At 45.9% G+C, this 114304-nt stretch carries 129 protein-coding genes, 2 pseudogenes and 1 riboswitch (2 of these 132 running past the window's edge); of the genes and pseudogenes, 26 read left to right on the forward strand and 105 right to left on the reverse strand.

Features of this window, described 5'->3' with window-relative positions; all coding sequences use genetic code 11:
- Both besA and MKY10_RS16995 read right to left on the reverse strand, forming a co-directional pair.
- A protein-coding gene (gene besA, locus MKY10_RS16990) for a ferri-bacillibactin esterase BesA (protein WP_032722448.1) crosses the window boundary here: on the reverse strand, window positions 1-5 show its 5' end (the start). The gene continues 865 nt to the left of window position 1, outside the view; the window shows 5 of its 870 coding nt (coding positions 1-5); it begins with the start codon at window positions 3-5; its stop codon lies beyond the left edge, outside the window.
- A gap of 213 nt (window positions 6-218) precedes the next feature.
- A complete protein-coding gene (locus MKY10_RS16995) occupies window positions 219-815 on the reverse strand; it encodes a sulfite oxidase-like oxidoreductase (protein WP_003228739.1) in 597 nt (198 codons plus the stop codon).
- Window positions 816-915: 100 nt separating this feature from the next.
- Between MKY10_RS16995 and MKY10_RS17000 the strand changes: the two genes are divergently transcribed.
- Window positions 916-1518, forward strand: a complete 603-nt coding sequence (locus tag MKY10_RS17000) for a biotin transporter BioY (protein WP_048654917.1) — start codon at window positions 916-918, stop codon at window positions 1516-1518.
- Between the two features lie 69 nt (window positions 1519-1587).
- On the opposite strand, the gene MKY10_RS17005 is transcribed toward MKY10_RS17000, so the two are convergent.
- Window positions 1588-2916 (reverse strand): Na+/H+ antiporter family protein, encoded by a 1329-nt coding sequence (locus MKY10_RS17005; protein WP_003228736.1) that lies wholly within the window; start codon window positions 2914-2916, stop codon window positions 1588-1590.
- A 146-nt stretch (window positions 2917-3062) separates the two neighbouring features.
- Window positions 3063-4565 (reverse strand): leucyl aminopeptidase, encoded by a 1503-nt coding sequence (locus MKY10_RS17010; RefSeq protein ID WP_015251314.1) that lies wholly within the window; start codon window positions 4563-4565, stop codon window positions 3063-3065.
- Between the two features lie 157 nt (window positions 4566-4722).
- Here MKY10_RS17010 and MKY10_RS17015 point away from each other — a divergent pair, with 157 nt between their 5' ends.
- Window positions 4723-5199, forward strand: coding sequence for a divergent PAP2 family protein (locus MKY10_RS17015; protein ID WP_003244337.1), 477 nt, complete (start codon window positions 4723-4725; stop codon window positions 5197-5199).
- A gap of 29 nt (window positions 5200-5228) precedes the next feature.
- Here the strand turns inward: MKY10_RS17015 and spsC are convergent, their stop codons facing one another.
- The 4 genes from spsC to MKY10_RS17035 all read right to left on the reverse strand — a co-directional run bounded on the left by spsC (window position 5229) and on the right by MKY10_RS17035 (window position 7899).
- On the reverse strand, window positions 5229-5885 hold the full coding sequence (gene spsC, locus MKY10_RS17020; protein ID WP_015251313.1) for a stationary phase survival protein SpsC: 657 nt from the start codon (window positions 5883-5885) through the stop codon (window positions 5229-5231).
- A 103-nt stretch (window positions 5886-5988) separates the two neighbouring features.
- Window positions 5989-6309: a YuiB family protein gene (locus MKY10_RS17025; RefSeq protein ID WP_003243877.1), complete on the reverse strand. Its 321-nt coding sequence runs from the start codon at window positions 6307-6309 to the stop codon at window positions 5989-5991.
- 53 nt (window positions 6310-6362) lie between these two features.
- On the reverse strand, window positions 6363-6506 hold the full coding sequence (locus tag MKY10_RS17030) for a YuiA family protein (protein ID WP_003243733.1): 144 nt from the start codon (window positions 6504-6506) through the stop codon (window positions 6363-6365).
- Between the two features lie 172 nt (window positions 6507-6678).
- Window positions 6679-7899, reverse strand: a complete 1221-nt coding sequence (locus MKY10_RS17035; protein ID WP_010886605.1) for an NAD(P)/FAD-dependent oxidoreductase — start codon at window positions 7897-7899, stop codon at window positions 6679-6681.
- Between the two features lie 331 nt (window positions 7900-8230).
- Here MKY10_RS17035 and yumC point away from each other — a divergent pair, with 331 nt between their 5' ends.
- Window positions 8231-9229 (forward strand): ferredoxin--NADP reductase 2, encoded by a 999-nt coding sequence (gene yumC, locus MKY10_RS17040; protein ID WP_015251312.1) that lies wholly within the window; start codon window positions 8231-8233, stop codon window positions 9227-9229.
- 38 nt (window positions 9230-9267) lie between these two features.
- Here the strand turns inward: yumC and MKY10_RS17045 are convergent, their stop codons facing one another.
- Window positions 9268-9408, reverse strand: a complete 141-nt coding sequence (locus MKY10_RS17045; protein ID WP_003228723.1) for a hypothetical protein — start codon at window positions 9406-9408, stop codon at window positions 9268-9270.
- Window positions 9409-9685: 277 nt separating this feature from the next.
- Between MKY10_RS17045 and guaC the strand changes: the two genes are divergently transcribed.
- Window positions 9686-10666: a GMP reductase gene (gene guaC / locus MKY10_RS17050; protein WP_029725886.1), complete on the forward strand. Its 981-nt coding sequence runs from the start codon at window positions 9686-9688 to the stop codon at window positions 10664-10666.
- Window positions 10667-10737: 71 nt separating this feature from the next.
- On the opposite strand, the gene paiB is transcribed toward guaC, so the two are convergent.
- The 4 genes and pseudogenes from paiB to MKY10_RS17070 form a co-directional block, all read right to left on the reverse strand.
- A complete protein-coding gene (gene paiB / locus MKY10_RS17055) occupies window positions 10738-11361 on the reverse strand; it encodes a protease synthase/sporulation negative transcriptional regulator PaiB (RefSeq protein ID WP_044052465.1) in 624 nt (207 codons plus the stop codon).
- A gap of 23 nt (window positions 11362-11384) precedes the next feature.
- The gene (gene paiA, locus MKY10_RS17060; protein WP_014477872.1) at window positions 11385-11903 is read right to left on the reverse strand and encodes a spermidine/spermine N(1)-acetyltransferase; all 519 of its coding nucleotides are present in this window, start codon (window positions 11901-11903) and stop codon (window positions 11385-11387) included.
- A gap of 340 nt (window positions 11904-12243) precedes the next feature.
- Window positions 12244-12339: pseudogene (locus MKY10_RS17065) on the reverse strand (iron-sulfur cluster assembly accessory protein); the annotation flags it as partial.
- A 175-nt stretch (window positions 12340-12514) separates the two neighbouring features.
- Window positions 12515-12748 (reverse strand): helix-turn-helix transcriptional regulator, encoded by a 234-nt coding sequence (locus tag MKY10_RS17070; RefSeq protein ID WP_259606945.1) that lies wholly within the window; start codon window positions 12746-12748, stop codon window positions 12515-12517.
- Between the two features lie 269 nt (window positions 12749-13017).
- Here MKY10_RS17070 and MKY10_RS17075 point away from each other — a divergent pair, with 269 nt between their 5' ends.
- The 3 genes from MKY10_RS17075 to MKY10_RS17085 are packed head-to-tail and all read left to right on the forward strand — an operon-like array spanning window position 13018 to window position 15121.
- Window positions 13018-13305: a hypothetical protein gene (locus tag MKY10_RS17075; RefSeq protein ID WP_339225957.1), complete on the forward strand. Its 288-nt coding sequence runs from the start codon at window positions 13018-13020 to the stop codon at window positions 13303-13305.
- A 12-nt stretch (window positions 13306-13317) separates the two neighbouring features.
- Window positions 13318-14502 (forward strand): FtsK/SpoIIIE domain-containing protein, encoded by a 1185-nt coding sequence (locus MKY10_RS17080; RefSeq protein ID WP_339225958.1) that lies wholly within the window; start codon window positions 13318-13320, stop codon window positions 14500-14502.
- Window positions 14489-15121 (forward strand): hypothetical protein, encoded by a 633-nt coding sequence (locus tag MKY10_RS17085; RefSeq protein WP_339225959.1) that lies wholly within the window; start codon window positions 14489-14491, stop codon window positions 15119-15121. Before MKY10_RS17080 ends, MKY10_RS17085 begins: the two co-directional genes overlap by 14 nt.
- Window positions 15122-15160: 39 nt before the next feature.
- Here the strand turns inward: MKY10_RS17085 and MKY10_RS17090 are convergent, their stop codons facing one another.
- The 31 genes from MKY10_RS17090 to MKY10_RS17240 all read right to left on the reverse strand — a co-directional run bounded on the left by MKY10_RS17090 (window position 15161) and on the right by MKY10_RS17240 (window position 42695).
- A complete protein-coding gene (locus MKY10_RS17090; protein WP_326070219.1) occupies window positions 15161-15718 on the reverse strand; it encodes a hypothetical protein in 558 nt (185 codons plus the stop codon).
- Window positions 15719-15839: 121 nt separating this feature from the next.
- Complete coding sequence (locus MKY10_RS17095) at window positions 15840-16097, reverse strand: holin (RefSeq protein ID WP_339225960.1); 258 nt, start codon at window positions 16095-16097, stop codon at window positions 15840-15842.
- An 18-nt stretch (window positions 16098-16115) separates the two neighbouring features.
- Window positions 16116-17060, reverse strand: coding sequence for an N-acetylmuramoyl-L-alanine amidase (locus tag MKY10_RS17100; protein ID WP_339225961.1), 945 nt, complete (start codon window positions 17058-17060; stop codon window positions 16116-16118).
- A 67-nt stretch (window positions 17061-17127) separates the two neighbouring features.
- The gene (locus tag MKY10_RS17105) at window positions 17128-17394 is read right to left on the reverse strand and encodes a hemolysin XhlA family protein (RefSeq protein WP_088110622.1); all 267 of its coding nucleotides are present in this window, start codon (window positions 17392-17394) and stop codon (window positions 17128-17130) included.
- Between the two features lie 22 nt (window positions 17395-17416).
- Entirely contained in the window at window positions 17417-17716 is a 300-nt protein-coding gene (locus MKY10_RS17110) for an XkdX family protein (RefSeq protein ID WP_250623237.1), read from the reverse strand.
- A gap of 1 nt (window position 17717) precedes the next feature.
- Complete coding sequence (locus tag MKY10_RS17115; RefSeq protein ID WP_339225962.1) at window positions 17718-18086, reverse strand: XkdW family protein; 369 nt, start codon at window positions 18084-18086, stop codon at window positions 17718-17720.
- 12 nt (window positions 18087-18098) lie between these two features.
- Complete coding sequence (locus tag MKY10_RS17120) at window positions 18099-19529, reverse strand: hypothetical protein (RefSeq protein ID WP_339225963.1); 1431 nt, start codon at window positions 19527-19529, stop codon at window positions 18099-18101.
- 17 nt (window positions 19530-19546) lie between these two features.
- Complete coding sequence (locus tag MKY10_RS17125) at window positions 19547-22012, reverse strand: phage tail protein (RefSeq protein WP_339226501.1); 2466 nt, start codon at window positions 22010-22012, stop codon at window positions 19547-19549.
- A complete protein-coding gene (locus MKY10_RS17130; protein WP_088110617.1) occupies window positions 22009-22839 on the reverse strand; it encodes a phage tail domain-containing protein in 831 nt (276 codons plus the stop codon). Before MKY10_RS17130 ends, MKY10_RS17125 begins: the two co-directional genes overlap by 4 nt.
- Window positions 22839-27497: a phage tail tape measure protein gene (locus tag MKY10_RS17135; RefSeq protein WP_339225964.1), complete on the reverse strand. Its 4659-nt coding sequence runs from the start codon at window positions 27495-27497 to the stop codon at window positions 22839-22841. The genes MKY10_RS17130 and MKY10_RS17135 overlap by 1 nt, the downstream gene beginning before the upstream one ends.
- Window positions 27498-27738: 241 nt before the next feature.
- Window positions 27739-28077, reverse strand: a complete 339-nt coding sequence (locus tag MKY10_RS17140; protein WP_250629402.1) for a hypothetical protein — start codon at window positions 28075-28077, stop codon at window positions 27739-27741.
- 81 nt (window positions 28078-28158) lie between these two features.
- Complete coding sequence (locus tag MKY10_RS17145; protein ID WP_339225887.1) at window positions 28159-28761, reverse strand: major tail protein; 603 nt, start codon at window positions 28759-28761, stop codon at window positions 28159-28161.
- 2 nt (window positions 28762-28763) lie between these two features.
- Entirely contained in the window at window positions 28764-29108 is a 345-nt protein-coding gene (locus tag MKY10_RS17150; RefSeq protein ID WP_339225888.1) for a hypothetical protein, read from the reverse strand.
- A complete protein-coding gene (locus MKY10_RS17155; RefSeq protein WP_326121070.1) occupies window positions 29105-29533 on the reverse strand; it encodes an HK97-gp10 family putative phage morphogenesis protein in 429 nt (142 codons plus the stop codon). The genes MKY10_RS17150 and MKY10_RS17155 overlap by 4 nt, the downstream gene beginning before the upstream one ends.
- Window positions 29530-29871, reverse strand: coding sequence for a phage head closure protein (locus tag MKY10_RS17160; RefSeq protein ID WP_339225889.1), 342 nt, complete (start codon window positions 29869-29871; stop codon window positions 29530-29532). Before MKY10_RS17160 ends, MKY10_RS17155 begins: the two co-directional genes overlap by 4 nt.
- 4 nt (window positions 29872-29875) lie before the next feature.
- The gene (locus MKY10_RS17165) at window positions 29876-30115 is read right to left on the reverse strand and encodes a head-tail connector protein (RefSeq protein WP_148981638.1); all 240 of its coding nucleotides are present in this window, start codon (window positions 30113-30115) and stop codon (window positions 29876-29878) included.
- 2 nt (window positions 30116-30117) lie between these two features.
- Entirely contained in the window at window positions 30118-30606 is a 489-nt protein-coding gene (locus MKY10_RS17170) for an Ig-like domain-containing protein (protein WP_339225890.1), read from the reverse strand.
- Window positions 30607-30646: 40 nt separating this feature from the next.
- Window positions 30647-31801 (reverse strand): phage major capsid protein, encoded by a 1155-nt coding sequence (locus MKY10_RS17175; protein WP_339225891.1) that lies wholly within the window; start codon window positions 31799-31801, stop codon window positions 30647-30649.
- Window positions 31801-32547, reverse strand: a complete 747-nt coding sequence (locus MKY10_RS17180; protein ID WP_088110608.1) for a head maturation protease, ClpP-related — start codon at window positions 32545-32547, stop codon at window positions 31801-31803. The genes MKY10_RS17175 and MKY10_RS17180 overlap by 1 nt, the downstream gene beginning before the upstream one ends.
- A complete protein-coding gene (locus MKY10_RS17185) occupies window positions 32501-33799 on the reverse strand; it encodes a phage portal protein (RefSeq protein ID WP_339225892.1) in 1299 nt (432 codons plus the stop codon). The genes MKY10_RS17180 and MKY10_RS17185 overlap by 47 nt, the downstream gene beginning before the upstream one ends.
- 11 nt (window positions 33800-33810) lie before the next feature.
- Window positions 33811-35592 (reverse strand): terminase large subunit, encoded by a 1782-nt coding sequence (locus MKY10_RS17190; RefSeq protein ID WP_339225893.1) that lies wholly within the window; start codon window positions 35590-35592, stop codon window positions 33811-33813.
- Window positions 35567-35890, reverse strand: coding sequence for a P27 family phage terminase small subunit (locus tag MKY10_RS17195; protein ID WP_065180427.1), 324 nt, complete (start codon window positions 35888-35890; stop codon window positions 35567-35569). Before MKY10_RS17195 ends, MKY10_RS17190 begins: the two co-directional genes overlap by 26 nt.
- Before the next feature lie 121 nt (window positions 35891-36011).
- Window positions 36012-36350, reverse strand: a complete 339-nt coding sequence (locus MKY10_RS17200; protein ID WP_339225894.1) for an HNH endonuclease signature motif containing protein — start codon at window positions 36348-36350, stop codon at window positions 36012-36014.
- 371 nt (window positions 36351-36721) lie between these two features.
- A complete protein-coding gene (locus MKY10_RS17205) occupies window positions 36722-37345 on the reverse strand; it encodes a hypothetical protein (protein ID WP_161512409.1) in 624 nt (207 codons plus the stop codon).
- 704 nt (window positions 37346-38049) lie between these two features.
- Window positions 38050-38841 (reverse strand): hypothetical protein, encoded by a 792-nt coding sequence (locus tag MKY10_RS17210; RefSeq protein ID WP_339225965.1) that lies wholly within the window; start codon window positions 38839-38841, stop codon window positions 38050-38052.
- A gap of 91 nt (window positions 38842-38932) precedes the next feature.
- Window positions 38933-39430 (reverse strand): hypothetical protein, encoded by a 498-nt coding sequence (locus MKY10_RS17215; RefSeq protein ID WP_339225966.1) that lies wholly within the window; start codon window positions 39428-39430, stop codon window positions 38933-38935.
- A gap of 13 nt (window positions 39431-39443) precedes the next feature.
- Window positions 39444-40220 (reverse strand): hypothetical protein, encoded by a 777-nt coding sequence (locus tag MKY10_RS17220; protein ID WP_339225967.1) that lies wholly within the window; start codon window positions 40218-40220, stop codon window positions 39444-39446.
- Between the two features lie 824 nt (window positions 40221-41044).
- A complete protein-coding gene (locus tag MKY10_RS17225) occupies window positions 41045-41257 on the reverse strand; it encodes a hypothetical protein (protein WP_326070148.1) in 213 nt (70 codons plus the stop codon).
- Complete coding sequence (locus MKY10_RS17230) at window positions 41250-41576, reverse strand: hypothetical protein (RefSeq protein WP_326070149.1); 327 nt, start codon at window positions 41574-41576, stop codon at window positions 41250-41252. Before MKY10_RS17230 ends, MKY10_RS17225 begins: the two co-directional genes overlap by 8 nt.
- Window positions 41577-41613: 37 nt before the next feature.
- Complete coding sequence (locus MKY10_RS17235) at window positions 41614-42498, reverse strand: hypothetical protein (RefSeq protein WP_339225968.1); 885 nt, start codon at window positions 42496-42498, stop codon at window positions 41614-41616.
- On the reverse strand, window positions 42495-42695 hold the full coding sequence (locus MKY10_RS17240; protein WP_257434586.1) for a hypothetical protein: 201 nt from the start codon (window positions 42693-42695) through the stop codon (window positions 42495-42497). Before MKY10_RS17240 ends, MKY10_RS17235 begins: the two co-directional genes overlap by 4 nt.
- Window positions 42696-42979: 284 nt before the next feature.
- On the opposite strand from MKY10_RS17240, the gene MKY10_RS17245 reads away from it, so the two are divergent.
- Both MKY10_RS17245 and MKY10_RS17250 read left to right on the forward strand, forming a co-directional pair.
- Complete coding sequence (locus MKY10_RS17245) at window positions 42980-43216, forward strand: helix-turn-helix transcriptional regulator (RefSeq protein ID WP_339225969.1); 237 nt, start codon at window positions 42980-42982, stop codon at window positions 43214-43216.
- 7 nt (window positions 43217-43223) lie between these two features.
- On the forward strand, window positions 43224-43412 hold the full coding sequence (locus MKY10_RS17250) for a hypothetical protein (protein WP_339225970.1): 189 nt from the start codon (window positions 43224-43226) through the stop codon (window positions 43410-43412).
- A gap of 61 nt (window positions 43413-43473) precedes the next feature.
- Here MKY10_RS17250 and MKY10_RS17255 read toward each other — a convergent pair whose 3' ends face one another.
- Complete coding sequence (locus MKY10_RS17255; protein ID WP_339225971.1) at window positions 43474-44343, reverse strand: hypothetical protein; 870 nt, start codon at window positions 44341-44343, stop codon at window positions 43474-43476.
- Between the two features lie 172 nt (window positions 44344-44515).
- Here MKY10_RS17255 and MKY10_RS17260 point away from each other — a divergent pair, with 172 nt between their 5' ends.
- Complete coding sequence (locus tag MKY10_RS17260) at window positions 44516-44761, forward strand: helix-turn-helix transcriptional regulator (protein ID WP_339225972.1); 246 nt, start codon at window positions 44516-44518, stop codon at window positions 44759-44761.
- A gap of 11 nt (window positions 44762-44772) precedes the next feature.
- Here MKY10_RS17260 and MKY10_RS17265 read toward each other — a convergent pair whose 3' ends face one another.
- The 7 genes from MKY10_RS17265 to MKY10_RS17295 form a co-directional block, all read right to left on the reverse strand.
- The gene (locus tag MKY10_RS17265; RefSeq protein WP_339225973.1) at window positions 44773-45753 is read right to left on the reverse strand and encodes a tyrosine-type recombinase/integrase; all 981 of its coding nucleotides are present in this window, start codon (window positions 45751-45753) and stop codon (window positions 44773-44775) included.
- Between the two features lie 202 nt (window positions 45754-45955).
- The gene (locus MKY10_RS17270; RefSeq protein WP_339225974.1) at window positions 45956-46690 is read right to left on the reverse strand and encodes a helix-turn-helix domain-containing protein; all 735 of its coding nucleotides are present in this window, start codon (window positions 46688-46690) and stop codon (window positions 45956-45958) included.
- A 158-nt stretch (window positions 46691-46848) separates the two neighbouring features.
- Window positions 46849-47895: a tyrosine-type recombinase/integrase gene (locus tag MKY10_RS17275; RefSeq protein WP_259606974.1), complete on the reverse strand. Its 1047-nt coding sequence runs from the start codon at window positions 47893-47895 to the stop codon at window positions 46849-46851.
- 171 nt (window positions 47896-48066) lie between these two features.
- Entirely contained in the window at window positions 48067-48429 is a 363-nt protein-coding gene (locus tag MKY10_RS17280) for an iron-sulfur cluster assembly accessory protein (RefSeq protein WP_003244166.1), read from the reverse strand.
- Window positions 48430-48507: 78 nt separating this feature from the next.
- Entirely contained in the window at window positions 48508-49362 is an 855-nt protein-coding gene (dapF, locus tag MKY10_RS17285) for a diaminopimelate epimerase (protein WP_003243745.1), read from the reverse strand.
- Window positions 49363-49484: 122 nt separating this feature from the next.
- The gene (locus MKY10_RS17290; RefSeq protein WP_003228710.1) at window positions 49485-50699 is read right to left on the reverse strand and encodes a NupC/NupG family nucleoside CNT transporter; all 1215 of its coding nucleotides are present in this window, start codon (window positions 50697-50699) and stop codon (window positions 49485-49487) included.
- A gap of 136 nt (window positions 50700-50835) precedes the next feature.
- Window positions 50836-51072, reverse strand: a complete 237-nt coding sequence (locus MKY10_RS17295; RefSeq protein ID WP_003222913.1) for a YuzB family protein — start codon at window positions 51070-51072, stop codon at window positions 50836-50838.
- Between the two features lie 262 nt (window positions 51073-51334).
- Between MKY10_RS17295 and MKY10_RS17300 the strand changes: the two genes are divergently transcribed.
- Complete coding sequence (locus MKY10_RS17300) at window positions 51335-52402, forward strand: NAD(P)/FAD-dependent oxidoreductase (RefSeq protein ID WP_048654918.1); 1068 nt, start codon at window positions 51335-51337, stop codon at window positions 52400-52402.
- A 25-nt stretch (window positions 52403-52427) separates the two neighbouring features.
- On the opposite strand, the gene MKY10_RS17305 is transcribed toward MKY10_RS17300, so the two are convergent.
- A complete protein-coding gene (locus tag MKY10_RS17305) occupies window positions 52428-52754 on the reverse strand; it encodes a YuzD family protein (protein WP_003242597.1) in 327 nt (108 codons plus the stop codon).
- A gap of 99 nt (window positions 52755-52853) precedes the next feature.
- Between MKY10_RS17305 and MKY10_RS17310 the strand changes: the two genes are divergently transcribed.
- Complete coding sequence (locus tag MKY10_RS17310) at window positions 52854-53189, forward strand: NifU family protein (protein WP_010886606.1); 336 nt, start codon at window positions 52854-52856, stop codon at window positions 53187-53189.
- A gap of 41 nt (window positions 53190-53230) precedes the next feature.
- Here the strand turns inward: MKY10_RS17310 and MKY10_RS17315 are convergent, their stop codons facing one another.
- From MKY10_RS17315 to cotNH, 5 genes are all read right to left on the reverse strand, one after another.
- Window positions 53231-55204, reverse strand: a complete 1974-nt coding sequence (locus MKY10_RS17315; RefSeq protein WP_015251308.1) for a S9 family peptidase — start codon at window positions 55202-55204, stop codon at window positions 53231-53233.
- A gap of 107 nt (window positions 55205-55311) precedes the next feature.
- On the reverse strand, window positions 55312-56241 hold the full coding sequence (gene thrB / locus MKY10_RS17320; RefSeq protein ID WP_015251307.1) for a homoserine kinase: 930 nt from the start codon (window positions 56239-56241) through the stop codon (window positions 55312-55314).
- Window positions 56238-57296 carry a threonine synthase gene (gene thrC / locus MKY10_RS17325; protein WP_044052669.1) on the reverse strand — a complete coding sequence of 353 codons (1059 nt, stop codon included), beginning with the start codon at window positions 57294-57296 and terminating at the stop codon, window positions 56238-56240. The genes thrB and thrC overlap by 4 nt, the downstream gene beginning before the upstream one ends.
- The gene (locus MKY10_RS17330; RefSeq protein WP_003228694.1) at window positions 57296-58597 is read right to left on the reverse strand and encodes a homoserine dehydrogenase; all 1302 of its coding nucleotides are present in this window, start codon (window positions 58595-58597) and stop codon (window positions 57296-57298) included. Before MKY10_RS17330 ends, thrC begins: the two co-directional genes overlap by 1 nt.
- Window positions 58598-58797: 200 nt before the next feature.
- Window positions 58798-59817 carry a spore coat-associated protein CotNH gene (gene cotNH / locus MKY10_RS17335; protein ID WP_014480751.1) on the reverse strand — a complete coding sequence of 340 codons (1020 nt, stop codon included), beginning with the start codon at window positions 59815-59817 and terminating at the stop codon, window positions 58798-58800.
- Between the two features lie 152 nt (window positions 59818-59969).
- Here cotNH and MKY10_RS17340 point away from each other — a divergent pair, with 152 nt between their 5' ends.
- Complete coding sequence (locus tag MKY10_RS17340; RefSeq protein ID WP_003243814.1) at window positions 59970-60470, forward strand: phosphatidylglycerophosphatase A; 501 nt, start codon at window positions 59970-59972, stop codon at window positions 60468-60470.
- Window positions 60471-60496: 26 nt separating this feature from the next.
- Here the strand turns inward: MKY10_RS17340 and nucF are convergent, their stop codons facing one another.
- From nucF to MKY10_RS17355, 3 genes are read right to left on the reverse strand one after another with little or no spacing between them, the layout of a single operon-like run.
- Window positions 60497-61267, reverse strand: coding sequence for a 5' nucleotidase NucF (gene nucF / locus MKY10_RS17345; protein WP_003243196.1), 771 nt, complete (start codon window positions 61265-61267; stop codon window positions 60497-60499).
- A gap of 28 nt (window positions 61268-61295) precedes the next feature.
- Window positions 61296-61730 (reverse strand): DUF86 domain-containing protein, encoded by a 435-nt coding sequence (locus MKY10_RS17350; protein ID WP_015251303.1) that lies wholly within the window; start codon window positions 61728-61730, stop codon window positions 61296-61298.
- A 23-nt stretch (window positions 61731-61753) separates the two neighbouring features.
- Window positions 61754-62029, reverse strand: a complete 276-nt coding sequence (locus MKY10_RS17355; protein ID WP_003228682.1) for a YutD family protein — start codon at window positions 62027-62029, stop codon at window positions 61754-61756.
- A gap of 113 nt (window positions 62030-62142) precedes the next feature.
- On the opposite strand from MKY10_RS17355, the gene MKY10_RS17360 reads away from it, so the two are divergent.
- Window positions 62143-62775 (forward strand): YhcN/YlaJ family sporulation lipoprotein, encoded by a 633-nt coding sequence (locus MKY10_RS17360; protein ID WP_339225975.1) that lies wholly within the window; start codon window positions 62143-62145, stop codon window positions 62773-62775.
- Between the two features lie 15 nt (window positions 62776-62790).
- Here MKY10_RS17360 and lipA read toward each other — a convergent pair whose 3' ends face one another.
- A complete protein-coding gene (gene lipA, locus MKY10_RS17365; RefSeq protein ID WP_003222888.1) occupies window positions 62791-63687 on the reverse strand; it encodes a lipoyl synthase in 897 nt (298 codons plus the stop codon).
- A 234-nt stretch (window positions 63688-63921) separates the two neighbouring features.
- On the opposite strand from lipA, the gene lytH reads away from it, so the two are divergent.
- Window positions 63922-64902, forward strand: a complete 981-nt coding sequence (lytH, locus tag MKY10_RS17370) for an L-Ala--D-Glu endopeptidase (RefSeq protein WP_015714649.1) — start codon at window positions 63922-63924, stop codon at window positions 64900-64902.
- Between the two features lie 27 nt (window positions 64903-64929).
- Here the strand turns inward: lytH and yunB are convergent, their stop codons facing one another.
- The 7 genes from yunB to MKY10_RS17405 all read right to left on the reverse strand — a co-directional run bounded on the left by yunB (window position 64930) and on the right by MKY10_RS17405 (window position 71054).
- Window positions 64930-65694 carry a sporulation protein YunB gene (yunB, locus tag MKY10_RS17375; RefSeq protein WP_009968113.1) on the reverse strand — a complete coding sequence of 255 codons (765 nt, stop codon included), beginning with the start codon at window positions 65692-65694 and terminating at the stop codon, window positions 64930-64932.
- A gap of 72 nt (window positions 65695-65766) precedes the next feature.
- Window positions 65767-66072, reverse strand: coding sequence for a YunC family protein (locus tag MKY10_RS17380; protein WP_003242587.1), 306 nt, complete (start codon window positions 66070-66072; stop codon window positions 65767-65769).
- 64 nt (window positions 66073-66136) lie between these two features.
- Window positions 66137-67525 (reverse strand): bifunctional UDP-sugar hydrolase/5'-nucleotidase, encoded by a 1389-nt coding sequence (locus tag MKY10_RS17385; RefSeq protein WP_003242525.1) that lies wholly within the window; start codon window positions 67523-67525, stop codon window positions 66137-66139.
- Between the two features lie 19 nt (window positions 67526-67544).
- A complete protein-coding gene (locus MKY10_RS17390; protein ID WP_003228670.1) occupies window positions 67545-68366 on the reverse strand; it encodes a sulfite exporter TauE/SafE family protein in 822 nt (273 codons plus the stop codon).
- Between the two features lie 17 nt (window positions 68367-68383).
- A complete protein-coding gene (locus MKY10_RS17395; RefSeq protein WP_003243895.1) occupies window positions 68384-69232 on the reverse strand; it encodes a DUF72 domain-containing protein in 849 nt (282 codons plus the stop codon).
- Window positions 69233-69269: 37 nt separating this feature from the next.
- Window positions 69270-69617, reverse strand: coding sequence for a hypothetical protein (locus MKY10_RS17400; RefSeq protein WP_003242865.1), 348 nt, complete (start codon window positions 69615-69617; stop codon window positions 69270-69272).
- A gap of 96 nt (window positions 69618-69713) precedes the next feature.
- Window positions 69714-71054, reverse strand: a complete 1341-nt coding sequence (locus tag MKY10_RS17405; RefSeq protein ID WP_003243112.1) for an allantoinase — start codon at window positions 71052-71054, stop codon at window positions 69714-69716.
- A 174-nt stretch (window positions 71055-71228) separates the two neighbouring features.
- On the opposite strand from MKY10_RS17405, the gene pucR reads away from it, so the two are divergent.
- The 6 genes and pseudogenes from pucR (at window position 71229) to yuzJ (ending at window position 78012) form a co-directional block, all read left to right on the forward strand.
- Entirely contained in the window at window positions 71229-72824 is a 1596-nt protein-coding gene (gene pucR, locus MKY10_RS17410) for a purine catabolism transcriptional regulator PucR (RefSeq protein WP_003244351.1), read from the forward strand.
- Between the two features lie 144 nt (window positions 72825-72968).
- A complete protein-coding gene (gene pucJ / locus MKY10_RS17415) occupies window positions 72969-74318 on the forward strand; it encodes a uric acid permease PucJ (RefSeq protein ID WP_048654920.1) in 1350 nt (449 codons plus the stop codon).
- 5 nt (window positions 74319-74323) lie between these two features.
- On the forward strand, window positions 74324-75616 hold the full coding sequence (pucK, locus tag MKY10_RS17420; protein ID WP_015251293.1) for a uric acid permease PucK: 1293 nt from the start codon (window positions 74324-74326) through the stop codon (window positions 75614-75616).
- 12 nt (window positions 75617-75628) lie between these two features.
- Window positions 75629-77114, forward strand: a pseudogene (pucL, locus tag MKY10_RS17425) (factor-independent urate hydroxylase).
- Window positions 77114-77458, forward strand: coding sequence for a hydroxyisourate hydrolase (gene uraH / locus MKY10_RS17430; RefSeq protein WP_048654921.1), 345 nt, complete (start codon window positions 77114-77116; stop codon window positions 77456-77458). The pseudogene pucL and the gene uraH overlap by 1 nt, the downstream one beginning before the upstream one ends.
- Window positions 77459-77880: 422 nt before the next feature.
- On the forward strand, window positions 77881-78012 hold the full coding sequence (gene yuzJ, locus MKY10_RS17435; RefSeq protein ID WP_009968115.1) for a YhzE/YjcZ family sporulation protein YuzJ: 132 nt from the start codon (window positions 77881-77883) through the stop codon (window positions 78010-78012).
- 205 nt (window positions 78013-78217) lie between these two features.
- Here the strand turns inward: yuzJ and pucE are convergent, their stop codons facing one another.
- From pucE to allC, 7 genes are all read right to left on the reverse strand, one after another.
- Window positions 78218-78739: a xanthine dehydrogenase subunit E gene (pucE, locus tag MKY10_RS17440; RefSeq protein ID WP_015251289.1), complete on the reverse strand. Its 522-nt coding sequence runs from the start codon at window positions 78737-78739 to the stop codon at window positions 78218-78220.
- Window positions 78730-80967 (reverse strand): xanthine dehydrogenase subunit D, encoded by a 2238-nt coding sequence (gene pucD, locus MKY10_RS17445; RefSeq protein WP_048654922.1) that lies wholly within the window; start codon window positions 80965-80967, stop codon window positions 78730-78732. The genes pucE and pucD overlap by 10 nt, the downstream gene beginning before the upstream one ends.
- Window positions 80968-81801: a xanthine dehydrogenase subunit C gene (gene pucC / locus MKY10_RS17450; protein ID WP_048654923.1), complete on the reverse strand. Its 834-nt coding sequence runs from the start codon at window positions 81799-81801 to the stop codon at window positions 80968-80970.
- Window positions 81798-82415, reverse strand: coding sequence for a xanthine dehydrogenase accessory protein PucB (gene pucB / locus MKY10_RS17455; RefSeq protein WP_048654924.1), 618 nt, complete (start codon window positions 82413-82415; stop codon window positions 81798-81800). The genes pucC and pucB overlap by 4 nt, the downstream gene beginning before the upstream one ends.
- Window positions 82412-83404 carry an XdhC family protein gene (locus tag MKY10_RS17460; protein ID WP_048654925.1) on the reverse strand — a complete coding sequence of 331 codons (993 nt, stop codon included), beginning with the start codon at window positions 83402-83404 and terminating at the stop codon, window positions 82412-82414. Before MKY10_RS17460 ends, pucB begins: the two co-directional genes overlap by 4 nt.
- A gap of 228 nt (window positions 83405-83632) precedes the next feature.
- Window positions 83633-84883, reverse strand: a complete 1251-nt coding sequence (gene pucG / locus MKY10_RS17465) for a (S)-ureidoglycine--glyoxylate transaminase (RefSeq protein ID WP_003244520.1) — start codon at window positions 84881-84883, stop codon at window positions 83633-83635.
- 16 nt (window positions 84884-84899) lie between these two features.
- Window positions 84900-86138 carry an allantoate deiminase gene (gene allC, locus MKY10_RS17470; protein WP_048654926.1) on the reverse strand — a complete coding sequence of 413 codons (1239 nt, stop codon included), beginning with the start codon at window positions 86136-86138 and terminating at the stop codon, window positions 84900-84902.
- A gap of 222 nt (window positions 86139-86360) precedes the next feature.
- Here allC and MKY10_RS17475 point away from each other — a divergent pair, with 222 nt between their 5' ends.
- Window positions 86361-86498 carry a hypothetical protein gene (locus MKY10_RS17475; RefSeq protein WP_003228634.1) on the forward strand — a complete coding sequence of 46 codons (138 nt, stop codon included), beginning with the start codon at window positions 86361-86363 and terminating at the stop codon, window positions 86496-86498.
- 81 nt (window positions 86499-86579) lie between these two features.
- Window positions 86580-87446 carry an endonuclease I family protein gene (locus tag MKY10_RS17480; protein ID WP_009968119.1) on the forward strand — a complete coding sequence of 289 codons (867 nt, stop codon included), beginning with the start codon at window positions 86580-86582 and terminating at the stop codon, window positions 87444-87446.
- A 33-nt stretch (window positions 87447-87479) separates the two neighbouring features.
- On the opposite strand, the gene ugpC is transcribed toward MKY10_RS17480, so the two are convergent.
- The gene (gene ugpC / locus MKY10_RS17485) at window positions 87480-88583 is read right to left on the reverse strand and encodes a sn-glycerol-3-phosphate ABC transporter ATP-binding protein UgpC (protein WP_003228630.1); all 1104 of its coding nucleotides are present in this window, start codon (window positions 88581-88583) and stop codon (window positions 87480-87482) included.
- A 181-nt stretch (window positions 88584-88764) separates the two neighbouring features.
- Here ugpC and frlR point away from each other — a divergent pair, with 181 nt between their 5' ends.
- A complete protein-coding gene (frlR, locus tag MKY10_RS17490; RefSeq protein WP_014480777.1) occupies window positions 88765-89493 on the forward strand; it encodes a transcriptional regulator FrlR in 729 nt (242 codons plus the stop codon).
- 24 nt (window positions 89494-89517) lie between these two features.
- On the opposite strand, the gene frlD is transcribed toward frlR, so the two are convergent.
- The 7 genes from frlD to MKY10_RS17525 form a co-directional block, all read right to left on the reverse strand.
- Window positions 89518-90372 (reverse strand): fructosamine kinase FrlD, encoded by an 855-nt coding sequence (frlD, locus tag MKY10_RS17495; protein ID WP_003228626.1) that lies wholly within the window; start codon window positions 90370-90372, stop codon window positions 89518-89520.
- Between the two features lie 13 nt (window positions 90373-90385).
- Window positions 90386-91288, reverse strand: coding sequence for a carbohydrate ABC transporter permease (locus tag MKY10_RS17500; RefSeq protein WP_003228625.1), 903 nt, complete (start codon window positions 91286-91288; stop codon window positions 90386-90388).
- Between the two features lie 3 nt (window positions 91289-91291).
- Entirely contained in the window at window positions 91292-92170 is an 879-nt protein-coding gene (locus MKY10_RS17505; protein WP_014477910.1) for a sugar ABC transporter permease, read from the reverse strand.
- Between the two features lie 57 nt (window positions 92171-92227).
- Window positions 92228-93496: an ABC transporter substrate-binding protein gene (locus tag MKY10_RS17510; RefSeq protein WP_015251279.1), complete on the reverse strand. Its 1269-nt coding sequence runs from the start codon at window positions 93494-93496 to the stop codon at window positions 92228-92230.
- An 80-nt stretch (window positions 93497-93576) separates the two neighbouring features.
- Window positions 93577-94563 carry a fructosamine deglycase FrlB gene (gene frlB, locus MKY10_RS17515; RefSeq protein WP_015251278.1) on the reverse strand — a complete coding sequence of 329 codons (987 nt, stop codon included), beginning with the start codon at window positions 94561-94563 and terminating at the stop codon, window positions 93577-93579.
- Between the two features lie 215 nt (window positions 94564-94778).
- Window positions 94779-95153, reverse strand: a complete 375-nt coding sequence (locus MKY10_RS17520) for a nucleotide excision repair endonuclease (protein ID WP_003228617.1) — start codon at window positions 95151-95153, stop codon at window positions 94779-94781.
- A 102-nt stretch (window positions 95154-95255) separates the two neighbouring features.
- Window positions 95256-96374, reverse strand: coding sequence for an FAD-binding oxidoreductase (locus tag MKY10_RS17525; RefSeq protein ID WP_339225976.1), 1119 nt, complete (start codon window positions 96372-96374; stop codon window positions 95256-95258).
- 158 nt (window positions 96375-96532) lie between these two features.
- Here MKY10_RS17525 and sspG point away from each other — a divergent pair, with 158 nt between their 5' ends.
- Together sspG and MKY10_RS17535 are read left to right on the forward strand one after the other, a co-directional pair.
- Window positions 96533-96679 (forward strand): acid-soluble spore protein SspG, encoded by a 147-nt coding sequence (sspG, locus tag MKY10_RS17530; protein WP_003228613.1) that lies wholly within the window; start codon window positions 96533-96535, stop codon window positions 96677-96679.
- A complete protein-coding gene (locus MKY10_RS17535) occupies window positions 96679-96954 on the forward strand; it encodes a hypothetical protein (RefSeq protein ID WP_015251276.1) in 276 nt (91 codons plus the stop codon). Before sspG ends, MKY10_RS17535 begins: the two co-directional genes overlap by 1 nt.
- Window positions 96955-97017: 63 nt before the next feature.
- Here the strand turns inward: MKY10_RS17535 and glxB are convergent, their stop codons facing one another.
- The 21 genes from glxB to MKY10_RS17640 all read right to left on the reverse strand — a co-directional run.
- Window positions 97018-97401: a methylglyoxalase gene (glxB, locus tag MKY10_RS17540; protein ID WP_015251275.1), complete on the reverse strand. Its 384-nt coding sequence runs from the start codon at window positions 97399-97401 to the stop codon at window positions 97018-97020.
- Between the two features lie 110 nt (window positions 97402-97511).
- Window positions 97512-97790 (reverse strand): metalloregulator ArsR/SmtB family transcription factor, encoded by a 279-nt coding sequence (locus MKY10_RS17545; protein ID WP_015251274.1) that lies wholly within the window; start codon window positions 97788-97790, stop codon window positions 97512-97514.
- A 269-nt stretch (window positions 97791-98059) separates the two neighbouring features.
- Entirely contained in the window at window positions 98060-99457 is a 1398-nt protein-coding gene (gene sufB, locus MKY10_RS17550; protein WP_003228608.1) for a Fe-S cluster assembly protein SufB, read from the reverse strand.
- 20 nt (window positions 99458-99477) lie between these two features.
- Window positions 99478-99921: a Fe-S cluster assembly sulfur transfer protein SufU gene (gene sufU, locus MKY10_RS17555; protein WP_048655214.1), complete on the reverse strand. Its 444-nt coding sequence runs from the start codon at window positions 99919-99921 to the stop codon at window positions 99478-99480.
- The gene (sufS, locus tag MKY10_RS17560) at window positions 99911-101131 is read right to left on the reverse strand and encodes a cysteine desulfurase SufS (RefSeq protein WP_015714668.1); all 1221 of its coding nucleotides are present in this window, start codon (window positions 101129-101131) and stop codon (window positions 99911-99913) included. The genes sufU and sufS overlap by 11 nt, the downstream gene beginning before the upstream one ends.
- Window positions 101131-102444, reverse strand: a complete 1314-nt coding sequence (sufD, locus tag MKY10_RS17565; protein WP_048655213.1) for a Fe-S cluster assembly protein SufD — start codon at window positions 102442-102444, stop codon at window positions 101131-101133. The genes sufS and sufD overlap by 1 nt, the downstream gene beginning before the upstream one ends.
- 17 nt (window positions 102445-102461) lie before the next feature.
- On the reverse strand, window positions 102462-103247 hold the full coding sequence (gene sufC, locus MKY10_RS17570) for a Fe-S cluster assembly ATPase SufC (protein ID WP_014477918.1): 786 nt from the start codon (window positions 103245-103247) through the stop codon (window positions 102462-102464).
- A 193-nt stretch (window positions 103248-103440) separates the two neighbouring features.
- Window positions 103441-103578, reverse strand: a complete 138-nt coding sequence (locus MKY10_RS17575) for a hypothetical protein (RefSeq protein WP_003228600.1) — start codon at window positions 103576-103578, stop codon at window positions 103441-103443.
- Window positions 103579-103771: 193 nt separating this feature from the next.
- Window positions 103772-104149, reverse strand: a complete 378-nt coding sequence (locus MKY10_RS17580; RefSeq protein WP_014477920.1) for a carboxymuconolactone decarboxylase family protein — start codon at window positions 104147-104149, stop codon at window positions 103772-103774.
- A gap of 84 nt (window positions 104150-104233) precedes the next feature.
- The gene (metQ, locus tag MKY10_RS17585) at window positions 104234-105058 is read right to left on the reverse strand and encodes a methionine ABC transporter substrate-binding lipoprotein MetQ (RefSeq protein ID WP_003228595.1); all 825 of its coding nucleotides are present in this window, start codon (window positions 105056-105058) and stop codon (window positions 104234-104236) included.
- A 13-nt stretch (window positions 105059-105071) separates the two neighbouring features.
- Window positions 105072-105740, reverse strand: coding sequence for a methionine ABC transporter permease MetP (gene metP, locus MKY10_RS17590; protein WP_003228593.1), 669 nt, complete (start codon window positions 105738-105740; stop codon window positions 105072-105074).
- A complete protein-coding gene (metN, locus tag MKY10_RS17595) occupies window positions 105733-106758 on the reverse strand; it encodes a methionine ABC transporter ATP-binding protein MetN (protein WP_003242531.1) in 1026 nt (341 codons plus the stop codon). Before metN ends, metP begins: the two co-directional genes overlap by 8 nt.
- Window positions 106759-106863: 105 nt before the next feature.
- A riboswitch (SAM riboswitch) is annotated at window positions 106864-106970 on the reverse strand.
- Between the two features lie 114 nt (window positions 106971-107084).
- Window positions 107085-107429 (reverse strand): SCP2 sterol-binding domain-containing protein, encoded by a 345-nt coding sequence (locus tag MKY10_RS17600; protein WP_003228587.1) that lies wholly within the window; start codon window positions 107427-107429, stop codon window positions 107085-107087.
- Window positions 107430-107535: 106 nt separating this feature from the next.
- Window positions 107536-107856 carry a thioredoxin family protein gene (locus MKY10_RS17605; RefSeq protein ID WP_003228585.1) on the reverse strand — a complete coding sequence of 107 codons (321 nt, stop codon included), beginning with the start codon at window positions 107854-107856 and terminating at the stop codon, window positions 107536-107538.
- 1 nt (window position 107857) lies between these two features.
- On the reverse strand, window positions 107858-108220 hold the full coding sequence (locus tag MKY10_RS17610) for a toprim domain-containing protein (RefSeq protein WP_041850618.1): 363 nt from the start codon (window positions 108218-108220) through the stop codon (window positions 107858-107860).
- 77 nt (window positions 108221-108297) lie between these two features.
- Window positions 108298-108534 (reverse strand): YusG family protein, encoded by a 237-nt coding sequence (locus tag MKY10_RS17615; RefSeq protein WP_003228581.1) that lies wholly within the window; start codon window positions 108532-108534, stop codon window positions 108298-108300.
- Window positions 108535-108589: 55 nt separating this feature from the next.
- A complete protein-coding gene (gene gcvH / locus MKY10_RS17620) occupies window positions 108590-108973 on the reverse strand; it encodes a glycine cleavage system protein GcvH (RefSeq protein ID WP_003222781.1) in 384 nt (127 codons plus the stop codon).
- 66 nt (window positions 108974-109039) lie between these two features.
- Complete coding sequence (locus tag MKY10_RS17625; protein ID WP_003222779.1) at window positions 109040-109396, reverse strand: arsenate reductase family protein; 357 nt, start codon at window positions 109394-109396, stop codon at window positions 109040-109042.
- A gap of 111 nt (window positions 109397-109507) precedes the next feature.
- Window positions 109508-111292, reverse strand: a complete 1785-nt coding sequence (fadE, locus tag MKY10_RS17630) for an acyl-CoA dehydrogenase FadE (RefSeq protein WP_015251266.1) — start codon at window positions 111290-111292, stop codon at window positions 109508-109510.
- Between the two features lie 14 nt (window positions 111293-111306).
- Window positions 111307-112482, reverse strand: a complete 1176-nt coding sequence (locus tag MKY10_RS17635) for an acetyl-CoA C-acyltransferase (protein ID WP_003228574.1) — start codon at window positions 112480-112482, stop codon at window positions 111307-111309.
- A 10-nt stretch (window positions 112483-112492) separates the two neighbouring features.
- Window positions 112493-114304 carry the 3' portion of a 3-hydroxyacyl-CoA dehydrogenase/enoyl-CoA hydratase family protein gene (locus MKY10_RS17640; RefSeq protein ID WP_044052668.1) on the reverse strand. Its footprint extends 558 nt past the window's final position, so the window shows 1812 of its 2370 coding nt (coding positions 559-2370); its start codon lies beyond the right edge, outside the window — the gene reads right to left on this strand; the stop codon is at window positions 112493-112495.

Here is a 114304-nt window from a genome sequence, read left to right on the forward strand (position 1 = left end):
TTCATGCAGTACGACATTCCTCTCCTTAAACTAAACCGCAATGTATGATAATGATTTTCACTATCAACTAGACACCTCAAATAATAGGTTTTCTTCCAAAGAAAGTCAACTTTTTCCCGAATAAAAAAGGCACCTTGATCAAATAAGGTACCTGCAGACTATCAATATGGAAGTAAAAACCTAATAAAGATGCGTATTGTCCTATTTGAAATAGAACCTTAATCCCATGTAAACCTTTGATTTTGCCAAGGGTCGCCTCTCATGTGATAGCCATTCCGCTCCCAAAAGCCAGGGTGATTTTCTTTCGTAAATTGGATGCCGCGCAGCCACTTGGCGCTTTTCCAAAAATACAGATGCGGAAATACACCCCGCAGCGGAAAGCCGTGTTCAGGGGTTAAAGGTTCGCCATTATGCGCATAAGCCAGAAGGGAAGTTTCCGCTAAGAAATCATCAAGCGGCAGATTGGTCGTCCAGCCCTCTTCAGCATGTAAAATGACGTAGCCCGCTTCTTCTTTTACACCCGCTTTTTCCGCTATATCACAAGCCCGCACGCCTTGCCACACATTATCAAGCCTTGACCATCCCGTGACGCAATGAATGTCGTTTTTCGATTCATACCTTGGAAAGGCTTTGACATCTTCAAAGCTTAGCAGCATCGGATGGTCAACCAAACCGTATACTTGAAGATTCCATTTCGTCATATCTTCGTAATATGGGACATCTCCGGTATGAAGCACAGGAAATGAAGTGGTGACGTTTTGATTTGGCGGCACTCTTCCAGATTGATCGGACTGTCTTGTTTTTCCGAAATACATATGGGCCTCCTTTTTGTTAACCTAAATTAAAATCATGTTGACAATCTTTTTGTTCTTTATTACTCTATGATTGTGTATGTCAACCTAAGGGGGAACAACGATGAAACAACGTAAACTTCGTGCGGGAGATATGGCGCTGATTGGCATGTTCGCCGCACTTATGGCTGTCGGGGCCAACATTACATCAGTAGCACCCTTTTTACAAGTAGCCGGCATTCCGCTTTCGATGCAGCCGTTTTTCTGTCTCTTGGCAGCTTTGCTTCTTGGCAGCAAACGGGCAGCGATTGCCATGATTGTATATGCACTTGTCGGATTGGCCGGAGCGCCTGTGTTTGCTCAATTTTCAGCAGGCTTCGCACCGTTTGCAGGGAAAAGCGGCGGGTTTATTATCTCATACATTCCGGCAGCATTTGCAGCGGGATGGTTTTTAGAACGAAACATTCAGCCAAGTAAAATTCGATTTCTCATTGCTTCACTTATCGGAACGGCGATCATGTATCTCATCGGCACTACCTATATGTATCTTGCACTGAAGCTGTGGATTCATACGCCAGTGAGCTACGACACGGCTTGGGGCTTTATGATTTGGTTTATGGTAAAAGATACAGCGCTGACTGTGATACTGTCGTTTATCGCACCAGCAATCTACCGCTCTATTCATAAAGCAACCGGCTTTAACAGAAATCACATATCATCTACGTAAAAACCGTTCTATTGGACGGTTTTTTTATCATAACGAGAAAAGGCTCCCCAGTAAAGGGGAGCCTTTTTCCTATAAAACAAGCGCTGCAATCCAGCCAAAGATGACAAGCGGAATATTATAAAATATAAATGTCGGCACACAAGTATCCCAAATGTGGTGATGCTGGCCGTCCGCACTCAAACCTGAAGTCGGCCCAAGCGTACTGTCACTGGCAGGTGAACCGGCATCGCCGAGGGCAGCAGCAGCTCCGATAATCGCAATCGTTGCCATCGGGCTGAATCCAAGCTGCATGCATAGAGGCACGAAAATGGTTGTGATAACAGGAATCGTCGCAAAAGAAGATCCGATCCCCATTGTAATTAATAAGCCGACAATGAGCATCAGCAATGCGCCCAAGGACTGACTGTGTCCGATAAAACCAGCTGACGTTTTGACCAGTGACTCGACATCTCCGGTTTTCGTCAATACGTTTGAAAACCCGGCTGCAACAAGCATGACAAAGCCGATAAAGGCCATTAAAACCATTCCATCAGTAATCAGTGAGTCCGCTTCATCACGCTTCATCACACCACTGACAAACAGAACAATCAGACCAGCGAGCGCCCCCATAATCATTCCTTCTACTCCCAAAGTCTGAGATAAGTAAAGCTGGACGCCGAGTGACACAACAATGGCTAGAACCGCGATACCAATGCTTTTTCTCGTATATGGCGATGCTTCTGCACCTGAAATGTCTTTTGTTTCATATTGTTTCGGTTTACGGTATACGATCACTGATAAAATAAGGCCGACAACCATACCTGCAACTGGAATAATCAGTGCGTACGGAATGTCAGCAAGCGGAACGTTTAACCCGGCATCCGCCATATTGTCCTTCAGCATGCCTTGGAAGATTTGGCCGAAACCCACCGGAAGCAAAATATAAGGAGCCGTTAAGCCAAATGTAATTACACACGCGATCAGACGGCGGTCCATTTCAAGTTCATTAAAGATTTTCAAAAGCGGCGGAATCAGCACCGGGATAAACGCGATGTGAACCGGAACGACGTTTTGCGAAAAACAAGATACAATTAAAATAATCAGCACAATCAGCACCTTAGACAGTGCTTTTTTTCGAGAATCTTCTTTATTTCCGATTAATTTAACGGAGGCTTCCACCATTGCGTCCGGAAGACCTGTTTTCGTCAAAGCGGCGGCAAACGCGCCAAGCATGGCATAGCTAACTGCAACGGTGGCATTTCCGCCGAGACCGTCTGTGAAAGCTTTAACCGTTTCGCCAAGACCGAGCCCACCTGTTAACCCGCCGGCCAAGGCGCCTATAATTAATGCGATAACAATATTGACACGCAGCAGGCTTAATACAAGCATAAGCAGGACTGCGATGACGACTGCATTCATGATGATACCCCTCCAAAAATCCTTTAGTTTGCTAATGTAGTAGATAAATAAAGTACGAACGTATCGTATCATAACCGATCCACTTTAGTCAACTAAAGATTTCGGAAGTAAAAATCCCTGCCGCATCATACAGCAGGGATTTTTCATTACTCGTTTTTATCTTCTTCCAATGTAAATCGCTCCGCAAGTGTAGCCAGTGTTCTTGCCATAACGCCAGTAGCCCCGGCCGGCCCGAAGCAGGTTGCTTTATTGGCAGTCGCTGTTCCTGCAATATCAAGGTGAACCCAAGGTGTTGACTCAGCGAATTCACCAAGAAACGTTCCTGCCATAATCGCATGTCCCTCGCGTCCCGGTGAATTGTTGAGATCCGCCATTTGGCTGCTCTTCACGCGTTTTTTATCCTTCTCTGTTATCGGCAGCTGCCAGATTGCCTCGCCGCACTCTTGTGCAGCATCAGCTACCTGCTGGTAAAAGCTTTGATCATTTGTCATTGCACCGGTTGTTTCAGTTCCTAATGCCACAACGACGCCGCCGGTAAGCGTAGCTACATCGACAAGAACTGACGCGCCATGCTGTTTCGCGTATGTAATGCCATCTGCAAGCACTAGCCTTCCTTCAGCATCCGTATTAAGGATTTCTATTGTTTTTCCGCTTAAAGATACGATCACGTCATCCGGCTTCATGGCCCCGCCGGAGATCATATTATCGGTTGATGGAATAACGCACAGCACGTTTTGCTCAGGACGAAGCTCTCCGATCGTTTCCATAGCACCGAGAACCGCAGCTGCTCCTCCCATATCTGATTTCATGCCGACAATTCCAGATTTCGTTTTAATGGAGTAGCCGCCTGTGTCAAAGGTAATTCCTTTCCCGACTAGTCCGACGACGTCCTCCCATTCCTTTTTGCCCTGATATTTCAACACAATCATTTTCGGCGGTTCGGTGGAGCCTTGGTTTACCGCAAGTATTCCGCCCATACCGAGCTCTTCCATCTCTGATTTCTCCAATATCTCACACTCAAAATCATATTTCGCCGCAAGCTCTTCAGCATACGAAGCGAGGTCAGTCGCTGTCAGCATGTTTCCCGGCATATTCACAAGCGTTCTAGCCGAATTTGTCCCTTGTCCGTATGCCTGGCCGACGCGAAGCCCGGCCTGCACTTCCTGTGTATCTTCATCTGTTACAACATACACGGCTTCAATTTGTTTGTCAGGCTCATTTGATTTGTGCTTATAATCCTGCACCTCATAGGAAGCAAGCAGGCAGCTCTCAGCTAAAGCATGAGCGGCATCGGCTGGAGGCACGTCTTCCGAAATAAACGTATCAAGCAGGACAGCAGTTTCTTGTTTTCGATCTTTATGAATGGCTTGAAAAACATGAGCAAAACGTTCCTTCGCCTGTTCAAACGAATAATTAGCTTCTCTCCCCAGACCAACGAAATAAATCCGTTTCATACCCGCAGAAGATGGAGGGAATACTTTTGATACTTGATTCGGTTTCGCAGAGACATCACCCTCTTTTAAAAGCTGTGTCAGATGGCCTTCGAGCATTTCATCAATTTCCAACGCTTTTCCTGTCAGCTGGCTTTTTTGAAAAAGCCCGACCACAAGGGTTTCTGTATGCTCTGATTGTTGAACCGCATAAAACATGAGGCTTACACTCCTAACGTAATGGGTATTTGTAATGAACAATGGTATAATAGGAAAAACATTCTTTCCACTATACTTATTTTAACAAACAACAGTCTAAGACTTGCTTTTTTCTTTTGAAACACGAAGGATTTTTCAAATAGAAAGGATGTCGCCGATGGAACTTTTAACGAATTTTCCTTTATTATCAAGCCTGGCCGCAATTATTTTTGCTCAGGTCATCAAAGTGCCCATACAGTTTATCGTGTCCAGAAAACTGGACTGGTCGCTGGTCACAAGCACAGGCGGCATGCCGAGCTCTCACTCCGCAGCGGTCACTGCGCTTTCTACAGGCGTAGCCTTGGAGCATGGATTAGACTCCTCACTCTTTGCGGTTTCCGCCATTTTCGCCGTCATAACCATGTTTGACGCAACTGGCGTCAGACGCCACGCCGGTGAGCAGGCAACAGTCATTAATAAGCTTGTTATTGATTTTAACCGTTTCGTAAATGAAGCGAAGGACTTCCCTAAGGCTGCAGAGAAAGAAAAGCAAAAAAAGCTGAAAGAGCTTCTCGGACATCAGCCGATCGAAGTCTTTTTCGGAGGATTAACAGGTATTTTACTGACATTGGTACTCGCTTACTTTTTCATGTAAAAAAACGCTCCTGCTTTCGCTGGAGCGTTTTATTCTTTCACAGTTTTATATTGATTTCTGAACACTTGCAAAGATTTTGTTTCATTGAGCTTCTCAAGCTCATCCTCGGTAATCTTTCCCGTTCCCTTTTTAATCACATATACATCAAGGGTTTTTTTGCCCCATTCATTGTATACATCTTTGACTGTCTCAAAGTACAGATCAAGGCGGTTTCCCTTAATAGCTGATCCTGTGTCGGCCACAACTCCGAGACCGTAGTTCGGAATGAATAAAATTGTTCCGATCGGGAAAACGGACGGGTCAGCAGCAACCGTGGAATATAAATCCCGTTTCACTTTCACACCTGAATATGTAAGCCCGTATAATGGATCACCGGGATTTTTGCCCGTCGACTCAGCTCCTGCTGTGTAGCCTGTTGCTGTTACTCTTTGGACTGGATATTCATTCCAATCAAATGCCTCTTCTAACGGTTTTGTTTTATCCTCAGCCGCGGACGTGGTTTGTGTTTGTTTCTGCTGCAATGCTTTTAATGTCAGTCCTGCATGCTTCAAGTGCTTTTCCTGATGTTCCTGCACCCATTTTGACAAGTCCTTCGCTTCAATTCCTGACACTGATAAAAATGTCGTGCCAAATGCAAGCAGAAATAAACAGGTCATCAGCAAACGTCTGATCATATTCAACATCATTCACCTCTCCTCCGAATCATTGTTCCCAAGTGGAGAGAGCATTATTCAAAATGGTGAATGAGCTGAACGCATAAAAAAAGCTTTCTTTAGAAGAAAGCGGCATTTAAAACATTTGATATCCTCTTTTTCTAAGCATGTTGATCGCTATACCGGACACGATGGCGCCGGCCAAACCGCTGACTAAAATCAGCACATCAGCAGCCGCTAATGATAAGACACGATGAAACAGGCTGGCAAAGGATTCTCCCGGCGACTGGACATAGCTGATCAGCTTTTCTTTGCTGATAATGAAAAGGCATACAATTGGATAAATCACAGCCATAATCCAAGACATTCTCAGCAGCATGTTTAATAAGAAACCGATTCCAAAAAACAAGACAAAAAACAAAACAATTGAGATGATTACGACTGGCAGACTAATCAACCTATTCCACCCCCCTGCGTTGTTTTTAGTGTAACGCGGGGGCTGAAATAAAGTCAACGGCTGGAAAAAGAATGACTGTCTTTTCCTGTCCCCTGGCAAGACGGACAAGTCTCTGAACCGCCGAGAATCAATTGAAAATATCCTTTCCCTGAACAAAATGGGCATGCATGTGAAGCGGTTGTCGTTGCAGTTTTCATCTAATCATCACCCTTTTTCTTAATTTTCTGATAATATACCATATCAAGCTGTCAACAATAAAGTCAGATCATGTGACAAATCTTTTGATGTAAGCGGAAACATACTTGTTTTCCTCTCGTTCTCTTTTTATTTTGGCGTTTTTTAATAAAGAAAACCCGCTTCCGCGGGTTTTTAGAAAAACTTGAACTTGCCTTTTTTCAATGTCAGTCCGAGTCCGCCAATCATAAACAGTGAGCGGTTATCAATGACTTTTTTCATAAACGAAGCGGGCGTGCCTTTCAGCTTTCTGCCATAAACAACCCCAACCGCGTTATGCTCGCCAAGAGAAGCCACTGTTCCCTTAATGTCCGGCTTGAATTCCTCAAGCTCTCCGCCTTTAATAAGCCTGCCAAGGTTTTTAGCGACCGTTATGCCCTGCTGCATTGCAATTTGCGCAGTCGGCGGATACGGACGCTCTGTATCTTCATTCATAAACAGCGAGCTGTCGCCGAGAATAAAGACATTGTCATGTCCCGGGGCGCGGAGATCAGGGTTGACTTTGACTCGGCCGCGCATATTTTCAAAACCGGCTTCCTCCACAATCGGATGGCCGCGGACACCTGCCGCCCATACAACGGTTTGCGATTTGATCTGCTCTGGTTCTTCATCTTTTTTGCCGACTCTGACTCCTTCTGGTGTACATTCTTGTACAGCCGTTCCGATCTTGAACTCAACTCCGTTTTCCTCAAGATAATGTACGGCGTAATCAACAAGTTCCGGATCAAAGCCCGGCAAAACGGTCGGCGCTGCTTCCACACAAATAATGCGGACAAGACTTCTGTCAACGTCATACTCCTTACAGAGCTCCGGCACGCGAGCAGCCAGCTCGCCAAGAAATTCAATTCCCGTAAATCCGGCACCGCCAACAACGATCGTTAACCTGTCCGGCCGTTTTTCCGCTTCCGTATTGTAAGTCGCAAACTGCAGCTCAATATGTTCCCGCAGCAGGCGCGACGTGTTGATGTTGGCAATCGGAAACGCATATTCTTTTAAGCCTTTAATGCCGAACGTTTCAGGCACGGCGCCGAGCCCGATGACTAAATAATCGTACTGCAATTCTCCATTCGCAAGCACAACTTTTTTCTCATCAATTTTGATTGCCTTTACGGTATCCTGTACAAAATTAACCCGTGACTGGTTGATTACATCTTTTATCTGATAACGGCAGCGGTCATGATGGAGCGTACCCGCGCTCGCTTCATGCATCCATGTCGTTTCATAATGATAATTGTGTTTATTTACAAGCGTAATGTCAGCATCATTCGGCCCGACATACTTCGTCAGCCTTGTCACCGTCATCAATCCGCCATATCCTGCACCTAAAATCACGATTTTGGGCTTATTCAATGCCATCACATCCACCTTCTCTTTTTTTGCTTTTGTTAGACCCATAATAAAATCATCATTTGTGTTAGCTTCAGCTTATTGGCGGGATTTTATGAAATATATTGAAAAGTTTTTTGTGAAGTCCTTACCCGTAGCACTATTATCATGTTTATCCGGCTGGCCCAAGAAACATTCAGAAAAAGATCATTTCATTTGGTTATTATCGTAGCGGCCTGCGGAAATATTTTCAAGAACGGATGGGCACGTTAGATCCTTACGATTTTTTCTGCTGACTCGTCAATTTGAACGGCAATATGGTATAATTAATAACAATTTTCATTTAGGAGGCAATTTTCGTATGCGAGAGGATACAAAGGTTTATGATATTACAATTATAGGCGGGGGACCGGTCGGCTTATTCACCGCTTTTTACGGCGGGATGAGACAGGCAAGCGTCAAAATTATCGAAAGCCTGCCTCAGCTCGGCGGACAGCTTAGCGCCCTATACCCTGAGAAGTATATATATGATGTAGCGGGATTCCCGAAAATCCGTGCGCAAGAGCTTATCAATAACCTAAAAGAGCAAATGGCGAAATTCGACCAAACCATTTGTCTGGAGCAAGCGGTTGAATCTGTTGAGAAACAAGCGGACGGCGTGTTTAAGCTTGTAACAAATGAAGAAACCCACTACTCTAAAACGGTCATCATCACTGCAGGAAACGGCGCATTCAAACCGAGAAAGCTGGAACTTGAAAATGCCGAGCAGTATGAAGGCAAAAACCTCCATTACTTCGTTGATGATCTGCAAAAATTCTCCGGCAGACGCGTTGCGATCCTTGGCGGTGGAGATTCCGCGGTTGACTGGGCGCTTATGCTTGAGCCAATCGCAAAAGAAGTATCGATCATTCACCGCCGCGACAAGTTCCGCGCGCACGAGCACAGTGTGGAAAACCTTCATGCGTCGAAGGTTAATGTCCTGACACCATTCGTCCCTGCGGAGCTGATCGGCGAAGGCAAAATCGAACAGCTAGTGCTTGAAGAAGTGAAAGGCGACCGCAAAGAGATTTTAGAAATTGATGACTTAATCGTCAACTACGGTTTCGTTTCATCTCTTGGACCGATCAAAAACTGGGGCCTGGACATCGAGAAAAATTCCATTGTCGTGAAATCAACAATGGAAACAAATATCGAAGGCTTCTTTGCAGCAGGTGACATTTGTACATACGAAGGAAAAGTCAACCTGATTGCCAGCGGCTTCGGTGAGGCACCGACAGCAGTGAACAACGCCAAGGCTTACATGGACCCGAAAGCCCGCGTACAGCCTCTTCACTCAACAAGTCTTTTTGAAAATAAATAATAAAAAAAGGAGCTTGTGTCTGTGACACAGCTCCTTTTTTATTTGAAGATATTTATATAATTCAATGCAGTTCCTACAACCAGCGCAATCACAAGGGCTGCGACTACCCAGATCATTGCCATAATAATGCGGTCCTGAATCTTTTGGGACTTCGGTGTTTTTTCTTCGTTTTGGGCCATCTTATTCGCTCCTTTCCCATGTCCATGCCATAAAGAAAGCCTGGTGCTAACGACCAAGCTTTGCTGAACGTATATCATTCGCGTTTTGATCCGCTCTCTAAGACCATTCGTTAAAACTATGATACCTAAACTCACCCTGCATGACAAGCTTCGGCACTTGCACCACACCTGCCAGCAAATCATAATGTTTGACATCCTAAATAAAACAGAGTACATTATAGAAGGCGAACATTTCATATATTATACTTTTAAATATTCGTTTTTAGGAGTGAAAACCATGGAAAACGTATTTGATTACGAAGATATTCAGCTAATTCCTGCAAAATGCATTGTGAATAGCCGTTCAGAATGTGATACATCCGTACGTTTAGGCGGACGTACATTTAAATTGCCCGTCGTCCCTGCCAATATGCAGACGATTATAGATGAGAAGCTAGCGATTCAATTAGCCGAAAATGGCTACTTTTATGTCATGCACCGATTTGAGCCTGAGACACGAATTGATTTTATTAAAGATATGAACGCACGCGGGTTATTCTCTTCTATCAGCGTGGGCGTCAAAGATGAGGAGTATGAATTTGTCCGCCAGCTGGCAGAAGAAAATCTGACTCCTGAATACGTGACAATTGACATTGCTCACGGGCACTCAAATGCTGTCATTGAAATGATCCAGCACCTTAAAAAACATTTGCCGGACAGCTTTGTTATTGCTGGCAATGTCGGAACGCCGGAAGCGGTCAGAGAGCTTGAAAATGCGGGAGCGGATGCCACTAAAGTCGGCATCGGACCGGGAAAAGTATGTATTACGAAAATCAAAACCGGCTTCGGCACAGGCGGCTGGCAATTAGCGGCGCTGCGCTGGTGTGCCAAGGCTGCCAGCAAACCGATTATCGCGGATGGCGGCATCCGCACCCATGGCGACATCGCAAAATCAATCCGATTCGGCGCAACGATGGTCATGATCGGTTCACTATTTGCCGGACACGAAGAATCGCCAGGCCAAACGATCGAAAAAGACGGAAAGCTTTACAAGGAGTACTTCGGCTCAGCCTCTGAATTCCAAAAAGGCGAAAAGAAAAATGTCGAAGGCAAAAAAATGCACGTGGCGCATAAAGGCTCAATCAAGGATACACTGATTGAAATGGAGCAGGATCTTCAATCTTCTATTTCTTATGCAGGCGGAACAAAGCTTGACGCCATCCGCAATGTGGATTATGTAATTGTGAAGAATTCCATTTTTAATGGGGATAAATATTAATCATAAAAAAACGCCAAGTCAGCGGCGACGCTTGACTTGGCGTTTTCTGCTACTTCTTCAGCAAAATATGCTTATATTCGCTTTTTGAATGTATCTGTCATCAGTTCTGCCATTTGTTTTGCATTTGGATTTTCTTCATTTTGCAACTGTTCAATGATGTTCATATAATCCGTTTCATTTCGGTTCTGGCTTAATTTATATGCCGCTTGAATGTCTTCCACCTTAATCTTAAATCCAACGATACCTTTCAATTCACGTTCTAAGAGTTTTGGAGAAAGCTTATCCCATAAAACAGGATTGTCACGATGTTTTTCGTATTTCTCCAGCATGATTGTTAATTCTTCTGCTAATTCATCTTTCTCTAACATACTTGCTTTTCCATACATGTGGACAGCCTGATAATTCCACGTCGGAACATTTTCGCACGAATACCATGAAGAAGAAATATAAGCGTGCGGTCCCTGAAACATCACAAGCACATCTTCACAGGCTTCAAACGTTCTCCACTGAGGATTTCCATAAGCGAAATGCCCCGTAATATAGTAATGATCGTCTTTTTTATTGAATCCTAACGGCAAATGTGTGGCAATTGGTTTTCCTTGTTCTGTTGTGACAACCGTACCAAAGGAGTTTTCTTGTACAAAATTCCAAATTTCTTCAGCATTTGTGACTTTAAAATATTTTGGAATATACATCATCATCCACCCTTCGAAAAATATTATATGAGTGTTTTAGCCATGATTAAATCCGTTTGCTCTTCATCACCCATATAAAAAGAGTGGGCGCCGGTCTGAACAAACCCCATTTTCTTATAAAAGGCAATGGCATTTTCATTTTTTTCCCACACACCTAGCCAAATGTTCTTTTTATTACGTTCCAGCGCAATTTCTATCGCTTTATTCAGCAGATGTTTGCCAAGCCCATGTTTTTGAAAGCTGTTCTTTATATAAATTCTCTCGATTTCAAGTGATTCAGCACCCATTTCTTCAGACTGAGCATCATCGATATTGACCTTTACATATCCAGCGATTTCATGATCAAAGTAAACAAAAAAGAATTGCGAAGACATATTGGATAACTCTTTTTCCAGCTGCTCAGTGTTAAATGCGCTTTCTAAATAGGCTTTCATATTTTCAGGTGAGTTCTGTTCTTTAAAAGTGTCATTGAATGTTTCAATACTCAATTGTTGAAGTGTTTGTAAATCTTCCCGGCTGCATTTTTTCATTTTTACACTCATTGTTCGGATTCAGCCCCTTTATTTAAAATTCAATTGTCTTGTGTCCCTTTTTTAATATATTTAAACACGGAACAGATACTGACCTTGTTACCATTCCAAAAATCTTCTTCATCATCAACTCCCTATCGTGATTTTGTTGCAAATGCAATAAAATATACCCCACATTAAATATAGCGTAACTTTGCTGTATTTACAACAAAAATCAAACAACAAAGCAGCGTTTCTCTTGCCGAAGTCCCCGGAACTCTCTGCATCATTTCCCCATAATAAAAACGCCTCCCTTAACGATGATTTATCGCTAAGAAAAGCGTCAGTAATAGTTGCTATCCGTTTTTAGTGCTTAGCACTCTTCAGGCTTGCCTGCATTCGTTGCTGTTCTGAACGAAGAACCGCAGCCGCATGAAGCGATGGCGTTTGGATTGTCGATGGTGAAGCCGGAATCCTATTCCCGATGGCCGAAACGCTAGTTTATCAACGTTTAAGCCGCGGAAACAGTGACGTTATTGTATTTCGCGCTCGATGATTACCGTTTCAATGACGGTTTTTTTCGTTATCCACATATTACACAATTTTTCCGAACAAGACAAGCGTTGTTATCCACATCCCGAAAATTAACCGCTAAAATAATCCTCGCGATCCACTTCGTACCCCATCGATTTGAGAGCCCGTTCTATCTTCGACCACGTCGAATGCTTCGGGACGTACTCGGTATCGTTACATAATTTCGAGACTGTCCCGCGACTAAGCTTCGCCTTTTCCTCGATTTCAATTTGCGTAATTCCTTCTCGATCAATCCACTTTCCGAACCTTGTCCGAGGCTTGCCGATATTGAAAAACGAAAACATGTCCGCACCCTCTCCCGTTTTTAAAAACAGCCTTGTCCATAACGTCATTTTTTATACCTCGCGAAAGAAAATGACATACTGGACAAACGACGCAGCGTAACGTTTACTACACAGCACCTACACGGTAGCTACACAGACGATTCCCTTACGCTTATAGATAATCGACCGCACTTAAAACAAAACTCCGTAACGGTTACAACCGTGTTAACCTACCGCACTTTAGGCCGGATAAACGCCGGTATAAAAGGAATCGCAAAACTTGTTAAGGAGTGAGAGAGTTGAGTAAAACGAAACGAAAGAACGACCGAGGAACGCGAGCTTTTTCGTTTGTGCCGGGATTAACGTTAGAGGGATTTTTCGATATGTCTCCGGAGGTAGTCGGCTTGTACGTTTTGGTTGGCGGAGCCGGTCTTGTCTGTATAGGCGCAGCTTGGTTAGAGGGACGCTTGTTTGGCGGTAAATTCTCGTATATTGCGGACGCGCTTAACGGCTTGCTTAAGATCGGCCTACCCGTTGGATATTTCGCTTTATTGATTCGGTTCTTCACCACGTTATAGGAGGCGATCACCTTGCCGAAAGTATTAGATATGCTCCGTTCTATGCACGCTAAAAATACGCTGAAATATGCTTTTAACGCTGCGAATCTGTATATCGGAAATCGGCTGTCTAACGGTAAGGAGGCGCGACGATATCCTAAGATTCATGACGTCACTATAAACGAACATTTCACGCGTTATGTCTTCACGCTACTCAACGGTATGGACCCGAAAGACGTCGCGAAAAAGGTGTACGTTTTTAAGCAAGTGTTCGGGGAAAGTATCGAGTTAAAAGGCGAGCTTAAGAAGTACGTATTAACGATATACAAACGTCCACAAGCCGGAGCCCTGCCGTATAGCTTCTCGAATATAGGGCCGGCTTTGGTCGGTAAAGGGCTGCCGATTGTTTGTGGAAGGGATATAAACGGAAATTGGATGGTTTACGACGCAATAACGGAACCTAACTGCCTTATATCCGGAGAGCCCGGCGCAGGGAAAAGTACGCAGCTCCGTAGTATTTTGACAACGCTCATCCAACACAAGACGTCCGACGAGCTTCACCTTTATTTAGGCGATCTGAAGATGAGTGAATTTCACTTATTCAAACGTGTCGGCCACGTAAAAAGCGTATGTGTATATCCGGAAGACCTCGCCGTTATGCTCTCCTTTCTTGCGATTGAATTAAAAAAGCGCAGCGAGACGTTAAACAAACATAGCGTTACGCATGTCGATAAACTACCGACCACGATTAAGCCACCTTATATCCTGCTTTGCATCGACGAGATCGTTATGATAATGGACGATAAAGAAATGCGAAAGATCATCGTTCAGTTAGTATCGCTTGGGCGAGCGCTTGGTATTTACGTAATCTTAAGCTTGCAGCGACCTTCTCACGATATCCTCGATACAAAAATACGCAGCTTATTAACGGTTAGGGTGGGCTTTCGTACTACGGACGCATCTAACGCAAAAATTATCGGTACGCCTGGAAGTGAACGGATTAGCAAAACGACGCCCGGCAGGTTCGTAATTAAACGCGATGAACTAACCGAACTGCAGGCGCCTTATTTATCGGAAGAGAACGCCGATAAGATTCTCGACGCGTATCGGATCGACAACTGGAATAACCGTTTTGTTGACGGCCCGCCACCGCAACCACCGGCAGCCGAGCCGGAAATATTAACGGAAAAGGACGTGTTTATCGATGGCCCTTACTAACCGAGATAAAGCGATCATTGCGGACCTTAATAAATTTCGCGTAATGGATCGCGATATGATTGCCGAGCTACATTTCGGAAATTTGCGCAGACCAAAATACGCAGCCAATAACGTTCTGCTGCGGTTACTTAGAGACGGACATATTCAGCGATCTACGGCGCGCCAGCCTTACGTTTACTTTGGCGGCGAAACAACGATGAAAAAGAACAGCGCCAAGATCGATCATTTTCTTGCGATAGGTAACGTATATAAGGAGATGCGAGGGCAGGCGTTGGAGTCGTTCTTGGTGGAGCCGAAGTACGGCGATAAAGGTACGGTCGAGCCGGATATATTTGCGTTATATCGGCGGACGCCTTTCTTTATCGAGGTGCAGCGGTCAATCTATTCGGAAAAACAGATGCGCGAAAAGTTAGACCGGTACGAAGCGTTTTTCCAGTCGGGCATTATTGCGCTGGAAGCGTGGCAGAATCCCGAGCGGATAATGTTTCCGCACGTACTGATTCTATCGGACACGCGATACGGGCTGCCTTCGTTTCCGTTTAAGGTATTTCAGGCGCCGACATTCACCGCGTTCATTCGGTCGATAACAAAGCCGAAAGAAAAGCAATCGTCTGCATAAAAAAAATCGCCCCATCCGCGAAGGATAGGGCGTGGATTGTTACTTTTTAAACGCTTGATGTTCGAAATAACTGTCGGCAACTATTTCGAAATTCTTGTATTTGAATTCTTTCCAGTTTATTTCATCGGCGGTTTTTCGCTCTAGCTGAATCGATAGGACTTTTTCAAAAGATGAGTTGCCTTTTGCGTCCTCCAAAGGAAATTCCCACGTTATTAAAACCCTACCGACGGAAGTATCTTCAAAAATCTTAGGAAAAAGTTTTTCGCCCTCTTTAAGCATTCCCTTTTTCACCATATTGTTAGTTAAATTACTACTTCCGTTTAAAGTAACGTTAACGGTTTTAATTCCTCGATTATTCTCGTCTACGTCATCAAAGATATCAAGCTTCTTCAATTTTTCCGTATCTTCTGTTCCTTTTTCCTTAAGCTCATCCGCTATAAGCATCTTTACGTTTTTATCCGTTACTTTAAAAGGCTCGGCTTTCTTGCTTTCTGCGCTGTCCTCTTTTTGCACCGCACCAGTATTAACGCTATCTTCACTACATGCCGACAATAATAAAAGTGGTACAGAAAGTAACAATAAAAGCATCTTCCGCATAGGAATACCTCCGTCGTATGTTAGTAAAATTATACTACGGCGCCAAACTTATACGCAATGAGTTTTTATGTACGCGAGCACCTACGTTATCATACGTAAGCACTCGCTAAAAGTTTCGTTATTATTTCGTTGTGCCTTCGCGCTTGGCTCCGAGTTCAAAAAGACCTGTCGCAGCTAATCCCGCAAAGCCGCCAGCCCATAATCGCAGCACCGAGTCGAGGTCAGTAAACGGATAAGCAACCGCACCAAGTCCGATGCCAATCACGAAGCTTAAAGCCGGGATTACATTAGTCGGAAGCTTAACCGTTTTCTTAACGAGTTGAACAAGCGCCGTTAGAATAGGCGCCAGTACAGTCGCGAAAATTAAAACGTCTTGCATAGTATCGTCTCCCTTTCGTTATTTTACTGTTGCGCCAGTTGATTTCGCAGCGTAGATATTTACTTTTCCGAACTGATCCGTTTTGATCGTATAGACGTCCGTTTGAGGGTTCGCAAGGACTTCGTATTTCAGGCCGCCGAATTTCTTAGGACGCAAGTAGCCGCATTCATTTCCTTTAACCGGCGCTTTGTTAGTCGGATAGATACGCCAAGAATCGGCCGAAGCCGGAAGGTAAACGTATTTCTTTCCTTTAGAGGTTGACGTTGAACCGCCTTTAAGCTTGAGCACCTGCCCAACCGTAATTTTATTCGCGTTCTTGATGCCGTTGTACGATTGAAGCTTCGCCACACTTACGCCTGTTTTCTCCGCAATTTCAGAAAGTGTATCGCCTTTCTTGACGGTATAGGTAGATCCGGAAGCTTTAGGCGCTGATTTCTTCGCGGATGAAGATGACGTTGATTTACCGCCGAGTGCTTTAAGTTCCGCCGCAATATCCGCTTTTACTTCTTCCCAACGATCTTCAGCGAGAACCCTGTGCGGGCAATATTTTCCGGACCAGTCTTGGTGCTTACGTACGCGATCAACGCCCCAGCCACGCTCTTTCAATAATTGCGCGATAAATTTAATCGCAAGCTTTTCGGCCGCTTTGTACCTAGCGCCGCCTGACTTCGAATAGCAAACCTCGACGCCGATAGACGTACGGTTTCCGGAATCTGCTCCGTTACCATCTCCGGTATGCCACGCGTTTCGATCTGTCGGAATGCCTTGTACGACCTCCTTATCGTCCACCGCGAAATGATATGACACTTCGTTGTTGTTTCCGATCATGTACCGAATCTCTGCGTCCGCTGAAGCGTCGTTCGCCGTATTGTGGAACGTAATGTACTTCGCATCCATTGAATACGGACACTTAACGGAATACTTACTTGATGCGACCAGATTCTTGCGTACTGAAATCGCCATTTTATCGTCTCCTTTCGAAATAAAAAAGCCCGCCGGGACTCTCACCTGACGGGCGTAATGCGTTTATTTACGTAAAAAGCGCGATACCTACCGTAAGTAACATTCCTACTACGGTCAGCATCACGCCCCATACCCATTTCGTATTTGCTTTCATGTCCGCTATATCTGCGCGATTCTCTTTCGCCAATGCCAATGCTTCTTCGGATTTCTCGTCAGCACGTTCAGCCTTCGTTTTGACTTCGTTAAAGAAATCGACCTTGGTGTCTATCCGAACCAGCCATTCGCGAATGTCCGCTATTTTATCGTTGAGCTCGTTGTTACTCGGCTCCGACATTATGCGGCCTCCTTTCCGTTATTTACTCAGTCCCAGTAGATCCGTCAGTCGCCCCAGAAGGCCCTTCGCTGGGAGGTTCCGTATCGCCACCGTCAGTGCCATCATTCGTCGGCTCCTCGGTTGCGGGCGGCGTTTCAGCCGGTGGTTCTTCAGGCGAAGGCTCTGCCGGAACAGTTCCAGAATAAACTTCGCCAGTGATTGCGGCATATTGTTCGCGAGAAATTTTACCGAGTTCGACGAACCGTGCGACCTGCTGCTTATCGTAGTAACCTTTCGCGTAATAAAGCTTGATAGCGTTATACAAGAACGTATTCTCCTCCAATTTACAAGACCCCTTTCTCCGTTGTTAACACGATAAGTTCCGCGATAATCTGATGTGCTGTTTCGGCGCCTTCTTTTGCTTTTTTGACTGCTTCGGTTGCTTCGTTTAGTTGCTTGATTAATACCGAGTTCGCCTGCTGCGTCGTTGTAAGTCCGGCTTGTAATTCCTCGACGGAAGTTCCGGAATCAGGCGCAGGCTGTTCGAGGTACTTCTGATAAGCCGCCTCTAATTCTTCCGCAGACGGAATCGGTGCGTCTAGATACCATTGATTTTCGTCTATCCACTGCTGATCGCCATCCACCATTACGACATAGTCACGATTCGCTACCGCATTCGGGAATAAAATGGTCATTGCTAATCCGATATTCATTCGTTAACCTCCTTATATACCCGGCGGTATGTCGCCGATACGGTAGATATCGAAATAGTTGTACCAACCGGAGCCTGACGTAATCGTCAAGTCCTGACCGGCGCCCACGAAGATAAACATTTCGATATAGTCTCCGACTTCTAACGGAACTGTAACACCACTTGCGTAATGGCCTTGGTTGAATTTGTCTGCCGCAGTATTATTAGGATCTTGCCTATTTTGGTGAATTACTTTATATCTAGTGCCGTTTTTGTAAAGGTTAAGCTCAACGTTGTTGTACTGTTTTTTACGGTTGATATATAAACCTGTACCAACCATATACATACCTCGTACCTTTGCGATGAATCGATTATTGGAAGTATTGAACTGCGAGTGAGAATCTGAGATTACGCGATCAAATTTAACCTTTTGAGTAGCGCTTTGTATCAAAGTTTGTTCATTCGTAACTGAAACATTGCACCAAGAGTTATTACCGAACAGGCTGTGCCACTTACTCCATCCAGTCGTAGAATAATAAGTTCGCACCCAACCGCCGGTGTATCCAATGTTGTTACCGGCGCCCATGAAGTGCTGCGCCATACGTCCAGAAGAATACTTTATCGTCATAGCAAATCCGTATGTCATGGGAAAACCCGTCTTTCCCTCGTCATTAACTGTTTGAACGGTTACTCCGATCGGGTACGTATCTCCGCTGGCCGTTGCATCGGTTAACGTAAGCTGAGACTTGTTGAGATTAATTGTCTCCGAAGTAATTGCGGCAATAGCTGCCTCGGTTGTTGCTTTATCTGCAACCGCAGCCCAAGGCATCCAAGCGCTCGCTCCGACTCCGAAGTTTCTATAATAGATATTTTTATAGTCATTAGCTGTAGCCGAGCTTCTATACGGAATAAAAACTTGCAGCGTGCCGCTACTATTGTTCGACTTTATAACTTGTAAAAAAGCCGTCCTGTAAATCGGCATGTTTAGTATCGTCGGGTTAGTCGCGTCTGTTCCGGGAATCAAATAATAAAAACCAGGCGTTGTTAGATCGTTTAGATCTCCGGAGGTTACGGACGTAGCAAACCCTTCGTCTGTCGTCAGTTTGAACAGCTGCCCGTTATCTGTTTTCTGCGCGTATCTATCCAAGCGATTTTTAAGCGAAGTATCCGTCGTACCATCGTAATTGGTCCGTGCCGCAACAACCTCCGCATTACTATCGCCCTTACTCGCTTCGATTACGAGGTTATCAACGTATGCATTGACCGCTTTTAACGCCGTGTCTACGTTAGTTCCTTCGTAACTTATTTGCGATGCCGAGTGCGCGATTTTAGCGTTTTCGTGCGTATCTAAATCGCTGCTTTGCTTATTTAACGCATCCTCGATGGTTTGCGCGTCTTGTTCTTGTTGCTTAAGGCGCGTCGCGTTCTCGTTCGGAGAATACGTTTTTATTAATTTAATCGCCATGATCGTCCTCCTTTGCGTTAATCTGACGGATTGGCCGTCATTAGTAAAACGGATATTTTCGAGCCGGCCGTAACGTACGTACTGTTCGGAGCTATCCGCGCTCCGTTACGCGCAAAACCTAACGTTAAAATATTGCTCGTATCGCCGCCCGGATTTAAATCGGTACCCACGAGCACATTCGCCGCTTTCAGGTTGATGTCCGCTTCTACTTGCGCATGTAACAGACTGTAGTAATTTTCGTTAAGCGTGACCCTCAGATCGTTTCCGCTAATTACTACACTGGTTACGAGGTTCTGTTGCGTCGCTACGTATCTAGCCGCATTTGAAACCGTCCAAGCCGTGCCTGTATATTCGAGAATCAGCGTTTGAGTGACCGCCCGCAGTTTCTTTGTTGCGTCATCGTTTGCGTAAAGATCCGTGTTAAAGCTGGCGCTCGTATTTAGCTTCTCGGCAGGCTCGCGATACGCGTAAATTTTCGCAATACGTTTACCGACTGCCCCCGTCGCATAGCCCGTCATAACCGTTCGAGTTTTCGTATTTGGATCGACGTAAACGTGAACGCCCTCAGGCTCTCGGAAACCGTCCTCCCAACTAATCGCCGTATTCTTCGCAAAGATAATCCGCTTTTCATAAATCGTCGTGTTCCCGCGAATATCATAGACGCGAAGCATGTTCGGTTCGGTCGCTTCGTTTGCGTCGCCCGTATACCAATAGACATACGGATAGTCCATATACGCGCCCTGAAAGATCGTGCCCGACGGAAGATCAACCGTCATTTCGTCTACCGTTTTTAGAACGTCTTTTCTAGCGCTTTCTAGGTCTTGCGCGACGACTTTGTTTTCGCGACGGAAGAATAGTAGATTGTGTTCGATGTCTAGCGAAACGACCGTGTATTCTTCGCCGCCGAGGTTTTTGGTCCGCTGAATGCTCGGATCGTTGTATCGAATGGATGCGCCTGGCTGATACGGAAAACGAGCGATTGTATGCGTTCGTTCTACATCCGACGTATAATAATGGCTCCAGATGTACATTTTGCCTTCGGATGCCGACCAATCGAGACCGATATTCGTTCCGTGACCGCCTTCGAGACAGACCATATAGTCGAGCATCTTTCCAGATAGATCCATTCGCGTAATCACAAACGATTCCATGTTCGGATTTTTGCCTTCACCGTTCCACACTTGCGTCGCGTATATTTGATTGTTTACACGATCGATGTTGAACGATTGTAGGACCGTCGAGTGCGCTAAATTAAGTCGTGCATATAACTCCGGCGATTGCTTCGTAAAATCTACGTAAGTGGCCGCTTCTAGAACCTGCGTTGTGGTCGTCATATCGCTTGAAATCTCGCGCCGTATTTCGTTGGTGCGCGCCTGTATATAATTTTCCTGATTACGAATCCGCAGCATCTCTTCGACTTGCATATCGAGCACCGATTTACTTACGTTTGCCAGCGTTAATTCTGGCGCATCGTAGGGATCTAACGGATTGTACGTCATCTCAACGATCCGAACTGTATCTTCGTACGTAGTTCCGGCGATAAGTGTATCCGCGATTACGTTGATTGAATCACCGATATCAAATTCGTCTTCGCGGCCATCCAGCAACGGATCATAAAACGCGATTGGCGTGACCGATATCGTTATTTGCGGATAAGGATTGACGATTTCCTTCAGCGCAGCTTCCATGCTCGACTTTGACGTATATCGATCGTCAACTATCGAAGCCGCATACCGAGGTCGGCCGTCGAGTAAAAAGTAGTTCTCATCCGGGTGGATATACTGAAACGGTTCAAACGCATATTTGCCGGTATTCTCGTCTTTCTTACCGAATCCCCAAGCCCGCGTCGTAATGTTTTGCGAGGAAGTTTTAATCGTTATGCCTTGGATGTTATACCGCGTATCCAGCTTAAAGTTTCGCGCCTGCCCGAGCTTTTTGTAAACGTAGATCATATCGTTATCGACTGCGAGCTCGACTTTGTAGTCCTCGACAATTTCGTCCATAAGTTCGATGCCGTTTTTGTTACCGAAGTTTTCTTGAACTACGGATGATATATTTGCCGCATCGCTTGAAATATCGTATCTAAATCCGCTACCCGATAACGTATGGCTCAGCGCCTTGGATAGCGAAAGTGTTCCGGATAGTTCTTCGTTGACGAAATGGTTATTGAGCCGCATCGTGTACATGTGGTGAGCCGTTATGACTTTCGTTAAAGACTCGTCGACTTGCTCCTTTTCAACGTCCGTAATGAAATAGCGCTGTGCTCCGTATGTCTTTTCGTCTACTATCAGTACGTTAGTTTCCGTTAATAGATTAAATGCGAGTTGGTTGTCATACGTAAGCTCGATCGTAAAGCTAAGTTCTTTCTTGCCGTCCGTCCCTACTTTGAGAGACGGCGCTACATCTATATCGAGAATTTCCTGTTGTTCTCCGGTATCTACCGACTGTACGAATAGTTGTTTGATAGGCCGCCCCTCCTTTATTTATAGTAGAAACGTGTTTTGAATCGAATATCGACCGCGCTCGCATTTTGTACGTAAAAGCTGTTATAGCCGGGCGCCATAGACGGAAAACGACCGGAGGTTTTAACCCCGGCCGAATCGTTTACAAATACGTATTGTCGCCTAATTTCAACTTTTTGCGTTGAGTTAAGCGTTGTCTTTATCGTTAATGATTCGCCTGTCGTGCGATTGGCGATCGTTATATTAGTGCCGGCCAAATACATCTCGACCTTATAGTCGTGCTCCGTCGGATAAATCGTAACGTCCGACGCGTTGTAGACTTTAAAATCTGCTACGTCCTTAAACCGGTAAGGAATGTCGTTCTGATCCGGAATGTTCATGCCCGGAAAAAAGTGCTCGCCGGCAACGTTTAGCGCAGTCTCTGACGTATACTTTGATTCCGACAGACCATCTAGCGCGATGAATTCGAGTTCGATTTCTTTGTAGTTTTTCTCCCGATTCTTTTCGCGATCAAATACGTCATCACACACGACTTTCCAACGAACACCGGGCGTAAAAGTATGCGTAATGTAGTACGGTACGTCTTGAACGAAAAGCTTCGCAAGAGCATCCCGATATAAATAGAAATGCTCCGGCGATCTTGCGGACAATAGAAAAACGGCCTTGATTTTGCGCTCTTTGTACTTCACTCGTCGTTGGCGCTGAACAAGACCGTTCCTATTCGCTAAATCTAACGTGGTTCTACCGATGCTCGGAGACTCCGGCGTAAAGCTTTGAAGCCTAACGAAAGGGAGTAGGCTTCGTAGCGATTGGTCGCCGTCTCCCTGATCTATTAACAAATCGAACATTACCTAACCCCCTTCGAAAACTTCTTGGCGTTCATAATGCGTGCGCTGCGATTGTCTAACGCCTTGCCGTCAAGATAAACCGCCGTGTCTTTATCGCCAAGCGCTTTTGTGGCGTTTAGCTGTTCGCTAGAAATCGCGTTTTGTTTTTCGAGCAAGCTAATAAGCTGCGCAGTAAGAGCCACGCTTTGACCTTCGTTTGAAACGCCGAGCTTATCGCCCGTTGATTTCCAAAGCTGAATCGCACGTTGACGGTTGTTCTGCAACGGAATAACCGCTTCCGGTCCTTCTTCCGCAACCCAAGCGAGCTGCTTCTGCGTTACGATGTCACCGATTTTGTAACCTTTGTACGGACCGCCTGCGCGCATAGACTTGATGCCTGGCGTATTGAATACCGTTCTGTAGCGCGAAATGATATACCGAATGGCTGCAACCGCGTTGTGTACCGGATTCATGATGTCGCCCATGCCTTTCATCTTATGCGAATCAAACGTTGTTCTAATTGTCTGCATAAGCCCCATCGATGGCGTTCCGCGCTTCCAGTTGATGTCCCACTTGTTAATCGTAGACGGACCGGTACGTCCTCCGGATTCCTTCATCGCCATAGTCGTTAAAGGACCGAACCAGTTGCTCGGAACTTTCGTAATCTCCATCGCTTTACGAATCCACTGTTTAACGTTGCCGGTCGCTTTTTCTCCGCTACCGAAGCCGCCGCCAAAATCATCGATCTGCTTCTTAACGAAACCGACCATTGACGACTTAACCTTTTCGTAAGCCCCTTTCGCCATGTTGCCGAATACGCCGGAGATTTCCGGAAGCTTTAGGCCGAGACTGCCGACAACTTTCGAGATTAGCTTCTCCGGATCGGAAACGTAATCCCATACGTCAAACGCGAATTCTTTGACTTTGTTAACGGCACCCTTCGCGACATTTACGACTTTGTCTTTCGCGCCTGAAACTGCGTCGACGCCTTGTTCGAATAGGTTTTTCTTTTTCGTACCGTTATTGTAGGCCGGGATGCCTTGCGCAATAAGCTTTTTCGTCATATCGTGTGGAATGACTTGCGTACCTTTCGGAAGATTAAAGAGCGTATCTCTGCCTGGGCTTAACCCGGTGAATCCGGAAGGTGTACGGAATAACTCAGGGCCGCCGCCATCGCCTAAGATAGCTGGGCCGCCTGGATGTCCGCCTGCTGACGTACCTTTCGCGTATCTAGGAATCTCTAATTTCGGAATGTAGTGTTTTTTATCAACGCCGATTAGTCCGAGAACCTTATTGATACCTTTTTGCGTAAGTCCGTTTACGATGCCTTCGAATCCGCCGATCATCTTATTTCCGAGGGCTTTAACGCCATCTACCGCTTTGCCCGCCATGTTTTTAATCCCATCGCCAATTTTTCCTGGAAGGGCTTTAGCGTTTGAAACCATCTTGTCAAAAGTTTCAACCGCAAAATCTTTTATTCGTTTAAAGAAATTTTTAGTATTTCCCCACAAAGAGTTCCAAGCGCTTACCACACCATCGACTACTTTTCCTGCCAGGTTTTTAACAGTTCCCCATATACTGTTCCATATACTCTTCAGAAATCCCCATATCGCATTAAAAACAGAAGAAGTTACAGACTTTATTAGGTTCCACGCAGTTGTAACAGCTAATAAAACTAAGTTAACGGCACCTTGTATAACAGAACCAATAATTGTCCACACGCTCTTCAGTATCCCTAAAACCGCGTTCCAAACACCTTGCCAATCTCCTTTTAGTACCGAAGAGAAAAGCTTGATGATATTTGTAACTAAATTAAGAGCTCCTTGAATAACGCCGACAATTACCGGAAAAACAATCTGAACAACTTGCAGTATGAAACGAATTGCTGGAATGACTACGTTTTGAATAATTATTGCTACACCCTTCAATATCGCAATGATAACTGGGACTGCCGCTTGGATAATCGCTAGAACAACAGGGAAAACCGCTTGAACCACGCTAAGTACAAGAGGTAATACATTAGTTACGAGATCTTTGATTACGGTAGCGAGTAATTTGATTATCGCAACAACAATCGGTAATGCTGCTTGTATGATTGTCAGGACTGCAGGGAAAATCGCCTGAACGGCGCTCAATAATATCGGAAGTACCTGAGTCGCGATCATTTGAATTATCGGCACGATTGCTTGAATAAGACTCAAAGCTACTGGAAATACCGCTTGGACTACGTTCAGAATAATCGGCAGTAATGACGTAAACCCTTGAACAAGTACCGGAAGCACTGCCGCTACGATTCCGTCAAAAGCTACCTTCGCGCCGTTATATGCGACTAAGGCTCCGGCTTTGATTGCGTTAAACACTACGCCGAGAAGTTTCTGTAACTGCTCCGAGTGTTTGTATACGAGAACAAAGACGGTAACTAGTGCGGCTATGCCCGCTATTGTTAACGAAATTGGACTCGTTAAGGCCGCCAATATCGACGTAAATATTCCCATCATGCCGCCTGCCGCCGCAATCTGAACCGACAAAAGACCCCACGCGATTTGTAAAGAACCCAAACCGACGAGCGCGCCTCCGATTCCGGCTAGCAAAACGCCAAGTACAGTTATAACGCCGAGAATGGCCGCAGTCGCAGCTAGCGTGATAGCAACGAATTTCTGCATACCTGGCGATAGATTATTGAACGCGTCAACGACCTTTTGAAGCACGGCAACTAACGCCGATACGACCGGAGTTAATGCTTTACCGATATTGATCTGCGCTGTTTCGAACGCGCCCGAAAGTTCCTCGATCCGACCTTTCAAGTTGTTCATACGCTCCGCAGCAACGTCGGCCGCTTTGATTTTATCCATCGCCTTAGCCATTGCGGTAAAGCCTTTCGATCCTTCTTTTCCGAGTATTAACGCGCCACGAATTGCGTCAGATCCGAAGATATTATAAAGAGCTTCCTGCTTATCTTTCGCGGACATACCGTCAAGTGCTTTCGAAAGTTCCCCGGAAATCTCCGTCATGCTACGGATATTACCGTTCGCATCGAAAAACTTGTTATCCATGATTCCGAGGTTTCTCGTCGCTTTATCGAACGCCTTCGAAAACTTGTCGGTTCCTTCTTTCGCGCCTGACGTTTTCGCAACGTATTTATTAAGAGCGTCGTAAATATCGCCTAAGTCCTTGGTCGCCGGCTTGAAGCCTTTTTCAGCCATCCGCTTATAGGCTTCGGTTGTATCAAGCGTTACTAAACCTAAGTCGGACATCGATTCATATTGCGCTTTAGTCATCGGCACTAAACGGCTGAGCATCGTTTTAAGTGACGTACCCGCATCCGATCCTTTAAGACCGTTCTGTGCGAAAACAGCAAGCGCCGTCGCCGTATCTTTAAACGTCAGCCCCATTCCGGCAGCAACCGCAGAAGTCATCGATAACCCGTACTTCATTTCTTGAACGTCGGTTGCCGAAGAGTTGGCCGCCCCTGCCAGAATATCCGCTGCTTGCGCTACGCTAAGGTTGTCGTCCTTAAACGCATTAAGTGCAGTCGAAGCGATTTCTGCCGCATCCGCTAGTTCGAGTCCGCCCGCCGTTGCTAACGAAAGCGCACCGGAAAGACCGCCGTTTATGATATCCTGCGTAGTTACGCCGGCTTTAACGAGTTCTTCCATACCTTGCGCTGCCTCTAACGCACTGTATTTCGTGTCAGCACCGAGTTTGACCGCCAGGTTCGTTAAAGCATCGCTGTACTTATTCGCTTCTTCCGGATTCATAACCGATTTAACGTTCGACATTTGCTGTTCGAAGTCCATCGACTTTTTAGTCGCAAGGCCTAGCGCTCCACCAACCGCTAAGGTAGCCGCGCCGAATGATGTCGCGATTTCCGAGCCGATCGACTGTAAATTTCCGCCGACCGTCCGAAGGTTTTCACCGCTTTCTTGGGCTTGCGTTCCCATGCGATGCCAGGCGTTGGCTTGCTGCTCAATTTGCGTGTTAGTCGCTCTTAATTGCGCCTGCGTTTCGCGAAGCTGTGCGGTCGCTTCGTTCATACGAGCGCTAAGTTCCTGCGTTTCCTGTGCGTCCTCACCTTTTGCGCGTTTAGATTCGAGATATAAACGGCGTAGGTCTTTAAGGCGCTGCTGCTGAAGATCAATCGATTTATTTAAATGGTCGGCTTTCTGCCTCAGTTGGTCCGAGGTCGATCCGAAGTTATCAACGCCAGCCGTTGACGCTTTAAACGCCGCATCAAGCGCACGCATTTTCGTTGTGATCGTATTGACGCTCGCGTTTAGTTTGGCGCCTAGCTGTGCGAAACCTGTACTCTGTTCCTTAATCCGTTTGTTGACGAGATCGAGTTGGTCCTCGGTTTTCCTCATGGCCGCTAACGCTTTGTTGTACTGCGTTAGTAACTTAACGGAGGCAGCCGCATCTTTTCCTTTTGTCCGCACGCTTTCTTCGTACTGACGCTTAAGATCGGTTAGTTTCGCTTTGTGTACTTGCAGCGTTCGATTTAGTACGTTCGCTTTCTGATTAAGAGTATCGAGACTATTATCGAATTTACCTGCGCCAGCCATAGTCGCCTTGAATTCGCTATTAAGCGCACCGAGCTTTCGGTTGATATCCGCAAGTCCTCGCGTTAGGTCTGCGCTTTCTAGTCCGATACTGACTCGCAATGAGCCGAGTGATTCCGCCATGCTTTACCCCCTTTCTAAAAACCGAGTACCTGATCGATATAGACTTCCTGCTTCCCGCCGCTTGAATCGTTGCGCTTGTTTTTACCGCTATCGGAATATTGCATTAGCTCGAAGAACCAGCCGATGTCCATTTCGTCCAGGTAATAGATATCCTGCGGCCGTTCCATGCTGTCGAGATAAAGCTTTTTAATGTCGTGTTCGAGCTTTTCGAGGAAGTCTAAAGGGAAAAGGTACCCCGGCGTTAGTTTTTTGCCGGAGTCTCCGCAGTGGCTTCGCCTTCACCTTTCGCAGTTTCTGATGGTTCAACGCCTGCATTAACCGTTCCTACGACGCCTTGGATCGTATCGGAAATAGTTGAGATCATCTTTTCGGAAGAAATTCCGTCGTAGAAATCGTCAAGCGAGAACTGGCCGTCGTAAACGCGAACAACGTAATCAACGAGGTTGTCAAGATCGCCAACGTCCAAGTCATCGAAGTTGCTTGTTTTCGAAAGTTTGATAGCTTCGCGAAGCATTCTTCCTTTAATGAATGGCGCGCTAAATACTTTTTCCTCACCGTTGATTAGTAATGTAATTTGCATATAAACACTCTCCTAGTTTTTTGTTTTTAAGTAGTCAAATAAAAAGAGAGCCGGCTTGCGCCGAACTCTCCGTTGAATCTATTAAGCTCCTGTATTTTCTTCCGGTGCAGGTGAAGACGTAGAAGGCTCGTAAACTTTCTTAAACCAATCGTTAATGACCGTCTGATTAACGCCTTCACCTTTCGTGTAAACTGAACGTCCCCAAACGCCATCAAATTCACGACGCATGAATGTACCGGAAATTGAATCTGTCTGGAATTCCGGACTATCCGTTTTAGTTGCGAATTCTTCTTCTTGTAACTGGAATTTACCTTTATATAACGCGTAAAGCTTATCGCCGCCGCCCGATACTTGCGACTTAAAGAGCAACGCACCATATGGCGCCAAGTCAGTGTCTTTCTTTTCGAGTACGCCGTCAGCGTTAATCGTGTGACCGAGCAATAACGCCTGGATATCGTGAGATAATTGGTCAACACCGATTTCTACCTCAACGCCTCCGAAAGCTGTTTCGATTTCTGACGGACCATCATCCGCGTTCAAAGTTTCGCTGTTTGTATTCGGTGAAATAGATGCCTCGATTGCCTTACCGACCTTAACCGGCGTATCGTAAGTGGCGCCCGTAGCATCGTCCTTAATCAATTTCGCAAAGTAAATATCGCGTAATCCCATGCGTGTTCCTGCCAAATTTATTCCTCCTCTGTATTTTGCGCATAATAAAAACGGAGCACCTTGTGGTAGATCTCCGTTTCGTTTTCGTATAGGTCGTACTGCCCTAAGCGACCAAAGCCCGCGTCAACGAGCTGTTTCTTAACACCGGTTTCTAGACGGGCGTATTCGCTATGGTCCTTCGTATAAATATCAACTTGAACGTAAAATCCCGTCGCTTCCTCGGCATCTTCCGCATTGAATGCGCTCTTTTCGTCGTAGAAGAAAAAACGGATATACGTTTCGTCCTCTCCGCGATACTTCAGAAAAACAACGGGCACGCCCAACGGTTTAAGCGCCGAATTAACGATTGCCCGTGCACTCATCGCAGTAACTCCCTTTCTAAATAGCGTCTGATTTCGCGCTGTGCTTCGTTCTTTTTCGCGTTGAAAGACGGCTCAATGAAAGGCATCGCTTGGTGTCCGGGGTGGTCGACTTCTCTTCCGTAAAACGTAGAACCGTCGCTCATGACCTTTTTGTTCTTCGCTTTCTCTAAGTGCGGACTGGTGCCGAACTCAGCGAATCGCGATATAAAGTCGAGGTCGCTCGGTCCGATTTCGATAATGTCGTTCTTAACGTCGCTGACTAGGATCTTGCTTTGTTCGCTAGGTTTTCGCGCTTCCATCTCGTCAAATACCGGTTTTGCGCCGGCTTCGAGAGCGCCTTTCTTAACGGATTGAGCTTCGCGGCCCATCCGATTAAGCCGCGTCATTAATTCGCGCATTCCTTTTACGTTTGATCTCGAACTCACTTAACGTTGACCTCCTCCCCGATAATCGTGAAGGTAACGTTCGCTTCGTTATCGTTGATGATGCTTTTGATCTCGAACTCGCGTCCGCCATATTTAACGCGCATCTTATTGTTGAGTAGCGAATTCATCCGCTTTGAATACCGAATGATAAAACGGGTCGTTCTCTCGGCCTGAATCGTAGCCGCCGCGATATATTCCCGGCCCTGTAACGTTTTTACTGCCGCCCATACCGTAGCGACCTCCGTCCAGCCATCGATCTCAAACCCTTCGTCATTCGTTGTGTTTCCGTATTGTAAAAACGTGATTCGCTTGTTTAAACTTCCGATATTTACCGCCATAGCCTCACCTCAATTGAAGGATCATACCGGCGATTTTTGTGCCGCTGTTGGCTGTCGTCCTATTTTCGTAGGCATCCGCGACATAGATCAGCGCCGCCATTTTGTATAGGTCCGATTCGGTATCCTTTACGCCTGCGTTTTCCATGTGCTTGGCTGCTGCGGAAATAAAAAAGGAGACGAGGTTGTCGTCCTCATCTCCGTCAATCCGCAAGTATTCTTTTGCTTCCTCAAGCGTAAGAGCCATCGTTATTCACCTGCCGGTGGTGTCGGTTCGTTAACGGTAATAGCAACCGTCGTCTTAACCGAAGGTTTTACCTTAGACGCGACTGTAATCGTCGTTGTGCCGGCCGTTTTAGCCGTTACTAAGCCGGAGCTTGATACGGTTGCTGTTGCGGTGCTGCTAGACGTGTAGGTCACGTTTTGATCTGCGCCTGCTGGCGAAACTGTTGCGTTAATCTGGTACGTATCGCCGACCGTTAATGTCTTAGATGATTCCGTTACGTTAACGCTTGTAGGTTCGGTCGCTAACGTTGTAACCGAAAGCTCGGCGCTAAGTGGCGACGGATCACCGACGTTAGGAATTGCGCGGACTTGATACTTATACGTAGTTAATTGCGTCAAGCCGCTGTCCGCAAACGATGTTCCTACGCGTGTTCCGATGGATACTCCGTCTCTATAAACTTCGTATTCTTTGATGCCCCCGTTAAAGGTTACGGCGTCCCAACTAAGGGACACCGATGTGTCTTTAGGAGTCGCCGTTAACCCTTGGGGCGCATTAGGGCGCAGTTACGACGGATGCGATACGGAAAGCAGATTTAAGTTTGATTTTGTGATCGAACCAAGCAGTCAGAACGAATAAGTTCTCGCCTGTGCTGATGTCTTTGTCGCTTTCGTAAGTGATCGCAGGATCGTAGTTAAAGTGAGAGTAACGGAAGTCACCCACGATTGGTTTAACCGCAGCATCAGAGAACACAACCGGCTTACCGATGATTTGCTCTGGCTGAGCGTTGTAAAGAGTTGCGCTGCCGTTCGCAAGAGTTTCGATCATTTCAAGGTAATCAGAGTAGCGCATCATAACTTTTGCGTTATCGCGGAAGTCTTCTGCAAGATCAGCGATTGCCGCTTTGATTGCTTTATACGTGCTGTCTCCCTGAACTTCTTTGATTCCTGCACCGTAGAATGACATTTCTTCTTCGCCAGTTTTCGGAGTCACAGCGAAAGAGACTTTCTTTTCTTTGGCAGCCAAACCGGATTGAAGCGCTCTCTCAACAGTAGAAACCAAGTCAGTATCAGTTGCAGCCAAAATAGTTTCAGAGATTTTAGCTTTAACTTTGAACTTACGACGGCCGAAAGTAACGACTGAGCCTTCAACTTCTAGTTCCTTAGCAGTCTGTGTATCTTGAATGAAGTCGTCATCATCTAAAGAAAAGTCCACTTTAGGGATCTCAAGATTTGTAACGTTAGTGTAAGTTGATACACTGCGTAGTGGGTTTGTTACAAAAGGTTCGTGTAAAAGCTCTTGTGAAACTGTTTTAGGAAGGAGTTTTTCGCCACCAGTTCCATTGTTGTCCCCTAAAACCGCTCTAACTTCTTGTGCAGGAACTTCATTACGTACAGCTGCGCGAATGAATCCGGCTTTAGCTGAGATTTTTTGTACTTCAGGATCGTTACTGGATAGCCCCGCAGATACGCCGGCTTTTGCTTTTTCTAAGCTCGCTTGGATTTTCGCTTTCTGTTCGCGCTCTAAAGAATCATGTTGGTTTTGAAGGATATCCATACGCTCTTTAAGGTCATCTTTCTTCTGTTTAAGAGCTCTTACATCTTCGATAGAAGCGTTCGGATCAGCAGCTTTGTTCATGATTTCCTTCTCGACAGATGCTAGTTGAGTACCCACAGTGTTTAAGTTAGCCTTCAGATCAAATAGTTCCATTAAATAATTCCCCCGTTTTTGAGTTTTAGTAAGTTGGTTTGTGCTTCCGCGATTAATTGCTCGCGTTCCAGGCGCTCTCTTTCCGCCTGCTTTTCGTCTTCTTGCGTTTGATTAAGTAAAGCGTCCGGAGTATTCCGATAACTCGCGAATAACTTCGTATCTACTTTCGCAGCCACTTGCTTAGGTGCTTCGATGCTGTCGCAAAGCCCTAATTCGAGGCATTCTTGCGCTGTAAGCCACGTTTCAGCGTCCAAAAGCGCGATTAATCGGTCGCGATCAAGCTTTTCGCCTGCTTTTCCGAGATAAGCCTCGATAAGACTTTCGCGAATACGGTCCATGTCATCGGCTTGCTTGCGGAGTTCGTCCGCGTTTCCCTGCGCTAACGTCCACGGATTGTGAATCATCATCATCGCGTTTGCGGGCATAAAAATAGCGTCACCGGACATTGCGATGACACTTGCGATACTGGCCGCTAGCCCGTCGACGTAAACGTTAACGTGGGCTTTGTGCCGCTTTATGATGTTGTAGATCGAATTTCCTTCGAAAACGGACCCGCCAGGCGAGTTAATATAGATATTCAGCGTAGAAACGTCGCCAAGTTCGTCTAAATCCGCCTTAAAAGTCTGCGCTGTTACTTCGTCGCCCCAAAATTGAGCCGAACTAATTTCGCTGTAAATGTATACCTCTCCAGCTTTAGCGTCATTCTTCGCCGCTTTGATTTCCCAGAACTTCTTTATCGTCCTCACCTCCTTTCGAGTCTTCGTTATCATCTTCGTTAGTTTTTAACGTTGGAGGCGTTGGCGCGTCGGTGCTTGTGATTTTCTGCTGCGCGACTTGATCGATCGGGAATAAGTCTTTGCTTAAATAAAGCGTATCTCCGCCCTTTTCTGGCGGTAAATCCTCCCATGCACGCACCTCGTTCGGCTTAAACCAACCGCTCCGGATGCCTTGTTGATAGAAATTACCGCGAGTCTGCATGTCTCCGCGCAATAACGCGTTCATACTGAACTTAAAATAATAACCGGCCTTGCGTTCCTTTTCGGTCAGCAACTTCCGGTTAAATTCCTTTTCGTATTGAGTTGCGATAGGCATCAACGTGCCTTGTACATAATCGATGTAAAGTTGCTCCATGTTCGATACGCTGCCTTGCGTTTCACCGAGCATATATAACGGAATGTTAAAAGCCTGCGCAACCCTTGAACGGGTCACTTTTTCGACCTCGAACGCCTTTGTATCGATGAATTCTTGCTTTAATTCGCGAATTTTAACGCCTTGCTCCTGAATTAAGATACCGCCATTATCTCTATAGAAACTTTTAAAGTTCTCGAGCATCTCCGCTTTCCGCTTCTCGTCCAGTTGCGTCGCAAGTTCGAGAATGAACGATATCTTGGCGCCGTCCATCTGTTCGAGACTGAACGTCCTTACATCGCGATCAAAGTCGAGTGCGTTCCGCAGTACCTTTAACGGCGAGATTCCTTTCAGTCCGTCAACCGACGTGTACTTAACGTGAATCATATCCATGTTGTGAACGAAGTAATTTCCGTTATCACCGAATATCTCGTACCAGAGCTCGCGAGACGTTTCTTCAATGACCGGCTGCACTCGCGAAGGGTCTAAAACATCCAATCCGATGACTTCATATCGCATTCCATACCGTTTTATCGCGTAAGCATTGCCGTAAACAGCTCGATGCGTCTCTAAAATTCCGATCATTTCACCGGACGTCATGTTATGGTTCGGCGCGTACGTTAATAGTTCGGATGCCTGCGACTCGATTGGCTGATAATTTTTGTACGCCTTGATCGGTAAGCTTGCCATCGTATTTGACAGCCGCGATACAGCCGAAAAGACTGTTTCGTTATCAGCTAGCGTTGTCTCTCCGTAGTTGCCGAAAATACTGGCGCGAGGAATAAACCAATGCGGAAGGTCCTTTTTAACGGCCGCCTTTGATCCGGATGCGCCTCCGAAAAAGCTTCGTACGTTGCTCCAAAAGCCCATTTTCTCACCTCCTAACCGTTTAGTAGATCGTTAATCGAGATAAATCCGACGCTCCCGCCTCCAACCGGCTTAGTCATGTCGAGATATACCTGCGAATGGGCGTTAAGGAACGCAGCAAAGCCGTCTATTTTCCGGTAGCGCGTCTGCTTGGTCGGCAACCAGTTTCCGTTGCGATCTTCGACGAGCTTAACGTTGTTTAAGTACCACGTAAAAAGTTTGTTTTCGTTATATACGACTCTTCCGTCGAGCAATAATTCTTTAACGTTCTTCAACGGATCGCTCAGCGTAATGTAACCCTGCCGCACGACCTCCGTTTGGAATCCGTAGTTCTGCAGGTCTTGCACCAACCGCATCGCATTCGCCGGGTCAAACGTGATCTTTTCGATCTGATATTTGCGCGACATTTCCACGAACCAATCGTAAACGTACTCGTATTCCACGTATTCGCCCGGAATAATCGTCAAATAACCGTCGGCCTCAAACCCACGGTAGTCGATTTTTTCGTTATCTTTTTGTACTTTTGCCGCCGGAACCCACGAATGAGACAAAACAAAAACGCGATTATCCGGCAAAATAAATTCCAGACACGCGCTCGTAAAGTCTTCCGTTTGTGATAAGTCGAAGCCGCCGATACATCTCATGCCGCGCAACGATTCCGGATCTACATGTCCGTTATTGCGCTTAATGACTTCGAAGTCGATAAAGCTTTCTTCGCCGTTGTCAACGAAGATATTGAAACGCTTGACCAGCCAGTCGTTATATTCTCGTGGTACGTGTCGGTCCGCGTTAAAGTCCTGTATCATTGACGGAATATCCATCGTTACGCCGATGTTTGGGTTCGCTTTGATCCACATTTCCGGGTTTTCGACCTCGGATATGTCGTCTAATTCCGCCATAAAGTAGAAATTTCGCTCCTGTACGTTACTTCCGTCAAGAACATCGGAGGCAATTTCGTAATATTCGACTAAAGGACCGTCCAGCTGATAACCTGCCGTCGTAATGTAAATGATTAACGGCTGAGTCCGCGCAGCCCTTGAGTTCTTGATTACGCTAATGAGTTTCGAATCTTTGAATTCGTGGATCTCATCGAATATGCCGAGGTGCGTATTTAAGCCGTCCAACTTTTCGCTATCTGACGCCCGCGCTTCGATTTGACTCATTGACGCGTCGTGATAAATGCCTTTCTGATTTTCGCGAATATGTTTACGAAGCTTTGGCGATTTTCTAATCATGGCGCGACTCTCTTCGAAAAGCACGCCCGCCTGCTGCTTCGAGTTGGCTAAAACGTAGGCTCTGGCGCCCGGTTCGCCGTCTTTTGTTATCGCAAAGTTAGCCAAACCGCTGATTTTCGTTGTTTTTCCGTTCTTACGGCCGACAAATATCAGGCCCTCGCGGAAACGTCGTAGCCCAGTATCGCGATGAACCCACCCGTACAGCGATCCGATAACGAAGTGCTGCCACGGCTGAAGCGTTAAGTTTGAATACCGACCTTGCGACGGCTTGCAATACCGCTCGATAAATTGTATCGGCCGGTGTCCTTTTTCTTCGTCAAAGACGTAAGGAAATTCGTCTGTGCCGGCGCGTTCAAGATCGCGAAGGTGACGTCTGCAAGCGAGAATATTTTTCTTGCTCGCGACTATTTCACCCGACGCTACCTTTTCCGCATACCAAGTCGTTAGCAACTTTTCGGACGGTTTTTCGCGTATAAATCCGGCTATTTTTTGCGTTTTTAGCCAGTTTTCGTACCATTTTTCGACCTCTGTAGCGTTAGAATTTACTGAAATCGTCGTCATCGTCATCACCGCCTGCGTTTAATTCCTTGCGTTGTGCCGGCGTAAGATCGAGTGATTTCAGAAGGTTATTTAACGTCGTAACCGTCTTCGTAAGCTCAATCGCTAACGGATTTTTGACGAGGTTTTCCGCGCCTGCCTTGTTCGTATGCCGCATCATTAAAGGGTTTTCCGCCACTTCCTTTTTTAATCGGCGGTAGAACTTATGCGTATCGATGTAAAGTTCGATAAGCTCTTCGTCCGATTCCGTATACCTGTCGCCAAGATATTCGCGCAGCCTTTTCGCAGTGGGTACCGCCATATGATCGCTCCTTTCGTCCGGGGATTTACCCCCTTTAATGTAAAATTTCCGGTCGCGCTACAAGCGAAGGGGCCCCGCCGGTCCCTACGTTTTTGCCTTCGAAATCCCGACGGTAGGGGGGCTATAGCTCCGGATTAGCCTGCGCCTTAACCACGTTTATTCTGCGTTTCTTAGCCGTTTTCGCAGCCGGTCCAGCGCCTTTTTCCGGGTGCCTTCGGTTGTGGCACGGATTGCACAAACTTACGAGATTTTCGAGCGTTAGCGCGAGTTCCGGATGATCGCGCAGTTCTTTGATATGATGAACCGTCTGAGCCTTCGTTATCTTACGTTCTTTGAGACAGTCTTGGCATAAGCCGTGGTCGCGCGTAAGAGCCAACGCTCTACATTCCGTCCATGCCTTCGACTTGTAGAACGCTCGTGCTTCGGGATCGCGTTTATGTTTGTCGTAGTAGTTAGGCATCGACCGAATCACCGTACAAGTTATAACGCTTAACCTCAGCAGAGTCCGGATTGTACGTTATCCTTTCGATATTACAGTTGCCGTTATGCTTCTCGATATTGATATACGTTGGAACCTTTCCGTTTGCATTATCGGTATGCCACAGAAACTCTACCGCAACCCTACCCGTAAGCTCTTCGCCTTTGTATATAACGCGTGGGATCGATTGCTCATCCGTTAGTTCTATCGTTAGTAGTTTCGGTGTTGACACCTCACACTGACACTTGGCACAACACGACTTACTATCTTCGCGAGGAATACGGCTGCCCTTTAGTTCAATCACAATGCTTCTCCCCTTTCATTAAGTAAAGCGTCAATCACTCTACAGTGACTTAGGCAGCTCTGCTATCGGTTAGCTTCCGCATGATATCCTCGAACTTGTTGCGGTAGTATGATTGGCGATGCTTAGGTAACTGCTTTACAAACTTATTCACGTGAACGGCCCTAGCTTTTCCGACCACTCTATCCTCATCAGTTCCATACATGTGAACGATAATTAATCTCCGGCACTCTGGCGCATATCTTCTAACTGTTCGGTTACCTCTGTTAATCGTGGAGTAGTCGTTGAGTTTAGCGTCTAGCCAAACGTTATTGTTTAGTAGGAAATCTGGGCAGCAATCGCCGGCTCCGTTAGTAATCTTGGGGCGCTTGAAACTGATATTCAATTCACTAAGGAGTTCATGGAGTACATCTTCGAAAGCCTTACCGCAGTTAACATAGACATACTTATTTGCGCGTATATCCTCGTAAGAATATCCAGCGGCAATTACTGCGTCCTTATAGCTGCCGAATAGCGTGATACATCTACGTCTAAGGAGATCGTCTTGAGCTCTAATCGCGGTGTAATTTAACGGCAATCCTTCTCGATATCGTCTACTGATTTCGTTAAAAATGGATTGTTTATCCGGGTACTTTCGTGATCCTCTTTCTTTATTGCGTCCGATTCTTTCCGTCATATGCGTTCTCCTACCTTTCGCGTATTTTTCCTACCGCTTAAGGTGCGATGCGGCTCGCACGTGGTAGGCCGTTTCCTGCCGGTAGCTAATCGACAGTGAGCCGCAAACACAAAAAAGGCGACCGACAATATGCCGATCGCTTTCGTTCTGTCTGCGGAAACACAAACAAACTTAATAAAATTCAAAAATTGGGGAAGAGGAAGAAAAAACGACGTATAGTATCCAAGAGGTTATCGATTCCTTCCTCACTAAATACAGATAAAATCCACATGAAACATAGGTTTTTAGAAGTTAACAAGAATTAATTTTCATAACGTAAGGCAGCATATGAGGCTTTAATACAAGTATTTTGAGGGGAATTAGTTACACTTCTTTATCCAGTGAAAATCACCGGACAATAGTTCTTTGAAACATAGCGTCCCTACGTCGCTATCGCTCCTTCGGGCCGCAGATATTATTTATTAAGTACCTTTATCGCGATTAAATAACTAATAACTTAATATCTCCGCCGTATGAGCGTAAGCGAATGGAAGGCGGTATGTTTAAACGGTTTTTTATTTAGTATAGATATAGAACGTTTTGCGTAAATTCCACGTCAAAAACAGCGTTCGCTCTTAGAGCCGCAAGGGATTCAGCGTTTGTAAGCACGGTGCAAAAAAGGGGGTGTATCTCGGCTTTTTGGTGCAAAAAAGGGGGTGTATTTTTCACCCCACGTAAGATTTCGAAGTAAATAACGCATCCAATGTTCCGTCCGGCTGTCCTGACTTCCGATAGAAAATGTACGGATTTAGCACCGTCAACTTTTCGCGACTGTCCTTCGCTCGATGCCATACGCCAACAACCCCGGCCTTCCTTAATCTGGTCAGCGTTTCGCGCGCTTTCTTTTCCGACATACCAACGAGCTCTCCGATTTGCTTTTCGTTGAGAAACCGGATCTCTCCCGTTGCACAAAACGGATCGTTGCATATCATATTCGTTTCTAAATGGACGTTAGGAAGCAGTTTATATACGAAGCCAAGGTCCGCCGCCTTTACATCGAGGCATTTAACGGTAGAAAAGAACGTTTTAATCATGTTCTGCGACTCGCCGCCGGCCTTACCTCGTAGGTGATAGCGAGGGTTTACCGTAAAGCGTCCGTCTTCTTCATATATGATCTCTTTATCCTTCAGCTCGGTAACGACCGCCTTAACTGTGCGCGGGCTCACCTTTAGTATTTTCGCTAATGCTGCGCGTTTGGCCGGCTCTTTCTTTCCGTCTAGGATTACGTTTGTTTCGTACTCGATATACGGCTGTAGCATAACGACGTAGCCGCAATACGTATTCGATAGTTCGCTTGTTACCTCGCGTATATGCTTCATATGTGTAAGCGAAAAGTGCCGCGTATCCTTTCCGCGCTTCTGCATCTTCTTATAGGCTTCGTCTTGCTTGCGGTGCCTTATCGTATAATCCGTTAAAACCTCGCCCGTAGATTGATCGACAACTAATTTAGCTCCCATTTTATAGCCTCCCGTATTTGATCGTCACATTTTGTGACGAACGATTTGATCTCGTCACAAATTGTGACGACGAACAAGCCGACGGGCCCGCCTACGAAGCGAAGCCGCCACCTTTGAATGCGATATAACCTACCGGACCCTGCCGCCCACGTTTCCGCCATGCTCGATACTTCTCGGAACACATAGATTTCACTTTGCCGCGGTAATCTACGTTGTCGTAGTATTCGCGTGTCTGTAGGTTGAAGCGTAAGTATTCGTCGAGGTAGCACGTCACAGACCGGCCGTTCGTGTAGTCGAGGTATATACGGCCACATACCGGACACTGTTTCCACCGATTCGCACGTATCCATTTAAAGTCGCGCCAAGTCAATTCTCCACCTGGTACCTCTTTTTCGAGAATCATATCAAGCACTCCGCGATAATCATTAAGATCGCTGCGCAGCTCGTCGAAAGCCGCGCGGAAATCTTCGATACTATCAAAACGGTCGCCTAACGTGACACTGAATTCATACGATATATTTGAGTAAAAACAACGCTTCCACTCCGGGTCTTTGCTTTCAATCGCAGGAACAACGGGTGATTTCGGCATGTCTTTTCCTCCCCTATTTGTATAATTTCGTCCATCCTTCGCGGAAAGTACCGTTCTTTTCATCTTGGGATACGGACCTCTTTCGTCCGGTGACGGTTCCTTGACGAACTTGATTCCATCCCGGCGCTGCGTGGTTGTCTTTACCTTCATCAACGAGGCTTAGACCGCCCAAGCGTCGATCCATCTGCTCGAGCTGCGTTTCGGTATAAAACGGATATCGCTCCACGTAATTCGGAAAGTCTCTCGGGAACACCGGCGGGCCTTCTTCCTGCTGTCGCACCGTTTCAACCGCAAGGGAATCGCGCTGTGCCTTATCACTTAACCAACGAAGTAATGCGTTTTGAACCTCGCGAGTAAACGAATATACCGGTGCTTCTCCGGCGCCTACGGCGTTTAACCACTCGCCAAGTACGTCAGGCCCTTTAGCTTTAAACGGCTTATATGGCGGCAATTTCTTCGCTTTATAACCGAGCATCACAGCGGCAACACTTTCCGGAGCTGACATACGTATCTCGCGCGCCTCGCTCGTCTTAATACCGAGCAGCTTTTTCACGTCCCTGTCCGGCAGTTCTAAAAAATAATGAAGCGCGATAACTTTTCGCTCTATTCCATCGAGTACGTCCGTATCTAACGCGGTTCTCAAGTCACTTAGCATTGTGACCGTCGCTTCGTCCGTTTGACCCTCGATCTGGTTGTAAATTGAGAGCAGACGAATAATGCCGTCCTCGTCGTAAAGGTATTCATCCTCTTTTTGCGTTACTTTCGTGTGATAGCTCGACCCTTTCCCCATTCGTATGTCCCCCTATTTTTTTAAAATTTAGTTTGCAAAACCGAACAGTTTGTGTTATAATTTATAGTGGATAATACTATGGATATTTAAATATAAAATCAAAACAGATACTTAGAAATTTCCTTAACATAGGCAACCGACCCTCACCCCAATTCCCTTAGATTTTCATACCTTCTTACAAACTCCAAAAACTCAGCGCTTGTCGCGTCAAAATTCAAAGCTATAAAACACTCGATCTTTTCAGATACAGAACGCGCTCCGGATTCGATCATATTTACATAAGCCGGCGTAATTCCTAGCCATCGCGCGTACTCACTTTGTCTCATTCCTTTAAATTTCCTTATCAAGATAAAAACTTCTCTACTCATACAGATACACACCCTTCATTTATTAACTGAAATTAACAAACTAATCAAAAATAAGTGACACGGCAGTATGCCGCATTAACAAATCTTCACTATATAATGATTAAGTCCACATGAAACATAAGTTTTTAGGCCTTACAAGAAAAAATTTTCATAACGTAAGACAGCATATCGGGAGCTTTAACAAGTATCTTTCAATCCCAAATTCGATTCATAACGTATAGACAACAAAAGGACAAAAATATGTATTGTGCTCATTTAAAGTTTTTCTTGACATAATCATTATTTTTGGTATAATTCAATTAAGATAGGAAATTCTATATTCACTGAAATACATAATTCAATATAAATAGATTCGAAGACACTTTTTTAATTATGTCCGTCGAACCTATCTTTTTAACGCCTATTTTATATAATATCGGCGCTTTTTTGCGTTTGTTTAGATTTTTTTTCGTATTTTTATGCCGGAAGCAATCCGCCGTTCCCTTCGCGACCTCCGTCAATTAACCTTTCCGGAACGTCCTGGACGGTTCCCGACCGCCCCTCGATCTTATAACTCTGTTTTTCGCGCTGCCAGTCGATTACCTTACCGATCATCGCTTCAGATGAGAGCCAAGTCAGTCCGCCAGTTTTAACGCCCCAATATCGCACGGTTTCGCCTGCTTTATACACAACTTCCGCCTCCCGTGAAAAACAATCGCATGAACTGCGCGACGCTCATATCGGCTATTTCGCGACCGTCGAGCTTCTGAAGAGCCGCCGTCGTCTTTGCGAAATCAAACGCAAATGATGCCGGATGCGCATCGTCGTATAAGTGATAGCCGTCATTTTTACGCGTCAAGCCTTCCGCGTCGTAAAACGCAAACCTGCCGCCGCCCAACGCATCAAAGTCGCATAATGCTACCGTATCCGCTGCGATTAGATAGGCGTTGTGTGTCTCCGTATAAGGAAATTCTGTCGATCCGTGTCGAACTAACTGTACTTTTTCCATTTCGTTTCCCCCTCGAATTTTAGTTCCGTCCGCAATCTTAGATATAAGGTACAAGAGCACGCTCTAGTTCAGTCCGTTCTTTTCTTAGTGCTGATCTATCTTCGTGTAATCGCTTGTTATCTGCGCAAAGGTCCGCTAAACGTCTGTTTAACGTCGCGGCTTCTTCGACGCTTGCGTCAATTAATTGGAGGCGCACTTTAGCGATTTCGTAACTATTTTCGTGAAAAGCGAGTTCAGTTTCGCACCACTTGCGGTGGGTCTTGTCTCTTCTCGCGATCAAAGTCTCTTTAGTCGACTCCTTAAGCGATTGGCGTACCTCTTCCGATAAGTTGTGCGGTGACTGTAGCGCGTAATCAATGGGGAAAACGTCCAGTACGGTGCCGTTCTCTGCGATTACAAGGCGCACTCTTTCGTTATAGTTGTCGTAAACGGCTTGGCTACCGCTTGTAGAACCGAGTGACCAAACGAATGAAGAACCTTGCGCATATTTAATTAACGCGTTCGGTGCTTGCGCATTTGTAAGACCAAGCCGAGCTACCGCGTTTTTTACTGCTAATCGAGAAACGCTATATTTATTCATTGTCGAACCCTTCCTTTCTAGTGAGAAACCAATCCGAATGAAATTCACAAATGACATATTTGCGAGTTCAGGTAAATCAATTTTAGAAAGATCCGCGCCTAATTTCGACGTTCCTACCTGGAAAAAGCGTGGATGGTTATCTTCATACAAATGAAATCCGTCATCCTTCTTATCCAGCCGGTCAGCTTCGTAAAATACGAGCTCATCGTCTCCCGTATATTTTCCGATGATGTCGGGACTCATTAACCAGGCGTCAGATACCTCGTGTATAGGCAGCCCCGTATCAAAAGCGACTCCGTGCCAGTGAATTTTCACCTTCTTCGGACTAAATTTTTTCGTCATGCCGACCGCACCTCCTCACCGAATAATTCTTGCGCTGACTCGGGCTTAATTTCAGCGCAACCAGCAAATGCTTTTCGAGATACTTGGGGCAAGAGCGTAAAGAATTCCTCTGGCGAAAGATTTACGAACTGCTCGTCTGAGCCTGCAGGATAAATATTCCACCAACCAACAACAGTTTTTTTATAGTAAACGTTCATTTTTCAATTTCCTCCTTCAATTTTTCGTAAAGACGCAACACTGTATTAAGAAGCAAAAGTTGCGATATGTAACTTAGGGTTAATAGACTACAAAATTTTCGCTTCTGATCTGAGTGTCGATGCCTTCGCCTTTTTTACTTCTGAAGTATTACTTGTTGAGTTAATAATATTACTTCAGGAGTAAAACGTCAAGAGGTTTTCTTAGGTTTTTTCAAAAAACATTTTACTGCTGCCGTTTTACTTGTATAATATGTTTAAAATAAAATTACGGAGGACTAGAGAAAATGCCTTTTGAATTTAAGTTGAACGATATACTGGACGAGCTAGGAATTACTAAAAACAAACTAGCTGTTGAGACAAAAGTAAGGCCGGCAACCATCGGGGATCTTTGCGAGGGGAAAACAAAACGGATAGAACTCGAAACAATCGAGAAAATCCTATATGTATTAAATAATCTCTCACCAACTAAGACATACACTATCGACGACATTATTCTTTACAACTTGGATATTGAGGATTGATCATAAAATGTTATTTGAAGGAGAAAAACAAGAATGGCTACTCTTTAAGGAGAGGGATCTATCGGTTAGAGTTTTTGAAGCCAATAATACATATGAAGCATACGCAACAATAACAGGCAAAGGTACGAATGTCGCTCGTGGTTTAGAAAAATGGTCCACGATATCCGAAGCAATTGAAGGTATAATACCAAAATAAAGACGCCATCGTGGCGTCTTGAAACTTGAGCAGTTTTAACATGCGTTATAAACTCTTATGACTAAAAGAGATCAAATCTTATTCCAGTATTCTGTTCAACAACTCTCCACTTGTCATCTTCATGTATGAGTTTAAGAAGTAGAGGATCTGGTACATTCCCATTCCCTTTAAAAACTTCTTGAAGCTTGCCACGAACGTCTTCCTCTATTTTGTGTAACTTATCAACATTCTCTTGATAGCATCTCACGTCCTGTATTGCATCTCCTGATGTTGTGATCCCTAGACCACGCGGAAGTACCACAATAGTATCCCCATTTATGTCCCTCAACTCTTGAGCCGTCGCTGAAATACCCGCTTTCCTTAGATCTGCATGTTCTTTTTCTGTATACTGGTGGCTTAACTTAATAACTCCTTCGAGAGGATAAAGCAACTCGGGCCAATTATATTGTACTGTCTGAAGGACTGACTTTTTTGTCCAGTCACGATGTTCATATATATTTATTAAATATGCATCATCCGTCATTAAATACAGAAATAATAAAGGCCCTGTTCTGTCCATAAACCTATTATCCTTTTTATAAGGTCCATCTCCAAGATGAAGATGCAATACTCCCCAGTCATTAAACATCCCATCGTTGAAAGATATATCATCAATTCTCGTACTGAGGTAAGGATATATATCCTTACCTTTCTCTAGTACGTCGACCAATTTTTTAAGACCTTTTAATTGTTCAAGAGGACATACAAATTCCCTAGACCAATGGACACGACGCGGTCGGGACACTTGTCCCCCTTTTTTCCTCAAATGAGTGAAATATTTAATCACTAATGATTCTTTAGACTCTGAATTGGAAAAACGAAGCCCCTGTGCGGTCATATCCCCTATGATTATATCTTGCCAGTCAGAAACAAAATCCATTTTGATGTTCACCCAAACACCCCATCTTTCATCTGTTCTAATAAAATATAGCTCTATCACATTGTTAGAACTGTAACAAGAAACCTCCTCCTAAATAAAGGACTTTTAGGCAAGCTTAGCTACAGTCATCGACTCTTTTTTATAGGAAAATTATAACATGATTTCATAAATAATTCCCATATATATGCATACTTCAAAAAACATACGGTGCTTAAAAGCTACACCACGCCTGCATGCCGTAATGAAGGAAAAAGGATGGACGCAAGCAAGGCTCGCAGAAGCATCCGGCGTGCCGCAAGGGTCGATTTCGCGATTCGATAAGAACAGTCGCCACGAAGATTGGCACGTTTTCTCGATAGCGAAGGCGCTCGAGGTAGAAGTCGAGGAATTATTCGAAATTGAAGAAGCTACGGAAGAGGGCGCTGAATAAATCGGCGTCTTTTATAAAAATTTCCGAAGGTTTTCAGCTACTTCATTCTTATCTAAATACAAATACTGTGTTGTTACGGAAAGATCGCTATGACCAAGCGCTTTTGATATATCTGTTAATCTAGCGCCTCTATTTAGTAATGACTTGGCGAAACCTCTTCGTAAAGCATGCGGATTAATATTTTTCAATTCATACTCACGAGCGTACTTATTTAAACGCTTCTGTATATTGTTGTTTGATGGTCCCGTCGCGATGGGTCCACCCTGTTTCGTAATAAAAACGAAGTTATTATCCTTTTGGTACTGATATCGGATGGCTTTGTTTTGCTTCATTAAAACGTCTAGCATGCGTGTAAGTACATCATCGAACGGTAGCAATAAAGATTCGCGACTCTTAAGAATATCTCCGTTCAATCTTAGTAATTTATCCGAGAGATCAATGTGTTTTTCCTCGAGTTTTGCCAGGGTACTTACGCGAATCCCCGTTTTATACATAAGGAGAACTGCCGTAGCATCGCGCAATTGGACAAAATCTTTTAAATCTAGTACGGATAAAAGTATTTTAATATCCTGCTCCGTCGCCCCTTCTTTCACTTGTTTATCAACCTTTATATTAATACTCTTCCAAAACTTCGTTTCAAACCATCCATTATCAAAACACCGCGATAAAAAAGCTTTTAGACACTTTAGACGTATTAGTCTTGTTTGTGAGCTGACATCCATTTTTTCAAGCCATAAATAAATTGATTCCGTAGTTATTTCGTCTAAAAACGTCAGGCCTTCTGATTTCATGAAGTCTGTTACGTGAAGACGATAGTCATTCATGGTTCGCTTTCTATTCCCTGAAACCTCCATTTGCCTCAAAACAGTAATAAGAGCTTTTTCAATCTTTGTACGATCCTTAAAAGAATTGGATGAACTCAATTTATGTATTAAATTAGATAACTCAGTTAAGTCCTCTTTGACAGTGAAACTATCCTTCTTTTTTGTCACTTTCAAACACTCCTTTCATTAGAAAGGATAGGCATTCAAATAGTCATTTTCAACAAAAATACGAAAATTAAATTGATATAACTAAAGAAAATTTGGCTTTTATATCTAAAATACGAACATAAAACAGTAGAATAATACTAATTTTAACGAAACACGAACGAAGCTATTCGCTAACAATACGACGAACAAACGCACGAAGACGCTACCGAGGCGTTAACGAATCAAATCTCGCAGCAAACAAACGGTCTAGCATCCGATCCAGCACACCGTTATAGTAACCGGCAAGATTGCGTATAGCTTTCCTTTTAGTCGCGATAAATGTCTGCCGTACAGCTTCTAGTCCGATTTCTTGAAGAGTATCGGCAGCATAAACGCCTTTTAAATACGACGTATGCGCGAGATAGATACCGTAAAGTTTGCTCGTTAACTTGCGATCGCTGACAAACGTATTGACTGCCGATTTAAACGCAGCATACGTATTACGTAGTAACTTTAATTTGCTTTGAGAAATAACAGCTTCGTCTTTCCGTTTCGGTACTTCCGCCTTTGTCTCCGTTGGCTTTTCAGCAGCTTGGCGGGGTAACACGGACGGGGTAACATCGGCTTTAGTCGCCGGCAGGATAACGTACATATTGGCGCCGTTGCCGCCGGATACTGGCCGATATTTTATTTCTTTGCGGATAATGCCGAGATCGACTAAACGTTTAATGGAGCGAATAACGGTTACGCGATGCTTGCCGATTAGTTCCGCGATAGTTGCGAGCTTCAGATACGCCACGCCCGGCGTTTTGACGGCATGACGAGACAACACCTTTAGAACCTCGATTGCGGCAGGCGTTAGGTCGGATTTATTGCGGTATATGTGCGTACGGATGGCGCCGTTAAGCTCGTCCACTGAACGGAACGACGCCATTTTAGAGGCTTCTTTCGTGTACATTCGGTTTCTCTCCTCGTTAAGAGACGGCAACCGTTGCGGAAAATTAGGCGCACTTAAATAAGCGTTGACTTGTACGCTTTTTTCCGATATAATGAACACAGGGTTAGGGCGTTCAATTTATCGGGTTTCCGATGGGTTGACGTTCTTTTTTTTTGTTTTTATATTCTTTTTCTTCGACTATCTCTTATCGCCATTAACGGCGAACCTTCATCATGTGACCTTCTTAAATCCTCAGTAGAAAGTTGTACATATCTCCGAAGTGTTCTTATATCTTTCCAGCCACCCATTTTTTGAACTGTGTAAATGTCTATCTTCTTGTCTACGATCATGATTTTAGCCCAAGTATGTCTATAAACGTGCGCGGTGACTTTCTTTGTCTTTATTCCTGCTCTTTCTGCGTAAAACTTAAGGCGTTTATTAAAATGATTAGTCGTGAGTTGATCCCCTAGACTGGATACGAAAACCGAGTCAGTATCAAAGTGGGCGCGATTCTCTTCAATGAGCTGCTTCAAAAGCTTTGCGCAATATGTTGATATAGGCACAATTCTAAAATAGCGTCCTTTAGTTCTGCCGCCGCCTAAGACTATTTGCTGAGCGCTGAAGTCAATTTCATCTACAGTTAGTCCAACGAGTTCACCTATTCTTAGACCGGAATCAAGTAAGAGGCTAATTCCTACGTAGTCTCTAAATCCGACAAAATCACGTTGCTCCGGCTGCTCCAGTATCCTCGCGACCTCTTCATTTGTGAAATTGTTCGTCATATCAACGTCCTGTTTAATCAGTTTTAACCGTTCGACCGGATTCGGGTCTATAAATCCCTCGGCGTATAGGTAGTTAAAATATGCCGTAAGCGTGCGAATCGCAATATTTACCGTAGTCTCAGACAATCCTATCGGCTGTTTTGTCGCATCGATATTCGTATGACCTTCGTATCGCCTTCTCTCGTAACGTAAGTAATGGATATATGCGCGCAAATGCTCGATTGTCACGTCGTTCACATACTCCATATCTTCGTATTTTTGCGTTAGCCACTCCGTGAAATATCTAACGATCTTTTTGTAATCGATTATCGTCCTTTCACGTAAACCCTCCGCAATCTTTCCCGAGATAACAATATCTGTCGCACGATCAAACGTAATATTCGGAAGTTCTCGTTTAGTTGCTGAAGTATAACGCGCACGTATTCGCTTCGTTCCTTTAGCCATAAAAAAACGGCCTCCTTTTCGATGAATGAAAATCACCGCAAGGAAACCGTAATAATCGAGAAATAAACGCCCCATAATGGGTTGTTAATTGTCGCGAGATACTAACGTTTTTTACCGAAATTATTTTGACAATCGTTAATCATTCGCCTGGCCGACCGTATAGTTTACCGTCTAGCACTCTTCAGGCTTGCCTGCATTCGTTGCTGTTCTGAACGAAGAACCGCAGCCGCATGAAGCGATGGCGTTTGGATTGTCGATGGTGAAGCCGCCGCCGAGCATGGATTGTTTATAATCAATCACGGTGCCGTTCATGATGTCAAGGCTTTCTTTGTCAACTAGAACAGTGATGCCGTGCTGATCAAACACACTGTCTGATTCACTCTTTTCATGCTCAAAGCCCATGCCGTAAGAAAGTCCGCTGCAGCCGCCGCCTTTGACGCCTACACGCAGAAACGCGTTTTCTTCTTCATGCTCTTTCATCATATCTTTTATATGCAAAGCTGCTGCTTCTGTAATTGTTACCGGGTTGCTCATCATTATGAACCTCCTTTTAAAAACCGGTTGCTGTCTTTTATTATAAACATGATCGTTCCAATTCTCAAACAAGGTGTTTTACAAGAAATAGACACCCTCACAAACGGTTTCAGCCGGCCCTGTCATCATTACATGGCCGTTATCTTTCCAGTTTATCACCAAATCCCCGCCTGCTAAATGCACCGTGATGTCTTGATTTCGCTTTGATACGCCGTTTAATACAGATGCGACTGCCGCTGCACATGCTCCTGTCCCGCATGCCTGAGTAATCCCTGATCCCCGTTCCCAGACGCGGAAATGCAATTCTTGTTCATTCACGGTTTCAACGAATTCCACATTGATGCCTTCCGGAAATCTCGGATCTTTCTCAATCACCGGCCCCAGTGTCGTTAAGGGTGCCTGTTCAATGTCTGCGATCGGAAAAACGATATGCGGATTTCCCATTGAAACGGCAGTGCCTGTTAGTTCTACTTCACCAAATGCCATCGTTTCATTGATTGTGTGCTCTTCCCCGCCGTCAAGCATAGGAAGCTCGGATTTTGTCAAGCGCGGTTCGCCCATATCGACAGTGACCACATTCACTTTTCCGTTTTCGACTTGAACCTCCGCTTTCACAAGCCCGGAGAGAGTTTCAATCAGAAAAGATGTTTCCTCAACCAGCTTATGCTCATATGCGTATTTTGCGACGCAGCGCAGGCCGTTGCCGCAGTTTTTCCCTTCAGACCCGTCATTATTAAAAATCCGCATTTTAACAGGCGCTTGGTCTGATGGGCATATCAGGATCATTCCGTCGGATCCGATCCCTGTATAAACAGAAGAAACCTGAATTGCAATCTCTGACAGTTTTTCTTCTGGAAGCTGTTCTTCAAATTGATTCACATAAATATAACTGTTTCCCAGGCCGTGCATTTTGGTAAATCGAAATGAGTTCATAGGTGCCTCCAACTTTTTTTCTTTTTCTTAGTATAAAAGCTATTATAAGCGGACACAATACAATTATCCCCCGTTTTTCATACATAAAAGCTCCTTGCACTGACGCAAGGAGCTTTTATCGTTTATATAAACATGCCGGCAATGGCTGCGCTGAGCAGATTGGCTAATGTTCCTGCAAGAACAGCCTTCAGGCCGAGACGTGCGATATCTGAACGGCGGCTGGGCGCTAAACCGCCAAGCGTACCAAGCATAATCGCAATTGATGAAAAATTGGCGAATCCGCATAACGCGAAACTGATAATGGTAGCAGTTTTCTTAGAAAACTCGCCGATGTGCGGACCGAAGTTAGAATAAGCGACAAACTCATTCAGCACCAATTTCTGGCCGATATAGCTTCCCGCCTGCAATGCTTCATGCCAAGGCACGCCAATCAAAAAGGCGATAGGAGAAAACACATAGCCGAGAATGGATTCTAATGTTACGCCTTTTAAACCGAACAAGCCGAAAGCCCCGCCGAGAATACCGTTTACTACAGCGATTAACGCAACAAACGCAAGCAGCATCGCCCCAACATTTAACGCAATTTGCAGTCCTGTTGACGCTCCCTTTGCAGCTGCGTCAATGACATTGGCTGCGCCTTCGCCTTCATCCATTTTGAAATCGCTTTTTACGGTTTGCGTTTTTTCCGTTTCGGGTATAATCAATTTACCAAAGACTAGTCCAGCTGGAGCAGCCATAAAGCTGGCCGCCAGCAAGTACTCAATCGGAATACCGAGAAGCGCGTACCCAAACAAGGTAGATCCCGCAACTGCCGATAGACCGCTCGTCATAATCGTAAACAACTCAGAGCGCGTCAGCCCGGCAATCAGGGGTTTGATCACTAACGGAGATTCTGATTGTCCTACAAAAATATTGGCAGCAGCCGCCAGAGATTCCGTTTTGCTTGTTCCAAGGAGCTTCGACAATCCGCCGCCAATGACACGGAAAACGAGCTGCATGATTTTCAAATGATATAAAACTGCAATCAGTGCTGAGAAGAAAATGATAACGGGCAGTACACTTAATGCAAATGCCGGACTGTCTCCGACCTTTAGAAGCGGTCCAAAAATAAAACTGATGCCTTCATTCGCATAGTCAATCAGAAGCTGTACACGGCTTGAAAACCATAAAAAAACAGCGCGTCCCGCTTCCCATTTCAACACGATGTATCCAAACGCCACCTGTGTGCATAAACCAACGATGACGGTTCTTATCTTAATATTGCTTTTCTTTTCTGAAAATAAAAACGCGATAGCAATGATCGCAACTGCGCCCAGCAGCCCCCACAGAACATTCATGAATACTCGTACACCTCTTAAATTTTATTTAAAAAAATATCTTTTATACGATAACAATAATATTTTTTGATGTCTACACATTTTTTTAGTTCTTTTGTACGGCAAAATAAAAAAGGGCCTGTCCAGGCCCTTTTCTTTAAAACATTGGATTTTCTTCAATAAAGGTATATATATTCTCAACAAGCTCAGCAGGCGTTTCACCCATGACGACTTCTCCGTTTACCAGAGCGAAAAGCGATTCCATGCATGTCCCGCAGTAGCTTAAGCAGCCATATTCAAGGACATCAAGGTTGGGATCCTTCTCCAAAATCGCCCGGGCTTCCTGAGAGCCGTGAGCCAGATTGCTGACACAAAATTCAATCATTGGATTCATGCGGTTTCACCTCACATATGTCCATTATCGCGAATTTTTCACTATTCGTCAAAGACAACGGATGATTCAAAATTTATTATCGTAACATATTATTTCTCAAATAACGTTTTACTAATTTGTGTTTTCAGGCTAAATTGTAGGTTATTTTGAAACTATTATTGTGATTTTAGATCAAATTCGATATAATTCTAGATGTTATTTTACATAGTTCGTATTTTCTTCAATGTATCTATCATACTCTTCGGATTAAAGGGGAATTCAAATGAAAAAATTGGTCTTGATCGGCGGAGGTTACGGGAACATGCGCGTTCTTCATCGCTTATTGCCAAACCAGCTGCCTGATGATGTTTCAATCACGTTAATTGACAGAAATCCTTATCACTGCTTGAAAACAGAATATTATGCCCTTGCCGCAGGCACAATTTCTGACCATCATATCAGAGTGTCATTCCCAGAGCACCCTCGCCTGGATGTCCAATACGGTGATATCACATCAATTGATATTGTACAAAAACAAGTGCTGTTCCAAGATCGTGAACCTTTTTCTTACGATGACGCCGTAATCGGGCTCGGCTGTGAGGATAAATATCACAACGTGCCGGGAGCGCCTGAATTCACCTACAGTATTCAAACCATCGATCAGTCCCGCGAAACCTACCAAAAGCTGAATAATCTGAGCGCTAATGCCACCGTCGCCATTGTCGGAGCGGGCTTAAGCGGCGTTGAGCTTGCAAGTGAATTGAGAGAAAGCCGTGATGACCTGAACATTATTTTGTTCGACCGCGGTAATCTCATTTTATCAAGCTTTCCCGAGCGTTTAAGCAAATATGTGCAAAAATGGTTCGAAGAGCACGGTGTCCGCATTATTAACAGGGCAAATATCACAAAAGTAGAAGAAGGCGTTGTGTATAACCACGATGATCCGATTTCTGCAGACGCCATCGTGTGGACAGCCGGCATCCAGCCAAACAAAGTCGTCAGAGACTTAGATGTGGAGAAGGACGCACAAGGGCGTATTGTATTAACGCCTCATCATAATCTTCCAGGTGATGAACATCTGTACGTTGTCGGCGATTGCGCCAGCCTTCCTCATGCACCGAGCGCCCAGCTGGCAGAGGCTCAAGCAGAGCAGATTGTCCAAATCTTGCAAAAACGCTGGAATGGAGAAGCCCTGCCTGAATCAATGCCGCAGTTTAAGCTGAAAGGCGTCCTCGGTTCACTCGGAAAAAAAGCCGGCTTCGGGCTTGTTGCTGACCGTCCGCTGATCGGCCGTGTTCCGCGTATGCTGAAATCCGGCTTGCTGTGGATGTATAAACACCATAACGGTTAATGATAGAGAAGAACCGCTGATCAAGTCAGCGGTTTTCTGTATACCCATGCTTCTCCATTTCCTCATAAACGTCTTTTAATTTTGGATTGCCTTCACCGACAATTTTGTCTTCTACAAGCACAAGCGGATAAAAATACTCGTCATTTCTGATTTTTTCCGCAAGCTCTTTCGCATGTTCATTGTCAGGCGGCTCATGAATATCGATGTACTGCATCTCAAAAGGCTGATTTGGATATTTTCTTTTCAGCGCAGCCTCAAGCCACTCGTATGTATCCTTGGCTGTCGGCATATTTACACAGCTCGCACAAACGTTTTCTGCCCCGTACACGCTTAGCATGACTGGTTTCATCACTTGTAGACGCCCCCTTCTCCTATGTAAGTCCTTTCTTTTAAGTATACAGAGCCTAAGGGCGTTTTTATAGAAAAAAACCGTTTTTGTGTTGAAGTCTGAATGTGCTATAATAGGGAGAGCAACTTTGCAAACCAAACAATAGATTTTTATTGTTACACTGAATATAATGGTTTTATGACGACGAAAGGAGCGAATGTCATGACTGAAGTTGAAATGAAAGAACAGGTGCAGGAAGTACTGGACAAACTTCGTCCGTTTTTACTTCGTGACGGCGGTGACTGTGAGCTTGTAGACGTAGATGAAGGTATCGTTAAGCTTCGTCTTCTAGGCGCATGCGGCAGCTGCCCAAGTTCAACAATTACGCTGAAAGCCGGAATTGAGCGCGCTCTTCTAGAAGAAGTGCCGGGTGTCGTTGAAGTAGAACAAGTCTTTTAATAAAGCAGCCAGGCTGATATTTGATCAGCCTGGCTTTTTTATTAGAGATGTTGATCAAACCATGAGCTGATATAATTCAGGCGCTTGATCCGCTGTCTTGGGTGTCCGGTGCGTGACAAATTGTGCGATGCATTCGGAAAACGGACAAGCTTGGTTTCCTTGCCCATTTTTTTCAGAGCGATAAACAGCTGCTCCGCCTGCTCGATCGGGCATCGGTCATCCCGCTCGCCATGCAGTATCAAAAGCGGTGTCTCCACGTTTGCTGCGTATTTTAAAGGAGACCGGTCCCAGAGCTTTTCTGTGTCCTCAAACATGTCATGCTCAAGCTGCCAGTCTGTAAAGAAAAAGCCGATATCACTGACGCCGTGAAAGCTGATCCAGTTTGATATCGAGCGCTGGGTAACAGCAGCTTTAAAGCGGTTCGTCTGCCCGACGATCCAGTTGGTCATAAAACCTCCGTAGCTTCCGCCCGTGACACCAAGCCGCTTAGGATCAATATGCGGATCTCGCTTGATAGCCTCATCCACAGCTTGCATCACATCGTCATAATCCTTTCCCCCATAATCCCCTCTGACCGCATTCACAAATTCCTGCCCGTAGCCGTGGCTTCCTCTCGGATTGATATAAACGACCGCGTATCCTTTCGCCGCCAGCACCTGAAACTCATGAAAATATGTATGTCCGTACATCATATGCGGACCGCCGTGTATGTTGAGAATAAGTGGATATGTTGTCTCACCTTCCATTTGTGCAGGCTTCATCAGCCAGCCGTTCACCGTCACGCCGTCTTCTGTAGCATATTGAATCTCTTCAGGTATTGATATCATATGCTCACTGACAAACTTGTCATTCGCGCCAGTCAGCTGTTTCTCTTCCTGTCCAAGCGGGATACTGTAAAGCTCACTCGGTCTGTCCGGCTTTGTCACACTGGCAATAAAGTGCTGTTCATCAGGTGAAAGAGAAAAGCTATTGATGTACTCTTTTTCCAGACGAATCGGATACACAAGGCCTTCAATCGAAATATAATAGATGCCCGTACTGCCTTGATCTGTGCCGATGACATAAAACCCTTGGCTGTCCTTTGTCCAAATCGGGCGCTGTTCAGCACCACCGATCAATGAATCTCCAATCAGCGCATCCGCTAAATGAACGTCCAGCATCTCAGTAAGACATGTGAGGCGGCCTTGTTCGATATCATAGAGCCACGCCTTTGAGAGCGTAGCATTCTTATATTCCTTTTCATTTCCAAGCAAAGCAAGATACCTTCCGTCTGGTGAAAATGAGCTTGATCCGAATGAGCCGCGATGAGGTGTAACCTGCTTAAGATCTCCAGACTCCAGTGACATTATGTAAACATCATGCGGCTTGCTGGCATCATCTGTTTCAGTTAAATTAGCTGAGAAAACAAGCCATTTGCCGTCAGGAGAAAAAGCAGGATCACCATGATCAGCTTTGTGACTTGTCAGCTCTTTCATCTCACCCGACTTTACGCTGACAAGCACAAGCTGGGCATACGCACCTCTCGTCAGCCCTTTGCCGTCCCGTTTGTAGGAGAGGCCTTGCACTTCAACAGGTTCATAGCTGTCCTGCTCTGTTTTTTCTCGGTCATCAATGTTTTCTCCCTCTCCCAAACTGACAGTGACCAGAATCGATTCGCCATCCGGGGACCATATTGGCTTTGACACGCCATATGGGATATCAGTCAGTTTTCTTGCTTCTCCGCCTTCAGTGCTCATGATATAAAGCTGTGCCGCATCGCCTTCTCGATCAGAAATAAAGGCTAGCGTACGCCCGTCCGGAGACCATCTTGGGTCGGTGCTTCGCTTTTCTCCATGTGTCCAAGGAACAGATCCGCCCGTTTTCGTTTCATAGATCCATATATTTGATGTATACGAATCTTTCTCTTGATTTACTTGTGATTTTACATATGCGGCACGGGTACCGTCTGGGGCGTATTGAGGATCGGTCACAGAGACAATCGCTGTGATATCGTCTGCGGTTATCAGCTTTTTCATATTCATCTCCTCCTTTTTACATGTATTTCGTTTTTCTAAATAAAAACTCCTTTATCTCCAGCAAAAAAAAGCGCCCTCCGCTGACGCTGAGGAACGCTTGGCATGATCTATACACTTTTTACTTGATATAAAGGATTTCGCTCTATTATACTTCCCTCTTTCGGAACGGTCAAAGCGTCTACTTCACAATGAGGGAAATGAAGCGCGAGCTGTTCTTTTAGCTCTTCTCCCTTTCCTTTTTCGGTCATGACGAGAATCGTTGGGCCTGCTCCGCTGAGAGCCGTTCCATATGCGCCCTTCATCTCGGCGACGTGCTCTACTTTTGACAGCTCAGGCACAAGCATCGCCCGGTACGGCTGATGGAACATATCCTTCTTCATGATTTTCCCGACAAGCGGCCAATCCTTGGACATGATCGCAGCAATGAGGATATTGCTGACAGCACTTGCTTTTACGGCATCGGCATATGGAAACTCCTTCGGAAGCACGTCTCTCGCGTCTCTTGTCAGCACTTCATAAAAAGGAATGACAACGACTACGTCAATGTCAGCATTCGGGACGCGGATCATTTGGGTCGCGTCATCCTCATGCAGGCCGATCACAAGTCCGCCGACGAGAGAAGCGCCAGCATTGTCCGGGTGTCCTTCTTCTAGACTCGCTAAATGCAGCTTGTCCGCTTCAGACAGCTTTAAGCCGCATAATTCATCAGCCAGTTCAATGGCCGCTACAATCGCTGCGGCGCTGCTGCCAAGGCCGCGTGCAAGCGGGATGTCGCTCCACACCTTCACATGGACAGGAGGCATTTCTTTTCCGTACAAATCTGCGGTCCGTTTAGCCACTTGATAGATCAGGTTATCTGTACCCGCCGAAATTCCGGCGACTGTTTCTGTTTCAGCCTCAAAAGACCATTTGTCGCTTTCAAAGACGGTCAGCTTCAAATATCTGCTGAGCGCCATTCCGACTGAATCAAAGCCGGGGCCTAGGTTAGCTGTGCTTCCGGGAACTGTGACAGAGAACAGCATGTCGGCTTCGTTCATACACGGGCCGCTCCTTTTACATATTCAAGGATGCTGTCTTCATCAGTCGGCAATGTGACGGGCTTGATTTCTGAAATGTCGACCGCTGTGTTCGGATCTTTCAGTCCGTTTCCTGTTAACACAGCTACGACCTTGCTGCCTTTCGGAATTTCTCCGGATTTCACCTGTTTCAGCACTCCTGCGATAGACGCGCAAGAACCTGGTTCTGCAAACACGCCTTCTTCACGGGCAATCAGCTGGTAGGCGTGAAGGATTTCATCATCAGTGACTTCGTCAATTTTCCCATTGGATTCCTCGGCCGCCTTTACAGCTTTGTCCCAGCTTGCCGGGTTTCCGATACGAATGGCTGTCGCTATTGTTTCCGGATTTTCAATCACTTCATTGCGCACAATTGCCGCCGCACCCTCAGCTTCAAAGCCGCGCATTTTCGGAAGGCCTGTGCCGTTTTTCTCATGATATTCCTTGAAGCCCTTCCAGTACGCAGTGATGTTTCCCGCGTTTCCGACCGGGATCGCTAAAACATCCGGCGCTTGCCCCAGCTGTTCACACACTTCGAAGGCAGCAGTTTTTTGGCCTTCAATGCGGTAAGGGTTGACTGAGTTGACAAGGGCAATCGGTGATTTCTCACAGATGGAACGGACAATTTTAAGCGCATCGTCAAAGTTTCCGTCAATTGCGATAATCTCAGCTCCGTACATCACAGCTTGAGCGAGTTTTCCAAACGCAATTTTTCCGTTCGGGATGATGACAATGCATTTCATGTTAGCACGGGCTGCATATGCTGCCGCAGCAGCGGAAGTGTTACCTGTTGACGCGCACATAATCGTGTCATTGCCTTCTTCTTTTGCCTTTGCAACAGCCATAACCATTCCGCGATCTTTAAATGATCCCGTAGGATTGACGCCTTCCGTTTTGACATGAAGCTCAATTCCGAGCTGCTCAGACAGCTTCGGCAGGTGAATAAGAGGTGTGTTTCCTTCATGTAAAGTTAGCGCCGGTGTTTGATCTGTTACAGGTAAAAATTCTTTATATTGCTGGATAAGTCCTTTCCACATTAGCTCCAACCGTTCCCTTCTACACGATATGTGCTTTTGACTTCTTGAACGACTTCCAAATCATTTAGGTTTTGCAGAATATCACTGAAATCAGCTTCTGATGTATGATGTGTGACAATTACGATTTCTGCTAACTCATCATGGCCTTTAATTGGCAGCTGAAGGATTTTTTCAAAGCTCACGCCCCGCTCTGAGAACACAGATGTAATTTTCGAGAATGAACCAACCTCATCTTTTACATGAATTCTTAAAAACTGCTGTGCATAAATGTCAGACGGCGATTTCATGTTTTTCTCATATTGCGGTCCGACAAAGCTGTTGCCGGTTACGCCGAGGCGCATATTTTTCATGACAGCGACGAGGTCAGAAACAACGGATGTCGCTGTCGGCATGCTTCCGGCTCCCGGCCCGTAGAACATCGTCTCACCAACAGCCTCGCCGTATACATAAACAGCGTTAAACTCATTATGAACAGCAGAAAGCGGATGGTGGTCAGGAAGCAGTGTTGGCTGTACGCTGACCTCGATTTTGCTGCCGTCACGCTGAGCAATCCCGATCAGCTTCATTGTATAGCCGAGGCGTTTGCTGAAGCTGATGTCCTCGTCTGTAATTTGGGAGATCCCCTTTACTTTGACGTCTTCCAGATCCACGTTCATCGAGAAGCCGAGGCGCGCCAATATCGCCATTTTCCGTGCGGCGTCAAGCCCTTCCACGTCAGAAGTCGGATCAGCTTCGGCAAAACCGAGATCCTGCGCTTCCTTAAGCACTTCCTCGTATGGGCTTTTCTCTTTGATCATTTTGGTTAAGATAAAGTTTGTTGTGCCGTTCACAATTCCCATCATTTTTGTAATTCGATCTGATGAGAGGCCTTCCTCTAATGTGCGCAGAATCGGAATCCCGCCGGCAACACTGGCTTCAAAGTAGATATCGCATCCATTTTCCTTCGCTTCGGCAAGCAGCTCGGAGCCGTACACAGCCATTAAGTCCTTGTTTGCTGTGACAACATGCTTTTTCGATCTCAGCGCGTCGACCAAATATTGTTTTGTCTGTTCAACGCCGCCGATCACCTCGATGACGACATCAACATCTGGATCATCAATGACATCATACACTTCTGTCGTGAGCACTTCCTTCGGCAAATCTACTTCTCTCTTTTTCTCTAAATCTTTTACAAGCACTTTTTTTATCGTAACCGGACAGCCGACCTGATGCATAAGCTTATCCTGATGGTCTTGAATAATTTTAACGACACCGCTTCCGACGGTACCTAAACCTAAAAGCCCTACACGAATCGCTTTCAAAAAAACTCCACCTTTCTTTTGATTGTCCTCTTGAAAAAGACAATTGTTAACTCAACACAGACATATAAGTTACAAACATTATATAAGCCCGCTCCTGTTTTGACAAGACAGCATTAGGCTGAATTTTGCGAATGTAAACGCTTAACGCATTGATATGACAAGATTCTTTATTTTCTAATTATTTTTGTCAGATTTTCTCCTCACCCTGAGCTGCCTTTGCCGAGCCAGCTGACGCGTGGAACAAACAGCTTCTGCGCCCGCATATTCATGAATTCCTGCGCTGTATTGAGAAATTGTTCATAACGCCCACAGTCATTAAGAATGAAGTTAAGCTGTTCTTCAAAATAATGCTTTTCTGATTCTGATGACATGTAATAGCTTTCTACGATTTCAAAATAATGAAGCGGGAAAAGCAGACGGCTGTATAAAAGGCGTTTCGAAAATGAAGACAGCGGTGTGACTTGCTCGTATTCCTGTAAAAAGAGAAAGCCCTGCTGATTAAAATCTTGTCTGTGATGCAAAAACGTATGCCTCATATATTCAGCCAAATCACGGGAAGCGTGGTCAAACACCCAATCCGCCGGAATCCTGATCAATGATTCCGGTGACCATGTATGCCTTTCCATCCGCTGATGGCATATCGTTCCTGAATCAGCGGCTTGGGGCTTGTCATCCAGCTCAGTGTCCACTAAATATTGTATCGCGTTTTCTGACAGTCCTAAATAATATGGAAATGATTCGATCATTTTTTTATCGAATGGCTCATGCGGAGGGGTCTGAACCTTTCTCTGCCAAAATGCTTCCAGCTGATCAATTCGTTTTCCCCACAGATCCTTCCACTGGCCGATTCTTCCGGCCGCCTTCACCTCATATGGATATCCTCGGCCTTTTCGGTGAAATTCCGCAAGCTCCGCTCCAATGGAGAACGCCCTGTTTGAATAAGGGGGGGCCGCCTTCAGCAGAGCGTACGTTTTTCCCTCATGTTCAAATGTCAGTTCACCTTCTTTTGTAAAGATAAAAACCGAAACGTATGGGTCACTTTGTTCTTGTAAATACTGACTCATGTAATAAAGCTCCGCCAGCTCTGTTTCTGAGAATTGGGAAACGGGGACAATCAGAAAGTATGAATTAGGCGTCTGAAAGCATTGATATGTGTGCTGGTACATGGAAAGCTGCCTGATGTGAATGCCGTATTTTTCTTTTATTGTACCTTTCACCATGATCACCTGCCTGTTGAATTAGGGCTCATCACATCGTAGTCATACACAGCCGGAATTATGAATACATATTTTAATCCGAAGAAGGCGCAAGAAAAAGTCGTAAACTTCTCAAGCATTTTGTATAAACTAGTAAAAAAGATTGGGTGAAGCTGATGTCAGAAAACGAACAATTCAGTCAGATGGAAGCTAAAGCAAGAGCACGGATGAAGGAGCGCGGCGTTGAGGTATCAGACATTGCCGAGCTTGTCTTTTTTCTGCAGAAAAAATATCATCCGGATTTAACCATTGATGAATGCACGCTGAACGTCAATCGTGTTCTCGCAAAACGCGAGGTGCAAAACGCGATTTTAACGGGCATTGAATTGGATGTTCTTGCTGAGCAGAAAAAACTGTCTGAACCGCTGCAAACGATGCTGGAAATAGATGAAAGCCTATATGGAGTAGATGAAGTTCTGGCATTTTCCATTGTGAACATTTACGGATCGATCGGGTTTACGAACTACGGTTACATCGACAAAGAAAAACCCGGAATCCTTAAACGATTGAATGATAAATCAACCGGTGAATGCCATACCTTTTTAGATGACATCGTCGGAGCGATTTCCGCCGCGGCTTCAAGCAGACTTGCTCACCGCGCGCGGCATACAGAATAAGGGCACCCTTTTAGGGCGCCCTTTTTTCAAATGTATGGAATCCATTCAGTCAGAGAGTCAATGGCGTGAGTCGGTTTTTCCATATCGTCTGTCATATGTTCTCTTTTCGTTACGCCTGTGTGAACGAGCAGCGTATCCATACCCGCGTTAATGCCGGCCATAATATCAGTGGCGTAGTTGTCGCCGACCATAAGTGTTTCAGACACATCTGTGCCGAGAACGCGCATCGCCTGCTCCATAATAATTGATTCCGGCTTGCCGATAAATACAGGCTGTACACCTGTAGATACGGTTAACACCGATGTCAGTGAGCCGTTTCCCGGCAGGAGCCCTCTTTCAGTCGGAATCGCAATATCTCCGTTAGTGGAAATAAAGCGGGCGCCATTTCTGATTGCCAGGCAGCCGACAGCAAATTTTTCGTATGTAATGGAACGGTCGATGCCAACAACGACAAAATCCGCGTTTTCTCCGCCAAATGTCAGGCCGTTTTCTTCAATCGCCTGGCGGATTCCTTCCTCCCCAATCACATACACAGACGCGTCTTTTTTCTGCTGTGCAATGTGCTGGGCAGTTGCCATGCTGGTCGTGAAGACCTGCTCTTCTGTTGCCGGAATATCAAAAGACACGAGCTTGTCCGCTACCTGCTTCGGTGTGCGCGAAGAGTTGTTTGTCACGAAAAGATAAGGAACGCCGCGATCTTTCAGCGTTCTGACAAATTCACACGCTTCCTCGATTTTTTCCGTGCCATTGTACATCGTTCCGTCTAAATCAATTAAATACCCTTTATATGTTTTCATATCCAACACTCCTGTGGCTTTCCAGTTGTTATTTAAACGCAGAAACAGGTCCTAGCTCTGTTTCCAAATAGCTTCTGATCCGTTTCGGGAAGTCCTGAAGAGCTGTTTGATGCGCCTTGATCAGCCTGTAAAGCTCGCCGCTGTCAGCGAGCAGATACTGTTGAACCAACGTTTTACGGTAGGCGATCAATTTCTTGAGCTCAGCACCCTCTTTTTCCGTGACAACTTTCTCATCAACAAGTATATCCATAATGTCGTCATAGCTGCCCGGGTCCCGCATAATAAAGCCGTCAATCATATCATTGCCTGTATCCAAAATGCATTCGATTAACAGATGGCCTATACGCTGAAGTGCCAATTCCCCGATTTCAGATTGCCAGTCTGTTTGTGAGTCAAATAGCGCCAGCTGGTGCTCGAAGAACCCTAGTGTTTTCTCGATTTTGCTTCTGTCAACAAAATACATGACAGCATCCCCTTTGTGTATATTTATTTTCTGATCCGTTTCAAGACAAAATACGCACAGCCGAAATTGCAGTATTCGTAAATATATTCATCTAATGTGCTGATTTTCGTTTCGAAGGTTGCTTTTTGATTCTGGTCGTCAAAGAAGCCCTTGAGCCTTAACTGACCGTATCCCCAGTCTCCCACAATATAATCGTATTTATTTAATATATCGGAGTAGCGGGCTTTAAAAGCCTCTTCGTTGAAGCCGTCTTTGAAATTGTGCACCAATTCAAATTCGGCATTTTGAATAAGAATCATGATCTCACCTCTTTTTCACTCATTCCTATCATAATTCATTGCCCCGTCCCCATCAATTGCTAAAGAATAAATCATGCGATTTGGCTACCCTACACATGAGGAGGGATTGATAAATGAAACGAACCGCTGTCAGCCTCTTCCTGCTAACCGGACTATTATCCGGGTGCGGAGGCGCAGGATTGGATAATGCCCAAAATGTCCGGAATCAGACGCAGAATCAAACCAAACCCATTCATGTGTCGGACCGCAACGAGGCTTTTAACAGGCATAATGAGAACGAACAATTTGGCTATGTCCGCTATCAAAGAGAACAATTTGACGGAGACCAGCAGAAAACGCCGGTGATGAACCGGGAAGAAACCGCTCACATGATATCAAGTTTAACGGTTCAGCTCCCCCATATTCAAGATACTGCGACATTGGTGACTGACCGAGAAGCGCTTGTCGTATACAAAACCGATTCTAAAAACCGGGAGCTGACCGCCGATCAGGTGAAAAAAACAGCGGCCTCCGTGATACCGCGATACTATCACGTGTATATTTCCGATAATCCAAACCATATGCAATCCGTCGAAAATTACAGCAATCTCGGCTCTGGTTCAAGGGATATCAGAGAGATCATGTCGGGGACGATTCAAGAAATGAAAACCTCCCCGCAAGGAAGCCCTGTCTCAGAGAATGAAAATGCCAATGGAGAAACGCGTCAGGACATGAAAATCGATAGGAATGACAAAAACGCCAGATAATCTGGCGTTTTGGCATTATGCTTGTGCTTGACGCTTTTTAGATGCTTCGTTTACTTGTTCATCCGCATGGTAAGAGGAACGGACAAGCGGACCGGCTTCACAATGGCTGAAGCCTTTTTGCATCGCGATTTCTTTTAATTCTGCAAATTCATCAGGATGGTAGTATTTTTGGACTTTCAAGTGTTTCTTCGTCGGCTGCAGATATTGGCCGATTGCCATAATATCCACGTTGTTCGCCAAGAGGTCGTCCATTACTTCAATAATCTCTTCTTTTGTTTCGCCGAGCCCGATCATGATACTTGATTTTGTCGGAATGTCAGGCTGCATTTCCTTCGCACGGCGCAAAAATTCCAATGAACGGTCGTACGTCGCACGCGCACGGACTCTTGGCGTCAGGCGGCGAACCGTTTCGATATTGTGATTCAGGATGTCTGGGCGTGTATCCATTAAGGTTTTTAGGTTATCGTAGTTTCCGCCCATATCAGACGGCAGCACCTCAATTGTTGTGAACGGGCTTTTTCTGCGGATCGCACGGACAGTTTCCGCGAAAATGCCTGCCCCTCCATCTTTCTGATCGTCACGCGCAACAGCCGTAATAACCGCGTGCTTCAGATTCATAAGCGCGACTGAATCCGCTACCCGTTCCGGCTCTTGCAGGTCAAGCTCAGTTGGAAGGCCTGTTTTGACAGCACAGAAACGGCATGCTCTTGTACAAACAGAACCTAAAATCATAAATGTCGCTGTACGTCTGACAGCCCAGCATTCATGAATATTCGGACATTTTGCTTCTTCGCATACGGTATGAAGGTTGTTTTCCCGCATGAGTTTTTTGAGCCCTGTATAGTTTTCATTTGTATTTAATTTAATTTTAAGCCATTCGGGCTTTCTGAGGTGTTCGTCTTTCTTTGCCAATTCCCATCATCTCCAATATCCAATATACTCAATTTCTGACACGAAACATTCTGAAAACGAGAAAGGTGCAGATTTTAGTTCTGCAACAAAAATAATGTTTTTCTAACTAAAGAAAGTCTTTTCTTTAGACACTTTAACATAGGAAAAATTTCTCGACAAGGGAAGATGATTACTGACATTTTTAAGCCGGGTTGCCGCAAACTATGTGTATTCAATATGAAAGGAGATTATTTTGTGAAAGTTTTGTTATCCGCTCTTCTTCTCCTTTTGTTTGCATTTGAGCCTTCTGCGTCTGGAAAAAAACTTTCAGATCCAGTGCTGTCGAAACGGATGGAATTATATCATAAAATCGAAGCTGTGACGCAGATCCCTTGGTATGCGCTCGCCGCTGTTGATCAATACGAAGAAAACGTGCGGAGCAACCGGAAAGATCTGCCTGACAAGGCGGGAATCATCAGCATCTATATACCCGATGACATCTGGAGCGGGCCTGAAAACCCGAATCCGAAAGACGATGCGCCGTTAAGCATTAAAGTGTTTGACGGAATCGGAATGGATGGCGATGGAGACGGGAAAGCCGAGGTCAGCAACGATGAAGATATTTTGTATACGTTCAGCCAATACTTACTGTCGTATGGCACAGATGAAGACAACATCCGGATCGGGCTTTGGAATTATTACCGGCGTGATCAGACAGTGGGGATCATATCTGAATTCATGAAGCTGTTTAAAGCCTACGGCCATATTGATCTGGGCGAGCATGCATTCCCGCTTCCGATCAGAACCGATTACAGCTATCGAAGCACGTGGGGAGATGCCCGCGGCTTCGGAGGAAGGCGGATTCATGAAGGTACGGATATCTTTGCCCATTACGGCCTTCCTGTCAAATCCACATGTTACGGCGTAGTTGAAATGAAGGGCTGGAACCGCTTCGGAGGATGGAGAATCGGCATCAGGGACATTAACAATACGTATCATTATTTTGCCCATCTCAATGGGTTTGCCAAAGGGATTAAAACAGGACAAATCGTTGAGCCTGGCCAAGTGATCGGATCAGTCGGCAGCTCCGGATACGGCCCGCCGGGAACCGCCGGGAAGTTCCCGCCGCATCTGCACTATGGCATGTACAAAGATAACGGAAGAACCGAATGGTCATTTGATCCATACCCGCATTTGAGGGCGTGGGAGCGATATGAATACCAAAAAAAGAAGTAACAAAAAGCCGCCTCTTCAACAGGCGGCTTATTTGCTGCTTTTTTCTTTTTTTGAATCGGCACCGTTTTCTTTGCTGCTCGGAAGCTGGACAGAAGGCGTGACACCCGAGCCGCCGCTTCCATTATAAAACTGCGGCACTTCGCCCTGCACTGCTTTAATCGATACAGGAACATTATTTGTGACGACAGCGGTTTTGCTGGCAAATGGAATGATGACCTTCACTTTAATTTCGACAAAGATGCTGATATCAATAAGTGCGTTATTTATGCCATACGGCTTGATTTTGGTTTTGACATCTGTAAAAGCGTCACCGATTAAATTGAACCGGACCGGGATTTTCGGCCCGAGGTTTCCAAGAAGGCTGTTGCCGGTTACCTGTCCCAGCGGAATGTTGATCATAATGTTTTCACTGGCGCCGCTGTGTCCGGTATGGGTTTCCATCTCTTTCAAATGAGCCTGAAGCTGCTTTGTCACTTTTGTTTTCACACTGTTTACAACCTGTGTATTAAAATCGATTGTCGTTAAGTTTCCGTTTTCATCAGAATTCATTTGAAACATATCTTTCATATTTTCACTGTCAGACATATAGTCCTCAATCGAATCCTGGATCACCTCTGTCGCTATACGCTTCGTTTCCATCTCGCCGATGTCCATTAAAACAGGTTTGATCGAGCCATTGATCATCCAAAGGCTGACCGTTGTTGACAGGATAAAAAAGACAACGGACAGGAGCATCACGTAACGGAAAGGCAAAGGTCCTCTCTTGCGAAAAGGGCCGCGATATCTTGGCAAGAAAATCCCCCCTTACATATCACAATGTATGCTTGTAAGAGGGGACATAGTAATAGCCGGGGCCAATTTATTTTATTTCATCATTTTTAAAAGCGCTTCTCTGCCGCTCATGCCGACTTTGATGCCAAGATCTTCCGCAGCGTACGTGACGGATTCTAAAGGTGCGTCTAACAGCTGGTCAATGGTGCGGACACCAACTGCGCGTCCCGCCACGATGCCGCGCTCCTTTAATTTTTCATTCAGCAGCGCCACATCAAGCGCGCCGCACATAATGTATCCGTGATCATTGGCGACGGCCATAAAATTCGTTTTGGGAAGCTTTACTGTCACAGCTGTAAAAGGCTGTCCTTCTATCATGATCGGTGTCAGGTTTACCACGTCAACCACTCCCTTCATTCATCACTTTATGATGAAGGGCACAGCTTGTTGTGGGCTGACTGCCTTATTGTGCAAGCTTCCAAGCAAGCAGATCCCGCAAAAATTCCGGCATAAAATATTCTTTTTCTGCAGCGTCGCGAATCAACGGAAACAGTTTGCCGAGCGTAAACATATCAAGCACCGCAACGGAGTATTGTTTATGTTTTTCAATATCTTCCCCGTTCAGTGTGATCCGAGTGACGTGGGTGATCCCGTCATCGAGCCGTTTCGTTTCTACCTCAACGCCGGCATACACCATTTTCCCCATCACTTCTCCGCGGAAGCCGAGTCCTTTGATCCGGAGCTGCTCCATTTGTTCGGAAGCGGCATGGACAATGGTTTCCTTCAGTTCTTCTCCCGTCAGGCGGACAGCCACCGGGTTGATCGGATGCGGACAGATGCGGTGCAGATCCAGCTTTGTCACAGGACCTGCTTTTAGCGGACCGAGAATGACACCTGAATTGACCATACTGATGTCCGTCTCGCACCATTCCTTTAAGGCGTATGCCAAAAGCAAAGGCAGCTCTGATTCTTCAAACCACTTCACCTCAGCATCTTGTGCAAGCTCTGCAACGGCATCGGACAGTTTCTCCTCGGCTTCACGTTCTTTTTCATTGAGAAACGCTTTAGTTTCTGCGGATTCTCCTGTCCATTCCGCCATGTTCTGCACAGAAGCCGTTTTGCTGTTGATGCTTCGCTGTACGCTGTCCACCGTGATTTCTACACAGCCGACATAATGCCCGTATTTCTCGGCGCTGGCCAGCAGTACCCCATTAACCACTTGTCCATCTTCGAGCAAATGATGGGTATGTGATTCGAGGATTACATCAATCTCAGGCACCGCTTCAGCCACTGCTTGATCATCAAGAATGCCTAAATGTGACAGCAGAACGATAATATCAGCCTGCCCTTTCACTTCCAGAATGGTTTCCTTTATGCTTTCAAGGGCATCCGTAACTGTCCATCCCAGCTTGTCATATACAGGATAATACGGCACAGTTACACCTAAGAAAGCAATGGACATACCGTTTTTCAATGATTTGATATGGTAAGGCACCGCCCAGGACGGACGGTTTCCATTTTTATCAAACAGGTTAGAGACGATGACAGGAAATTCAGCATGATCATATAAGGCAGCAAGCTCTTCATGCGGAAGCGTAATCCCTTCGTTATTGCCGATCGCCGCTCCATCAATGTGAAGGCGGTTTAAGAGATCGACATTCGCTTTTCCGAATGTCGCCTCTGTCACGAATTGAAAACGATCAAGATGATCGCCAATATCAAAAACGAGCGTCTCTTCGCCGTCTGACTGATGCTCTTTTCTTTTCTGCTCGATATAATCTACAATTTTCGGCCAGTTTTCAAAATGGCTGTGCAAATCATTTGTATGATATAAGCGGAGCTTCTCCTTCATAATATCTCTCCCTAATCGTTCAGCTGAAAATGCCTTCATAAATGAGCTGGCAGCCGATCAAAATCAATACGATCCGCATGATCATAACGATCGTTTTCGTCTGCATTTTTCTGTTGATGGCGGCGCCAAGCTTTCCGCCGAACCAAGCGCCGGGCACAAGCGCGAGGGCGTACAGCCAATTGACGTGCCCGGAAATCATATGTGAAACAGACCCTGTCATAGAAGACAGGAAAATAATAAACATGGACGTTGCCACCGCAACCTTCGGCGGAAACAGAAATAACAGCATCATCGCCGGAACCATCAGTGATCCGCCGCCTATACCGAAAAGTCCGCCTAAAAAACCGACAACAAAGGCAATGGCAATACCGACAGAGGCCTGATATGAGTACGTATAAGGCTCACCGGCATCATCCTGAAATGTCCGGATAATTCCTTTGTGCGCTTTGTTGATTGGCCGGGCTTTCGCTTTCAGCATTAAGGATAATGAAATCAGAATCATAAAAATGCCAAACCAAACGGAAAACGAGTTTGAATTGAACAGCTTTGACACGTAAGCCCCGATCATGCTGCCGGGACCCGAACCGATAAAGAAAATGAGCCCGCTCTTATAATCAACTGTTTTATATTTAATATAAGCCAAAGTTGAAGAAAGGCCCGTAAAAATAATGACCAAAAGCGAAGTTCCAATCGCAACCTGCGGCGTCACATCCTGAAACAGCTGCGTCACTGTGCTTAAAAACATCAGAGATGGCACAATGACAATTCCGCCGCCAAGCCCGATCAGACTTCCTACCGTACCTGCGATTAATCCCAGGACGACCAAAATCACAAACGACATCATTAAAAACCTCTTTTCTAAAATAAATCGAGCTGTCTCGGAGCAAGTCCGCTGTACTCGATATCAAGCAGTTCAAGCATCTGCTTGCCATTATCCGCAGCGTCACCGCCGGAATTGTTGTTGAACAGGACAAAAACATCCTTACATTGCTGCTGCAATTCATTCAGGTGCTTTTTCCAATCCTCCAGCTCCTGTTGGTTGTAGCGGTATAAGTACCTGACCTCCCGCCAGTTTTTCCCGCCATCAGGCTTCATCCAGCCCTGCTTGTTGCGTCCGTGAAACCTGACGAGCGTTTTGTTTTCATCGGTCGCGCGCAACACGGTCGGAACGCTGCCTTCTCCGATTTGCGGTTCATCACAGACACTGTGAATCCAGCCTTCCGCTTTCATAAATGAAAGCGTCTGCTCATAAAATGGCGGCGAGAACCAGGAACGGTTTCTGAATTCAAGCGCGCAAGGAATATCTCCCATTTGGTGCTTACACCATCTCAAATAGGCGACATTCTCCTTCTTGCAGTCAAACCACGGCGGAAATTGAAACAGCACCATGGCGAGCTTATTGCTATGTAAATATGGCGTTAAAGACACCTTAAACGCATCAAACATCTCCTCTTTTGAGTCAAAGGGAATTTCGCCGCGCTGATGCCCTGTCATGCCCTGATATGCTTTCACGATAAATTGGAAGGTTTCGGGCGTTTCCTTCACCCACTTTTCATTATTGCGCGCCGGCTGAATCGCGTAAAAGCTCGCGTCTAATTCCACGATCGGAAAATGGGAGGAATAGGCCTGCAATTTTTTCTGGCTGGCCGTTTTCGGCGGATAGATGCTGTCATGATCCCCCCATCCCGTCAGTCCGATATAAATCACACTCATTCACCTCTCTTCCAGTTTATCACACGTGTTTTCAGGTTTCCTCGGAAATGCTGTTCATATGGCGGGAAAATGCCTCACGCAAATGCTGATATTGTTCCTCATTCGTATCTAAAAACGCCTCTTCTCTTGAGGAAGGAATGTGCTGATATTCAATAGGCGCCTGAAACTGCTCACTCGTAAAATCGTACACCACACCATTGATGCTGTTATAAAAATGCCAGCTCTCATCGACTCTTGTTTTGAAAATCGTGCCGCCGAAATGGTCTTGAATCACCAATGCCGTCACGCCGCATTGGCCGCATGACGGGCATTCTTCCGTCCATTTAGAGCTCGAATGGCGCGACCAGGATTGCTTAAGTATGTATTTGACATGCTCCATTGCCTCCGCCTCCTTTAAAAAAAGATACCACGTTGATGAGATTTTAAAAACTAGAACGGAGGAAATCAAAAAACCCGGCGGTAAAATCCGCCGGGCTTACGAAGGAACGACCAGAGCTCCGTCAATTTCAGTGACTTTTTCCCCATCATTGTACACGCACCGGCCTTTGCTGTAAGTGGCCGAAATGCTGCAGGGAAATGTATGTCCTTCGTAAATGCTTTTTTTATGCTTTGCAAACATCGATTCTCTTGTAACAGTGTACGGCTCCATGCTGACGAGCACGAAATCTGCATCACACCCCGCCTCAAGCCGCCCTTTTTTCTGAAGGCCGAATCGTTTTGCAGGGGCCGCCGCTGTCCATTCTGCGATGGTTTCAAATGGAATCTGATGCTCAAGCGCCAGTTCCAGCATTCCTAATAAAGTGAACTGCCCGCCGCTGATTCCGCCCCATGATAAAAACATGTTATCCTCCCGCTTCAAGGATGGACGGCAAGGGGAATGGTCTGAGGAAACCATGTCAATGTCCCCGGCAATGAGCGTCTCGATCAGCGTCTCTTTTGATTGCCGTGACCGGAGCGGAGGCGCGCATTTTGCGACAGAGCCCCTTTGCCGTAAATCGTCATGGCTGAACAAGACATAATGCGGACATGTTTCAACCGAAACATCAAGACCTTCCTGTTTCGCCTCTCTGATCAGCCGGACCGCTTTCGCCGTGCTGATATGGACAAAATGAACCGGACAGCCTGTCACCTTCGCATACTGAATCGTGCGATACACCGCTTCAACTTCTGCTTCCTCCGGGCGGGAGGCGGCGTACGCATCCGCATCCACCTTTCCTTTATTGGCCAAAACCATCTGCAAGTAGCTTGTGATCGCGTCGCTTTCCGCGTGGAGAGCGAGGATTTTTCCTGCAGCCGCGATTTCTGCCATGCCTTTGAGCAATGTCCGTTCATCAACAGAGCGGAACTCATCAGTGCCTGACTTTGATAAAAACGCTTTAAACCCGATCGCTCCCGCTTCAGCCATCGGACGGATGTCCTCGATATGGCCTGGCACAAGGCCGCCCCATAGCGCAAAATCCACGGCAGATTTTTGCCTGCCTAGCTCAGCTTTTGCGAGAAGATGCTCTGCCGTCACGGTTGATGGAATACAGTTGAGCGGCATATCAAAATAGGTAGTGCAACCGCCTGCGGCCATCATTTGAGAACCTGTTTCAAACCCCTCCCAATCCTCCCTGCCCGGTTCATTAAAATGAACATGGCAATCTATCACACCAGGAAACACGTATTTCCCGTCTGCCTGGATGATTTCCGTCCCGCTTGCTTCAATGTCAGAACCTATCTCGGCAATGACACCGTTTTGAACTACAATATCAGCTTCTATAACGCCATCTGGCGTAACTGCCTTCGCACCTTTTATCACCATATCGTAAGCCATATTGATCCCCCCATGTCAGGATGACGATTTTCCATGTCAGTTTATGTAACACAACCAGTTCTATTTTCAACAGTTTACTGCTACTATGATCGTATTACATCAGCAAAACCGCTAGAATTCCTATTGAAAATTATTCACCTTAACCAATGTTTTTATAGAAAAGGAGAATGCGCTATGAATATTCTTGATGTGATGAAAATACCGGCTTTTGAAAACGCCAATTTAATCGCTGGAAAAGCAGGAGGGGAAAGAGAGGTTCAGCATGTCAATATGATGGACGCTCCGGATATCGTAGACTTTTTGCATAAGAATGAATTGCTCGTCACCACCGCCTATCACCTGAAGGATCACCCGCATCAATTATCTGAACTGATTCGGCAAATGGCAAAACGCGGCTGCGCGGGCCTCGGCATTAAAACAAAGCGCTATCTGGAAGATATCCCGAAGGAAATCATCGAACTGGCCGATTCATATGCGTTTCCGATCATTGAGCTTCCGGAACACATCCGACTCGGCGATATTGTGAATGCCACACTCAGCCATATTCTCGATATGCGTTCTAACGAGCTGCAGCAAGCCATTTACGCGCACAAAAAATTCACAAACCACATTATGAGCGGCAAGGGGCTGCAATCCCTCCTCAAAAAGGTGTCAGACATCCTTCAGCTTCCCGTGCTGCTGCTTGACCAGCATGCCAAAATGCTGTCTGCGTCTCATCAGATTTCAGTTGAGACCGAAAAGCTGAAAGGCACCCTGAATACCGTATCCGGGCCATTTTTCACTTGTTTCTCTACAATCTCAGATCAGAAAACATATTCTGTCCTGCCTATTTATAATCACGAAAAAAACTGCGGCTACCTGCTGATACCCGACATGGTGCAGGCAGGCGACAAAGGATTGATCCTCACGATTGAACAAGCGGCCAACGTCATTTCCTTTGAACTGCTGAAGGAAAATGCGCTGAAGCAGTTCAGCCGGCGGGCCCGCAATGAGTTTTTCAACAATTTTATTGAGCGGACCTTTTCTTCAGATGACGAAATCAAAAACCGGGCGAAAGAATTCAAGCTGCGCTGGGATCAAAAATACATGTGCATCGCCGGCAAACTCGATCGCAATGACGAATCAATCAGCTTTACAGAAAATCAGCTCGCTTCCGACAGCGTATTCGAATTTCTTGAAGGTGAATTATCAGCCTTCCCGTTTCCACCTCACTTCTTTATGAAAGGAAATGTCGGCATTATTCTAATCGAGGCGACAGACAGCTGGAGTGAAATGCACGCCTCGGTGATCAGCTTTTTAGAACAGTTTCAAACACAGGTCAGCGCTCAATTTAAACGAACCGTGTCCTTTGGCATCAGCAATATCTGCCAAAAGCTCATTGATGTTCCCGACGCTTTCACAGAAGCTTCTGATGCTCTGCAATCGGGGCATTTGTCAAGAAGCACCGCATTTATCCAGGTGTATCACGCCAAAGATGTGCCTGAGCTTCTGCGCTTGCTCCCAGTTGAGGATTTGAAGAAATTTTACAACTCCACGCTTCAGAGCCTCGCTGAAAAACAGCAGGAGGATCAAAGCCTGCTTCATACGCTTTCCGTCTATTTAGAGACACACTGCCAAATTTCAGAGACGGCAAAGCGTCTGTACGTTCATCGCAATACGGTCATATACCGCCTTGAAAAATGCGAAGAGCTTCTGGGGAAAAGCTTAAAAGATCCTGAAACAACGATGCGTTTGCGGCTTGCATTACGTATGCAGCGGCTGATCAGCTAAAGTTTGTTACATTTTCTTACAAAACGAATCGTTTTTCGTCACTTTCAGCAATCACACCTGTCTTTTTCAGCTACTGTATCCAATGACACCCCTCGACCGGAACGATATTATGTTACTAAAGTTCACATACAGGGAGGGACTATAGTGAAAAAAAGATCGTTTAAGGTGTTTACACTTAGCCTGCAGCATGTGCTCGCCATGTATGCAGGTGCGATTTTGGTGCCCCTGCTTGTCGGCAGGGCGCTGAATGTAACAACTGAACAGCTGTCCTACCTATTGGCGATTGACCTGTTAACATGCGGCGTCGCTACGCTTTTGCAAACCTTGCGCGGAACATACATCGGCATCGGGCTTCCCGTCATGCTTGGCAGTTCATTTGTGGCCGTCACCCCAATGATTGCAATCGGCAGCAATTACGGCATTCACGCGATTTATGGTTCCATCATTGCGGCCGGTGTGTTCATCTTTTTGTTTGCGCGTTTTTTCGGCAAGCTGACTGTGTTATTTCCTCCTGTCGTAACAGGTACCGTTGTGACCTTGATCGGCCTTTCACTTGTTCCAACAGGTGTGAAAAATATGGCTGGCGGCGAAAAAATAAACGGCAGCGCCAACCCCGAATACGGTTCGCTCGAAAACCTTCTTCTCTCTGTCGGTGTCCTTGTTCTGATCTTAGTCCTCAACCGCTTTCTCAAAGGATTTGCCCGAACACTGTCCGTTCTGATCGGCATCGCCGCCGGAACAGCGGCAGCAGTGATCATGGGCAAAGTCAGCTTTTCTTCTGTTACAGAAGCACCGTTCTTCCAAATCCCGAGGCCTTTTTACTTCGGAGCCCCTGCGTTTGAAATCGGTCCGATCTTAACGATGCTGATCGTCGGAATCGTCATTATTGTGGAATCAACCGGCGTTTTTTACGCAATCGGAAAGATATGCGGCAGACCTTTAACTGAAAAAGATCTCGTCAAAGGCTATCGAGCGGAAGGAATCGCCATTCTCATCGGCGGGCTGTTCAATGCCTTTCCTTATAATACCTTTGCGCAAAACGCTGGCTTATTGCAGCTGACCAAAGTGAAAACAAGAAACATCGTCGTTACCGCAGGCTGTATCCTTGTCTGTCTCGGACTGATTCCGAAGATTGCCGCCCTTGCATCTGCCGTTCCTGCTGCTGTACTTGGCGGCGCGACCGTCGTCATGTTCGGCATGGTGATTGCCTCCGGCGTCAAAATGCTCAGCACAGCGGATCTCAAAAATCAATACCACCTCCTGACCATCGCATGCTCAATCGCACTCGGCATCGGCGCCAGCACGGCCCCCGGGATTTTTGCTGAATTCCCCGCTCCGATCCGGATTCTGGTCAGTGACGGCACCATCACTGGCAGCCTGACCGCTATCTTTTTGAATCTATTTTTCAGCTTGCGCGGCAAAAAAGACAAAACAGCTCAGAAAACAGAACTTCCGGTATTAGAACATACACTCGTATTAGAAAAAGAGGTGTAAAAAAGATGAAGGAACAGCACAATGCCTTACAGCTGATGATGCTGGGGCTTCAGCACATGCTTGCCATGTATGCGGGAGCCATTCTCGTTCCGCTGATTGTCGGAGCGGCGATCGGGCTGAATGCGGGGCAGCTGACGTATTTAATCGCGATTGATTTGTTTATGTGCGGGGCGGCAACTCTTTTGCAGCTCTGGAGAAACCGATATTTCGGCATCGGCCTTCCCGTTGTGCTCGGATGCACGTTTACCGCAGTCGGCCCGATGATTTCCATCGGCAGCACTTACGGTGTCCCAGCGATATATGGTGCCATTATCGCCGCAGGACTGATTGTCGTCTTAGCCGCGGGCTTCTTCGGGAAGCTTGTCCGTTTTTTTCCGCCTGTCGTAACCGGATCAGTCGTCATGATCATCGGCATCAGCTTGATTCCAACGGCAATGAATAACCTGGCCGGGGGTGAAGGAAGCAAAGAATTCGGCTCACTGGACAACGTGCTCCTCGGGTTTGGCGTCACAGCTTTTATCTTATTGCTGTTTTATTTTTTTAACGGCTTTATCCGCTCCATAGCGATTTTACTCGGTCTTATCGCAGGAACAGCGGCTGCATATTTCATGGGAAAGGTCGATTTTTCTGAGGTCTTGGAGGCGTCTTGGCTTCATGTCCCGTCTCTGTTTTATTTCGGACCGCCAACCTTTGAGCTGCCGGCTGTTGTCACGATGCTTCTCGTTGCGATTGTCAGCCTCGTTGAATCGACAGGCGTTTATTTTGCCCTCGCTGATATCACAAACCGCAGGCTGTCGGAGAAGGATCTGGAAAAGGGCTACCGGGCAGAAGGCCTTGCGATTTTGCTGGGCGGCTTATTTAACGCGTTTCCCTATACAGCTTTCTCGCAGAATGTCGGCATCGTTCAGCTCTCAAAGATGAAAAGTGTCAACGTCATCGCCATCACAGGAATCATACTGATCGCGATCGGGCTGGTTCCAAAAGCAGCGGCCCTGACAACAGTGATCCCCACCCCAGTTCTCGGCGGCGCAATGATCGTCATGTTCGGCATGGTCATTTCTTACGGGATCAAAATGCTATCCAGCGTTGACCTTGATTCGCAAGGCAACTTGCTGATTATCGCCTCTTCCGTCAGCTTGGGGCTTGGCGCCACAACAGTTCCCGCGTTGTTTTCATCTCTTCCGGGCGCGGCCTCTGTCTTGGCAGGAAGCGGAATTGTGATCGGCAGTTTGACGGCCATTGCACTGCACGCTTTTTTTCAAACCAAACAGTCGAATGGCGCAGACATAAAAACGTAAAGGAAGGTGCCAATGTTCACAATGGATGACCTGAACCAAATGGACACACAAACACTGACAGACACACTTGGCTCTATTTTTGAACACTCTTCATGGATTGCGGAGAGATCCGCAGCACTACGGCCGTTTTCGTCGCTTTCTGATCTTCACCGCAAAATGACTGGCATTGTAAAAGCCGCGGATCGCGAGACACAGCTTGATTTAATCAAAAAGCATCCCCGGCTCGGAACAAAGAAAACAATGAGCGATGACTCGGTACGAGAGCAGCAGAACGCAGGGCTCAGCAAATTAGAACAGCAGGAATACGAGGAGTTTCTCAAGCTGAATGAACACTATTATGATCGCTTCGGCTTTCCTTTTATTTTAGCGGTGAAGGGAAAGACGAAACAGGACATTCACCAAGCCCTTCTGGCAAGGCTTGAGAGCGAACGAGAAACGGAGTTCCAGCAGGCCCTTATAGAAATTTACCGAATCGCCCGCTTTCGTCTGGCTGACATCATCAACTGAAAAAGGAGAGACGCAAATGAAAAGAACCATGTCTTATGGCAAAGGAAATGTATTTGCATACCGAACGTTTTTAAAACCGCTCACTGGAGTGAAGCAAATCCCAGAATCATCTTTTGCCGGGAGAAGCAATACCGTTGTCGGCGTTGATGTGACATGCGAAATTGGCGGAGAAGCCTTCCTGCCATCATTTACAGACGGAGACAACACTCTCGTCGTGGCAACGGATTCAATGAAAAACTTTATCCAGCGCCATCTCGCATCCTATGAAGGAACGACAACCGAGGGGTTCCTACACTATGTAGCTCACCGATTTTTAGATACTTATTCTCATATGGACACGATCACTCTGACTGGCGAAGACATTCCGTTTGAAGCAATGCCTGCATACGAGGAGAAAGAGCTCAGCACAAGCCGCCTCGTCTTCAGAAGATCGCGTAATGAACGAAGCCGCTCTGTGCTGAAAGCAGAACGAAGCGGGAATACCATAACGATTACCGAGCAATACAGCGAAATCATGGATCTTCAGCTCGTCAAGGTGAGCGGCAACTCCTTCGTCGGCTTCATCCGGGACGAATATACGACTCTCCCGGAAGACGGCAACCGCCCGCTGTTTGTCTATTTAAACATCAGCTGGCAATATGAAAATACCAATGACGCATACGCTTTTGATCCAGCCCGCTACGTTGCGGCTGAACAAGTCCGCGACTTAGCGAGCACCGTTTTTCACGAGCTCGAAACCCCTTCAATCCAAAACCTAATCTATCATATCGGCTGCAGAATATTAGCGAGGTTCCCGCAGCTCACTGATGTCAGCTTCCAATCTCAAAATCACACGTGGGATACGGTTGTCGAAGAAATCCCGGGCTCAAAAGGAAAAGTCTACACCGAACCGCGCCCGCCATACGGTTTCCAACATTTTACCGTGACAAGAGAAGACGCCGAGAAAGAAAAACAGAAAGCCGCTGAAAAATGTCGGAGCCTGAAAGCCTGATGGGAAAACTGACAACCCATATTTTAGATTTAACCAGCGGCAAACCAGCGGCGAACGTAAAAATTGAAGTGAAGCGGCTGGGCGAAAGTATTATGAAAGAGGTTTACACTAACAATGACGGCAGAGCCAATGTCCCTCTGCTGGCTGGTGAAGAGCTGGTTTCCGGAGAGTATGTGATGGAATTTCATGCAGGAGACTATTTTGCGAATAAAAACGTGAATACGGTCGACCAGCCGTTTTTAACCATAGTCACCGTCCGTTTTCAGCTAGCAGATCCAGATGCACATTATCATATCCCGCTCTTGCTGTCGCCGTTTGGTTATCAGGTGTATAGGGGGAGTTAAGAAGGAAGCCCGCCTCACCGGCGGGCTTCTATTTGCACTTCAATAAACTTTTGATCCTAGGACAGTACTTGAAGTGATCCCCACACTTAGTGAAACAACAGCTAGAATAAACATTCACCTATATTTTTCAGGATAATTGCCTACGAGAAAAATATCCTGTAGTCCTTTCATTTATAAATCGAGGTTTCAAACTAATAAGTCAGCTCTTAGCAGCCGAGCTCCCTTCTCCAATCCTATAAACAGACCGCGTTTTTTCTCGAAAAAATACTCTGAAGACAATTGCTGCGTTTTTAATAGTTTTGATAACGCGTTCTCTCTTACACCTTTAGACAAAATATTCATTTTTTCTTTTTTAGACTTAAATCTATGTCGAAAATGATCGTTGGCATATCTTATACTATCTCCTCTAAGGAGGTGACATTATGGGATTCTACAATTCTGGTGGATACAGTGGAAACTCTGGTTACTCAAACGGTTTCGGGAGCTCCTTCGCTTTGATCGTGGTGCTATTCATTTTGTTGATCATTGTTGGAGCAGCTATCTTTAATTATTAAGTTTAACTTTCCTTGCCTCCGCCGTATCCAACACCTCCCTGTCCGACAGACGCCATATGAAGTTTTTATGGCGTCTTTGCTATGTGTTCACTAATCTTTTTCTAATCCAGAAGCTGTCAAGTTCTACGAGATTTATCGTGTGTTTTCCCACAACGCTTCTGCGTCTTGATCGCGCTGTCTGACTGAGGCTAAAAAAGTCCGGCTTTTAAAAGCCGGACTCCCGTCTCCCTCCGTTCAACTCTCTTCTAATCCTGCAAGCTGACCGCATAATCCCGCCATACCCGGTACACCGGCACAAATTCCCCGCCAGCCCTTCTTCTATATCTTTGTCAGAAGGTTGAGGGGTTTCCCGAAACAGTGCTTTAAGCGCAATTATCATTCCTGGGGTACAGTAGCCGCATTGGAAGCCTCCTTCTTCCAGAAAAGCGGTTTGGCAGATATTCAGTTCCTCTTGTTGTACGCCCTCGATTGTTGTAATGGAATGGCCGTCCACTTGGTAAGCCATGGTCATGCACGCATTGGCCAGTTTTCCGTCGATTAAAATAGAGCAGGCTCCGCAGCGGCCGATTCCGCAGGACACCTTTGTCCCGGTCAGCTGAAATTCCTTTCTAAGCAGGTCACTCAGATGTGTCGTAGGAACGGCAGCAACCTCCCACGCCTGACCATTCACGGTCATCCGGAACTGTTCCTTTTTTACAGGAAATGGCCCGGCCTCTTTTATGTCCATTGCTTCAGCCCCTTTCTGTCGATCGCTTCAAGCAACTCTTCTCTTGAAATTGGCAGCTTGTTTATCCAGCATCCGACCGCATCATGTACTGCCTTTACAATCGCCGGAGTGATGGCGATTGTTCCGATTTCACCAACACCGCGCGGTCCATATACGTCTCCCTTCATTAAGTCTTCTATTGCAATCAGCTTCATGTCAGGAACATCTTTGATTCCGGGAATCAAATAGTGATCGAGATTTTCCGCAGCATAACGGCCATCCGTCATTTTCGCTTCCTCCATCAGTGTGTAGCCGAGTGCCATGGCAGCGCCGCCTTCAATTTGACCTCGATATCCCTGCGGACTGACAACCGGACCTGCCGCAATAGCGTGCTCACAATCTATCAATTTGACATCGCCTGTTAACAGATCTACCTCCACCTCAACGGCAGCCGCTCCAAATGAGTAGAGGAAATGGCCGCCCACCACAGGATCAGGCGTTGTTGGAAAGTCAAAGGCCGTTTCCTCTGCCAAAGGGCCTTTTTCAGCCAGCTCCTTATACGTCACCACGAGCGCCTTTGTGTTTTTGTCACGCAAGCCTGCAGCGCCGGGAATAAGATTTTCCGCTGAACAGCCGCTCCATTCTGCCGCCCGTTTTTTCAACTGAGCTAGAAACGGCTTCTTCAAACGCTGGATCGCGTGCCACACCATGCTTGTGCCGCGGGATGCTGTGGAGGAGCCTGACTTCGGCACTTTTGCGGTATCCCCAATAACAATGGAAATATCTTCTGCGGCACAACCTAGCTCCTCCATGACAATCTGTTCAATCGCTGCTAGAATCCCCTGTCCGCATTCTTCAAATCCGAACGATGCTGTGATTTTGCCTTCACTCGAAAGGGACAAACGGCCTCCTGCCGCATCCATTCGGCCATACCCCAGCCCGCCGCCGTGCATTGTAATTGCCGCTCCCGTGCCTCTTTGCAGATACCCGCAGTTCCGGCTTGTTTTTTTAAGAATGGGAGATTTAGATATGGCATTCAACACCTGTGCCGCTCCGTCAGTTGGTGCAATTCGATGCTCAAGCGGCCCCAAGTCATGCGGTTTTCTGATATTTTTTCTTCTCAGCTCGAGCGGGTCGATGCCAAGCATGCCGCTGAGACGATCGAGATGGGTTTCGAGTGCAAATGTGATTTGGTTGCCGCCAAAGCCCCGAAATTCCCCCGCCACCCCGTTGTTCGTAAATACTGATATTCCTTCAGTCCGGATATTCGGAATACGGTACGGCCCCGCGGCATGCTCGATAGAAAAATCAAGAACAGCCGGTCCGAGCGTAGCGTAAGCGCCTGTGTCCGCCACAATTTTCACGTCGTGCGCCAATAGATTTCCCGAATGATCTGCACCCGTTTTTATCGTAATCTTCATCGGATGGCGCTTAATGCCAGAACGTACAGATTCCTTTCGTGTCTGATGGATTTTGACAGGGCGCCCGCTTTTCAGGGCCAAAAGCGCAGCATACGGCTGAATATTCAGCTCATCCTTCCCTCCGAACGAGCCGCCCATCGGACTTGACACAATTCTGATCTTCTCTTCAGGAATATCAAAAATACGGGCAAGCTGGAAACGGTCTTTATAGCCGTGCTGGGTTCCTGCATACATCGTAAAACCCCCGTCGTCTTCCGGAACGGCTACGCCTCCCTCCGTTTCCATATACGTATGCATCTGCCGCGGCAGCTCATAGGTTTCTTCAAGGACTGTATCAGATGCTTGGAACCCTTCTTCCACATCGCCGTTTGAAAAAAATGCGCGGTGCAGGATATTCCCGTCCTCATGCAGTCTTTGCGCATTTGGCCGAAGCGATTTTTCTGGTGAATCCATGACTTCCAGCTCTTTAAACTCAACTCGAATCAGCTCCAGCGCCGCTTCCGCGATTTCTTCCGTTTCCGCAGCAACTGCGGCGATCGCATCCCCGACATACCGCACCCTGTCCTCACATAAAACCGGCTGATCAGGGATGACAATGCCAAATCGGTTTAAGCCGGGAACGTCTTTATGTGTGACGACGGCCTGCACGCCTTCCATTTTCTCAGCTTTTATGGTGCAAACCGACACAATCTCTGCATGAGGATAAGCACTTCTCAGCACCTTGCCATACAGCATTCCCGGAAAGCTGAGATCGGTCATATATTTCAATTCCCCTGTGACCTTACCCCTTCCATCCGGCCTGACTCTTGACGGTTTGTTGATGATCATTTATTCCCCTCCCTCAGCCATCAGCTCTGCCATGATGACGTTGGCAGCGGCTTTTTTTCTGTATGCCGCTGACATAAAAGCATCTGAGGAAAACGGCAGCTCATGGATAAGTGTTTTGTACAGCTCATGCGAGTCCCACCCTGGTGCCATCCATTTCGCTTCGCTGTCCAATAATCTCCTAGGAGTGATATCGGCATGGCCAGCGGCGAGGCGAATGCTGCCGTCTTTCAAAAAACGTCCAGCTGCAACAGCAGCCGCTCCGGTAAAAGCCTGGCGCCTTCCAAGCTTGTGATAAAATACACGCTCTCCCTCCGCCCGCGGGATGATGACACGCGTGACGATAGCCGTTCTAAAGTCTTCCTCACTGAGCCAAGCGCCAAGCGGCAGCCTGATTAGCTCCTTTTGATATACGATAAGCTCAGCACCAAGCACAAGCAGAAGCGGAATGAAATCACCGATTTTACTCGCTATGTTGCCGCCAATCGTGGCACGGCTGCGAATCCCCGGTGCAGCGACAGCGGAAGCAGCGTCACTGAAACAGCTAAGCGCTCTCTTAATCAAAGGGTTCTTTCTGCATTCATTCAGTGATGTGAGCCCCCCGATCGACACGTGGGTGTCACTGGTGCTGATCCCTCGCATTTCGTCAATCCCTTCAAGGCTGACAAGGTGCTGTTTCGGTAGAGTTCCTTTGTCCCACTGAAGCTGAAGGAGCGTGCTTCCCGATGCGGCACACACATCCGGAGCAAGCTTCTCTAAAAGCGAATAGGCCTCATCAAGCGCTGCCGGTCTCCATAATTGAATATTCATCCTTGCTTTTGTCACTTGGCCGTTCAAGACATCGCCCTCCTTACCATGTCATATTCCTCGGGTGTATCAATATCGTCCAACTCACCGCTATCCTTTGCCTCCAAAACCGCTCCTGCTCCAAGCTGTCCGCTTTTCAGGAGCCTGCGAGCCCCTTCATCTCCCGTTAATCCCTTTACATAAGGAAAACATGTCGACGAGAAGTAGATTGGCGGGGTGAACGCCCCTAAAAACGATGACACGGCAAATGACTCAGGAGCCAGAGCCACAAGGGCATTGAGATGATCGACGGAAAGCTGAGGCTGGTCGGCTAACAAAATGACAACGCCGTCCGCCCCCATGCTTTCTGCTTTTCTCACCCCGCTGCTGACTGAATGCCCCTGACCCTTTTCTGCGTCTTGGCAAACGTGCAGGCTCCAGCGTTTTTGAAAAGGCGGAGCGTGATACGGCGCTCCTATCCACTCAAGGGAGGCATGTTCTGTCCGCTCGACGACCAGCACGTGATCAAGGCGGGACGACAGAGCAGTTTTCAAGGAAAGTGAGCCTATGTTTTCTCCTTTTAGCGGCAAAGCCAGCTTGTTTTGTCCCATTCTTCTGCTTTTGCCGGCAGCGAGAAACACGCCGATCAGATAGGGGTTTCTCATACAACCGCCAGCCGTTTTCTTGTTTGAATAATTTCTGCAACTACACTTACCGCAATTTCCTCGGGACCTTCCGCACCGATTTTCAGCCCGACCGGACTGTAAAAGTGAGACGGGGGATGTTTTCCGTTCAGCAGCCGTTTCGTGCGGTTTGCCGAACCCAACAGTCCAATATAATGGAGGTTTTGAGAAAATAAGAAGTTGATGATCGTTTGATCGTGCTGATAATGATGGGTTGCCACAACAGCTGCATCATGCGGAAAAAATTGAAATTCGCTAAGCATTTGTTCCGGAAAAGCGGTGATCAGCTGATCCGCTTTTGGAAAAAGAGAGGATGTACAATAAGCGGGCCGCCAATCCGTCACGATAACAGAAAACCCTGTGTCAGCCGCCAAATTGGCCAGCGGTACAGTATCCGGCCCCGCCCCAAACAGAATGAGGCGCGGCTTCGGTTCAATTCGCTGAATAAACATGTTAGTGGGTGGATCGAAATGCGGTAAATGAAGCGTTGAAACAGTACGTTGAATAGCTTGCAGAGGCGCGTCCGGCCAGTTGCCAAAATGCCCGTTCTCCGTCAGAAATAAATAATGTGAGGATCCAATCTTTATAACAGAAGTGACAGCTTTGCCTGAATGAAGGCAATCCCTCACTTTCTCATAGTGCCGCCTTTTTTCCTGAGTGATTCGCTCCACATGAACATGAATAATGCCATTGCACCCGGCTCCCATGCCCCAAGAAAGATCGTCCTCTGACCTCATGTCGTAGGGAATCAGCGTTGGTGTGAGCTGATCGCCCAGCGCACTGATTCTTTGGAATACATCTTCTTCCACACACCCGCCGCTCAGCAAGCCAATCCGTCTGCCATTTTTCTTAAAGAGCATAGAGGCGCCTGCTTTTCGATACGCGGAGCCTTCAACTTGAACAATTGTCGCCAGTACAGCCTCCTCCTGGTCTTCCAGGAGCGCATCTAACACCTTGTGAAAATTCCCCAATGCTGCATCCTCCTCTCGAAAATTGCCGTGAGAAACAACTAGTTCAGCGTGATTTTATAGGTAACTTGTATAAAGAATAGACGATGGAAGAAAAAATGACTCATGATTTGTCAGAAAATGAAACACATAGAAAGAGGATTTGTAAAAAGAGTCAAACGAAGAAAATCAGATTGGAGAAAACACGAAATCATATCGTTAAAAAGCTTGCGGAGTTCCGCAAGCTTTTCTTTACACCGCTGCCTGGCGGCCAGCGTTTTCATACACATCCAGCGCTGCTTGGAGCGCTTTTCCTGCTTCGATTCCTGCGTTATGTCTGAGAAGCACAGCCTCTAACCCGGCAAGCACGAATAGCACGTTTTCTTTTCTGCAGCTGTACCCCATCGTGCCGATCCTCCAGATCTTCCCTGCAAGCGGGCCGAATGAGCTGGCGATTTCAATGCCGAATTGTGCCAGCAGCATGTCACGGACAGACTCGCCGTCAATGCCGCCGGGAATTTCGACACAGGTGACAACAGGCATTTTGCAGCTGTCATCTCCAAACAATCTTAGCCCCATTGCCTTTATCCCTGCTGCTAATGCGGCTTCATGGTGCCGATGCCGCTCGAAACGCGTCTCAAGACCTTCTTCAAGCACCAGTCTGACTCCCTCACGTAAGGCGTACAGCATCGTCGTCGCTTCTGTATGATGATTGAGCCGTCTTTCGCTCCAATAATCCTCAAGCTGGCTCAAATCAAAGTAGTTGCTTGTAATTGGCCGATTTCCCGAAAGTGCTGCCCTGTCAGCTTGTGTCGCAATCCCGCGTTCCACCTTTTTGCGAGCTGCAATCACGTCCGCCACCCGCTCATTATATGTAATCGGCGCCATTCCTGAAGGCACAGACAAACATTTTTGCGTTCCGCCGATGGCAGCGTCAATCTTCCATTCATCGACTTTAACCTCGCAGCCCCCAATCGTTGCGACTGCATCGACGATAAACAATGCATCCTCGGTGCGGCAGGCTTCGCCGATGGCTTTCAGCGGGTGAATCCGTCCTGTCGATGTTTCTCCATGCACCATGGCCACAATTTTCGGCTTCACTTTTTTTATCTCCCGTATGATGTCCTCCGGGTCAAAAACCGTTCCCCATTCGCACTCCAGCATATGAACATTTGCCCCATATCGCTCGGCGATTTCAGTCAGCAAATAACCGAAACGGCCGTAAATGGGAATGAGCACATCATCTTCCGGCTCTATCACACTAGCCAGCACTGCTTCAATTCCCGCCCGTGAAGTGCCGTCAATCGGGTATGCCCAGCGGTTTTTTGTTTGGAACAGCTCCCGAAGCATCTCCATCGTTTCATTCATAATACCTGTAAACGCCGGATCAAATTGGCCGACAACCGGGGTGCTCATTACTCTTAATACACGCGGATCAACCTCAACAGGCCCTGGCGTCATAATCGTTCTTAACGGGGTGCATAATTCTCTTCTGCCTGACACAGCCATTCCTCCTTTATCAGTAAGCCAGTTTGTATAATAAATCAGTCAGTGCGCGGACGCCGATCTCAAGCTGTCTGGCTGACGTATATTCCTTCGGTGAGTGGCTGACGCCGCCTCGGCTTGGCACAAACAGCATACAAGCAGGATAGCGCCTTCCGATCATTTGCGCGTCATGTCCTGCTCCGCTCACCATTTCCTCACAGCTGAAGCCGTTTTCTAATGCTGTTTCAAAAGCCGCAGCCTTCAGCCTTTCGTCCATCGGCACAGGCTCTATCCGCATATATTCATCAATCACGGCGCGAATTCCTTTTTGTAGGCAAATGCCGTTGATCAAAGCAACCATGTCTTGATGAAACTGTTCCAGCACATGCTGATGCTGATGGCGAATATCGATTGAAAACTGGACGCGGCCCGGTATGACATTGGCTACATTGGGCTCTGCCGTTATTTTTCCGCATGTCAGACGGAGCTCATCCGGCAGCTCCTCCGACCGCAGCAACAGCTCATGAATGATACGGCTGCTGGCTGCGAGCGGGTCCTTGCGCCATTTCATGGAGGTGGTTCCCGCATGATTGCATTCACCCTCCAGCGTGACGAGATAGCGCCTCTGCCCCGCAATGCTTGTCACAATCCCGAGATCCCGTCCTGACATTTCCAATGTCTGTCCCTGTTCAATATGGAGCTCAACAAAAGCGCTGATATCTGTCCGATATGCTGCCTGAAACACACCTTTGCCAAAACCGTTCTCATGCATCGCTGTTTGCAGCGAGACTCCTGATTCGTCTCTTGGCTCTGCTCCATCCTGTAATGAAAAAACACCCGTCATATTCCCTGATCCCCAATAGGTCATTGGAAAACGGCTGCCCTCCTCCTCACATAAGGATACCGCTTCGAGTGTTTTTTTCGGCACTCCATATGTCTCTTTGAGCCGCTTTATCGCAAGCATTGCCGCCAGAACACCATAGGCGCCGTCGTATTTCCCCCCATTGATGACAGTATCGATATGTGACCCGGTTACAATGACTTCATCCGGAGACTGGGTGCCCGAAAGCCTTCCAAGCACATTGCCGACATCGTCGAATCTTGTATCAAGCCCAAAAGAAGACATTTCCGTTTTTACAGCAAGCTGTGCGTCCATCCACTCTTTTGTGTATAAAAGCCTCGTTACGCCGCCATCCGCAGACGCACCGTATTGGGCGAGCCATTCAATATAATCTGTGATGCTGTTTTTTACTGAAAGCTTCTGCTTTTCCATGTACTCCCCCCTCTGGCCGCTATGGTGACTTCATTATAGAAGGAGCAACATGATAGTTCATTGACAGATTAACCAAAAAAACGTTTATTTTTTAGCTACAGTATCCATCCAGCAACCAGATACACCCTACATGTCACAACTATTTTGATGTAAAGGTCAAAAGAAAACACGGTAAGGAAGAGAGCCAGCAAGAGCGAAAGAGAGGGTCAAAATGCCTTTCATATGAACAAGCTAAGCTGGAGAGGCGATGTTCGCGGAACGGATGAAAACAGAAATGCCGGCAGCCCGCAAAAACAGGACCTAAAGATATGGAAACAGGAGATTTCCGCCTCCTCCAAAGGGACTAATTTACAATTTTAATGAAAAATATACAAAATGACACTTCTATCCTTTATTTCAATTTTAGATAATAGACATGATCTGATAAAAGGAGGGCAAGTGATGACAAAAAAAGCATGGTTTCTGCCGCTCGTCTGTGTATTACTGATTTCCGGATGGCTTGCGCCAGCAGCTTCAGCAAGCGCGCAAACCACATTAAGCCTTAATGACCGATTGGCGTCTTCCCCTTCAGGAACGGGAAGCCTTCTCTCATTAGCCGCCCCCGCTGCACCCTATGCTGACACAGATACCTATTATGAAGGGGCTGAAGGTAAAACAGGAGACTCGCTAAAAAGCACCCTGCACCGTATTATCAGCGGACACACGATGCTGTCCTACAGCGAAGTGTGGAACGCGCTGAAAGAAACGGATGAAGACCCAAGAAATCCGAATAACGTCATCCTGCTCTATACGAATGAATCGCGTTCCAAAAACCTGAACGGCGGCAATGTCGGCGATTGGAACCGCGAGCATGTCTGGGCGAAATCCCATGGCGATTTTGGTACGAGCAAGGGACCTGGTACTGATATTCATCATTTGCGCCCGGCTGATGTTCAAGTTAACAGCGCCAGAGGAAATATGGATTTTGACAATGGCGGCACTGAATATGCGAAGGCACCCGGAAATTATTATGACGGCGATTCATGGGAGCCCCGCGATGATGTGAAAGGCGATGTTGCCCGCATGCTGTTTTACATGGCTGTCCGTTACGAGGGTGATGACGGCTATCCTGATCTTGAGCTTAATGATAAGACAGGCAACGGCTCAGCTCCTTATCATGGCAAACAATCTGTCCTGCTCGAATGGAATAAGCAGGATCCGGTTGACGACCGCGAGCGGAAAAGAAATGAAATCATTTATGAAAAATATCAGCACAACCGCAATCCATTTATCGACCACCCTGAATGGGCGGATGAGATTTGGCCGTAAGAAAAAGGTGCTCCTTTTGAGGAGCACCTTTTTCTAATACACAGCCTCTTCCGTTTCCGCATCGAAAAAGACGACGTGGTCCATTTTCACTGAGAGCTGGATTGAATCGCCTGCATCGATTCGCGTGTTTCCGTCCAGGCGGACCTTGAGCCGCTCGTCCCCAGCCATGACATGCACTATGAGCTCCGAGCCCAGATTTTCATTCACTTCCACGTTCGCTTGAAACACTGAATCAAACAACTGGTCATTTCCTGTCATTTGTGTGATGTGCTCCGGCCGTACACCGGCAATCATCTGTTCTCCGGCATATCCCTTTTCCTTCAGCCGCTTTGCTTTTTCTTCAGGAATATGAAGCCGGATCGAAGAATTTGTGAAAAACAGCTCGCCATGCTGCTGTTCTATGATGCCTTTCAAAAAGTTCATTCCGGGAGAGCCAATGAAGCCTGCGACAAACAAATTGGCCGGGTAATGATAAATGTCATGAGGTTTCGCCACTTGCTGAATTTCCCCTTCATTCATGACGACAATCCGATCTCCCATTGTCATTGCTTCGGTCTGGTCATGCGTGACATAAATGATCGTTGCCTCTAATCGCTGGTGCAGCTTGCTGATTTCTGTCCGCATCGTCACTCTTAGTTTTGCATCCAGATTAGAAAGCGGCTCGTCCATTAAAAAGACCTTCGGCTCCCTCACAATCGACCTGCCAAGCGCCACCCTTTGCCGCTGCCCGCCGGAGAGCGCCTTCGGTTTTCTCTTCAGCAAATGTTCAATTTCTAAAATTCTGGCTGCCGCATGAACCCGCTCGGCAATTTCCTGTTTCGCCATCTTTCTGAGCTTTAATCCAAACGCCATATTATCAAAAACCGTCATATGCGGATAAAGCGCATAGTTTTGGAATACCATCGCAATATCACGTTCTTTCGGCGGAAGATCATTGACCCGCTCCCCATCAATAAGAAGATTTCCTTCAGAAATGCTTTCTAATCCAGCCACCATCCGCAGCGTTGTTGATTTTCCGCATCCTGACGGCCCCACCAGCACCAAAAGCTCCTTATCCTTTACATCTAAATCAAAGTCCTTCACGGTTAATTGTGAGTGATATGATTTTTTGACGTGTTCAAATGTTAATGAAGCCATCAGAAAAGTCCCCCTATCTTTTGACCCGTTATTTCGTCACTGGAAACAACTTGGTCTTTCTGTTATTTTTAGAGTAATCGATTCCCATTTTTGCTATATTTCTAAAATAAAAAATGTAAATTTGTATTATAACGTCATAATACATTATAATATAAATAATAGGTTAAAAGGAGGCTACCCTTTGTTAAACAACGGAAGTTCTACACCTTTATACATTCAGCTAAAACAAATCATCACTGATGACATCAAAAAGGGCGTGTATTCCCCAACCGCCAAGCTGCCTACCGAAAACGAGCTTTGCACCAAGTATAACGTCAGCCGCATCACCGTCAGGAAAGCCATTCTCGATTTAGTCGAAGAAGGCTATCTGATCAGGCAGCAGGGAAAGGGAACGTTCGTTAAAAGCCCTAAATTAAAACGAGAGCTGATCGCTGTAAACGGCTACTCGGAATTTATGGAATCAACCGGCAAAAAACCGAAGCATCATGTGCTGTCCCATGACATCATTCCAGCGTCAAAACCCATCGCAGAAAAGCTTCAAATCCATCCCGAGAGCCCTGTCGTTGAATTAAAACGGATTTTATATAATGATGATCAGCCTCTCACCTTTGAAGTGACGCATTATCCGCTTGATTTGTTTCCCGGCATTGATACCTTTATTGCTGACGGCGTCTCCATGCATGATATTTTGAAACAGCAATACAAAGTTGTACCCACGCACAATACGAAGCTATTAAACGTTGTATATGCCCAACAGGAGGAAAGCAAATACCTGGATTGTGATATCGGGGATGCGCTGTTTGAAATTGATAAAACGGCTTTTACATCAAACGACCAGCCAATCTATTGCTCATTGTTTTTGATGCACACAAACCGTGTCACTTTTACCATCAACAGCCCCTACACATAACAGGCATAAAAAACGAGACACTGCTTATAGTATTCTCGTTTTTTCACTGCTTCCCCCGTCCTCCAAGCGATAAGGATAGCCATAGCCGAAAGCTCCGTACACACCGCATGTTTTCGCAGCCGTTTCAGCAGCCTGGCGCAAAGCATACGTTATATCCTGCTTCACGCAAAAGGCAGTCAAAAAGCCTGCTATAAAAGAATCTCCCGCTCCAAGTGTATCTATTATATCAGCTTCCACAATCGGCTGATGATAGACTCGATCACCCGCAGACAGGATTGCTCCTTGGCCCCCTCGGGTCATACAAACCATTTTGGCTCCGTACCCATGAGCTGTTTTGGCAAGCTCACCGCATTCCGACTCACTCAAATCGCTTCCTGAAAAAAACGCATACGTCACATAAGGACAGACCCTCCTCAAATAATCATCCTCCCGATTGGTTGAAAAATCAAATGAGACAGGGACAAGCCCGCACAGCTGCGGAAGATCGTTCTCAAGCCTGCTGTACACGCTCGTATGCAGCAGATCATGCCCGCTGATAAAAGATACATCTTTCTCCTGAAACGCGAGGCGAAGCCGGGACTGAATGCCGCCTTTATTTGATCTGACAAAAATGCGGTCCCCCTGTTCATCAAGGGTGACAATCGCCATCCCGTTTTCTCCGTGCGCCTGGCGGATATAATCTGCATTGACCTGCTCCAGCTTGAGAACGTTCAACAGATGCGCCGCGGCTTCGTCATTGCCGACGATTCCGATATAGGAAGACTCATGCCCGAGCCGCTTGGCAAGCACAGCAACGTTTAAGGCATTTCCTCCCGGGTAGAATGTTTCTTGATCCTGGTAATAATCTACAACATTATCTCCAACCGCAATCAATTTCATAGTGCTTCCTCCTTTATCCTTTTACACTGCCGCTTGCAATCCCGCGGACAAAATATTTCTGCATCAATAAAAATAGAATAATAATCGGCGCGGCTGAAATCGTTAACCCCGCCAGCAGGACGCCCCAGTCTGTCTGCAGCGCGTCTCTGAACTGCATCAGCCCGGCTGGAATGGTCCGCAAATTCTCATCATCTATGAAAATAATCGCAAACATAAACTCATTCCATGTATGGTAAGCCGTCAAAATGCCGGATGTCACCAAAATTGGCACGCTCATTGGTAAGAAAATTCTGAAAAATACTCCAAAACTTGTACACCCATCCAAATAGGCCGCCTCCTCCAATTCTTTGGAAATAGAAAGAAAATAAGAGCGGATCAAAATGATGGTGAATGGGATCCGATAAGCCGCATACGGCAGGATTAACGCCCAATACGTATTGTACAGGCCAAGCGACTGAATAATAGAATAAAGCGGCACAAGACTGACCTGCGGCGTCAGCATCAATCCGCCAAGACATAGCACCAAAAAGAATCCTTTTCCTTTAAACTCAAACCGGGAAAGGCCATACGCTGCCCATGCACTGATAAAGACAGTGATCACACACGTCAGCGCCGTAACGATGACACTGTTCATAAAATAAGAAGAAATCCCCTGGTTCCAGGCGGAAACAAAATTTTCCGGATGCCACGAAGACGGCAGCGACCAGCTGTGCTCAAAAATATCGTCAGAGTTTTTAAAGGCGCTCATCACCATCCAGAGAAGCGGATAGGCAATCGCAATCAGATAAAGAAACAGAAAAACCCACACAGACGTTTCTCCGATATACCATTTTCGTCTAGGCTTATCTTTAACCTCAATGTGCTGGTCAGGCACAGGCTCCAATCTGAACGAATCTGTCTTCTTCTGAGGCAGCATCAGTTACTCCTCCTTTCCGGTTTTAAAGAACTTCATTTGCATGAGCGATAATGCAAGCGTAATGATTAACACGACAGTGGCAATCGCTGAGGCGTAGCCCATCATATCCTTTGTAAAGGCGCTTTTATATAAAAACGTGCTCAAGACTTCTGACGCGTTTCCCGGCCCGCCGCCTGTCAAAATGTACGGCTCATTAAAGACCGTAAAGGCCCCGGTCAGCGTCATGACCACCGCAACAAAAGACATCTCTTTCGTCTGGGGAACAGTAATATGAAAAAACTGCTGAATTTTACCCGCGCCGTCAAGCCGGGCCGCTTCATACAGTTCATCCGGTATTTTTTGAATCGACACGATGTACAGCATCGCAATATAACCGACAGATTGCCACTGGGACACAAAAATGACAGAAAGCATAGCTGTGCTGTCATCCCCGAGCCAGGCCCTCGTCAGCTGATCAAGACCGATGGCCTGAAGCAGCTGATTCAAAAGCCCTGTCTCCGGATTGTAAATAAAATCAAACAAAAGCGCGATCACCGTCATTGAGATGACAACCGGCAAAAAGAAAACGGTACGAAAAAACGGCGACCATTTTCTGACCAGCTTATCCTCAAGCACCGCCGCCAAAATCAAACCGCCAAATACCTGGCATACAATTGAGATCACTGCATAAAGCACATTATTGGTAAGTGCCTGATAGAAGACAGGATCATGAAATAATTCAACATAGTTTTTTAAGCCGATAAACGTTTTTTCCGGAGAAAATGAGCTCCACTGAAACAGGCTGAGGAATACATTCTCAAAAATCGGGATATAAACGAAAAGTAAAAAAACGAGAGCGGGCACCAAAAACAAATAGGGGATTATTTTATTCTGATTGACCAAGGGTATCTCATCTCCTTTATAAAAAGAAAAGGTGCGAAGCTTCACCTTTTCTTTGATTTATTCAGCTGACGCCCTCACCTGCTTTGCTGCCTTTTGAACGGCTTTCATCACCTGCTGCGGTGTCATGTCGCCGCCAAGCATTTGCTGGACGCCCGTTAGGTACGCATCTGCGACTTCAACATCGACATCCATATCAAACCATGGAACCATTGATTTGGCATCAACAATATGCTGAACGGCTTCACGCTGAATGGCTGTTGCATTTTCTTCAGTAGCCGTACCTTGCACTGCACTGTATTTCCCGACATCTTTCACGAGCTTTTCGCCCATTTTTTTCGACGTCAAGAACTGCAAAAATTCCATTGCTTCCTTCGGATGTTTTGTTCTTGAGGAAATCATGAATCCTTCCGGCGCTCCCGTTAACGCTTCTGAAGATCCTTTCTGCCCGCTGATTTCAGGAAATGGGAACATCCCAAGATTAACCGGTTCAACCAGCTTGATTTCGGCTGTTTCCGCATATATCATCGCCGACTTTCCGCTCTTAAATTGCTGTCTCACATATTCGTGGTCGACGGAGTTTACATGTTTATTAAAGTAAGGCATCAGCTCTTGAAGCTTTTCAAGTGCTTTTACGTAGCCTTCATCAGTAAATTCACCCGTTTTGGCGTTATAGTCCTTGTCTCGCGTTTTTTCATCGACCATCCGCTGATTAAGCGTGCCGATATAGTGCGAGATTGTCCAAGTCGCCTTTGTTCCAAAGCTGATCGGTGTGTAGCCATGTTCTTTCAGCTTTTTTGACACATCGATTAATTCATCCCACGTCTTCGGGGGATCAAGATTCAGCTTTTGGAAAATGTCTTTATTATAGAAGAATGATTTAGCGTCCATTTGCCACGGTACGCCATATTGCTTGTTTTCATAAGTAAATGGTGTAATTTGCGATTGAACGAGCTGTGATGACCAATCGGTGTCATTTTTGTAGTAGGACGAGAGATCAAGTGCTTTATTGCCTCTGATAAATTTAAAAGCAAACTCATCGCTCCAAGAGAAGTAAATGTCAGGAGGGCTGGTGGTTCCCAGCATGACCTTAATTTTATCTTTATAGGAGTCATTTAAAACGGCTTCAATTTGAATATCGATATCTGGGTGTTCTTTTTCAAATTCCTTAACAACCTCTTCAAAATAACTTTTTTCCGGCTCCTTCGGCCATCTGTGGAAAAATTTCAATGTCACCTTTCCGTCCGCTGAACTGCTTTGGCTCGAACAGCCTGCAATGGTGAACATACTGACAGCTGCAATGATCAAGAACAACAACATTTTCTTCAAAGGGTTGGCCTCCTCTGGACATTAGACTATAATGTTATATAACATTATAGTCTAATGCATAATGGTTCCTCATTTTCAGATCAATACTCAACTTTCCACATGTATCTTCTATGAGATAAAGGATGATTTCTCGCCTCTGCCAGCTCGTCTGCATAGCTTCTCAGCACACGATTGAGAACGAGCGGAGCAAGATAGCCTTTAACTGAATCGTCAATTGCAGTGAAGTCGTAAGATGCAGCATCAAGCACAGTGAGCTTTTTGCCATACTTTTTCGAGAAGGTAAGTGCCCGCTCTTCAAGAGGTCTTGTTTCATCTAAACCGAGCAGGATGATAAACGGCACGGATTCATCAATAATTTCAAACGGTCCGTGAAAATATTCTCCGGCATGAATGGCGTGGGAATGAATCCATTGCATTTCCATGAGAATGCAGATGCTGTAGGAGTAAGCGACACCGTAGTTTGCACCGCTTGCCATGGTATAAATAATGCTTTCTTTTTCATGGGCTTTTGCAAATTGCTTGGCGTTGTCAGCTTCCTGCTTAAGGGCTTTTTCATATACAGCCTGCAATTGATCTAAGCCTTCAATTGCTTGTTGGAATTTCGTATTGTTTTCTAATACTTGCAGGGTTCCAAAAACGATTTGATACAAAACGCCATAGTTTGTATTGATCGCAAGCGCCTCATCACCCCAATCGTACTGGGCAACATATTGCGCTTCCTGCGCTAAAGGAGACTCCGGTTTAAACGTCATCGCAATCGTAAGTGCACCCTTGCCCCTTGCAAACGCAGCAGCTTTGACTGTCTCCGGGGTATTTCCCGAATGCGAGCACAAAATAACAAGAGACTTTTCACCAAGCTGAACAGGGTTGCGCTGAATAAATTCGTTGGCGCTGTAGAGGTCGGAGTTTATTGATTTTGACTCTCTGTCAAACACATACTTACTCGGATACATAATGGCAGAAGACCCTCCGCATGCGACAAAGAATACATGATCAATGGTTTTCCCTTTCAAATCCTGCAAGAAAGCTTGAACCTCACGATTTACTTTTGCTGTGGCCTGACTCAAATCCTTCACTCCCCGTTTTTATTATATAACGTTATATAACATTATATATTGTTATATTAAAGTCCGTGGATAGGATTGTCAATATTATTTTCTGAAATTTCTCAATAATTTATTCGAATGACAGACAAAGGGACTATATGCGAAAAAATGCCCAAATCAAAAGCCAGAACTTGACTTAAGCTCTGGCTTCGCTGTTCAATCCGCAGACTGACGTCTTATTTAAAAAATACCTTGTCTATATTGTACTTCGAGTGCTGTGTATTGATGATATATGTTTCGTAAATCTCTCTTTCCATTGGATCATCAACTACACATACCTCGATTTTATAGACTTCATCTCTGTGATGTTTGATCGGTGAAACAGTGTCTTCGAAATGCTTCTTAATTCTCTGTCTTAACTTTCTGGCTTTACCGACAAACAGCAGCTCGTCATGAATGTTGTAAAACATAAAAATGCCGCCTTTGTCCCTTGGGATCTGGTGAAAGTCGATGAATCCGTGAATCGGTTTTATCTTCGGCTCGTTATCATTAGCTGACTGCTGTCGTTCAGTGATGGTGACATTCGGTGCGGGTATATCAATTTTTATCAAAATCAGTTCACGTCCTCTTTTTCATTAAAGATAAATGCTAACACATACAGAAAAGAAAAGCTAGAACAGCTTTATTATATTTGTTTGTCATGCTCTTGCTTATTATGCAAGTGCTCCGGCTGGATCATAAGGACTAAGGTCTAATTCTGTCTGCTTTCCGAGAACTAGCTTTGCGAGCTCTGCACCTAAGAACGGCCCCATCGTCAGTCCAGAAGCGCCCAAACCGTTAGCAGCGTACAGGCCTTGAACATTCGGCACAGCCCCTATGACCGGCAGAAAACCCGGTGTAAACGGCCTGAAGCCCACTCTTGTTTCAACAGCAGCCGCATCAGCAAGACCCGGTGCAACGGCTAACGCTTTGCTCAATACTTCGTGCTGGCCTCCGGCTGTCACACGAAGATCATCAAGACCGGCATCGTTCTCGTGTGTGGCGCCGGCTACAATTCTGCCGTTATCAAACGACAGAATGTACTGATCACTCGGCGGCATTACAACCGGCCACGATCCTGTATCTGCATCTGTCATTTCAAAATGCATAATCTGCGCTTTTTGAAATGACACTTGAAAATGAATGCCAAGAGGCTTCAATATCTCATTGGCCCATGCTCCCGCCGTCACAATGACCGCGTCAGCCGCAAACTGCTTTGTATCTGTTTGCACGCCGGTGACTGTTCCGTTTTCAAAAAGCAAGGACGCATTTCCTTTGATGACCGTTGCGCCGCGTTTCTCTGCAGCGCTTAAAAGCGACCGGCACAGCGCTCTTCCGTTCACACGGGCGGCACCGCTGATATGAACCGATTCATAGCCGTCAGCTAAAATCGGAAACAGCTTTTTCGTTTCACTTGCAGACAAGCGGGTAATGTCGCCAATTTCCGGCGTATCCTCCCGTCTCTTATACGCTCTTTCCTCCATTTTATCGAGTTTAGACGCGTCAGTATGAATGCTGATGGCACCGACACGTTTGTATCCTGTATCCGTTTCACCGTCTTTTTCCAATTGATGGATTAAATCCTTATAGTACCGGGCTCCCCCCTTAGCAAGCTGGTACCAATCCTGATTACGGCGTTGCGAGAGCCATGGACAGACGATCCCCGCCGCCGCATCAGTCGCTTGTCCCGGCTCTTTCCGATCAATGACAGTAACGCAAGCGCCTGATTTTGCGAGATAATAAGCCGTCGACGCGCCCAGAATCCCTGCGCCGACGATGATGTACGATTTCATATGCAAACACCTTTTCTATTATAATGTCTATTCATTTTACCAAATAGAATGCTTTCCTTCGACCTTTTGCCCTAATGTGGAAAAACCGCGAAGTTCGTCCAATCTCTTTACTCTCCTATCGAATATCCTGTCACTATCAATAGAGAAAGGATGATACCGTGAGCGAAAATCGTCATGAAAATGAAGAAAACAGACGCGATGCGGCAGTCGCAAAAGTCCAAAACAGCGGTAATGCAAAAGTCGTGGTCAGCGTGAATACAGATCAGGATCAGGCACAGGCGCAGTCACAAGACGGAGAAGACTAATGAACGAAAATATCATTCCTATCAACAGACATGCACAAGAGATACCCACTACTGAATCTGCTATCAAAAACAGCGGCAACTCAGAGGTCCATATCGACATTCACATTGATACAATGCCAATTGCTTTTGCTATATTATGCTCCGCATTAGCCGCAAAGCAGATGACAAAAGAGGAATTCGATATGGCTTATACTCAATTGCGAGAGATGAACAGAGAAAATAACAGCAGATCATCTGTAAAGCAAATTATCAATCAAGAGACAGAAGAAGAGTAAAAAACCGCGGCCCCTCGGCCAGCGGTTTTTCTTCTGCATACAAAAAGGACGCGACTGAATCGGTTACTTCTGTACAATTTGAATAAGGTTACCGCATGTATCGTCGAAGACAGCTATTGTGACTTCGCCCATTTTTGTCGGTTCCATCGTAAACGTCACGCCTTTTTCCTTTAATCGGTTGTACTCTTTTTGAATATCTGCAACGCCAAACATTGTGGCCGGGAAGCCTTCGGAGAATATCTTCTTTTGATACTCCTTGGCGGCAGGATGTTCATTCGGTTCGAGTAAAAGCTCGGTTCCGTCTTGATCATCTGGAGAAACAAGCGTTATCCACCTGAATTTCCCCATGGGAACATCCTCCTTTTTTACAAACCCCAGTTTTTCTGTATAGAACTTCAGTGCCTTGTCTTGATCTTGTACAAATATACTGGTAACAACGATTTTCATACTGTTTTTCCCTCCTTCGATATGAATGAAGCATGGTACTATGCTAACAATCTGGCTACAAGCAAAACAACCCACACATTTATCAGAGGCCCTGTTCTGATTTTATAAAATTATTCTATCCATCCTTTGAGCAAATTTTTAAGCGGTTCGTTGTTGAATATAAGTACTCGATATTTTCCCTTTCGTTTTGATGTTACGAGTCCTGCATCCTCCAGTACAGAAAGATGTTTAGCTATCGCCTGTCGCGTAATAGAAAGGTCGTACTTTGTAATAAGACGTATCGTAAGTTCATACAACGTCAGCTCGTTGCGTTCAGATAATTCGTCTAATATAAGCCGACGAGTCGAATCGCCGAGTGCTTTGAATATAGCGTCTTTGTTCCAATTCATATATTGAGTATAAGCAACTCATTAGTTGCATGTCAAGTATAAGCAACTGTATGGTTGCGTGATATAGGAACTGAACCTATCCGACGCAGGTCTGAAATATTCTAATCGATAAGGACTTAAAACCATCAAAATAACAGTGGATATGTCTCTGAAAAATAAAAGAAGACGAACTTCAAAAGTTCGTCTTCTACAATCAAATTCGGCACGCCGGCCATTTTAAAATTAATAACTATCTCTAAACCCCTTGATAAACAAAGGGGTTTTCATCATTAACCAATAGAACCTTCCATTTCGAACTTAATCAAACGGTTCATTTCAACTGCGTATTCCATTGGAAGCTCTTTTGTGAATGGCTCGATGAAGCCCATTACGATCATTTCAGTTGCTTCTTCTTCAGAAATACCGCGGCTCATCAAGTAGAAGAGCTGCTCTTCAGATACTTTAGACACTTTCGCTTCGTGCTCCAATGAAATGTTATCATTTAAGATTTCATTGTAAGGAATTGTGTCTGAAGTTGATTTGTTATCCATAATGAGCGTATCGCACTCGATGTTAGAGCGGGCACCTTCCGCTTTGCGTCCGAAGTGGACGATTCCGCGGTACGTTACTTTTCCGCCCTGTTTTGAAATCGATTTTGATACGATTGTAGATGATGTGTTTGGTGCAAGGTGAATCATTTTCGCACCTGCATCCTGATGCTGGCCTTTACCTGCAAGAGCGATAGAAAGCGTCATACCGCGCGCGCCTTCGCCTTTTAGGATACAAGCCGGATATTTCATTGTCAGCTTAGAACCGATGTTGCCGTCGATCCATTCCATTGTTGCGTTTTCTTCACAGACTGTACGCTTTGTTACAAGGTTGTAAACGTTGTTCGCCCAGTTTTGGATCGTTGTATAACGGCAGTAGCCGCCTTTTTTCACGATGATCTCAACGACCGCACTGTGAAGTGAGTTGGTTGTGTAAACAGGCGCAGTACAGCCTTCAACATAATGAACGCTTGCTTCTTCGTCAACAATGATCAGTGTACGTTCGAACTGACCCATGTTCTCAGAGTTGATACGGAAGTAAGCTTGAAGCGGTGTTTCAACCTTCACGCCTTTAGGCACGTAGATGAAAGATCCGCCGGACCAAACAGCTGAGTTAAGCGCCGCAAACTTGTTATCAGTCGGCGGGATTACTTTTGCCCAGTGCTCACGGAAAATATCTTCATTCTCTTTCAGCGCGCTGTCAGTGTCTTTAAAGACGATGCCTTGCGCTTCAAGATCTTCTTTCATGTTGTGGTATACAACCTCAGATTCGTACTGAGCAGAAACACCCGCAAGGTATTTTTGTTCAGCTTCAGGAATACCGAGCTTGTCGAATGTTTGCTTAATTTCTTCAGGAACTTCATCCCAAGAACGCTCTGAACGCTCAGACGGTTTTACGTAGTACGTAATTTCGTCAAAGTTCAGTGAGTTTAAATCTCCGCCCCATTGAGGCATCGGCATGTTGTAGAAATGCTCAAGTGATTTCAAGCGGAAGTCAAGCATCCATTGAGGCTCTTCTTTCATGCGAGAAATTTCTTCTACGATTTCTTTTGTCAATCCGCGCTCTGAACGGAAAATGGAAACGTCCTTGTCGTGAAAACCATACTTGTATTCACCAATATCAGGCATTTTTTTAGCCATCCATTTTCACTCCAATCCTTTTAATTGCCGCCTTCTTCTTTCGCGACTCCTTTTTCAAGTGCTTTCCATGACAGGGTTGCACATTTGATACGGGCCGGGAATTTTGAAACGCCTTGAAGGGCTTCAATATCCCCGAGATCTATAGAATCATCATACTCTTTCCCTTGCATCATATCCGAGAAAATCTTAGACATGGAAAGGGCAGTTTCAATATCTTTCCCTTTAATCGCCTGAGTCATCATCGAAGCGGATGCCATTGAAATGGAACAGCCTTCCCCTTCAAATTTCGCATCTTCCACGATGTCTCCGTCAAGCTTCATTGTCAGTCTGATGCGGTCGCCGCATGTCGGATTGTTCATATCCACAACGATGCTGTCATTCAAAACCCCTTTATTTCGCGGGTTTTTGTAATGATCCATAATCACCTGTCTGTACAATGTATCTAAGTTTACATTAAAAGACATTTGTAAAATACTCCTTTGTCTTTTGAAGAGCTTCCACAAGCTTATCAATCTCTTCCTCTGTATTATACAGATAAAAGCTTGCTCTTGCAGTAGCAGTTACATCCAGCCATTTCATCAGCGGCTGCGCGCAATGGTGGCCGGCTCTGACTGCGATTCCCTCCGCATCAAGCACAGTCGCCACATCGTGCGGATGAACATCATCAAGGTTAAATGTAACAAGCCCGGCACGCTCTTCCGGCCCATAAACCGTTACGCCGTCAAGCTGGCGGAAGCGTTCAAGCGCATAAGCTGCAAGCTTGTGCTCATGGCGGGAAATCTCATCAAGACCGATTTCTTCGAGAAAATCAATGGCTGCACCTAGACCGATTGCTCCTGCAATAATCGGCGTACCCGCTTCGAATTTCCACGGAAGCTCTTTCCAAGTTGATTCATAAAGCCCGACAAAGTCGATCATTTCACCGCCGAATTCGGCAGGCTCCATGTTTTCCAGCAGGGCTTTCTTTCCGTACAGCACACCAACACCGGTAGGTCCGCACATTTTATGGGAAGAAAGCGCAAAGAAGTCGCAATCGAGATCCTGCACGTCAATTTTCATGTGAGGCGTGCTTTGTGCACCGTCCACCACAATGACAGCCCCATTGTCATGAGCGATTTTCGCCATTTCTTTAATCGGGTTGACCGTGCCGAGAACATTAGATACATGAGACACCGCAACAATTTTTGTGTTGCTTGTGACCGTTTCTCTGACGTCTTCTAAAGAAATCGTTCCGTCTTCCTGCAGCGGAATATATTTTAATGTGGCGCCAGTTGCTTTTACAGCCTGCTGCCACGGAATGATATTCGCATGATGCTCCATGTAGGTGATGACCACTTCATCACCAGGTTCCAGGTTGGCGCGTGCATAGCTTAACGCCACCATATTCAGTGATGTGGTCGTGCCTTTTGTGAAAATAATCTCAGCCATTGACTTCGCGTTAATAAACTTGCGGACTTTTTCACGCGCTCCTTCATAACCATCTGTCGCTCTGGTTCCAAGTGTATGGACGCCCCGGTGAACATTGGAATTGTATTGGTTATAATACTTATCCAGTGTTTCAATGACAGCACGCGGCTTCTGGGAAGTCGCCGCGCTGTCGAGATAAACGAGATCATGTCCGTTCACTTGCTGATGAAGGATCGGGAACTGTTCACGAATATCTGTGATATTCATTACTTCACTTTCCTTTCGATAACAGAAACTAATTGTTTCTTAACGCCTTCAATCGGAAGTTCATTTACTACCGGTGCAAGGAATCCGTAAATGACTAAGCGTTCTGCTTCTTCTTTCGGAATTCCGCGGCTCATCAGGTAGTAAAGCTGAATAGGGTCCACACGGCCGACAGATGCCGCATGTCCTGCAGTTACATCGTCTTCGTCAATTAAAAGAATAGGGTTTGCGTCTCCGCGTGCTTTTTCGCTAAGCATCAGCACGCGTGATTCTTGCTCCGCATTCGCTTTAGAAGCGCCATGTTCGATTTTGCCGATTCCGTTAAAGATAGAAGAAGCGGAATCCTTCATCACACCGTGCTTCAAGATATAGCCTTCAGAAGCTTTACCGAAATGGATGATTTGTGTTGTGAAGTTTTCTGTTTGCTCTCCTCTTCCGACAACAACCGTTTTCGTATCGCCGTATGTGCCGTCACCGTAAAGGTTTGTTGTATTTTCGGAAATCGTGTCGCCGTCGTTCATCAGGCCAAGAGCCCACTCGATTTTGCTGTCGCGTCCGCGCGCAGCCCCGCGGCGGTTCACATAAGTTGTCACACCGCTTGACAGATTATCCACCGCACCGTATGTTACGCTGGCATTATCACCTGTGATGACCTCACTGATAATATTGAAGACAGCGTCTTTCGGGTTTACAGTGCTGATGTAGTTTTCTACATATGTTACAGAACTGTGGTCTTCAGCCACAATCAGCACGTGGTTGAATAGAGCTGTATCATTGCTTTCGTGGACATAAACAGCCTGAACCGGCGTCTCCACCTGAACATTTTTCGGAACATAAAGGAATGCTCCTCCGTTAACAAGAGCCGCGTGAAGTGCAGTTAACTTATGTTCGTCAACTTTCACGCCGTCCTTCATAAAGTATTTCTCCACCAAGTCGCTGTGCTCACGTGCAGCAGTCAGAATATCAGTGAAGATGATGCCTTTGTCTTTCAATTCTTGAGAAAGAGAAAGATGTGCCGGCGTCTGGTCACGCTGTACGTATAATGTTTTATCTTCGTTTTCAATGTCGATCAGCGCTTTTACTTCATCAGTCAAATCTTCTAATGAAGAAAGCGGTTCGTTATCCACTGTATGCTTCGTGAAATTCGTGAAGTTCCAGTTTGTGATTTTTGTTTTGTCAGGTTTCGGCATCGGCAGATCCTCAGCTTGTTCAAGAGCCTGTAAGCGCAGGTTCTTCAGCCAGGCAGGTTCTTGGTGCTTTTCGGAAAAGCTTTTGAGATACTCCTGATCTACGGATAGTTTTGTACCTAGTGTCATATTAATCCCCCTAACGCTTACGCTTCTTGGCCAACAGTTTCGTCTTCAATGCCAAGTTCTTGTTTGATCCAGTCATAACCTTCTGCTTCAAGACGCTGTGCAAGCTCTGCACCGCCGGATTTTACAACGCGGCCTTGCATCATAACGTGAACAACATCCGGAGTGATGTAGTTTAACAGGCGCTGATAGTGAGTGATCATCAGGCAGCCGAAGCTTTCGCTGCGCATTTTGTTGATCCCTTTTGATACAACTTTCAAAGCGTCAATATCAAGGCCTGAGTCAATTTCATCAAGGATGGCGATTTTCGGTTCAATCATCATTAATTGAAGGATTTCATTGCGTTTTTTCTCCCCGCCTGAGAAGCCTTCGTTAAGATAGCGCTGAGCCATTTCAGGGTCCATTTCAAGGAACTCCATGTTTTCGTCCATTTTGCGGATGAATTTCATGAGAGAAATTTCATCGCCTTCTTCTCTGCGCGCGTTGATTGCTGAGCGAAGGAAGTCGGCATTTGTCACACCGCTGATTTCACTTGGGTACTGCATCGCAAGGAATAAGCCTGCCTGCGCACGCTCGTCCACTTCCATCTCCAGTACATCTTTGCCGTCAAGCGTGATGCTGCCTTTTGTTACTTCATATTTAGGATGCCCCATAATAGCAGCTGATAATGTGGATTTACCAGTTCCATTCGGGCCCATTACTGCGTGGAATTCTCCACCTTTTATTTCAAGGTTTACACCCTTTAAGATCTCTTTCCCTTCGATTTCAACGTGAAGATCTTTGATCGTTAATGTTGAAGCAGCCATATCTATACCTCCAAAAATATATAATCATTATTCTCATTTTATTCTCATTCTAATTTTATAACAAATGAAAAGTAAATACAACTTTTTATCGTGCCTTGCACATTCCTCAAGTTTAACAAAGATCAGCACTTTATTAAAGCGATTGAAAAAGAAAAAGAGTGGATTCCCACCCTTTTTTAAAAGATTGATTTTCTCAATAAGCTCCCGCAGAAATCCGCTTGCTTTTTTCGTAATCAAGCTCTCTCTGCCGCTCTACTTTCATTCTTGTTTCCAGCCGGCGTCCATATTCCTCGTATCCAATTCCGTGTGACAGCTGCATCGCTTTTTCCATTTCTGACGTATAATCGAGGTTCAGTCTGTCCTGGCTGCTGCAAATAATGAATCAATCCCTTCATATATTTGCTTTTTATTGTACCAGTGCTGCGTTGGATGCCGCAAAAACGATTTGGCGTGAAATAGCGGCAGATGAGACGAAAGCATCCTTTCAGAACAAATGAGAATGGTTTTTCGGAATATTCCTTCTCTTAATGCGTGGTGTTTCCGAATTCCTCAATGCACTGTTGAACGACTGTCACGCCTTGGCTGAAAGCTGCGCCGCCTCCAAATGCCGCTGCCACACTGACGGCTTCGAGAATGTTTTCTTCTGTCGCTCCCTGATCGAGACAGCCTTTTGTATGATAGATCATGCAATATTCGTCCTGAGCATTGATGGCAATTCCGAGGGCGATCAGCTGTTTTTCTCTTTCAGTCAGAGAATTCCCGGCAAAGCACTGTTCAGTAAATTCGTTAAATTTTCTTCCCATCAGCGGCATCTTTTGTTCAAATGTGCCTAAACCATGTTTATATTGTTTTAACGCGTCCTGCATGCTTCCTCTGTCTTGATTCAAAGAAAATCCCTCCATCTGTTTAACATTCCTTTTTATTATGAACAGCTTTTAGGAAAATACGCGAAAAAAACCCCGGATTTCTCATCCGGGGTTTCAGTCTTATTCAGATACAGGAAGCACAGCTCCGTCGTATTTTTTCTCGATGAAGTCTTTGATCTTTTTAGAGTGAAGAACTTCCATCAGCGCTTTGATTTTTGCAGAATCTTCTTCGCCTTTTCTTACTGCGATGATGTTAGCGTATGGGTTGTTTTTCGTTGATTCTACTTCAATTGCGTCTTTTTTAGGATTTAATTTATTTTGGATCGCATAGTTTACATTGATGAAGACCGCGTCTCCTTCTTTGTTTTCATATGCTTTTGCCGTTAATTCAGGCGCTACTTTTTTGAATTCAAGGTTTTTCGGGTTTTTCTTAATGTCTTTCAATGTTGCGTCAACTGTTTCCACTTTAGAATCAAGAGTGATTAATCCAGCGTTTTCAAGCATTGCAAGCATACGGCCTTGTTCAGCAACGTTGTTTGTCAGAATGATTGTCGCACCGTCTGGAAGGTCTTTCAGTGATTTGTATGTTTTAGAGTAAATACCGAATGGCTCTAAGTGAACAGCGCCGGCATTCACAAGTTTGTAATCTGTGTTTTCTTTCATTTCTTGCTCAAGGTAAGGAATGTGCTGGAAGTAGTTCGCGTCCACTTCTTTATCAGCTAAAGCTTTATTGTACATTTTGTAATCACTTAGCACTTTCACTTTCAGCGTATAGCCTTTTTCTTTCAGCAATGGTTCAGCTTCTTTTAAAATTTCTGCATGCGGTGTTTTCGTTGCCGCAACGACAATTTCTTTCTTGCCGGATTCAGCGCCGTTATTCGAACCGCAGGCAGCCATAACTCCTGCAAATACAAGCAGTAATGCACCCAAAAATAGCTTTTTCAATGTAAATCCTCCCTTATCGTTTGTCTATAATATTTGTTATTAGATCACCGATGATTTGAATAATAAACACGATGATTAAAATAAACACAGTAGCAACGAAGGTAACATCAGCGTTATTAGACTGATATCCTTCTACGTACGCAAGGTTTCCAAGGCCTCCTGAACCAATGGCTCCGGCAATTGCCGTTGAGCCGATCAAAGCGATGGCAGTAACCGTAATGCCAGAAATAAGAGCAGGCATTGATTCCGGAATCAGCACTTTGAAAATAATCGTAGACGTTTTCGCGCCCATTGATTTAGCGGCTTCAATCACACCTTTATCCACCTCACGCAGCGCGATTTCAACAAGGCGCGCGTAAAATGGTGCCGAGCCGATTACCAGCGCCGGCAATGCGGCGTTTGGCCCTAAGATCGTGCCGACTAAAAATTTCGTAAAACCTAATAGTAAAATAATTAAAATAAGGAACGGAATCGATCTGAATATGTTAACAACGGCCGCAATCACAGAGTTGACCGCTTTATTCTGCCAGAGGCTTCCTTTGCTCGTCAGAAAGAGCAGCAAGCCGAGGATGACCCCGATGACAAAAGCAAACAGTAAAGAAATCAGCGTCATATAAAGTGTTTCATATGTCGCGTTCCATAATTCAGTTAAATCAACGTTCGGGAAGTATTTTTCAAACATTCGTGATCACCTCTGCTTTCACCTGTTTGTCATTAATGAATCGGATCACGTTTTGCACTTCTTCCTCGTCCCCGTCAATGTGGATGAACAGTGAACCGTAAGCCCCATCCTTCGTCTGCGAAATTTTCCCTTGCAGAATATTGACGCTGACATTGAAGTTTCTGATCATCTCTGTAATCAGAGGCTGTTCTGCTGACTCACCGACAAATGTGAGCTGAACCATTTTTCCTGATGCTGTATCATCAAGAAGGTGCTGAAGCGTCTCTTTCGTTTCTTCCGGCTCTGTCACCTGTTGAACAAATCGTTTTGTCATTTGTTCCTTTGGATTTTTAAAGACATCGAGAACCTCGCCTTCTTCGACCACCTTGCCGTTTTCCATGACGGCGACTCTGTTGCAGATTTTGCGGATGACATGCATTTCGTGCGTAATCAGCACAATCGTCAAACCGAGTCTTTCATTAATATCGGACAATAGATCCAGAATTGAATCTGTCGTTTGCGGATCTAATGCTGATGTCGCTTCGTCACAAAGAAGAACCTTCGGATTGTTTGCAAGCGCTCTGGCAATTCCGACACGCTGCTTCTGCCCGCCGCTCAGCTGGGACGGATATGATTTTTCTTTTCCTTCTAAACCTACCAGTTTAATCAGTTCATTGGCGCGCTTGATCCGCTCGCTCTTTTTCACCCCGGCAATTTCCAAAGGAAACATGATATTATCTCTGACAGTCCGCGACCAAAGCAAATTGAAATGCTGGAAAATCATACTGATCTCATGGCGTGCTTTTCTTAAACCGCGTCCATTTACTTCATTAATCTTGGTTCCCGCCACTTCCACGGTTCCTGAGGTTGGTTTCTCAAGGCCGTTCAGCAGACGGATTAAGGAGCTCTTACCAGCTCCGCTATATCCTATAATTCCAAAAATCTCACCTTTTTTAATGGAAAGCGAGACGTTTTGGACAGCATTGACATCTCCATGTTTCGACTTGTAAACTTTTGAAACATCCTGAAGATTGATCAAAGCAATCACCTGCCTTAACACTATTCTAAGAAATCTTCCGGTTTTTTCTGCAAAAGAAAAGCCTTTCTGCACACTTGAGCAGAAAGGCTTATATAAAATGCCTTTCTCTCATCTTTCAAAGCTGAACGCTTCGTGTGAATTGGCACCATTTCAACAGTGTTGATGGTTGCCGGGCTTCATAGGGCACTTCCCTCCACCTCTCTTGATAAGAGAAATATATAGTCTTTTTCGTCCGGAAATTCTTAATGTAGAATAGCACGGCGAATGATTAAATGTCAATAAAATAAATGATGTCAACTTTTACTATTATAATAATTTATTATTTTTTAATTTTTTAAAATCCTCTGAAAAAATCCATTTGTCAGCCAGAGAATGGCTTCCAGCTTTAACAGGGCCCTGAATGACCCCTTTACTTTGAGGCTTCCGCTCTGAATCAGGTGCTGAAGGGAAATGTCTCCGTGCAATAAATCAATAATTTCCGTTTGGTTTCCGTAAAAGGTCAGGTTGGACGTTTGGGGCGGAGAAACTTTTTTCATTTCTCCCTGTTCGTTTATTGAGACGGTTAAGGCTTCTGCTTCTCCTTGGAAGGTAATGAGCAATGTTGAGGCATTCAAAAGGGGTTTTAAAAACAGATGCTGATACTCATCCTCTAAAACTTCCGCTTTCTCCATATGTACAACCTCCTATTTGTTGGTCATACATACACATTTCTCTCTTTGTCGCAAGAACCCCTTTATAAAACGAACGACAATTTCATTGGATATGCTGAGAAATATGTCATAAATGGGATGCGGAAGATGATTTTTGTTTGATCAGCTCATATAAATAAGAAACGGAATGAAATGCATATCCTCTTTCGACCATCTTTCCGCCTTTAAACAGCAGAAAACAAGGGACGCTTTCAATTTGATACGCTTTTGCGAATGTCGGAGAGTAATTGACATTGTTTTGATAGAAGGCGACATCCGGCAGCATTTCTTTCACCACTGTCAGCATTTTGCTTGCAAGCTGGCAGGTGCCGCAAAACGGAGTATATAAATATAGAAGGTACACATCATCTTCAATGTGATCAAGTTCGTGTTCTTGGAGTTCTTTCATGCTATACACCTCGGGACTTTCTTTCAAGAAAAATAGTATGGACATTCAGATTCGCACGCAGCAATACAGAGGCGACATGGTGCCTGGGCGCAGCCGCTACTTCCTTATAGGCTCTGTCGATATGGAGATGGCAGGCTTCATTAAATTCACGCTTCAGCTGTTTTCTCAATTTCTCACCTGATTCATCAGCATCAACTAATATATAGACGTCTTTATCATAAAGCTCGTCAGCCAATTCCTCGAGCCTCAGCTGGCTGATTGTTCCGTTTGTGCAGATAATGCGCATCGGTTCATTCAGGACGCTTTCGATTTTCTCTTTATCTGATTTCCCCTCGACAATCATAACCTTTTGCAGCTCATCCATCTTCATCTTGTTCACCTGCCGCGTCAAATTTGAAACGTTCAGATTGTAAAAGAAGGCAGTGAAATTCACCGCCAACATTAACACCAGCCGTTTTCGTAGTCACAATCTACATATTTTGCGTCGTCTCCAGAGACCACATCGGCTGTCTTATAAAATTTCTCATTTTCAAAGGAATAACCGGACTTAAGCTCATATTCATTCATGCTTGTCATTTGGCCGATCATCTCATTATCATGATATAACGAGAGCCGGCCATTTTGAAAGCGGCCTGTCACGTCATTGGTGACATCGAGCTTTTGTTTGTCGAAAGCCATATTGGACACCTCCCATAACGTTAGCGTGTCCAATTGCTTTTACGGCTATCCTGTTTTAGTCTTCTTGTGTCATCTCTTCGTATTGCTCTGCTGTCATCAGTTTTTCAATTTCAGAAGCGTCAGATGGCTCAACGACGATCATCCATGCTTTTTCGTACGGAGATTCGTTGACGAATTCCGGACTGTCATCAAGATCTTCGTTTACTTCCACAACCGTTCCGTTAATCGGTGCATAAAGCTCAGATACCGTTTTAACGGATTCAACACTGCCGAATGGCTCGTCCGCTTTGATTTCAGCGCCCACTTCAGGAAGTTCGACAAACACGATGTCGCCTAGTTCGGACTGGGCAAAATGCGTAATTCCGATTCTGGCTTTTTCTCCTTCAACTTTTACCCACTCGTGTTCTCCTGAGTAACGCAAATCTTTTGGTATGCTCAATTGAATCCCTCCATTTTTTACAGCACTACAATAAGAAGATACCACACTTTTCAAAAAAAATTTACATTAAGCCCAGTTTTCTTCAAATTGGTCTTCTTTAAATCCGACAGTCACTTTTTCGCCGTCTGTTGTAAGCGGGCGTTTGATCAGCATACCATCTGAAGCCAGCAGCTCGAGCTGTTCGTCCTCTGACATGTGATACAGCTTTTCCTTGAGATTGAGCTCGCGGTATTTCATGCCGCTCGTGTTGAAAAATTTCTTGAGATCCAGCCCGCTTTTTTCATAAAGCGCTTTTAATTCTTCTTTGCTTGGCGGCTGCTCAGCAATATGTATTTCGTTTATTTCTTTCCCATGCTCTTCAAGCCACTTCTTTGCTTTGCGGCACGTTCCGCATTTAGGGTACCAGTAAAAAGTTAACGACATCTTCTTCCCCCCTCAATAAAATAATCGAGGTTATTTTAACACAGTTTGTTTTAAAAACCTAAAACAGTGCTTCTTAAAAAAGAGCTCCGCGCATGCGGAGCTCATGGCCAATCAGACAATATATTTCTCAGCCTCAAAAATGCCTGCCGCCGCCTCGCGTTTTTTCTGAATCACGTTTTTAGGCGTTACGCGTGTCAGCTTGCGCAGAGCGGAAAGCATCATGCGGAGTGAATCTCCTTCTTCCATTGCGATAAGGGATTCCTTCGCATGCGCTTCAATTTCGTTAAAGGCCTCTTGAACGAAAATTTCTGTGTACAGCACCTTTTGCGCTGCTTTTTCAGCGCCTTGTGCGGCAATGGCCTTTTCCGTTCTGAGCACGGCTGATTCCATTGCGTATACATTGCTGACGATATCCGCTACGTTCACGAGAATTTCTTGCTCACGATCGATCGCTTTTCCGTATTTTTGCGCGGCTAGGCCGGCAGCAAACAACGCAATTTTTTTGGCTTGCTTGACGATATATTTTTCCTGCTCTAAGACGCCGCTTCCAGGCTCTTCAGGCATAAGCATCATGAGTTCTTCCTGCAGCGACTGCGCTTTTTCGAATAAAGGCAGCTCGCCTTTAAGCGCTTTTTTCAGGAAGGTGCTTGGCACGATTAACCGGTTGATTTCGTTTGTGCCTTCAAAAATCCGATTGATCCTTGAATCCCTATAGGCCCTTTCTACTTCGTACTCCTGCATAAAGCCGTAGCCTCCATGAATCTGCACGCCTTCATCAACTATATAATCAAGCGTTTCAGAGCCGAATACCTTATTCAGAGAGCATTCGATGGCGTATTCCGCAATCGATTTGGCGATTTGCCGGCCGTCCTTGAGATCTTCGGCCGTGAACTGGCTCATATTGTCTTCAAACAGCCCGACGGTTCTGTATACAGAGCTTTCCATCGCATACAGCCTTGAGGCCATTGTCCCGATTTTTTCCTGTGTTAATGAAAAACCAGCAATCGGCGTTTTAAATTGGCGGCGCTGATTTGCGTATGCCGCAGACAGCTCGATGACGCGTTTAGATGCGCCGATTGTGCCAACCGCCAGTTTGTAACGGCCGATGTTTAAAATATTAAAGGCGATGACATGCCCTTTGCCGATTTCTCCGAGCAGGTTTTCCTTTGGCACTTCAGCTTGATCCAGAATGAGAGTTCTTGTCGATGATCCCTTGATTCCCATTTTCTTTTCTTCCGGTCCCGTGGAGACACCCGGGAACTCTTTTTCTACAATAAAGGCTGAAAACTTGTCGCCGTCTACCTTGGCGTAAACCACAAATACATCGGCAAAAGCAGAGTTGGTAATCCACTGTTTTTCCCCTGTTAATACATAATGGGTTCCTGCTTCATTCAGCACAGCTGTTGTTTTTGCTCCAAGTGCATCAGACCCAGAGCCAGGCTCAGTCAGAGCATAAGCGGCGATCTTTTCGCCTGAAGCGAGTCCCGGCAAATATTTTTTCTTTTGTTCTTCTGATCCGAAAAAGACGATCGGCAAGGAACCGATACCGACATGCGCGCCATAAGAAAGAGAAAAGCTTCCCGCACGCGAAAATTTCTCAGTGATGAGTGCCGAGCTGATTTTATCTAGGCCGAGTCCTCCGTATTCTTCCGGCACATCGGCGCCAAGCAGCCCTAGTTCTCCCGCTTTCTTCAACAGTCTGACAGAATGCTCGAATTGGTGGTTTTCGATATCATCTATATGAGGGAGAACATCTTGCTCGATGTAATCCTCCGTTGTTTTCGCAATCATTTTATGCTCGTCAGTGAAATCCTCCGGTGTATACATTTGATCGTATGTGACATCCTCGATTAAAAATCCGCCGCCTTTTTGTACTTCAGCCGTTTTTTTTGCCATTTGTTTCTCCCCCTTTAGCATAATTCAAATACACCGGCTGCTCCCATCCCGCCGCCGATACACATGGTCACGACTCCAAATTGCTCGTTTCTCCGTTTCATTTCATGGATGAGTGAGAGTGTAAGCTTTGTGCCCGTACAGCCAAGCGGGTGTCCAAGCGCGATTGCGCCCCCGTTGACATTCACTTTTTCTTCATCAATTCCCAATTCCCTGATTACTTGAATGGCCTGTGAGGCAAAAGCTTCATTCAGTTCAAACAAGCCGATGTCCTGCAGCTGAAGTCCGGCAAGCTTCAAAGCGCGCGGAATTGCTTCCACCGGTCCGATTCCCATCACTTCCGGCGGCACGCCGCCTACGGCAAAGGAGCGGAATTTCACAAGCGGCGCCAGGCCAAGAGCATCGGCTTTTTCCCGGTCCATCAGCATGACAGCCGCCGCTCCGTCACTTGTCTGCGAGGAATTGCCCGCAGTCACCGTCCCGTCAACGGAAAAGGCCGGGCGCAATGTCGATAAGATGTCTGCAGTCGTTTGCGGGCGAACACCTTCATCCTGAGAAAACACAAACTGTTTTTCCATAGGCTTATGGTCTTCTCCGATTTCTGTCACCGTCACTTCGACGGGTACAATTTCATCTTTAAATTTTCCTTCTGCAAGGGCTTTAGCGGCGTTTTGATGGCTGCGAACGGCAAACGCGTCTTGATCCTCACGGGAGACGCCGTATTTTTTCGCGACTTGCTCGGCTGTGTGCCCCATGCTCATATAATATTCCGGTGCCTTTTCTGCCAAAGCAAGGTTCGGACGGGTAACATGCCCCATCATCGGAACTTGCGACATGGATTCTGCTCCGCCGGCGATCGCTGTATCGTAGGCGCCCAGCATAATTTTTTCTGCTGCATACGCAATAGACTGAAGGCCTGAAGAGCAATAGCGGTTAACTGTAATCGCCGGAACCGTGTACGGCAGGCCCGCGAGCGCACCGATATTTCTCGCCATATTAAGCCCCTGCTCCGCTTCAGGTGTTGCACAGCCGATAATCAAGTCATCAATATTGCCTTCGTAGCCGCCTGCCCGTTTCAGCGTTTCTTTTACACAAATCGCTCCCAAATCATCCGGGCGAACGGTGGCCAACGATCCTTTTTTTGCTTTTCCAACCGGTGTTCTTGCACCTGACACAATGACTGCCTCTTTCATAAGCTCCCTCCTAATTCCGTAAAGGTTTACCTTTCACAAGCATATGCTGCATTCTCGCTTGAGATTTTGCCTCTCCTGCCAAACTCAAAAACGCTTCTCTTTCGATCTCCAATAAATACTCTTCATCAACCTCTGTACCAAACGGCACTTTTCCGCCCGCAATGACATAAGCGAGTTTTTTCGCGATCTTGAAATCATGCTCAGATATATAGCCGGACAGCTTCATCTGCTCAGCGCCAAGCAAGAGTGCCGCATAACCGGTTTCTCCCGGCACCTTGACCTTTTCTTTTACAGGCGGCCGCCAGCCGGTATCGTATAAAGATGCGGCCAGCTGCTTCGCATCGTATAACAGGTGGTCTTGATTCACGCTGATCTGATCCGTTTCTTTTAAGATGTTCATCTCACGAGCCTCTTGAGCGGAAGCGGACACTTTCGCCATCGCAATCGTTTCAAATGTTTTCATTGCCGCATTCATCGGATCAAGGCCACGGCGTAGATGATTGATGTACAGCTCTTTGTTTCCCCCTCCGCCAGGGATGAGGCCGACACCTGATTCAACAAGGCCCATATAGGCTTCGCTTGCCGCTTGAGTACGCGCCGCAGGCAGGCATACTTCCGTTCCTCCGCCGAGCGTCATGCCAAATGGCGCGGCGACGACCGGTTTCGCACTGTATTTGATCTTCATCATCGTCTCCTGAAAACGGCGGATCACAAAATCAACTTCCAAAAAGTTGTCATCTTGGACTTCCATTAAGATCATGGCGAGATTCGCGCCGACGCAGAAATTTTTCCCTTGATTGCCGATGACAAGCCCCTTGTAATTCCGTTCTGTTTCCTCTAATCCTTTGTGGATCATTTGAATGATATCAAGGCCGATCGCATTGCTTTTCGAATGAAATTCAAGAAGGGCCACATCATCTCCAAGGTCAATTAAGCTTGCTCCGCTGTTTTTCGCAATCACGCCTTTTGTTTCTTTAAGTGCTTGTAAATGAATTCGTTTTTTGTTTTCTTTCACAGCTCTGTATTCGCCGCGGTCATAATAAAATACCGTTCCGTTCTCTTTGATGTAGAAGGTTTCATTTCCTTTGTCCAGCATCTCTTTTATCCAGCCAGGCATATCTGCTCCAAGCTGCTCAAGCTTTTCCGCTGACTGCTTGAGGCCGATGGCGTCCCACATCTCAAAAGGTCCCAGTTCCCAGCCGAATCCCCACTTCATGGCTTGGTCAATCGCATGAATATCATCGGCAATCTCGCCAAGCAGCTCGGCTGAGTAAAGCAGGGTTTGAGATGTGATATTCCACAGCAATCGGCCGGCTCTGTCATCCGAATAAATAAGCGCTTTCATTTTGGCTTTTGTCCCTTTTGCCTGTTTTGCCGCTTCAAGTGCCGGTGTTTTCATTTTTGTCCGCTCGCCGTAAGTAAGCGTCACTGGGTCAAGCTCATAAATCGTTTTTCCTTCTTTTTTATAAAAGCCTTGGCCGGCCTTACTTCCGATCCACCCTTTTTCCAGCATATCGTTCATGAAGCTTGGAAGGCGAAACACTTCTTTTTCATCGCCATCAGCTTTGTCATACACATTTCGGGCAACGTGGGCGAATGTATCGAGACCGACCACATCAAGCGTTCTAAAGGTAGCGCTTTTCGGCCTGCCGATCAGCGGTCCTGTGATCGAATCAACCTCCCCGACCTGATAGCCGCCTTTCAGCATTTCTTGGACTGTCACGAGAAGCCCGTACGTCCCGATGCGGTTTGCGATAAAGTTCGGTGTGTCCTTTGCTGTAACAACACCTTTCCCGAGGACATTTTCTCCGAAAGCTGTCAT

The sequence above is a fragment of the Bacillus sp. FSL P4-0290 genome (assembly GCF_037975435.1).
GTDB lineage: Bacteria > Bacillota > Bacilli > Bacillales > Bacillaceae > Bacillus > Bacillus subtilis.

Excerpts from the sequence above, each read along its gene's own strand:
- MKY10_RS16995 (WP_003228739.1), bottom strand. The coding sequence starts at position 815 with ATGTATTTCGGAAAAACAAGACAGTCCGATCAATCTGGAAGAGTGCCG.
- MKY10_RS17000 (WP_048654917.1), top strand. The coding sequence starts at position 916 with ATGAAACAACGTAAACTTCGTGCGGGAGATATGGCGCTGATTGGCATG.
- MKY10_RS17005 (WP_003228736.1), bottom strand. The coding sequence starts at position 2,916 with ATGAATGCAGTCGTCATCGCAGTCCTGCTTATGCTTGTATTAAGCCTG.
- MKY10_RS17010 (WP_015251314.1), bottom strand. The coding sequence starts at position 4,565 with ATGTTTTATGCGGTTCAACAATCAGAGCATACAGAAACCCTTGTGGTC.
- MKY10_RS17015 (WP_003244337.1), top strand. The coding sequence starts at position 4,723 with ATGGAACTTTTAACGAATTTTCCTTTATTATCAAGCCTGGCCGCAATT.
- spsC (WP_015251313.1), bottom strand. The coding sequence starts at position 5,885 with ATGATGTTGAATATGATCAGACGTTTGCTGATGACCTGTTTATTTCTG.
- MKY10_RS17030 (WP_003243733.1), bottom strand. The coding sequence starts at position 6,506 with ATGAAAACTGCAACGACAACCGCTTCACATGCATGCCCATTTTGTTCA.
- MKY10_RS17035 (WP_010886605.1), bottom strand. The coding sequence starts at position 7,899 with ATGGCATTGAATAAGCCCAAAATCGTGATTTTAGGTGCAGGATATGGC.
- yumC (WP_015251312.1), top strand. The coding sequence starts at position 8,231 with ATGCGAGAGGATACAAAGGTTTATGATATTACAATTATAGGCGGGGGA.
- MKY10_RS17045 (WP_003228723.1), bottom strand. The coding sequence starts at position 9,408 with ATGGCCCAAAACGAAGAAAAAACACCGAAGTCCCAAAAGATTCAGGAC.
- guaC (WP_029725886.1), top strand. The coding sequence starts at position 9,686 with ATGGAAAACGTATTTGATTACGAAGATATTCAGCTAATTCCTGCAAAA.
- paiB (WP_044052465.1), bottom strand. The coding sequence starts at position 11,361 with ATGTATATTCCAAAATATTTTAAAGTCACAAATGCTGAAGAAATTTGG.
- paiA (WP_014477872.1), bottom strand. The coding sequence starts at position 11,903 with ATGAGTGTAAAAATGAAAAAATGCAGCCGGGAAGATTTACAAACACTT.
- MKY10_RS17070 (WP_259606945.1), bottom strand. The coding sequence starts at position 12,748 with ATGTTTTCGTTTTTCAATATCGGCAAGCCTCGGACAAGGTTCGGAAAG.
- MKY10_RS17085 (WP_339225959.1), top strand. The coding sequence starts at position 14,489 with ATGGCCCTTACTAACCGAGATAAAGCGATCATTGCGGACCTTAATAAA.
- MKY10_RS17090 (WP_326070219.1), bottom strand. The coding sequence starts at position 15,718 with ATGCGGAAGATGCTTTTATTGTTACTTTCTGTACCACTTTTATTATTG.
- MKY10_RS17095 (WP_339225960.1), bottom strand. The coding sequence starts at position 16,097 with ATGCAAGACGTTTTAATTTTCGCGACTGTACTGGCGCCTATTCTAACG.
- MKY10_RS17100 (WP_339225961.1), bottom strand. The coding sequence starts at position 17,060 with ATGGCGATTTCAGTACGCAAGAATCTGGTCGCATCAAGTAAGTATTCC.
- MKY10_RS17105 (WP_088110622.1), bottom strand. The coding sequence starts at position 17,394 with ATGTCGGAGCCGAGTAACAACGAGCTCAACGATAAAATAGCGGACATT.
- MKY10_RS17115 (WP_339225962.1), bottom strand. The coding sequence starts at position 18,086 with ATGAATATCGGATTAGCAATGACCATTTTATTCCCGAATGCGGTAGCG.
- MKY10_RS17120 (WP_339225963.1), bottom strand. The coding sequence starts at position 19,529 with ATGGCGATTAAATTAATAAAAACGTATTCTCCGAACGAGAACGCGACG.
- MKY10_RS17130 (WP_088110617.1), bottom strand. The coding sequence starts at position 22,839 with ATGTTCGATTTGTTAATAGATCAGGGAGACGGCGACCAATCGCTACGA.
- MKY10_RS17135 (WP_339225964.1), bottom strand. The coding sequence starts at position 27,497 with ATGGCGGAATCACTCGGCTCATTGCGAGTCAGTATCGGACTAGAAAGC.
- MKY10_RS17140 (WP_250629402.1), bottom strand. The coding sequence starts at position 28,077 with ATGCAAATTACATTACTAATCAACGGTGAGGAAAAAGTATTTAGCGCG.
- MKY10_RS17150 (WP_339225888.1), bottom strand. The coding sequence starts at position 29,108 with ATGAGTGCACGGGCAATCGTTAATTCGGCGCTTAAACCGTTGGGCGTG.
- MKY10_RS17160 (WP_339225889.1), bottom strand. The coding sequence starts at position 29,871 with ATGGCGGTAAATATCGGAAGTTTAAACAAGCGAATCACGTTTTTACAA.
- MKY10_RS17165 (WP_148981638.1), bottom strand. The coding sequence starts at position 30,115 with ATGGCTCTTACGCTTGAGGAAGCAAAAGAATACTTGCGGATTGACGGA.
- MKY10_RS17175 (WP_339225891.1), bottom strand. The coding sequence starts at position 31,801 with ATGGAACTATTTGATCTGAAGGCTAACTTAAACACTGTGGGTACTCAA.
- MKY10_RS17185 (WP_339225892.1), bottom strand. The coding sequence starts at position 33,799 with ATGGGCTTTTGGAGCAACGTACGAAGCTTTTTCGGAGGCGCATCCGGA.
- MKY10_RS17190 (WP_339225893.1), bottom strand. The coding sequence starts at position 35,592 with ATGACGACGATTTCAGTAAATTCTAACGCTACAGAGGTCGAAAAATGG.
- MKY10_RS17195 (WP_065180427.1), bottom strand. The coding sequence starts at position 35,890 with ATGGCGGTACCCACTGCGAAAAGGCTGCGCGAATATCTTGGCGACAGG.
- MKY10_RS17200 (WP_339225894.1), bottom strand. The coding sequence starts at position 36,350 with ATGCCTAACTACTACGACAAACATAAACGCGATCCCGAAGCACGAGCG.
- MKY10_RS17205 (WP_161512409.1), bottom strand. The coding sequence starts at position 37,345 with ATGACGGAAAGAATCGGACGCAATAAAGAAAGAGGATCACGAAAGTAC.
- MKY10_RS17210 (WP_339225965.1), bottom strand. The coding sequence starts at position 38,841 with ATGGGAGCTAAATTAGTTGTCGATCAATCTACGGGCGAGGTTTTAACG.
- MKY10_RS17215 (WP_339225966.1), bottom strand. The coding sequence starts at position 39,430 with ATGCCGAAATCACCCGTTGTTCCTGCGATTGAAAGCAAAGACCCGGAG.
- MKY10_RS17220 (WP_339225967.1), bottom strand. The coding sequence starts at position 40,220 with ATGGGGAAAGGGTCGAGCTATCACACGAAAGTAACGCAAAAAGAGGAT.
- MKY10_RS17230 (WP_326070149.1), bottom strand. The coding sequence starts at position 41,576 with ATGGAAAAAGTACAGTTAGTTCGACACGGATCGACAGAATTTCCTTAT.
- MKY10_RS17235 (WP_339225968.1), bottom strand. The coding sequence starts at position 42,498 with ATGACGAAAAAATTTAGTCCGAAGAAGGTGAAAATTCACTGGCACGGA.
- MKY10_RS17240 (WP_257434586.1), bottom strand. The coding sequence starts at position 42,695 with ATGAACGTTTACTATAAAAAAACTGTTGTTGGTTGGTGGAATATTTAT.
- MKY10_RS17245 (WP_339225969.1), top strand. The coding sequence starts at position 42,980 with ATGCCTTTTGAATTTAAGTTGAACGATATACTGGACGAGCTAGGAATT.
- MKY10_RS17250 (WP_339225970.1), top strand. The coding sequence starts at position 43,224 with ATGTTATTTGAAGGAGAAAAACAAGAATGGCTACTCTTTAAGGAGAGG.
- MKY10_RS17260 (WP_339225972.1), top strand. The coding sequence starts at position 44,516 with ATGCATACTTCAAAAAACATACGGTGCTTAAAAGCTACACCACGCCTG.
- MKY10_RS17270 (WP_339225974.1), bottom strand. The coding sequence starts at position 46,690 with ATGTACACGAAAGAAGCCTCTAAAATGGCGTCGTTCCGTTCAGTGGAC.
- MKY10_RS17275 (WP_259606974.1), bottom strand. The coding sequence starts at position 47,895 with ATGGCTAAAGGAACGAAGCGAATACGTGCGCGTTATACTTCAGCAACT.
- MKY10_RS17280 (WP_003244166.1), bottom strand. The coding sequence starts at position 48,429 with ATGAGCAACCCGGTAACAATTACAGAAGCAGCAGCTTTGCATATAAAA.
- dapF (WP_003243745.1), bottom strand. The coding sequence starts at position 49,362 with ATGAACTCATTTCGATTTACCAAAATGCACGGCCTGGGAAACAGTTAT.
- MKY10_RS17290 (WP_003228710.1), bottom strand. The coding sequence starts at position 50,699 with ATGAATGTTCTGTGGGGGCTGCTGGGCGCAGTTGCGATCATTGCTATC.
- MKY10_RS17295 (WP_003222913.1), bottom strand. The coding sequence starts at position 51,072 with ATGAATCCAATGATTGAATTTTGTGTCAGCAATCTGGCTCACGGCTCT.
- MKY10_RS17300 (WP_048654918.1), top strand. The coding sequence starts at position 51,335 with ATGAAAAAATTGGTCTTGATCGGCGGAGGTTACGGGAACATGCGCGTT.
- MKY10_RS17310 (WP_010886606.1), top strand. The coding sequence starts at position 52,854 with ATGTGCTATAATAGGGAGAGCAACTTTGCAAACCAAACAATAGATTTT.
- MKY10_RS17315 (WP_015251308.1), bottom strand. The coding sequence starts at position 55,204 with ATGAAAAAGCTGATAACCGCAGACGATATCACAGCGATTGTCTCTGTG.
- thrB (WP_015251307.1), bottom strand. The coding sequence starts at position 56,241 with ATGAACGAAGCCGACATGCTGTTCTCTGTCACAGTTCCCGGAAGCACA.
- thrC (WP_044052669.1), bottom strand. The coding sequence starts at position 57,296 with ATGTGGAAAGGACTTATCCAGCAATATAAAGAATTTTTACCTGTAACA.
- cotNH (WP_014480751.1), bottom strand. The coding sequence starts at position 59,817 with ATGGTGAAAGGTACAATAAAAGAAAAATACGGCATTCACATCAGGCAG.
- MKY10_RS17340 (WP_003243814.1), top strand. The coding sequence starts at position 59,970 with ATGTCAGAAAACGAACAATTCAGTCAGATGGAAGCTAAAGCAAGAGCA.
- nucF (WP_003243196.1), bottom strand. The coding sequence starts at position 61,267 with ATGAAAACATATAAAGGGTATTTAATTGATTTAGACGGAACGATGTAC.
- MKY10_RS17350 (WP_015251303.1), bottom strand. The coding sequence starts at position 61,730 with ATGTATTTTGTTGACAGAAGCAAAATCGAGAAAACACTAGGGTTCTTC.
- MKY10_RS17355 (WP_003228682.1), bottom strand. The coding sequence starts at position 62,029 with ATGATTCTTATTCAAAATGCCGAATTTGAATTGGTGCACAATTTCAAA.
- MKY10_RS17360 (WP_339225975.1), top strand. The coding sequence starts at position 62,143 with ATGAAACGAACCGCTGTCAGCCTCTTCCTGCTAACCGGACTATTATCC.
- MKY10_RS17385 (WP_003242525.1), bottom strand. The coding sequence starts at position 67,525 with ATGAAGGAGAAGCTCCGCTTATATCATACAAATGATTTGCACAGCCAT.
- MKY10_RS17390 (WP_003228670.1), bottom strand. The coding sequence starts at position 68,366 with ATGTCGTTTGTGATTTTGGTCGTCCTGGGATTAATCGCAGGTACGGTA.
- MKY10_RS17400 (WP_003242865.1), bottom strand. The coding sequence starts at position 69,617 with ATGGAGCATGTCAAATACATACTTAAGCAATCCTGGTCGCGCCATTCG.
- MKY10_RS17405 (WP_003243112.1), bottom strand. The coding sequence starts at position 71,054 with ATGGCTTACGATATGGTGATAAAAGGTGCGAAGGCAGTTACGCCAGAT.
- pucR (WP_003244351.1), top strand. The coding sequence starts at position 71,229 with ATGAATATTCTTGATGTGATGAAAATACCGGCTTTTGAAAACGCCAAT.
- pucK (WP_015251293.1), top strand. The coding sequence starts at position 74,324 with ATGAAGGAACAGCACAATGCCTTACAGCTGATGATGCTGGGGCTTCAG.
- uraH (WP_048654921.1), top strand. The coding sequence starts at position 77,114 with ATGGGAAAACTGACAACCCATATTTTAGATTTAACCAGCGGCAAACCA.
- yuzJ (WP_009968115.1), top strand. The coding sequence starts at position 77,881 with ATGGGATTCTACAATTCTGGTGGATACAGTGGAAACTCTGGTTACTCA.
- pucE (WP_015251289.1), bottom strand. The coding sequence starts at position 78,739 with ATGGACATAAAAGAGGCCGGGCCATTTCCTGTAAAAAAGGAACAGTTC.
- pucD (WP_048654922.1), bottom strand. The coding sequence starts at position 80,967 with ATGATCATCAACAAACCGTCAAGAGTCAGGCCGGATGGAAGGGGTAAG.
- pucB (WP_048654924.1), bottom strand. The coding sequence starts at position 82,415 with ATGAGAAACCCCTATCTGATCGGCGTGTTTCTCGCTGCCGGCAAAAGC.
- allC (WP_048654926.1), bottom strand. The coding sequence starts at position 86,138 with ATGGAAAAGCAGAAGCTTTCAGTAAAAAACAGCATCACAGATTATATT.
- MKY10_RS17475 (WP_003228634.1), top strand. The coding sequence starts at position 86,361 with ATGAACAAGCTAAGCTGGAGAGGCGATGTTCGCGGAACGGATGAAAAC.
- MKY10_RS17480 (WP_009968119.1), top strand. The coding sequence starts at position 86,580 with ATGACAAAAAAAGCATGGTTTCTGCCGCTCGTCTGTGTATTACTGATT.
- ugpC (WP_003228630.1), bottom strand. The coding sequence starts at position 88,583 with ATGGCTTCATTAACATTTGAACACGTCAAAAAATCATATCACTCACAA.
- frlD (WP_003228626.1), bottom strand. The coding sequence starts at position 90,372 with ATGAAATTGATTGCGGTTGGAGATAATGTTGTAGATTATTACCAGGAT.
- MKY10_RS17500 (WP_003228625.1), bottom strand. The coding sequence starts at position 91,288 with ATGCTGCCTCAGAAGAAGACAGATTCGTTCAGATTGGAGCCTGTGCCT.
- MKY10_RS17525 (WP_339225976.1), bottom strand. The coding sequence starts at position 96,374 with ATGAAATCGTACATCATCGTCGGCGCAGGGATTCTGGGCGCGTCGACG.
- MKY10_RS17535 (WP_015251276.1), top strand. The coding sequence starts at position 96,679 with ATGAACGAAAATATCATTCCTATCAACAGACATGCACAAGAGATACCC.
- glxB (WP_015251275.1), bottom strand. The coding sequence starts at position 97,401 with ATGAAAATCGTTGTTACCAGTATATTTGTACAAGATCAAGACAAGGCA.
- MKY10_RS17545 (WP_015251274.1), bottom strand. The coding sequence starts at position 97,790 with ATGAATTGGAACAAAGACGCTATATTCAAAGCACTCGGCGATTCGACT.
- sufB (WP_003228608.1), bottom strand. The coding sequence starts at position 99,457 with ATGGCTAAAAAAATGCCTGATATTGGTGAATACAAGTATGGTTTTCAC.
- sufU (WP_048655214.1), bottom strand. The coding sequence starts at position 99,921 with ATGTCTTTTAATGTAAACTTAGATACATTGTACAGACAGGTGATTATG.
- sufS (WP_015714668.1), bottom strand. The coding sequence starts at position 101,131 with ATGAATATCACAGATATTCGTGAACAGTTCCCGATCCTTCATCAGCAA.
- sufD (WP_048655213.1), bottom strand. The coding sequence starts at position 102,444 with ATGACACTAGGTACAAAACTATCCGTAGATCAGGAGTATCTCAAAAGC.
- sufC (WP_014477918.1), bottom strand. The coding sequence starts at position 103,247 with ATGGCTGCTTCAACATTAACGATCAAAGATCTTCACGTTGAAATCGAA.
- MKY10_RS17575 (WP_003228600.1), bottom strand. The coding sequence starts at position 103,578 with ATGGAAAAAGCGATGCAGCTGTCACACGGAATTGGATACGAGGAATAT.
- MKY10_RS17580 (WP_014477920.1), bottom strand. The coding sequence starts at position 104,149 with ATGGAGGGATTTTCTTTGAATCAAGACAGAGGAAGCATGCAGGACGCG.
- metP (WP_003228593.1), bottom strand. The coding sequence starts at position 105,740 with ATGTTTGAAAAATACTTCCCGAACGTTGATTTAACTGAATTATGGAAC.
- MKY10_RS17600 (WP_003228587.1), bottom strand. The coding sequence starts at position 107,429 with ATGGAGAAAGCGGAAGTTTTAGAGGATGAGTATCAGCATCTGTTTTTA.
- MKY10_RS17605 (WP_003228585.1), bottom strand. The coding sequence starts at position 107,856 with ATGAAAGAACTCCAAGAACACGAACTTGATCACATTGAAGATGATGTG.
- MKY10_RS17610 (WP_041850618.1), bottom strand. The coding sequence starts at position 108,220 with ATGGATGAGCTGCAAAAGGTTATGATTGTCGAGGGGAAATCAGATAAA.
- MKY10_RS17615 (WP_003228581.1), bottom strand. The coding sequence starts at position 108,534 with ATGGCTTTCGACAAACAAAAGCTCGATGTCACCAATGACGTGACAGGC.
- MKY10_RS17625 (WP_003222779.1), bottom strand. The coding sequence starts at position 109,396 with ATGTCGTTAACTTTTTACTGGTACCCTAAATGCGGAACGTGCCGCAAA.
- fadE (WP_015251266.1), bottom strand. The coding sequence starts at position 111,292 with ATGGCAAAAAAAACGGCTGAAGTACAAAAAGGCGGCGGATTTTTAATC.
- MKY10_RS17635 (WP_003228574.1), bottom strand. The coding sequence starts at position 112,482 with ATGAAAGAGGCAGTCATTGTGTCAGGTGCAAGAACACCGGTTGGAAAA.